The sequence below is a fragment of the Microbacterium nanhaiense genome (genome assembly GCF_014646015.1).
In the GTDB taxonomy this organism is placed as follows: Bacteria; Actinomycetota; Actinomycetes; order Actinomycetales; family Microbacteriaceae; genus Microbacterium; species Microbacterium nanhaiense.
Window position 1 is genome coordinate 1 of the sequence record NZ_BMMQ01000001.1, and the last position, 111,235, is coordinate 111,235.

The 111,235-nt window shown below is 69.0% G+C and carries 107 protein-coding genes and 2 tRNA genes (1 of these 109 cut by a window edge); 74 read left to right on the forward strand and 35 right to left on the reverse strand.

The annotated features are described in order from the left end of the window. Window positions 1-243: 243 nt before the first annotated feature. The 6 genes from IEX05_RS00005 to IEX05_RS00035 form a co-directional block, all read right to left on the reverse strand. Window positions 244-1,482 (reverse strand): D-arabinono-1,4-lactone oxidase, encoded by a 1,239-nt coding sequence (locus tag IEX05_RS00005; RefSeq protein WP_188699288.1) that lies wholly within the window; start codon window positions 1,480-1,482, stop codon window positions 244-246. 79 nt (window positions 1,483-1,561) lie between these two features. Beyond that, window positions 1,562-2,884: a Gfo/Idh/MocA family protein gene (locus tag IEX05_RS00010; RefSeq protein WP_188699289.1), complete on the reverse strand. Its 1,323-nt coding sequence runs from the start codon at window positions 2,882-2,884 to the stop codon at window positions 1,562-1,564. Window positions 2,885-2,967: 83 nt separating this feature from the next. Beyond that, a complete protein-coding gene (locus IEX05_RS00015; protein ID WP_188699290.1) occupies window positions 2,968-4,248 on the reverse strand; it encodes an alpha/beta hydrolase in 1,281 nt (426 codons plus the stop codon). Continuing rightward, the gene (locus IEX05_RS00020) at window positions 4,248-5,087 is read right to left on the reverse strand and encodes an ABC transporter ATP-binding protein (RefSeq protein WP_188699291.1); all 840 of its coding nucleotides are present in this window, start codon (window positions 5,085-5,087) and stop codon (window positions 4,248-4,250) included. Before IEX05_RS00020 ends, IEX05_RS00015 begins: the two co-directional genes overlap by 1 nt. After that, a complete protein-coding gene (locus IEX05_RS15580; protein ID WP_444543260.1) occupies window positions 5,084-7,198 on the reverse strand; it encodes an iron chelate uptake ABC transporter family permease subunit in 2,115 nt (704 codons plus the stop codon). Before IEX05_RS15580 ends, IEX05_RS00020 begins: the two co-directional genes overlap by 4 nt. Window positions 7,199-7,208: 10 nt before the next feature. After that, on the reverse strand, window positions 7,209-8,366 hold the full coding sequence (locus tag IEX05_RS00035) for an ABC transporter substrate-binding protein (protein ID WP_188699293.1): 1,158 nt from the start codon (window positions 8,364-8,366) through the stop codon (window positions 7,209-7,211). Window positions 8,367-8,443: 77 nt separating this feature from the next. On the opposite strand from IEX05_RS00035, the gene IEX05_RS00040 reads away from it, so the two are divergent. From IEX05_RS00040 to IEX05_RS00055, 4 genes are all read left to right on the forward strand, one after another. Continuing rightward, a complete protein-coding gene (locus IEX05_RS00040; RefSeq protein ID WP_188699294.1) occupies window positions 8,444-9,178 on the forward strand; it encodes a helix-turn-helix transcriptional regulator in 735 nt (244 codons plus the stop codon). 110 nt (window positions 9,179-9,288) lie between these two features. Then, window positions 9,289-11,322: a beta-galactosidase gene (locus tag IEX05_RS00045; RefSeq protein ID WP_188699295.1), complete on the forward strand. Its 2,034-nt coding sequence runs from the start codon at window positions 9,289-9,291 to the stop codon at window positions 11,320-11,322. Next, entirely contained in the window at window positions 11,319-12,113 is a 795-nt protein-coding gene (locus IEX05_RS00050) for an alpha/beta hydrolase fold domain-containing protein (RefSeq protein ID WP_188699296.1), read from the forward strand. Before IEX05_RS00045 ends, IEX05_RS00050 begins: the two co-directional genes overlap by 4 nt. Further along, complete coding sequence (locus IEX05_RS00055; protein ID WP_188699297.1) at window positions 12,110-13,186, forward strand: Gfo/Idh/MocA family protein; 1,077 nt, start codon at window positions 12,110-12,112, stop codon at window positions 13,184-13,186. The genes IEX05_RS00050 and IEX05_RS00055 overlap by 4 nt, the downstream gene beginning before the upstream one ends. Here the strand turns inward: IEX05_RS00055 and IEX05_RS00060 are convergent. Continuing rightward, complete coding sequence (locus IEX05_RS00060; RefSeq protein ID WP_188699298.1) at window positions 13,176-14,246, reverse strand: NYN domain-containing protein; 1,071 nt, start codon at window positions 14,244-14,246, stop codon at window positions 13,176-13,178. The two genes, IEX05_RS00055 and IEX05_RS00060, sit on opposite strands and share 11 nt — an antisense overlap. A gap of 441 nt (window positions 14,247-14,687) precedes the next feature. Beyond that, entirely contained in the window at window positions 14,688-15,662 is a 975-nt protein-coding gene (locus IEX05_RS00065; protein WP_188699299.1) for a Gfo/Idh/MocA family protein, read from the reverse strand. A 148-nt stretch (window positions 15,663-15,810) separates the two neighbouring features. On the opposite strand from IEX05_RS00065, the gene IEX05_RS00070 reads away from it, so the two are divergent. From IEX05_RS00070 to IEX05_RS00090, 5 genes are all read left to right on the forward strand, one after another. Next, window positions 15,811-17,109 (forward strand): ABC transporter substrate-binding protein, encoded by a 1,299-nt coding sequence (locus IEX05_RS00070; protein WP_188699300.1) that lies wholly within the window; start codon window positions 15,811-15,813, stop codon window positions 17,107-17,109. A gap of 73 nt (window positions 17,110-17,182) precedes the next feature. After that, a complete protein-coding gene (locus IEX05_RS00075) occupies window positions 17,183-18,097 on the forward strand; it encodes a carbohydrate ABC transporter permease (RefSeq protein ID WP_188699301.1) in 915 nt (304 codons plus the stop codon). After that, a complete protein-coding gene (locus IEX05_RS00080) occupies window positions 18,097-18,999 on the forward strand; it encodes a carbohydrate ABC transporter permease (RefSeq protein WP_188699302.1) in 903 nt (300 codons plus the stop codon). The genes IEX05_RS00075 and IEX05_RS00080 overlap by 1 nt, the downstream gene beginning before the upstream one ends. Window positions 19,000-19,001: 2 nt before the next feature. Next, a complete protein-coding gene (locus IEX05_RS00085; protein WP_188699303.1) occupies window positions 19,002-19,592 on the forward strand; it encodes a hypothetical protein in 591 nt (196 codons plus the stop codon). Next, entirely contained in the window at window positions 19,589-20,476 is an 888-nt protein-coding gene (locus IEX05_RS00090; RefSeq protein ID WP_188699304.1) for a nucleoside hydrolase, read from the forward strand. Before IEX05_RS00085 ends, IEX05_RS00090 begins: the two co-directional genes overlap by 4 nt. A gap of 174 nt (window positions 20,477-20,650) precedes the next feature. On the opposite strand, the gene IEX05_RS00095 is transcribed toward IEX05_RS00090, so the two are convergent. The 3 genes from IEX05_RS00095 to hrpA form a co-directional block, all read right to left on the reverse strand. Continuing rightward, on the reverse strand, window positions 20,651-22,858 hold the full coding sequence (locus IEX05_RS00095; RefSeq protein ID WP_188699305.1) for an NADP-dependent isocitrate dehydrogenase: 2,208 nt from the start codon (window positions 22,856-22,858) through the stop codon (window positions 20,651-20,653). An 80-nt stretch (window positions 22,859-22,938) separates the two neighbouring features. Further along, window positions 22,939-25,014, reverse strand: a complete 2,076-nt coding sequence (locus IEX05_RS00100; protein ID WP_188699306.1) for an acyltransferase family protein — start codon at window positions 25,012-25,014, stop codon at window positions 22,939-22,941. Continuing rightward, window positions 25,011-28,979 carry an ATP-dependent RNA helicase HrpA gene (gene hrpA / locus IEX05_RS00105; protein WP_188699307.1) on the reverse strand — a complete coding sequence of 1,323 codons (3,969 nt, stop codon included), beginning with the start codon at window positions 28,977-28,979 and terminating at the stop codon, window positions 25,011-25,013. Before hrpA ends, IEX05_RS00100 begins: the two co-directional genes overlap by 4 nt. Before the next feature lie 96 nt (window positions 28,980-29,075). Between hrpA and IEX05_RS00110 the strand changes: the two genes are divergently transcribed. After that, entirely contained in the window at window positions 29,076-29,915 is an 840-nt protein-coding gene (locus IEX05_RS00110) for an aldo/keto reductase (RefSeq protein ID WP_188699308.1), read from the forward strand. Window positions 29,916-29,966: 51 nt separating this feature from the next. Here the strand turns inward: IEX05_RS00110 and IEX05_RS00115 are convergent, their stop codons facing one another. Continuing rightward, a complete protein-coding gene (locus IEX05_RS00115) occupies window positions 29,967-31,493 on the reverse strand; it encodes a dolichyl-phosphate-mannose--protein mannosyltransferase (RefSeq protein ID WP_188699309.1) in 1,527 nt (508 codons plus the stop codon). A gap of 23 nt (window positions 31,494-31,516) precedes the next feature. Here IEX05_RS00115 and rsmI point away from each other — a divergent pair, with 23 nt between their 5' ends. Beyond that, window positions 31,517-32,332, forward strand: a complete 816-nt coding sequence (gene rsmI, locus IEX05_RS00120; RefSeq protein WP_188699310.1) for a 16S rRNA (cytidine(1402)-2'-O)-methyltransferase — start codon at window positions 31,517-31,519, stop codon at window positions 32,330-32,332. An 11-nt stretch (window positions 32,333-32,343) separates the two neighbouring features. Here rsmI and IEX05_RS00125 read toward each other — a convergent pair whose 3' ends face one another. Beyond that, on the reverse strand, window positions 32,344-33,033 hold the full coding sequence (locus tag IEX05_RS00125; protein WP_188699311.1) for a FadR/GntR family transcriptional regulator: 690 nt from the start codon (window positions 33,031-33,033) through the stop codon (window positions 32,344-32,346). Between the two features lie 109 nt (window positions 33,034-33,142). Between IEX05_RS00125 and IEX05_RS00130 the strand changes: the two genes are divergently transcribed. Genes IEX05_RS00130 through IEX05_RS00145 form a run of 4 tightly spaced genes read left to right on the forward strand, consistent with a single transcriptional unit; the run spans window position 33,143 to window position 37,913 of the window. Then, entirely contained in the window at window positions 33,143-34,525 is a 1,383-nt protein-coding gene (locus tag IEX05_RS00130; RefSeq protein ID WP_188699312.1) for a GntP family permease, read from the forward strand. An 8-nt stretch (window positions 34,526-34,533) separates the two neighbouring features. Beyond that, complete coding sequence (locus IEX05_RS00135; RefSeq protein ID WP_188699313.1) at window positions 34,534-35,304, forward strand: SDR family oxidoreductase; 771 nt, start codon at window positions 34,534-34,536, stop codon at window positions 35,302-35,304. Continuing rightward, window positions 35,301-36,374 carry an L-idonate 5-dehydrogenase gene (locus tag IEX05_RS00140; RefSeq protein WP_188699314.1) on the forward strand — a complete coding sequence of 358 codons (1,074 nt, stop codon included), beginning with the start codon at window positions 35,301-35,303 and terminating at the stop codon, window positions 36,372-36,374. The genes IEX05_RS00135 and IEX05_RS00140 overlap by 4 nt, the downstream gene beginning before the upstream one ends. Before the next feature lie 12 nt (window positions 36,375-36,386). Further along, on the forward strand, window positions 36,387-37,913 hold the full coding sequence (locus tag IEX05_RS00145) for a gluconokinase (protein ID WP_188699315.1): 1,527 nt from the start codon (window positions 36,387-36,389) through the stop codon (window positions 37,911-37,913). Window positions 37,914-37,988: 75 nt separating this feature from the next. On the opposite strand, the gene IEX05_RS00150 is transcribed toward IEX05_RS00145, so the two are convergent. Genes IEX05_RS00150 through IEX05_RS00170 form a run of 5 tightly spaced genes read right to left on the reverse strand, consistent with a single transcriptional unit; the run spans window position 37,989 to window position 45,811 of the window. Then, window positions 37,989-39,938, reverse strand: coding sequence for a glycosyl hydrolase 53 family protein (locus IEX05_RS00150; protein WP_188699316.1), 1,950 nt, complete (start codon window positions 39,936-39,938; stop codon window positions 37,989-37,991). A gap of 39 nt (window positions 39,939-39,977) precedes the next feature. Continuing rightward, window positions 39,978-40,895 carry a sugar ABC transporter permease gene (locus tag IEX05_RS00155; RefSeq protein WP_188699317.1) on the reverse strand — a complete coding sequence of 306 codons (918 nt, stop codon included), beginning with the start codon at window positions 40,893-40,895 and terminating at the stop codon, window positions 39,978-39,980. Further along, window positions 40,895-42,493, reverse strand: a complete 1,599-nt coding sequence (locus IEX05_RS00160; RefSeq protein WP_188699318.1) for an ABC transporter permease subunit — start codon at window positions 42,491-42,493, stop codon at window positions 40,895-40,897. The genes IEX05_RS00155 and IEX05_RS00160 overlap by 1 nt, the downstream gene beginning before the upstream one ends. Beyond that, on the reverse strand, window positions 42,493-43,731 hold the full coding sequence (locus tag IEX05_RS00165; RefSeq protein WP_114117154.1) for a sugar ABC transporter substrate-binding protein: 1,239 nt from the start codon (window positions 43,729-43,731) through the stop codon (window positions 42,493-42,495). The genes IEX05_RS00160 and IEX05_RS00165 overlap by 1 nt, the downstream gene beginning before the upstream one ends. A 55-nt stretch (window positions 43,732-43,786) precedes the next feature. Next, complete coding sequence (locus tag IEX05_RS00170) at window positions 43,787-45,811, reverse strand: beta-galactosidase (protein WP_188699319.1); 2,025 nt, start codon at window positions 45,809-45,811, stop codon at window positions 43,787-43,789. Between the two features lie 157 nt (window positions 45,812-45,968). On the opposite strand from IEX05_RS00170, the gene IEX05_RS00175 reads away from it, so the two are divergent. After that, window positions 45,969-46,985 (forward strand): LacI family DNA-binding transcriptional regulator, encoded by a 1,017-nt coding sequence (locus IEX05_RS00175; RefSeq protein WP_188699320.1) that lies wholly within the window; start codon window positions 45,969-45,971, stop codon window positions 46,983-46,985. Window positions 46,986-46,990: 5 nt separating this feature from the next. On the opposite strand, the gene IEX05_RS00180 is transcribed toward IEX05_RS00175, so the two are convergent. Next, the gene (locus tag IEX05_RS00180) at window positions 46,991-48,046 is read right to left on the reverse strand and encodes a hypothetical protein (protein ID WP_188699321.1); all 1,056 of its coding nucleotides are present in this window, start codon (window positions 48,044-48,046) and stop codon (window positions 46,991-46,993) included. Then, entirely contained in the window at window positions 48,043-48,390 is a 348-nt protein-coding gene (locus IEX05_RS00185; protein WP_188699322.1) for a PadR family transcriptional regulator, read from the reverse strand. Before IEX05_RS00185 ends, IEX05_RS00180 begins: the two co-directional genes overlap by 4 nt. Window positions 48,391-48,454: 64 nt before the next feature. Here IEX05_RS00185 and IEX05_RS00190 point away from each other — a divergent pair, with 64 nt between their 5' ends. The 10 genes from IEX05_RS00190 (at window position 48,455) to IEX05_RS00235 (ending at window position 60,476) form a co-directional block, all read left to right on the forward strand. Further along, a complete protein-coding gene (locus IEX05_RS00190; protein WP_188699323.1) occupies window positions 48,455-50,332 on the forward strand; it encodes a penicillin-binding transpeptidase domain-containing protein in 1,878 nt (625 codons plus the stop codon). A 32-nt stretch (window positions 50,333-50,364) separates the two neighbouring features. Continuing rightward, complete coding sequence (gene metG, locus IEX05_RS00195) at window positions 50,365-51,930, forward strand: methionine--tRNA ligase (RefSeq protein ID WP_188699324.1); 1,566 nt, start codon at window positions 50,365-50,367, stop codon at window positions 51,928-51,930. Then, window positions 51,927-52,796 (forward strand): TatD family hydrolase, encoded by an 870-nt coding sequence (locus tag IEX05_RS00200; protein WP_188699325.1) that lies wholly within the window; start codon window positions 51,927-51,929, stop codon window positions 52,794-52,796. The genes metG and IEX05_RS00200 overlap by 4 nt, the downstream gene beginning before the upstream one ends. A gap of 213 nt (window positions 52,797-53,009) precedes the next feature. Then, complete coding sequence (gene rsmA / locus IEX05_RS00205) at window positions 53,010-53,864, forward strand: 16S rRNA (adenine(1518)-N(6)/adenine(1519)-N(6))-dimethyltransferase RsmA (protein ID WP_188699326.1); 855 nt, start codon at window positions 53,010-53,012, stop codon at window positions 53,862-53,864. 9 nt (window positions 53,865-53,873) lie between these two features. Next, window positions 53,874-54,938: an aldo/keto reductase gene (locus IEX05_RS00210; RefSeq protein WP_188699327.1), complete on the forward strand. Its 1,065-nt coding sequence runs from the start codon at window positions 53,874-53,876 to the stop codon at window positions 54,936-54,938. After that, window positions 54,935-55,846 (forward strand): 4-(cytidine 5'-diphospho)-2-C-methyl-D-erythritol kinase, encoded by a 912-nt coding sequence (locus tag IEX05_RS00215; protein ID WP_188699328.1) that lies wholly within the window; start codon window positions 54,935-54,937, stop codon window positions 55,844-55,846. Before IEX05_RS00210 ends, IEX05_RS00215 begins: the two co-directional genes overlap by 4 nt. After that, window positions 55,846-56,595 carry a LamB/YcsF family protein gene (locus tag IEX05_RS00220; RefSeq protein WP_188699329.1) on the forward strand — a complete coding sequence of 250 codons (750 nt, stop codon included), beginning with the start codon at window positions 55,846-55,848 and terminating at the stop codon, window positions 56,593-56,595. The genes IEX05_RS00215 and IEX05_RS00220 overlap by 1 nt, the downstream gene beginning before the upstream one ends. 22 nt (window positions 56,596-56,617) lie before the next feature. Next, complete coding sequence (locus IEX05_RS00225) at window positions 56,618-58,210, forward strand: 5-oxoprolinase subunit B/C family protein (protein ID WP_268237850.1); 1,593 nt, start codon at window positions 56,618-56,620, stop codon at window positions 58,208-58,210. A 62-nt stretch (window positions 58,211-58,272) separates the two neighbouring features. After that, complete coding sequence (locus IEX05_RS00230) at window positions 58,273-59,736, forward strand: ABC transporter substrate-binding protein/permease (protein ID WP_188699331.1); 1,464 nt, start codon at window positions 58,273-58,275, stop codon at window positions 59,734-59,736. Beyond that, window positions 59,733-60,476 (forward strand): amino acid ABC transporter ATP-binding protein, encoded by a 744-nt coding sequence (locus IEX05_RS00235; protein WP_308423386.1) that lies wholly within the window; start codon window positions 59,733-59,735, stop codon window positions 60,474-60,476. Before IEX05_RS00230 ends, IEX05_RS00235 begins: the two co-directional genes overlap by 4 nt. Window positions 60,477-60,533: 57 nt before the next feature. On the opposite strand, the gene IEX05_RS00240 is transcribed toward IEX05_RS00235, so the two are convergent. Further along, on the reverse strand, window positions 60,534-60,710 hold the full coding sequence (locus IEX05_RS00240) for a hypothetical protein (protein WP_188699332.1): 177 nt from the start codon (window positions 60,708-60,710) through the stop codon (window positions 60,534-60,536). 52 nt (window positions 60,711-60,762) lie between these two features. On the opposite strand from IEX05_RS00240, the gene IEX05_RS00245 reads away from it, so the two are divergent. After that, window positions 60,763-61,248, forward strand: coding sequence for a CobW family GTP-binding protein (locus IEX05_RS00245; protein ID WP_188699333.1), 486 nt, complete (start codon window positions 60,763-60,765; stop codon window positions 61,246-61,248). Window positions 61,249-61,256: 8 nt separating this feature from the next. Here the strand turns inward: IEX05_RS00245 and IEX05_RS00250 are convergent, their stop codons facing one another. Genes IEX05_RS00250 through ykgO form a run of 3 tightly spaced genes read right to left on the reverse strand, consistent with a single transcriptional unit; the run spans window position 61,257 to window position 63,393 of the window. Continuing rightward, complete coding sequence (locus IEX05_RS00250; RefSeq protein WP_229661040.1) at window positions 61,257-62,174, reverse strand: arsenic resistance protein; 918 nt, start codon at window positions 62,172-62,174, stop codon at window positions 61,257-61,259. Next, window positions 62,168-63,274: an NAD(P)/FAD-dependent oxidoreductase gene (locus IEX05_RS00255; protein ID WP_188699335.1), complete on the reverse strand. Its 1,107-nt coding sequence runs from the start codon at window positions 63,272-63,274 to the stop codon at window positions 62,168-62,170. Before IEX05_RS00255 ends, IEX05_RS00250 begins: the two co-directional genes overlap by 7 nt. Continuing rightward, window positions 63,271-63,393 carry a type B 50S ribosomal protein L36 gene (ykgO, locus tag IEX05_RS00260; protein WP_114117136.1) on the reverse strand — a complete coding sequence of 41 codons (123 nt, stop codon included), beginning with the start codon at window positions 63,391-63,393 and terminating at the stop codon, window positions 63,271-63,273. Before ykgO ends, IEX05_RS00255 begins: the two co-directional genes overlap by 4 nt. A 76-nt stretch (window positions 63,394-63,469) precedes the next feature. Between ykgO and IEX05_RS00265 the strand changes: the two genes are divergently transcribed. After that, on the forward strand, window positions 63,470-64,498 hold the full coding sequence (locus tag IEX05_RS00265) for a GTP-binding protein (protein WP_188699336.1): 1,029 nt from the start codon (window positions 63,470-63,472) through the stop codon (window positions 64,496-64,498). A gap of 6 nt (window positions 64,499-64,504) precedes the next feature. On the opposite strand, the gene IEX05_RS00270 is transcribed toward IEX05_RS00265, so the two are convergent. Then, window positions 64,505-65,059 (reverse strand): helix-turn-helix domain-containing protein, encoded by a 555-nt coding sequence (locus IEX05_RS00270; RefSeq protein WP_188699337.1) that lies wholly within the window; start codon window positions 65,057-65,059, stop codon window positions 64,505-64,507. A 64-nt stretch (window positions 65,060-65,123) separates the two neighbouring features. On the opposite strand from IEX05_RS00270, the gene IEX05_RS00275 reads away from it, so the two are divergent. Then, window positions 65,124-66,059, forward strand: a complete 936-nt coding sequence (locus tag IEX05_RS00275; protein WP_188699338.1) for an NAD(P)/FAD-dependent oxidoreductase — start codon at window positions 65,124-65,126, stop codon at window positions 66,057-66,059. Between the two features lie 51 nt (window positions 66,060-66,110). On the opposite strand, the gene IEX05_RS00280 is transcribed toward IEX05_RS00275, so the two are convergent. Then, window positions 66,111-67,124: an aldo/keto reductase family protein gene (locus tag IEX05_RS00280; protein ID WP_188699339.1), complete on the reverse strand. Its 1,014-nt coding sequence runs from the start codon at window positions 67,122-67,124 to the stop codon at window positions 66,111-66,113. Window positions 67,125-67,233: 109 nt separating this feature from the next. Next, complete coding sequence (locus IEX05_RS00285) at window positions 67,234-67,674, reverse strand: Hsp20/alpha crystallin family protein (RefSeq protein ID WP_188699340.1); 441 nt, start codon at window positions 67,672-67,674, stop codon at window positions 67,234-67,236. 116 nt (window positions 67,675-67,790) lie between these two features. Between IEX05_RS00285 and IEX05_RS00290 the strand changes: the two genes are divergently transcribed. Further along, the gene (locus IEX05_RS00290; RefSeq protein ID WP_188699341.1) at window positions 67,791-68,084 is read left to right on the forward strand and encodes a MerR family transcriptional regulator; all 294 of its coding nucleotides are present in this window, start codon (window positions 67,791-67,793) and stop codon (window positions 68,082-68,084) included. A 12-nt stretch (window positions 68,085-68,096) separates the two neighbouring features. Here the strand turns inward: IEX05_RS00290 and IEX05_RS00295 are convergent, their stop codons facing one another. Then, window positions 68,097-69,875 (reverse strand): ABC-F family ATP-binding cassette domain-containing protein, encoded by a 1,779-nt coding sequence (locus IEX05_RS00295; protein WP_188699342.1) that lies wholly within the window; start codon window positions 69,873-69,875, stop codon window positions 68,097-68,099. Window positions 69,876-69,887: 12 nt separating this feature from the next. Beyond that, entirely contained in the window at window positions 69,888-70,394 is a 507-nt protein-coding gene (locus tag IEX05_RS00300) for a MarR family winged helix-turn-helix transcriptional regulator (protein WP_188699343.1), read from the reverse strand. Between the two features lie 81 nt (window positions 70,395-70,475). Here IEX05_RS00300 and IEX05_RS00305 point away from each other — a divergent pair. The 5 genes from IEX05_RS00305 to IEX05_RS00325 all read left to right on the forward strand — a co-directional run bounded on the left by IEX05_RS00305 (window position 70,476) and on the right by IEX05_RS00325 (window position 75,315). Further along, window positions 70,476-70,547, forward strand: a tRNA-Gln gene (locus IEX05_RS00305). Window position 70,548: 1 nt separating this feature from the next. Continuing rightward, a complete protein-coding gene (gene glmU / locus IEX05_RS00310; protein ID WP_188699344.1) occupies window positions 70,549-71,994 on the forward strand; it encodes a bifunctional UDP-N-acetylglucosamine diphosphorylase/glucosamine-1-phosphate N-acetyltransferase GlmU in 1,446 nt (481 codons plus the stop codon). After that, entirely contained in the window at window positions 71,984-73,018 is a 1,035-nt protein-coding gene (locus IEX05_RS00315; RefSeq protein ID WP_188699345.1) for a ribose-phosphate diphosphokinase, read from the forward strand. Before glmU ends, IEX05_RS00315 begins: the two co-directional genes overlap by 11 nt. A gap of 66 nt (window positions 73,019-73,084) precedes the next feature. Then, on the forward strand, window positions 73,085-73,819 hold the full coding sequence (locus tag IEX05_RS00320; RefSeq protein ID WP_188699346.1) for a response regulator transcription factor: 735 nt from the start codon (window positions 73,085-73,087) through the stop codon (window positions 73,817-73,819). After that, complete coding sequence (locus IEX05_RS00325; protein ID WP_308423387.1) at window positions 73,816-75,315, forward strand: sensor histidine kinase; 1,500 nt, start codon at window positions 73,816-73,818, stop codon at window positions 75,313-75,315. The genes IEX05_RS00320 and IEX05_RS00325 overlap by 4 nt, the downstream gene beginning before the upstream one ends. A gap of 63 nt (window positions 75,316-75,378) precedes the next feature. Here IEX05_RS00325 and gnd read toward each other — a convergent pair whose 3' ends face one another. After that, entirely contained in the window at window positions 75,379-76,830 is a 1,452-nt protein-coding gene (gnd, locus tag IEX05_RS00330) for an NADP-dependent phosphogluconate dehydrogenase (RefSeq protein WP_188699347.1), read from the reverse strand. Window positions 76,831-77,234: 404 nt separating this feature from the next. Here gnd and IEX05_RS00335 point away from each other — a divergent pair, with 404 nt between their 5' ends. Together IEX05_RS00335 and pth are read left to right on the forward strand one after the other, a co-directional pair. Continuing rightward, a complete protein-coding gene (locus IEX05_RS00335; RefSeq protein ID WP_188699348.1) occupies window positions 77,235-77,816 on the forward strand; it encodes a 50S ribosomal protein L25/general stress protein Ctc in 582 nt (193 codons plus the stop codon). Window positions 77,817-77,880: 64 nt separating this feature from the next. Continuing rightward, the gene (pth, locus tag IEX05_RS00340; protein ID WP_188699349.1) at window positions 77,881-78,462 is read left to right on the forward strand and encodes an aminoacyl-tRNA hydrolase; all 582 of its coding nucleotides are present in this window, start codon (window positions 77,881-77,883) and stop codon (window positions 78,460-78,462) included. 7 nt (window positions 78,463-78,469) lie between these two features. Here the strand turns inward: pth and IEX05_RS00345 are convergent, their stop codons facing one another. Further along, window positions 78,470-78,931, reverse strand: coding sequence for a hypothetical protein (locus IEX05_RS00345; protein WP_188699350.1), 462 nt, complete (start codon window positions 78,929-78,931; stop codon window positions 78,470-78,472). Between the two features lie 30 nt (window positions 78,932-78,961). On the opposite strand from IEX05_RS00345, the gene mfd reads away from it, so the two are divergent. The 6 genes from mfd (at window position 78,962) to hisS (ending at window position 87,582) form a co-directional block, all read left to right on the forward strand. Beyond that, the gene (gene mfd / locus IEX05_RS00350; RefSeq protein ID WP_188699351.1) at window positions 78,962-82,531 is read left to right on the forward strand and encodes a transcription-repair coupling factor; all 3,570 of its coding nucleotides are present in this window, start codon (window positions 78,962-78,964) and stop codon (window positions 82,529-82,531) included. A 73-nt stretch (window positions 82,532-82,604) separates the two neighbouring features. Next, complete coding sequence (locus IEX05_RS00355; RefSeq protein ID WP_188699352.1) at window positions 82,605-83,732, forward strand: Na+/H+ antiporter NhaA; 1,128 nt, start codon at window positions 82,605-82,607, stop codon at window positions 83,730-83,732. A gap of 97 nt (window positions 83,733-83,829) precedes the next feature. Beyond that, window positions 83,830-84,492, forward strand: a complete 663-nt coding sequence (locus IEX05_RS00360) for a nucleoside triphosphate pyrophosphohydrolase (RefSeq protein WP_188699353.1) — start codon at window positions 83,830-83,832, stop codon at window positions 84,490-84,492. A 31-nt stretch (window positions 84,493-84,523) separates the two neighbouring features. Continuing rightward, window positions 84,524-85,636: a heparan-alpha-glucosaminide N-acetyltransferase domain-containing protein gene (locus tag IEX05_RS00365; protein WP_188699354.1), complete on the forward strand. Its 1,113-nt coding sequence runs from the start codon at window positions 84,524-84,526 to the stop codon at window positions 85,634-85,636. Between the two features lie 9 nt (window positions 85,637-85,645). Beyond that, window positions 85,646-86,299, forward strand: coding sequence for a pentapeptide repeat-containing protein (locus tag IEX05_RS00370; protein ID WP_188699355.1), 654 nt, complete (start codon window positions 85,646-85,648; stop codon window positions 86,297-86,299). A 17-nt stretch (window positions 86,300-86,316) separates the two neighbouring features. Beyond that, on the forward strand, window positions 86,317-87,582 hold the full coding sequence (hisS, locus tag IEX05_RS00375) for a histidine--tRNA ligase (RefSeq protein ID WP_188699356.1): 1,266 nt from the start codon (window positions 86,317-86,319) through the stop codon (window positions 87,580-87,582). A gap of 75 nt (window positions 87,583-87,657) precedes the next feature. On the opposite strand, the gene IEX05_RS00380 is transcribed toward hisS, so the two are convergent. Continuing rightward, window positions 87,658-88,593, reverse strand: a complete 936-nt coding sequence (locus tag IEX05_RS00380) for a hypothetical protein (protein WP_188699357.1) — start codon at window positions 88,591-88,593, stop codon at window positions 87,658-87,660. 108 nt (window positions 88,594-88,701) lie between these two features. Between IEX05_RS00380 and IEX05_RS00385 the strand changes: the two genes are divergently transcribed. From IEX05_RS00385 to IEX05_RS00440, 12 genes are all read left to right on the forward strand, one after another. Further along, window positions 88,702-89,928: an APC family permease gene (locus IEX05_RS00385; protein ID WP_188699358.1), complete on the forward strand. Its 1,227-nt coding sequence runs from the start codon at window positions 88,702-88,704 to the stop codon at window positions 89,926-89,928. 135 nt (window positions 89,929-90,063) lie between these two features. After that, a complete protein-coding gene (locus tag IEX05_RS00390; protein ID WP_188699359.1) occupies window positions 90,064-90,372 on the forward strand; it encodes a hypothetical protein in 309 nt (102 codons plus the stop codon). Continuing rightward, the gene (locus tag IEX05_RS00395) at window positions 90,335-90,898 is read left to right on the forward strand and encodes a hypothetical protein (protein ID WP_188699360.1); all 564 of its coding nucleotides are present in this window, start codon (window positions 90,335-90,337) and stop codon (window positions 90,896-90,898) included. Before IEX05_RS00390 ends, IEX05_RS00395 begins: the two co-directional genes overlap by 38 nt. A 435-nt stretch (window positions 90,899-91,333) precedes the next feature. Continuing rightward, the gene (locus tag IEX05_RS00400) at window positions 91,334-91,687 is read left to right on the forward strand and encodes a GntR family transcriptional regulator (RefSeq protein ID WP_188699361.1); all 354 of its coding nucleotides are present in this window, start codon (window positions 91,334-91,336) and stop codon (window positions 91,685-91,687) included. Between the two features lie 19 nt (window positions 91,688-91,706). After that, window positions 91,707-92,729, forward strand: coding sequence for a DUF1648 domain-containing protein (locus IEX05_RS00405; protein WP_188699362.1), 1,023 nt, complete (start codon window positions 91,707-91,709; stop codon window positions 92,727-92,729). 70 nt (window positions 92,730-92,799) lie between these two features. Further along, window positions 92,800-93,942: an N-acetylglucosamine-6-phosphate deacetylase gene (gene nagA / locus IEX05_RS00410; RefSeq protein WP_188699363.1), complete on the forward strand. Its 1,143-nt coding sequence runs from the start codon at window positions 92,800-92,802 to the stop codon at window positions 93,940-93,942. Between the two features lie 54 nt (window positions 93,943-93,996). Then, window positions 93,997-95,277 (forward strand): phosphopyruvate hydratase, encoded by a 1,281-nt coding sequence (eno, locus tag IEX05_RS00415; protein ID WP_188699364.1) that lies wholly within the window; start codon window positions 93,997-93,999, stop codon window positions 95,275-95,277. A 32-nt stretch (window positions 95,278-95,309) separates the two neighbouring features. After that, a complete protein-coding gene (locus IEX05_RS00420) occupies window positions 95,310-95,795 on the forward strand; it encodes an FtsB family cell division protein (protein WP_188699365.1) in 486 nt (161 codons plus the stop codon). A gap of 29 nt (window positions 95,796-95,824) precedes the next feature. Next, entirely contained in the window at window positions 95,825-96,358 is a 534-nt protein-coding gene (locus IEX05_RS00425; RefSeq protein WP_188699366.1) for a DUF501 domain-containing protein, read from the forward strand. 23 nt (window positions 96,359-96,381) lie between these two features. Further along, entirely contained in the window at window positions 96,382-97,704 is a 1,323-nt protein-coding gene (locus IEX05_RS00430; RefSeq protein ID WP_229661041.1) for a S8 family peptidase, read from the forward strand. 26 nt (window positions 97,705-97,730) lie between these two features. Then, on the forward strand, window positions 97,731-99,095 hold the full coding sequence (locus IEX05_RS00435; RefSeq protein WP_188699368.1) for an NAD(P)/FAD-dependent oxidoreductase: 1,365 nt from the start codon (window positions 97,731-97,733) through the stop codon (window positions 99,093-99,095). A 48-nt stretch (window positions 99,096-99,143) separates the two neighbouring features. Further along, window positions 99,144-99,217, forward strand: a tRNA-Leu gene (locus IEX05_RS00440). A 67-nt stretch (window positions 99,218-99,284) separates the two neighbouring features. Here the strand turns inward: IEX05_RS00440 and IEX05_RS00445 are convergent. The 3 genes from IEX05_RS00445 to IEX05_RS00455 all read right to left on the reverse strand — a co-directional run bounded on the left by IEX05_RS00445 (window position 99,285) and on the right by IEX05_RS00455 (window position 101,718). Next, window positions 99,285-100,436 (reverse strand): site-specific integrase, encoded by a 1,152-nt coding sequence (locus tag IEX05_RS00445; RefSeq protein ID WP_188699369.1) that lies wholly within the window; start codon window positions 100,434-100,436, stop codon window positions 99,285-99,287. A gap of 328 nt (window positions 100,437-100,764) precedes the next feature. Further along, window positions 100,765-101,214 (reverse strand): ImmA/IrrE family metallo-endopeptidase, encoded by a 450-nt coding sequence (locus tag IEX05_RS00450; protein WP_188699370.1) that lies wholly within the window; start codon window positions 101,212-101,214, stop codon window positions 100,765-100,767. A 9-nt stretch (window positions 101,215-101,223) separates the two neighbouring features. Next, on the reverse strand, window positions 101,224-101,718 hold the full coding sequence (locus IEX05_RS00455) for a helix-turn-helix domain-containing protein (protein WP_188699371.1): 495 nt from the start codon (window positions 101,716-101,718) through the stop codon (window positions 101,224-101,226). 76 nt (window positions 101,719-101,794) lie between these two features. Between IEX05_RS00455 and IEX05_RS00460 the strand changes: the two genes are divergently transcribed. From IEX05_RS00460 to IEX05_RS00550, 19 genes are all read left to right on the forward strand, one after another. Next, complete coding sequence (locus IEX05_RS00460; RefSeq protein WP_188699372.1) at window positions 101,795-102,028, forward strand: helix-turn-helix domain-containing protein; 234 nt, start codon at window positions 101,795-101,797, stop codon at window positions 102,026-102,028. Further along, a complete protein-coding gene (locus IEX05_RS00465; protein WP_188699373.1) occupies window positions 102,025-102,891 on the forward strand; it encodes a Rha family transcriptional regulator in 867 nt (288 codons plus the stop codon). The genes IEX05_RS00460 and IEX05_RS00465 overlap by 4 nt, the downstream gene beginning before the upstream one ends. Continuing rightward, window positions 102,888-103,295 carry a hypothetical protein gene (locus IEX05_RS00470; RefSeq protein ID WP_188699374.1) on the forward strand — a complete coding sequence of 136 codons (408 nt, stop codon included), beginning with the start codon at window positions 102,888-102,890 and terminating at the stop codon, window positions 103,293-103,295. Before IEX05_RS00465 ends, IEX05_RS00470 begins: the two co-directional genes overlap by 4 nt. Beyond that, window positions 103,292-103,519, forward strand: a complete 228-nt coding sequence (locus IEX05_RS00475) for a helix-turn-helix transcriptional regulator (protein ID WP_188699375.1) — start codon at window positions 103,292-103,294, stop codon at window positions 103,517-103,519. Before IEX05_RS00470 ends, IEX05_RS00475 begins: the two co-directional genes overlap by 4 nt. Before the next feature lie 536 nt (window positions 103,520-104,055). Further along, window positions 104,056-104,244 carry a hypothetical protein gene (locus IEX05_RS00480; protein ID WP_188699376.1) on the forward strand — a complete coding sequence of 63 codons (189 nt, stop codon included), beginning with the start codon at window positions 104,056-104,058 and terminating at the stop codon, window positions 104,242-104,244. Window positions 104,245-104,559: 315 nt separating this feature from the next. Then, entirely contained in the window at window positions 104,560-104,763 is a 204-nt protein-coding gene (locus tag IEX05_RS00485; RefSeq protein ID WP_188699377.1) for a hypothetical protein, read from the forward strand. Between the two features lie 274 nt (window positions 104,764-105,037). Then, a complete protein-coding gene (locus IEX05_RS00490; protein ID WP_188699378.1) occupies window positions 105,038-105,214 on the forward strand; it encodes a hypothetical protein in 177 nt (58 codons plus the stop codon). After that, window positions 105,211-106,029, forward strand: coding sequence for a PD-(D/E)XK nuclease-like domain-containing protein (locus IEX05_RS00495; protein ID WP_188699379.1), 819 nt, complete (start codon window positions 105,211-105,213; stop codon window positions 106,027-106,029). Before IEX05_RS00490 ends, IEX05_RS00495 begins: the two co-directional genes overlap by 4 nt. Continuing rightward, entirely contained in the window at window positions 106,029-106,586 is a 558-nt protein-coding gene (locus tag IEX05_RS00500; RefSeq protein WP_188699380.1) for a hypothetical protein, read from the forward strand. Before IEX05_RS00495 ends, IEX05_RS00500 begins: the two co-directional genes overlap by 1 nt. Further along, a complete protein-coding gene (locus IEX05_RS00505) occupies window positions 106,583-106,897 on the forward strand; it encodes a hypothetical protein (protein WP_188699381.1) in 315 nt (104 codons plus the stop codon). The genes IEX05_RS00500 and IEX05_RS00505 overlap by 4 nt, the downstream gene beginning before the upstream one ends. Before the next feature lie 271 nt (window positions 106,898-107,168). Continuing rightward, window positions 107,169-107,513, forward strand: a complete 345-nt coding sequence (locus tag IEX05_RS00510) for a hypothetical protein (RefSeq protein ID WP_188699382.1) — start codon at window positions 107,169-107,171, stop codon at window positions 107,511-107,513. A gap of 10 nt (window positions 107,514-107,523) precedes the next feature. Continuing rightward, on the forward strand, window positions 107,524-107,811 hold the full coding sequence (locus tag IEX05_RS00515; RefSeq protein ID WP_188699383.1) for a hypothetical protein: 288 nt from the start codon (window positions 107,524-107,526) through the stop codon (window positions 107,809-107,811). A 3-nt stretch (window positions 107,812-107,814) separates the two neighbouring features. Next, on the forward strand, window positions 107,815-108,588 hold the full coding sequence (locus tag IEX05_RS00520) for a hypothetical protein (RefSeq protein ID WP_188699384.1): 774 nt from the start codon (window positions 107,815-107,817) through the stop codon (window positions 108,586-108,588). After that, window positions 108,585-108,914 (forward strand): hypothetical protein, encoded by a 330-nt coding sequence (locus IEX05_RS00525; protein ID WP_188699385.1) that lies wholly within the window; start codon window positions 108,585-108,587, stop codon window positions 108,912-108,914. Before IEX05_RS00520 ends, IEX05_RS00525 begins: the two co-directional genes overlap by 4 nt. A 205-nt stretch (window positions 108,915-109,119) precedes the next feature. Beyond that, a complete protein-coding gene (locus IEX05_RS00530) occupies window positions 109,120-109,452 on the forward strand; it encodes a hypothetical protein (RefSeq protein ID WP_229661042.1) in 333 nt (110 codons plus the stop codon). Further along, on the forward strand, window positions 109,453-109,878 hold the full coding sequence (locus IEX05_RS00535; RefSeq protein WP_188699387.1) for a hypothetical protein: 426 nt from the start codon (window positions 109,453-109,455) through the stop codon (window positions 109,876-109,878). Next, the gene (locus IEX05_RS00540) at window positions 109,878-110,189 is read left to right on the forward strand and encodes a DUF4326 domain-containing protein (protein WP_188699388.1); all 312 of its coding nucleotides are present in this window, start codon (window positions 109,878-109,880) and stop codon (window positions 110,187-110,189) included. The genes IEX05_RS00535 and IEX05_RS00540 overlap by 1 nt, the downstream gene beginning before the upstream one ends. 65 nt (window positions 110,190-110,254) lie before the next feature. After that, window positions 110,255-110,926: a hypothetical protein gene (locus tag IEX05_RS00545; protein WP_188699389.1), complete on the forward strand. Its 672-nt coding sequence runs from the start codon at window positions 110,255-110,257 to the stop codon at window positions 110,924-110,926. A gap of 144 nt (window positions 110,927-111,070) precedes the next feature. Then, a protein-coding gene (locus IEX05_RS00550) for a hypothetical protein (protein ID WP_188699390.1) crosses the window boundary here: on the forward strand, window positions 111,071-111,235 show its 5' portion. 189 nt of this gene lie beyond the right edge of the window; only the first 165 of its 354 coding nucleotides appear in the window; its start codon is at window positions 111,071-111,073; its stop codon lies off the right edge, out of view.

The following is a 111,235-nucleotide window of genomic DNA, read 5'->3' on the forward strand; positions in this document are numbered from 1 at the left end:
GACCTCCCGGACGCCGTCGGCATCAACGGCTCCATCACGGCCCACACCTCGTCAGAGATCTCCTGTCGCGTCACCGCTTAAGACTCACCGAGCCGGGAGCGAAACCTCTTGATCAACACGGCCTAGCGCGCCCACCCGCCCCGCGCCTACCCGCCCCGCGAGATCGCATCGTTCTCGCGAGATCGCATCGAATTCGGTGCGCTCTCGCGAAAAGCGTGAGATCTCGCGGGCGGGGGAGACGCGTCAGGTGCCGAGCACGCGCCTCAGGTGCGCGTTGTCGAACTTGCGCGCCGGATCCATTCGCTCGCGCAGCGCGAGGAAGTCCGGCATCCGCGGGTAGAGCGGCCGGATGCGATCGGCGGTCATGGCGTGCACCTTGCCCCAGTGGGTGCGCGCGGCGAAGGGCGCGAGCGCCGCCTCGATGCGCGGGATGAGGGCGTGCACCTCGGCGGGCAGATTGCGCCAGGTGAAGTGGATCCCGAGCGATGCGCGCCCGTGCGCCATGCTCAGCCACAGCTCGTCGGCGGCCGTCGTACGCAGCTCGGTCGTGATGAGGCAGGGCGCGATGTCGGCGGCGAGCTCGCGCACGGCCGCGATCGCGGCGGATCCGTGTGCCCGGTCGACGAAGTACTCACTCTGGATCTCGTCACCGTTCGACGGCACACGGTCGAGGCGGAAGTGCGGCAGCCGCTCCAGCCACGGCCCGGGGGCGCCGCCCTGCGGGGTGCGGTTGTCGAGCGGCTCCGGCGGCGCCGGCCGCGCCGCGCGCACACCGAACAGCTCCTCGGGCGCGCCGTCGTCGATCCGCGACTTCACGAGCACGCGGGCGAGCGCGGGCTCGTCCCAGATCGTGAATACGCTCACGCTGTAGCCGCAGCCGGTGAGCTCGCCGAGATGCTCCAGCACGGCCTCCCACGGCACCGCGTGGAACACGTCCTGCCTCATATCGAACGCCGGAACGACGTCGAGCGTCACGCGCGCCGCGACGCCGAGCGCGCCGAGCGACACGACGGAGCCCTCGAAACCCTCATCGCCGCGCGCGATGCGCCGAATCTCGCCACCCGCGGTGATGAGCTCGATCGCCGCGATCGACGTCGCGAGCACGCCGTTGCGGTCTCCGGATCCGTGGGTCGCGGTCGCGTTCGCGCCGCCGATCGAGATGTGGGGGAGCGAGCCCATGTTCTTCAGGGCCCAGCCGCGCTCGTGCAGCCAGGCGGCGAGGACGCCGTAGCGGGTGCCGGTGCCGACGGTCACCTCGGCACGGCGCTCGTCGAGCTCGAAGCCGGGATCGATCTCGAGCATCGAGATGAGCGTCTCACCGTCGGCGAGATCGTTGAACGAGTGGCGCGTGCCGAAGGCGCGGATCCGCTCGTGCGACGCGACGAGCTCGGCGGCCTCGTCGATCGTTCGGGGGACCACGAGACCCGCCGCCCGGAAGGTGTGGGTCCCGGCCCACGTGGCGCCGACGTCGACCGCGCTCATGCGTCCTCCTGCATACATCGTTGGATAGACACGAGCGTAGCGGCCGGCGCCGCGCGAACCTCCCCGCCCCGCGGAGCGCTCAGCCGAGCAGCTTCACGCCGAGCTCGCCCGTGCGCACCGGAAGCCCGGTGTCGAGGGAGATGTTGCCGGCGATGCCGACCGCGATCGACCGCACGCCGTCGCTCCAGTCGGCCGGGCGTCCCAGCGGGTCGGCGTCGGGGCCGACGAACAGGTCGCGGAGAAGGAGCGCGTCACCGCCGCCGTGACCACCGGGCCCCGAGACGATGTCGATCTCGACGGGTTCCTCCCAGTGCCGCTGCAGGATGAGCCGGTCGGCGACGGGGCGCAGCGAGTCGGCTTCGACGGCCGAATAGCTGGGGTCGAGCACGGGGTGCAGCCCTTCCGTCTCGGCGAGCGAGCCGCGTTCGACGACGTCCAGTTCCACGCGGCCCTCGGTGCCGTTCACAGCGACGCGATAGCCCTCCCACGGCGAGTGCGCGTTGAGCGAGTAGCTGAGCGTCGCGCCCGAGGCGTAGTCGACGATGAGCGCGAGGTTGTCCTCGATCGTGATGCCGTCCGTGAACACATCGCGGTCGCGGATGTAGCCGTCCTCGTTCTCGGCATCGAGGTACAGCGCCTCGAGGCGCGGGTCGTCGCGGAGGTCGAGGTCGAACGGGTCGTGGCTGCCCTCGTGAGTGCCGCGCTCGGGGCGCCGCGCGAGGCCGCGCTCGGCCGCGTTGGCGGATCCGTAGAAGCGCAGACCACCCGACGCGAAGACGCGGCGGGGTTCGGATCCGATCCACCAGTTGACGAGATCGAAGTGGTGGCTCGACTTGTGCACGAGCAGGCCGCCGGCGTTGCGCTTGTCGCGGTGCCAGCGCCGGAAGTAGTCGGCGCCGTGCTTGGTGTCGAGCATCCACGAGAAATCGATCGAGGTGACCTTGCCGATCCGGCCCGAGCGGATCACCTCGCGGAGCGCCGAGTTTCGCGGCGAGTACCGGTAGTTGAAGGTGACCACGACGTTGCGACCCGTGCGCTCGACGGCGTCTTCAATGCGCGCGGCCGACCCGGCGTCGATCGTGAGGGGCTTCTCGACCATCACGTCGACGCCGGCCTCGAGCGAGCGCACGATGAGCTCGGCGTGGGTGTCGTCGCGCGAACAGATGATGACGCGGTCGATGCGCTCGTCACGGATCAACTTCTCGAGGTCGTCGGGGCCCCAGACGCTGGGGGCCGGTGCGCCCGCCGCGGTGATGCGTTCGACGTAGTACGCCGCCCGCGCGGTGTTCGGATCGCAGAGCGCCACGAGCTCGGCGATGTCGCGGTACGTGTCGGTGATCGCGTCGACGTACATTTCGGCGCGGTGTCCGGTACCGACGAGGGCGTAGCGAGTTTTCGTCATTGATCTCTTCCTCAGCACTGATGAGAACGTTCACATTAGCAGATCGCGGCTCGACCCGACGCGCCGCGAGGGATGCCGGGTACTCAGCGATTCGCCGGTGCCCAGGGATGCGCCGCGAGTGCGCGGAACAGCCCCGCACGCCACACGGCCCAGTCGTGGCCTCCGACGGCGGGCTCGAGTTCGACGCGCCTGCCCTCGGCGCGGGCGTCGCCCGCGAGACGCCGCGCCAGGGCGTCGGCCTCGGAGAGCATGTCGCCCTCGAAGGTACCGACCTGCAACCGGATCGAGCGCCACTGCGCGGCGAGCAGCGCACCTGCGACATCGAAGCGCCACAGCGACGGAGACTGCGCGATCGTGTGCCCGACGGTGCCCTCCGAGAGGGCGACCGTCCAGAGCGCGGCGATTCCGCCGAGACTCTGGCCGGACACGATGACGTCGTCGCCTCGATCGCTCACGGGCCAATCGCGGCGTACCCGGGGGATCAACTCGTCGAGCACGACGTCGACCTGACCGCGGGGCGTCCCGAGGCGTTCCCAGCGCCGGGACGTGTCGTGCGCGTCGAGCATGGCCACGTGCATCGGCGGCAGGATCCCCGCGGCGATGGCGGCATCCATCCGCTCGGGAAGCTCCCGGCGCCACACGTCGCCGTCGAAGAGCACCAGGAGGGGCGTGCCCCGATGCTCGCCCGCCGGCGAGTAGACCCACGCCCGTTCGTCTCCGGGCAGATCGAGCACGCTCGTCGTGCCGCGAGCGGGATCCGCGGCGGCGTTCGCGAGCGGATCCGGGGCCGCGCTCGGGCCGGCCGCAACCGAGGAGACCCTGCCGCCGCTTCCGCAGACCGTCGTCGGACAGCGGTCATCGGGCGCGCTCTCCGCCATCGCCGCGAGGATCACGGGGCGCCGACCGGCCGCCGTGCGCCAGGCGGGTTCCGCGTCGTCGACATGCACCGCGATCCGGTACGAGGCTCGAAGCGCCGACGGTAGGAGCAGGCAGATCGTCCAGAGGTCGGAGCCGTCGAGCCGGGTGAACTCCGCCCGGGACACGTCGGCGTGGTCGAAGACGGGGTTGGTCCACAGCAGGACCGCACGTGCATGGGGAGCGGAGACCACCCAGCTGCACCGCGCCTGCGCCGGATCCGCCGGGTCCGGCTCGATGTGCGGGTTGGGCCGGGCGAGGGCCTCCGCGCGCAGCGCCTCGCGGAGATCGCGGTCGCGCCATGCCCGCTCGAGGGCGCCCTCGACGCGTTCCATCCGGGGTTCGTCGGCGCGCGGAGCGGGGCGGCGCTCGCGGTGCACGGTGCCGAGCCGGTCCTCGTACACGGCGAGCTCTCGTCCGTCTCCGGGGAAGCGCGGGGCGGAGGCCATCATCGGGCCCTCAGCGCCGCCGCGCCGTCGAGGTCGCCCTCGGGCGTGCGCGGATCCATCGGCACGACCATCGGCGTGCCCGTCACCGGGTCGGGCATCACGATCGAACGCAGGCCGAAGACCTCCTCCACGAGCGCCGACGTGAGCACGTCCCGCGGGTCGCCGGCCGCCATCACGGTGCCGGACTTCATCACGACCAGGTGCGAGGCGTAGCGGGCCGCCTGATTCAGGTCGTGCAGCACCGTCACGATCGTCTTGCCCTCGTCGTGCAGGCCGCGCAGCAGCTCCATGAGCTCGTACTGGTGAGCGATGTCGAGGAACGTCGTCGGCTCGTCGAGCAGCATGAAGGGAGTCTGCTGCGCGAGGAGCATCGCGATCCACACCCGTTGGCGCTGCCCTCCGGAGAGCTCGTCGACGAGGCGTCCCGAGAGCTCCTCGAGCCGGGTCGCCGCGAGCGCTCCGTGGACGGCCTGCTCGTCGGAGGCACGCCACTGTTGGATCAGCGACTGATACGGCGACCGGCCGCGAGCCACGAGGTCGGCCGCGCGGATCCCGTCGGGGGCGAGCGAGGTCTGGGGCAGCAGTCCGATCCTCCGGGCGAGAACCTTGGTCGGGACCTCGTGGATCGACTTCCCCTCGAGCAGGATGCGTCCCGCCGACGGCTTCAGCACCCGGGCGAACGCGCGCAGCAGCGTCGACTTCCCGCAGCCGTTCGGCCCGATGATCGCGGTGAAGGATCCGTCGGGAACGCCGACGGTGAGGTCCTCCGCGATCGTCGCGCGGTCGTATCCGATCGTGACCGACTCGGCGCGGAGCGGGGCGGGTTCTGACGTGTTCAACGGGCTGCTCCTGAGCGGCTGCGGGATTCGCGGATGAGAAGGACGATGAGATAGATGCCGCCGATGCAGACCGTGATCAGCCCGACCGGCACCGGGCGGAACGCGATCGCGAGGACGTGCGAGAGAAGGTGCGCGGCGCTCAGCAGGGCGGATCCCATCGCGGCGGCGGCGAGGACGCTCACGCCGGGAGATCCCGTCAGGCGCCGAGCGAGCTGCGGCGCGGCGAGGGCGATGAAGCCGATCGGACCGGCCGCGGCTGTCACGAGGGCCGTGGTCGCGACGCCCGCGACGAGCAGCGCCGCGCGCGCGGCGCCGACGCGCGTGCCGTGCGAGACGGCCATGTCGTCGCCGAGTTCCATCGAACGCAGCGACGGTGCGAGGAGGATCGTGGTGGCGATGACCGCGAGGGAGATCGCGATCACGGGCACGAGCGTCGACCAGGTCACACGACTGAGCGAGCCGGCTCCCCAGAACCCCACCTGCATCGCGTCGTCGAGGTCGGCGCGGGTGATGAGGTAGCTGTTGACGGAGCCGAGCGTCGCGGACACCGCGATTCCGACGACGATCAGGCGGAAGCCCTGCATCCCGCGTCGGTACGCGAACAGGTACACCACGAGGGCGGTGATCAGGCCGCCTCCGATCGCGGCCGCGGCGATCGACCACGCATGCTGAGAGCCCACCGCAAGCATCACGACCACCACGGCCGTGTAGGCACCCGCGTCGAAGCCGATCACGTCGGGCGAACCCAGCGGATTCCGCGTGAGCGACTGGAAGATCGCGCCGCCGATGCCGAGCAGCGCGCCGAAGAGCACGGCGGAGACGGCCACGGGCAGACGCCACTGGATCACCACCATGCTGACGAACTCCTCGGCCCGACCCGACATCGCGCTCGTCACGTCCTGAAGGGAGAGGGGATAGTCGCCGAGGAACAGGGCGACGAACGCGAAGCCCACGGCGAGGGCGAAGAGAGCGGCGCTGACGACCGCGGTGCGCAGGGCGATCCGCGAGGACGAGAACCCGGTGCGCGCGCGCAGCACGCGGTAGCCGAAGTCGATGATCCCGGGGGAGACCGTCATAGTCCGCTCGCCTTCCGACGGCGCACGAGCGCGATGAGCACGGGTGCCCCGATGACCGCGGTGACGATGCCGACCTCGATCTCGCCGGGGCGCACCACGATCCGTCCGACGACGTCGGAGACGAGGAGCAGCGAGGGCGCTGCCGATGATGATCCGGCGCTGGTCCGGACCCGTCATCCATCGCACGACGTGCGGCACCATGAGCCCGACGAAGCCGATACCGCCCGTGAGCGCCGTCGCCCCGCCCGCGAGCAGGGTGATCGCGAGCACGCCGAGCACGCGCGTACGCATCACGCTCGTGCCGAGCGACGCGGCCAGATCGTCGCCGAGGGCGACGGCGTTGAGAGACCCGGCCAGGCCGACGGCGAGGGCGAGCCCGAGGAGGAGGAACGGCAGAACCGTCATCACGTCGTCCACGCGCACGCGCGCGATGGATCCGACGCCCCACGCCCTGATCGACTCGAACGTCGTCTCGTCGATCAGGGTGAGGAAGGTCGACAGCCCGCCGAGCACCGCGCTGAGGGCAACTCCCGCGAGAACCATCGTGACGGGGGAGGTGCTGCGGCCGAGGGAACCGATGACGTAGACGAGCACCGTCGCGCCCGCCGCGCCGAGGAAGGCCCACCAGATATAGCCGGTCATGCCGGACAACCCGAACAGCCCCACGCCGATCGTGACGGCGAAGCCCGCGCCGGCGTTGACCCCGAGGATCCCAGGGTCGGCCAGCGGATTTCGGGTGAGCGCCTGGATGAGGGCGCCGGCGACGCCGAGTGCCATGCCGATCGCGATCCCGAGCAGCGTGCGCGGCATGCGCTCGGTCCAGACGATGATGGATGCCTCGCTCGCGTCGGGATTGACGAGGCCCTTCCAGACCTGGCCGACCGACAACGGGTTCGCTCCGACGGCCAGGCTAAGGAGGAACGACAGCAGGAGCGCGGTGAGGAGGAGACCCCAGACCGCGCTGCGGCGCGGTACCGACGCGTCGGACACCCCTTCGGTACGCGGAGTACCGGAGCTCAGTGCCGTGGAATGCATCGCGGAGGGGTCACTCCGCGCCGAGAACGTCGGCGAGCGCGGGAGCCATCTGCTCGGCCGCCCACGTCGACGACAGCGGACCGCTTCGCGCCAGGCCCCAGGAGAGGTTTCCGTCGTACTCAGTACCGTCGATGACGAAGTAACCGTCGACGCTGTGGTTCTCGACGATGACGAGGGCGTCGTTCTTTACCGCGGACAGCGCCTGGAACAGCGCCGAGTCGGTGAGGTCTGCGTGGTGACCGTCGGAGTTGTCCGAGAAGATGACGACATCGGCGTCGATGGCCGAGAGCATCTCGTTGCTGATGACGGCGCGGTATTCGAGCTCGGAGGCGTTGTCGCTCGGCTCGAAGCCCATCCGCGACAGCGTCAGGCCCGCGGGGCTGTCCGGAGTCGAGTGGTACTGCAGCCCCGACTCGGCGCCGTAGTAGACGACATAGGAGGCGGTCTTGCCGTCGAACTCCGGGTGCTCCGCGCGGAAGTCCGCGAAGAACTCCTCCTCCGTCTCGAGGGCGCGATCCGCTGCCTCGCTGAGGTCGAGTGCCTCGCCGAGAGCCGTGATCGAGGTCGCCCAGTCGTTCGCCACGGAGGACTCGCCCTCGGATGTGGTCGCCGTGCTGAGCACGGGAGCGATGGCGGCGAGCTTGTCGTAATCGGCGCTCACATCTGCTCCGAGGACGACGATGAGGTCGGGATCCGCCGCTGCGATCTGTTCGACGTTGAAGCCGCCATCGGTGACGCTGAATCGCCCTTCGATCTCCTGATCGAGCTCGCGCTGCACCCAGACGTCCGTCTGGTCCTCGCTCACGAGAATCGGCGTGACGCCGATCGCGACGAGCGCCTCGACGTCGTCCTGTGAGGGCGTAATCGCGGCGATGCGCTCCGGGCGCTCCTCGAGCGTCGTGCTACCCCAGGGCGATTCGAGTTCGAGCGGGTAGCTCGTGGAACCCTCCGCGGCGGGGAGCAGGCCGGGGGCCGGCTTGGCCGCGTCCGCGGCTGCGGCGCTGTCTTCGGGGGTGTCGGACGAGCATCCCGTGAGAACGAGGGCGCCGGCGAGGACGAAGGCGCCGAATGCGCCGATGCGGACGGGGGCGGTGCGGTACATGTGCTTCTTTCGTACGGCGCGCGGACGGATCCGCTCGCTGTTGCGGCAGGGGACAAGTGACCACATTAGGTGAGGGTAACCTTAGTTAAGGGCGCCGAATGCGACAGGCTTCGCTCCGTAAACGACAGGAGTAGGCGAGAGTGGTGGATAGCGGAGCGGGATCGATTCCCGCCGTATCGATTGACGAGCGCCGGCACGACGACCGGGCGGTGCTCCTCTGGCAGGCGCGGGGATCCTCCACCTGCGTGCTCGCGGGCGAAACCCGCCGCCTGATCGCGGGGCACGCGCTGTGGATCCCGGCGGGGACGCCGCACGCGCTCGACGTCGCCCCCGATTCGGTGCTGATCCCCCTACACCTCCCTGCTCGGCTCGCGCCCCACGGGCCGCTGACGGACGTCACCTGGGTCGCCGTCGACGTCGAGCTGCGCACGGTGATCCTCGCCCTGCTACAGGTGCAGACCTCGATCATCCGGCCCGACGTGGACCTCGAACGCCGACTCGCCCGTATGCTGCCGGAGCGCGCCGTGCCGCCGACGGGGCTCGTCATGCCGGTCAGTACCCCGGCGGTCGAGATCGCCCAGCGGCTGCGAGACGAGCCGAGCGACGGGCGTTCGCTCGCCGAGCTCGCCTCCGCGCACCACGTCTCCGCGCGCACCGTGGAGCGCGCCTTTCTCGCGGAGACCGGTCTGTCGCCTCGGGCGTGGCGCACACAGCGCCGGCTGGAAGTGGCGGCAAGCCTGCTGGCGCGTCGAGCGGCGCCGGCGTTCGCGGCGCACCGAACGGGATACGCGAGCGTGTCGGCGTTCCGGCGCGCATTCAAGCGGCAGTACGGCATCGTCCCGTCGGAGTATGCGAGGCGCCACGCGATGCCGCGGTGATGCGCCCGCCGATGTCGGGTCAGCGGCCGGGTTCTGGTTGAATAAGAGCACCTGCGCTGTCCCTTAGAAACGTTTCTAAGGCGGCGAATCACACAAAGGAGTGACCCTTCATGCACTACGGCGGCGACTACAACCCCGAGCAATGGGACGAATCTGTCTGGCAGGACGACGTGCGGCTCATGCGCGAGGCGGGCGTCACGATGGTGCGCGTCGGGGTGTTCGCCTGGGCGAAGATCCAGCCCGAGGAGGGCGTTTTCGAGTGGGAGTGGCTCGACCGCGTGATCGACCTCCTGCACGCGAACGGGATTCAGGTCTCCATGGCGACCGCGACCGCGTCGCCGCCGCCGTGGGCGACGACGAAGTACCCCGAGATGCTCCCTCAGGACGAGAACGGATCCACCATCTGGCACGGATCCCGACAGGCCTTCGCGCCGAGCTCTCCCGTCTACCGCCGGCTCGCGCGCGAGCTGCTGACGGCGCTCGTCGACCGTTACGCGCAGCACCCCGCCGTCGGAATGTGGGTCGCCAACAACGAGTACGGGTGCCACCTCAACTACGACTACTCCGATAACGCCGCCGTCGCGTTCCGTCGGTGGCTGCAGGACAAGTACGGATCCCTCGAGGCGCTCAACGCCGCGTGGGGGACGATGTTCTGGTCGCAGCGCTACACCGAGTGGAACCAGATCGTGCCGATGCGCAAGGCGCCCTACAGCCTGAACCCCGGGGGTCTTCTCGACTTCAAGCGATTCACGTCCGACACCCTCCTCGAGCTGTTCGTCATGGAGCGCGACATCATCAAGGCCTCGGGGGCGACGCAGCCCGTCACGACGAACTTCATGGGCTTCTTCCCGCCCGCGGACTACTGGAAGTGGGCGCCGGAGCTCGATGTCATCTGCGATGACAACTACGCCGACCCGAACGACCCCACCACCTTCCGCGGCGCCGCCTTCACGCGCGACCTCATGCGTTCGCTCAAGAAGGACGTGCCGTGGATCCTCATGGAGCAGGCGCCTAACGACGTCAACTGGCGCCCCACGAACGCGCCCAAGGCGCCGGGGCAGATGAAGGCGCTGTCGATCCAGGCCGTCGCCCGGGGCGCGGACGCGATCAACTTCTTCCAGTGGCGCCAGTCCCGCCGCGGCAGCGAGCGTTTCCACTCGGGCATGGTGCCGCACGCCGGAACGAACACGCGCACCTGGCGCGAGATCACCGACCTTGGTGAGACGCTCAAGAGCCTTCCCGATCTCGGATCCAGCGACTCCGGCGCGCGGGTGGCGATCGCGTTCGACTGGGAGGCGCGCTGGGCGCTCGACGCCCCCGACCACCCGGGCGAGATCGACTACGGCGCGCTGATTCCGCGCTGGCACGCGGCGCTGCACCGGCAGCAGATCCTCGTCGACCTCGTGCACCCCGCAGAGAACCTCTCGGGTTACGACCTCGTCATCGCACCGCACCTCTACCTCCTGGGCGACGAGGCCGCCGCGAACCTCACCGGCTTCGTCAATGACGGCGGGCACCTGCTGCTCGCGGCCTTCGCCGACGTGGTCGACGAGCACGACGCGTTCCGCGAGGGCGGGTTCCAGGTCGGACTGCGCGAGGTGCTCGGCGTCACCGTCGAGGAGTTCGGCGCGCTCGTGCCGCCGGCCGTCGCCGCCGGCGGCACGTCGGCGGGCGACACCACCGGATCCGTCCTCGCCGCGGGCGGGCCGGGGGAGAATCACGCGGATGTCGACCTCGACGGTCGCACGGTGCGCGGCGAGTTCTTCGCCGAGCAGCTGCAGATCCTGGATCCTGAGGTCGAGACGATCGCGCGCTTCAGCTCGGGCCGACTGACCGGCGAGCCCGCGCTCACGAGCAAGCGTGCCGGGCGGGGGCGCGCGCACTACCTCGCGACGATCCCCGACGACGAGGGGATGCGCACCGTCACCGCGTGGGCGGCCCGCGCCGCCGGTGTGGACCCGGTGCTCGAGGTTCCCACCGAAATGATCGAGGTCTCGCGTCGCGGCGACGTGCTTACGATCATCAACTACGACCGCGTCGCCCACACCGTCGACGTGAGAGGCACGGTGCTGGGCAGCGGCGAGCGGGTCACGAGCGCTACGCTCGAGCCATTCGCATACGTCATGCTGAAGGAGACCCGATGACGGCACCGTACATGGCGGCGGGCAACCTCGTTCGCGTCTATCCCGCCGCGAACCCCACCGGTGCGGGCATCGTGTGGGCGCACGGCGGGGCCTTCGTGCACGGCACGATCGATAGCCCCGAATCGGACTGGGTGGGCCGCGAGCTCGCCGCCCGCGGCACCGCCGTCGTCTCGGTCGACTATCGCCTCACGACGGAGACGTCCCACCACTATCCGGCGGCGTCCGATGACATGCTCTCCGCCTGGGCGTGGACGCGCGAACACGCCGACGAGCTGGGCATCGACGCGCGCAAGCTCGGCATCGGCGGCACGAGCGCGGGAGGTAATCTCGCCGCCGGCGCCGCGCTGCGGCTGCAGGGACACTCCGCGCCGCCCGCGCTCGTCGTCCTGGCCTATCCGACGCTGCTGGCCGAGCAGCCGGCGCCGTCCGAGGAGCTGCGCGAGAAGCTGCTCGCCTCGGGCGACCCGAACCGCTTCGCGAGCGATCGCGTGCGCGCGATGTACGAGTTCTATCTCGGGGGATCCGTCGAAAACGCGCCGGTTTCGGCAGTGCCGGGGCTCGCGAGCGACGAACAGCTCTCCCAGTTCCCGCCGACGCTCATGATCAACGGCGACGTCGACCAGCTGCGAGTCTCGGGCGAGCACTTCGCGGCTCGCCTCGCCGCGCTCGGCCGCGACATCGAGGTCGTCATCGAGCCCGGCACGACGCACGGGCACCTCAATCACCCCGACGAGGGCACCGCGGCGCACGACTCGATCCGCCGCATCGCGGAGCGGATGGCGCGACTGTGACCGCCTCGCTCGCCATCGTCGGGACGGGTTGGCGCTCGCGCTTCATCCTCGATGTGGCCGCCGCGCTGCCCGAGCGCTTCGAGATCGCGGGCGTGGTGTCGAGGACGGCCGCGAAAGGCACCGCGCTCGCCGCCCGCTATGGCGTGCCGAGCTTCGGATCCCTCGACGAGCTTCTCGCGCACCGGCGCCCCGACTTCCTCGTGCTGTCGGTGGCGCGCTCGGCGACGCCCGCGCTGATCGCCGAGGCGCACCGCGCCGGGATCCCCGTGCTCACCGAGACCCCGCCCGCCGACACGATCGACGATCTCGTCGAGCTGTGGGCGAGCGTCGGCGAGGACGCGCGCGTGCAGGTGGCGGAGCAGTATCATCTGCAACCCCTGCACGCCGCGCAGATCGCGATCGCGCGCTCCGGCGTGCTGGGTGAGGTCGGCGAGGCGCGCGTGTCGATCAGCCACGGCTATCACGCGGTCAGCGTGATGAGGCGCCTGCTGGGCGTCGGTTACGAGGACGCCACCATCACGGCGCTCCCCGCCGTCTCGTGGCCGCTCGTCGGCGGTCCGGGCCGCTCGGGGGATCCCGCCGAGGAGAAGACGGTCACGAACGAGCAGGTGCTCGCGCAAGTTGACTTCGGCGGCAAGGTCGGCATCTACGACTGGTCGAGCGCGCAGAACCGCTCCTGGATCCGTGGGCCGAAGACGCTCACCCGCGGTGAACGCGGCGAGATCGACCACCTCGAGGTGCGCTACCTCGAGGACGTCCGCACCCCGATCCAGTACACGCTGACGCGCGTCGAGCGCGGCCAGTTCACGAACATGGAGGACAAGTTCCTCCGGGGGATCCTCGCGGGGCAGGCGTACGTCGACACGAACGAGTTCGCGCCGGCGCGGCTGATCGATGACGAGATCGCCGTCGCCCGGTGCCTCGCGGGCATGGCCGAGTATGCGGCGGGCGGTGAGGGCTTTTATTCGCTCGCCGAGGCCTCGCAGGACCACTACCTGGGCCTCGAGATCATGCGCGCGCACGAGACGGGGCGTCCCGTGCGCACGCGGCGGCAACCCTGGGCTACTGCCTGAGGCGGACGAGGCGCTCGTGACCGGACTCGTGCAGCTCCGCGAGGTTCTCGCGCGAGGCGAGGAAGTCGTTGAACGAGCGGTAGCCGAGCGCCTTCTCGCTGAATGACGGATCCATGCGGCGGATGTGCTGCTTGACGGCGGAGGCGTAGAGGAAGCCCTGCTCATCGCCCTTGTCCTGGCCGACGCGCAGCGCGCGCTCCAGCAGATTCGTGGCGACGGCGTGCAGGTCCTCGGGCGGCGTGTCCTCGAAGGCCGGGATCACGTCGTCCTCGTCGAGCTGCTCCGCGGGCTCCGGGGCGGACGTCGCCCTGCGGCTCCGACGCGAGCGGCTCGAGCGCTTCTCGGTGGGCTCCTTCTCGCCGGAGTCCTTCGCGTCCGGCTCCTTCGCCGCGGCGGGGGAATCCGACGATGGCTCCGCGGATCCGGTGTCCGCTTCCTTTTCCGGTGCCGTTTTCTCCGAGCGCCGGCGGTCCTGCGCGGGCCGCTTCGGAAGTTCGGGAACACCGGGCAGGGTGTCGTAGGGCTCGAACATGTCGCAGGCGGCGGCGAGGGATTTCGCCGTGGATCCCGCGACGCCGATCCCGATCACGTAGCGACCGAGACGCTTGACGCGCTGCGTCAGCGGAACGAAGTCGCTGTCGCCCGCGACGATCGCGACGTGCGTGAGGTCGGGCAGGCGGAACATGTCCTCGATGCCGTCGACGGCGAGACGGATGTCAGCGCCGTTCTTCGCATACGCCGCCGCGGGGAAGAGCTGCACGAGGTCGACGGCGCGGCCGACGAGCTGACGGCGATACATCGCGTTGACGGGGGAGGACCAGTCGGCATACGCCCGCGTCAGCACGAGCGTGCCGAAGCTTGCCGCGAAGTCGAGAATCGCGCCGACATCGACCGTCGCGGCCTCGAGGCGCGCGGCGATCTCGGGTTCGGTGATGTCCTGCTGGATCCGGGCCCGATCGCGGTGATACGCGTTGCGGCCGTGCACGCGGTCGTACCAGCTCATCACGATGTTGTCGAAGTCGAGATACACGGCCACGCGGCCATCGGATGCGTCAGTCACCCTCCGAGCCTACGCGGGTTCGGATCCGCGGACCCGGTGCGCGCACATCCGCCCGCACGGAAATCGGAGAAATCACGAGGTTCGGAGGGATTTGGGTGAGGGATCCGAGTTTGGTGATTTTTCCGAAGTTGGTGCCGGGGAGCGCGGATCCGACGGCGCACGAGAATCGGAGAAACCACGAGACTCGGAGGGATTCGGGTGAGGGATCCGAGTTTCGTGATTTATCCGAGAATGGTGCCCGGGGGACGGATCCGACCGTGCACGAGAATCGGAGAGATCACGAGACTCGGAGCGATCCGAGCCAGGAGTCCGAGTTTCGTGATTCTTCCGAGGTTGGTGGCGGGGGACGGATCCGGCCGCGCACGGAAGCCGGAGAAATCACGAGACTCGGAGAGATCTGCGCCAGGGATCCGAGTTTCGTGATTTTTCCGAGGGTGGTGGTTACTCGCCGGGGTAGGCGAGGCCGATCTGGCGGCGGATCTCGTCCAGGGTGCCCATGATCGCGACGCTCTCGTCAATCGGGAGTTCCCGCGGTGCGGTTCCCGTCTCCACGGCGCGTTCGGCCGCGAGGGCCTGGAACTGCATGCCGCGCCCCTCGGGGCGGTGCTCGAAGCGTTCGATGATCGTGCCGTCCGGCGCCGTCACCGTGAAGCTCGTCGCGGCGTACCACACCCGGTCGATGTCGATGCGGGCGAGCGTTCCCACGATGTGCGCCGAGTTCGGTCCGGCGCCGCGCGAACTCGAGAAGGTCGTCGACAGGGCGCCCGACGCGTGGGTCATCACGGTGGCGACCTCGCTGTCCGCCCCGGTGTCGAGGAAGCGGGCCGAGGCCTGGATCGTCGTCGGCGCGCCCAGGATGTCGTGCACGAAGGAGAGCGGGTAGATGCCGAGGTCGAGCAGCGCGCCGCCGCCGAGGGCGAGATCGTTCATGCGGTGGGCGGGATCCGTGGGTGCGGACTGCGTGTGATCCGCCGAGACGACGCGGATCTCGCCGATCGTGCCGGCGTCGATGATCTCGTGGATCCGGGACATGTGCGGCAGGTAGCGGGTCCACATGGCCTCCATTGCGAGAAGCCCCTTCTCCGCCGCACGGTCGCGGATCGCGGCCGCCTCCGCCGCGTTGACCGTCAAAGGCTTTTCGATCAGGACATGCTTGCCGGCGTCGAGCGCCGCGAGGGCGGGGGTGACGTGCATGGGATGCGGCGTCGCGACGTAGACGATATCGACGTCCGGATCCGCGAAGAGCGCGTCGTAGGATCCGTGCGCGCGCGGGATGTCCAGCTCGGCGGCGAACGCCTCGGCGGAGGCCGCCGAACGCGAGCCGACCGCGCGGACGTCGAGGCCTGCGACGCGCAGGTCTTTTGTGAAGGTGCGGGCGATGCCGCCGGTCGCGAGGATTCCCCATCGAAGTGCCATGGGGCGAGTCTATCGGCGGGATGGGGCGAGCGAGGCCGCTCAAGTTGGCGAACCGGTTGACCAAAGTGGTAATCACTGATAGCTTTCCAGAAACCGATTTCTCGCACGGCGATCCCTGCCGTCTCGGTTGCCTCAATGAGGAGCATCAATGACACACCGCACTTCGCGTTTCGTGCGCGTCGCGAGCGCGGCGACCGCCGCCGCCCTTGCCGTCACGCTGGCATCGTGTTCGAACGACTCGGGCGAGTCGGGCGGCGACGGCGACGTCGAGATCACCTTCCAGTGGTGGGGGAACGACGAGCGAGCCGCGCTGACGGAAGAAGCCATCGACCTGTTCGAGGAGAAGCACCCCGGCATCACGGTGTCGACCTCGTTCTCGACGATCGATTCGTACATTCCGAAGCTCGCGACCCAGGTCGCGTCAAACAGCGCGCCCGACCTCTTCCTGATCCCGATGGAATCGGTCAAGGAGTACTCCGAGAAGGGCGCGACCCTCGATCTCACCGACTACATCGGTGACGAGATCAAGGTCGACGAGATCTCGGAGGCCTCGCAGAAGATCGGCGTCGTGAACGGCACGACCTACGGCTTCACGCTCGGCACGGCGACGAGCGCATGGATCTACAACCCGACCGTGTGGGCCGAGGCCGGTGCGAAGGAACCCTCGGGCGACTTCGCCTGGGAGGACCTCATCGAGGCGGGGGAGAAGATCCGCGCCTCGACCGACGGCGAGGTCGCGGCCCTGAGCGATCCGGGCGGATACATCGCCTGGTTCGCGACCTGGCTGAACCAGCAGGGCAAGATCGGCTGGACCGAAGAGGGCGAGCTCGGCTTCGAGCCGAGCGACCTCGAGGCGTGGTTTACGCTCATGGAGCGCCTGCGCGAATCGGGCGCCACGACGGATCCCGAGACGACCACGACGATCGATCAGAGCATGCAGAACTCCGGCCTGGCGCGCGGCGAGTCCGCGGGCGAGTTCGCCGCCGCATCGCTCACCGGCGCCTATGCCGACACGATCGGTGCCGAGAACGTCGCCCTCGCGCCCCTGCCGAGCGACAGCGAGACGCTCGCGATCAGCATGGCCGGTACCAACGTCGCGGCGATCGCCGCGAACTCGGAGCACCCGGACGAGGCGGCGATGTTCCTCGACTTCATGATCAACGACCCCGATGCCGCGAAGATCCTCGGCCTCACCCGCGGCATCCCGATCAACCAGGCGAACTACGAGGCTCTGATCCCGGAGCTCGACGGCGCGGACAAGGCCGTGGGCGACTTCGTCACGACGTACCAGGAGCGCTTCAGCGAGCCCGACCCGCTGGCCCCTCCGGGAGCGACGACGATCCCCGCCGACTTCACGCTCGCGTACGAGTCGATCATCTTCGGCCAGGCCAGCATCGAAGAGGCGTCGGCATCGCTGTACGAGAAGTTCGAAGCAACCGTCCAGTGACACGATCCGTGGCCGGGGACCGGAAGTGGCCCCGGCCGCGGACGTGCCCGTGTGAGAGAAGAGGCTCCGCGCGATGAGCGCCGCTGCACCACCGATACGCCGCCAGAAACCGCGGTATCAGAACGCCGCCTGGGTGTTCCTGTCTCCCTGGATTATGGGGGCCGCGCTGCTGACGGTCGGCCCGATGATCGCCTCGCTGATCCTGTCGTTCACCGACTACGACCTGTTCAGCAGCCCCAGCTTCGTCGGCCTCGACAACTACAAGCGCATGTTCTTCGAGGACGAACGCTTCTGGGGATCCGTCAAGGTCACGCTGAACTACGTCCTCGTGGCGGTTCCGTTGAAGCTCGCGATCGCCCTCGGCGTCGCGCTGCTGCTCAACCGGCCGCGCAAGGGGCAGGGCTTCTATCGCTCCGCCTTCTACGCGCCCTCGCTCCTCGGCGGATCCGTCGCGGTCGCGCTCGTCTGGCGCACGCTGTTCTCCCGTGACGGCACGGTCGATAACGCCCTCGACACCGTCGGGGTCGAGCTCGGCGGCTGGATCTCGAACCCGTCCATGGCGATCTACGTGCTCGTCACGCTCGCCGTGTGGCAGTTCGGCGCGCCCATGGTGATCTTCCTCGCGGGACTCAAGCAGGTGCCGTCCGAGCTGTACGACGCGGCCTCCGTCGATGGCGCGGGGCGGTGGCGCACCTTCTGGTCGGTGACGTGGCCGATGCTCTCGCCCGTGATCTTCTTCAACCTCGTGCTCGAGATGATCGGCGCCTTCCAGGCCTTCACGGGCGCCTATGTCGTGTCCGGTGGGCGCGGCGGCCCCGTCGACTCGACGCTGTTCTACACGCTGTACCTCTACGATCGCGCGTTCACGGCGTTCGACATGGGGTACGCCTCCGCCATGGCCTGGTTCCTGCTGATCGTGATCGGCATCGTCACGCTCCTGATCTTCCGATCGTCGCAGAGCTGGGTCCACTACGCAGGAGACGAATGATGACGGTATCCACTGAAACAGCCCTCGCGATCGGGGTGTCGCCCGACCGGCCCCGCCGCCGCGCCCCCCGCAAGACCATCGGCTCGATCGTCTGGCACGTTGTCTGCCTGGCGCTTCTCGTGGGGCTGCTGTATCCCGTGATCTGGCTGCTCGGATCCAGCTTCAAGCCCGGGACCGAGATCCTCGCGAACCCGTCGCCGATCCCGTGGGAGCTGACCTTCGACAACTTCGCCGTCGCGCTCGAGGGCGTCGGACCGCTGAGCCTCTGGCAGCTGTTCGGGAACTCGATCTCGATCTCGGTCCTCACCGTGATCGGCAACGTGTTCAGCTGCGCGCTCGCCGCGTTCGCGTTCGCGCGCCTCAAGTTCCGCGGCCGCGGCTTCCTCTTCGGCTTCATGATCATGACGATCATGCTGCCCATGCACGTCGTCCTCATCCCGCAGTTCATCATCTTCAACAACCTCGGCATGATCGGCACGATCCTTCCGCTGGTCCTGCCGAAGTTCCTCGCGACCGAGGCGTTCTTCGTGTTCTTGATGATGCAGTTCGTCAGGGGCATCCCGAAGGAGCTCGACGAGGCGGCGTTGATCGATGGCGCCGGCCCGTTCCGCACCTTCTGGTCGATCATCCTGCCGCTGATGCGCCCGTCGCTCGTGACGACCACCATCTTCTCGTTCATCTGGAGCTGGGATGATTTCTTCCCCCAGCTGATCTACTTACAGGATCCGAACACCTACACGCTGCAGCTGGGGCTGCGCCTGTTCGTCGACCAGACGAGCGCGTCGTCCTTCGGGCCGATGTTCGCGATGAGCGTGCTGGCGATCCTGCCGGTCGTGATCTTCTTCGCGGTCTTCCAGCGCTATCTCGTCGATGGCATGGCGACGTCGGGGCTCAAGGGATGAGCGTGGCTCGCAGACGCAGGCTCCCCGGGGCCCTCGACCCGTACTCGACCTCGTTCCGCTTTCTCTCGGACACGTTGCTCGCCGGGCTTCTCGTGCTCGCTCTGTCGCTTCCCGTGGTGACGTGGTTCGCCGCGCTCACGGGGGCGACGGCTGCGCTCCGCGATGCCCGCGCGGCCGAGGATCCGATCCGCGTGCGGCGGATCCTCGGCCACGGGTGGTCCGCCGTCCGGCGGCAACCGCTTCTCACGCTGCTCGCACCGACCGTGTTCATGGTGTTCATCGTCGCGGATCTGCTGGTCCTGCCGCACCTGCTCGGAGACGCGACTCTCGCGCTCTGGGCCCTCGGCGCGATCGCGTCGGGCGTCGGCGCGTTCGCGCTGCGCATCGCGGGCGCCTGGCGCGCCGATCGCACCGCGCGCGGCGTGCTCGCGCTCGCATGGGGCCGCATGTCGGCGGATCCCGTGGGCACCCTGATGCTCTTCGGTGCGTGCGCCGCCGCGGCGCTCATCGTCTCGTTCTCGCCCCCGCTCCTGCTCGTCATCGGCGGCCCGCTCGCGCTCGCCGCCCTGGCCTTCGATAGGGATGTCTCATGATCAACAACGACCCCCGCACCCGGCGCGTCATCATCGACTCCGACGTGAAGAACGAGGCCGACGATCAGTTCGCCGTCGTCCACGCGCTGATGTCGCCGACGCTCGACATCCGCGGCATCATCCCGGCGCACTTCGGCACGGGACGCACCGAGACGTCGATGCTCGAATCGCGCGACGAGCTCGAGCGGCTCTACGAGCTGTCCGGCCTGTCCGCGCCGATCGCGAACGGTGCGCCGCACGCGCTCCCGAGCGAGACGGAGGCGGTCGACAGCCCCGGCGCGCGGCTCATCATCGAGGAGGCGCGGCGGGCCGACGCCGGGCCGCTGTTCGTGGCCTTCCTCGGCCCGCTGACCGATATGGCATCGGCACTGCTGCTCGCCCCCGACATCGCCGACACCGACACCACCGTGATCTGGATCGGGGGACCGCCCTACGGCGACCGCGAATGGGTGGGCACGTGGCCCGAGTTCAATCTGAGCAACGACATCGCGGCGGCGAATGTCGTATTCGCGTCGGGTATCCGCATCCAGCAGGTTCCCGCGAACGTCTACCGCATGGTGAACGTCGGCTACGCCGAACTGGAGCGCCGCGTCGAGCCGCACGGAGCGCTGGGCCGCTACCTCGCCCAGACGGTCGTCGACTTCAACAGCGCGCACCATCGTTTCCCCACGGAGTCGCGCTCGCTCGGCGATTCGCCCGCGATCGCGCTCATGCTGGATCCGTGGTGCGCCGAGTTCCGCCGCCAGCGCCCGGTGCGCTTCACGCGGACCGGGCACTGCGTGCCCGCCGATACCGGATCCAGCCCGCTCGTCGTCGACCGCGTCGACGTGCGCTGGCTCCTCGAGGACATGTTCTCGAAGCTCGCCACCCACGCGGGCAACTAACCGGTCTCACGCCCGGGTCCCACGAGTCATCACATTCCCGACATCTCATCAAGTCTCCGACGAATCATCCAGCGACGACGGATGATTCGTCGGAGACTTGATGACATGTGGTGAAATGGATGAGACGCGAAACGGGCCGGATCCCGAAGGATCCGGCCCGTTTCGCGCAGGCGATCAGAACTGGTCGATGGCCTCGTTCAGCGTGGCCGAGGGGCGCATGACGGCCGCGGTCTTGGCGGCGTCCGAGCGGTAGTAGCCGTCGATGTCGGCGGGCCGGCCCTGGACGGCGATCAGCTCGTCGACGATCTTCTGCTCATTCGCGGCGAGCTTCTCCGCGAGCGGGGCGAATGCCGCCGCGAGTTCGGCGTCGTCCGACGCAGCGAGCTCCTGGGCCCAGTAGAGCCCGAGGTAGAAGTGCGAGCCGCGGTTGTCGATCGTGCCGAGCTTGCGGCCCGGCGAACGGTCCTGCTCGAGGAACGTCGCGGTGGCCTTGTCGAGCGTGGTCGCGAGGGTCTGCGCCTTCGTGTTGCCCGTCGTCTGGGCGAGGTGCTCGAACGACGCGGCGAGGGCGAAGAACTCGCCGAGCGAGTCCCAACGCAGGTAGTTCTCCTCGACGAGCTGCTGCACGTGCTTCGGCGCGGATCCGCCGGCGCCCGTCTCGAACAGCCCGCCGCCGGCCATCAGCGGCACGATCGAGAGCATCTTCGCCGAGGTGCCGACCTCGAGGATCGGGAACAGGTCGGTGTTGTAGTCACGGAGCACGTTGCCCGTGACCGAGATGGTGTCGAGGCCCTGGCGGATGCGCTCGAACGACAGGCGCGTCGCCTCGGCCGGGGCGAGGATGCGGATGTCGAGGCCCTCGGTGTCGTGCTCGGGCAGGTAGGCGTTCACCTTGGCGATGAGGTTCGCGTCGTGGGCGCGGTTCTCGTCGAGCCAGAACACGGCGGGCGTGTTCGACAGGCGCGCACGCGTGACGGCGAGCTTGACCCAGTCGCGGATCGGCGCGTCCTTGGTCTGGCAGGCGCGCCAGATGTCGCCGGCCTCGACCGCGTGCTCGATGACGGTCTCGCCGCCGCTCGTGACGATGCGCACGGTGCCGTCCACGGGGATCTCGAACGTCTTGTCGTGCGAGCCGTATTCCTCGGCCTTCTGCGCCATGAGCCCGACGTTGGGAACGGTGCCCATCGTGGCGGGGTCGAGCTTGCCGTTGGCCTTGCAGTCTTCGACGGCCGCGTCGTAGACGCGGGCGTAGGACGAGTCGGGGATCACCGCGAGGGTGTCCTGCTCCTTGCCCTCGGCGTTCCACATCTTGCCGCCGCCGCGGATCATCGCGGGCATCGAGGCGTCGATGATGACGTCGCTCGGCACGTGCAGGTTGGTGATGCCCTTGTCGGAGTTCACCATCGCGACGGCCGGGCCCTCCGCGAGGGCCTTGTCGAAGGCGGCGCGGATCTCGGCGCCGTTCGCGAGCTGGTCGAGACCGGCGTAGATCGCGCCGAGGCCGTCGTTGGCGCTGAGGCCCGCGGCCGCGAGGTCGTCGCCGTAGGCGGCGAAGACGTCGGCGAAGAAGGCGCGCACGACGTGACCGAAGATGATCGGGTCGCTGACCTTCATCATCGTCGCCTTGAGGTGCGCCGAGAACAGCACGCCGTCCGCCTTGGCCGCGGCGACCTGCTCGGCGAGGAAGGCGTCGAGGGCCTTCGCGCTCATGAAGGTGCCGTCGATGACCTCACCCTCGAGAACGGGAAGCGAGTCCTTGAGCACCGTGACGTTGCCGGAGGCGTCGACCAGCTCGATCCGCAGCGTATCGGCGGCGGGCGCGACCCACGACTTCTCGTTCGAGAAGAAGTCGCCCTTGCCCATGGTCGCCACGCGGGTCTTGCTGTCGGCGGACCAGTCGCCCATGCGGTGCGGGTGGGCCTTGGCGTAGGCCTTCACGGCGCCGGGGGCGCGGCGGTCGCTGTTGCCCTGGCGGAGGACGGGGTTCACGGCCGAGCCCTTGACCTTGTCGTAGCGGGCGGCGATGTCGCGCTCTTCGTCGGTCTCGGGCGCCTCGGGGAGGTTCGGGACGTCGTAGCCCTTCGCCTGCAGCTCGGCGATCGCGGCCTTGAGCTGCGGGATCGAGGCCGAGATGTTCGGAAGCTTGATGATGTTGGCCGAGGGGTCGTTCGCGAGCTCGCCGAGCTCGGTCAGGGCGTCGCCGACGCGCTGATCTTCGGTGAGGCGCTCGGGGAACTGAGCGAGGATGCGGCCCGCGAGCGAGATGTCGCGGGTCTCGAACTCGACGCCGGCCTTGCCCGCGTAAGCCTCGATGATCGGAAGGAACGAATAGGTCGCGAGAAGCGGTGCCTCATCGGTGTGGGTGTAGATGATCTTGGACATACGTCGAGCCACTCCATGATGAATCGGTAAGCGAGAATTCTCTCGACATCAAGATACCGGAGGAAGCCCGGTATGACAGATCAGGAACCCGCGGGCATGGCGTCGCGGAGGGCCTCGCCGAGGGCCTCGCCGAGGGAACGGCTGAGGGTCGTCGCCCACGTCGCGGTGATGTGACCCGCGGAATCGCGGTACACGCGGGTGTTGCCGATGATGGCCGGGCAGAAGCCGTCCGCGCAGTACAGGTCGGTCAGATCCACCACCGGCATGCCGAGATCATCCGCCGCCGCGGCGAGGGAGTGCTCGCTCTCGAGCGCGACCGACTCGTCCGTGCCGCAGCGGTCCTCCGCGCTTGCGCCGATGCGGCTCGCGCACGCGATCGCCTCGTCGGTGGGCAGCGGGTTGTCCCGCACGACGATCACCTCGGATCCCGCGTCGCGGATCTGCGTCAGGATCGCCTTCTGGTCGGCGTCGTCGAGTGCGAACTTGCGCGTCGAGGTCGTGAGGACCACGTCGTAGTCGCCCGAGGTGAGGGCGGCGTTGATATCGGGCCGGGCCTGATCGCAGTCGGTGGGGCCATCGACGTGGTCGACGAGGGCGCAGCCTCGCCCCAGGTAGGCATCGACCGACCAGCCGAGGGCGTCGAGCTGCGGCCACAGGGCCGGCAGGAGCGCCGCCGCGTGGCTGTCCCCGACGAGCGCCACCTTCGTCGCGGCGTCTTCGGGGCCATAGGTGCACGAGTTCACGGGGGCGTCTTCCGCGTTGTAGCAGGCGTAGGCGCCGCCGGTATCGGCGAGGAGGGCGTCCGCGGCGGGCTGGATCGCGCCGAGGTCGACGGCCGCGCACGCCTCGGGATGCAGCATCGACCCCGCGCCCCAGCATTCGGTGGGCTCGACGTGTTCCGGATCCGCGGGGGGCGCGGTCGGATCCGCGACCACCTGCGCGGTCGGACCGGGAGCGGCTTCGCCGCGAAGCCCGGCCGTGCCGGCGATGCCGGCCACGCCGAGCACGCAGACCGCGCCGAGCGCGATCGCGACCGGGGCCCAGGCGCGCGTGATTCCGCGGATCCGCCCGCCCGACCAGCGGAACCACGTCGCGCGTCGCGCGGGGTTCTCGACGAGATGGAACGTCGCGACGGAGAGCACGAGGGTGAGCGCGATGGCCGCGAGGTAGTAGCGCTTGCTGCCCGCGGGCAGGAGCGTCACGCCGAGGATCGCGATGGGGAAGTGCCAGAGGTACAGGCTGTAGGAGATGTCGCCGAGGTAGGTCGCCACGCGGTTGGTGAGGATCCAGGGCCCGTAGGCGAGGTCGTCATCGGGGGAGTGCGTGCCCGCGACGATGACGAGCGCCGTGCTGAGCACGGGGAGGAGCGCGAGCGGCGCGGGCCACAGCGCGGACGACTCGCTGATCACGAGGAGGGAGACGGCGATGCCCGCGAGCCCCGCCCAGGCGAGGAGCCTCCGCAGCATGAGCGAGAGGGGCAGCGCGGGGAGGAACGCGAGGATCGCGCCGACGCCGAGCTCCCACGCGCGCGAGAACGTCGAGAAGTAGGCGAAGGTCGGGTTCGTGCGGGTTTCGACGAGCGCCCACACGAGCGAGGCGAGGCTGATCGCGACGATCACCGTCCGCGTGAGTCGGCGGGTGCGGGCGCTTCGCCAGCCGGAGCGCGCCGCGAGGGCGACGATCGCGAGCATCACCCACGGCCAGACGAGGTAGAACTGCTCCTCGACGCCGAGCGACCAGAAGTGCTGCAGCGGCGACGGCGGGGTGCCCTGCGCGAAGTAGTCGACGCCCTCGAACGCGAAGCGCCAGTTTCCCGCGAAGAACGCGCTGAACAGCGCATCGAGGGCGACGCCCTTTCCGCCCGCCGAGCCCAGCAAGGCGAAGGAGGCCGCGACCGTGGCGGCGAGCACGATGACGGCGGCCGGCAGGATGCGCTTGGCCCGGCGCTCGTAGAAGCGGCGGAAAGAGATCGTGCCGGTGCGCGCGGTCTCGCGCAGGAGCAAGCCCGTGATGAGGAAACCCGAGATGACGAAGAAGACGTCGACGCCCACGAAACCGCCCTGGGGCACGTGCGTGACGTGCGCCGCGATGACCGCGACGACGGCGACGGCGCGCAGGCCCTGGATGTCCCGGCGCTGCGTCGTGGGCGCGCTCACGACGCGAGCGCCTTCTGGATGCGCTGCACCGACACCGTCTCGGCCGTGCCGAGGCGCTGGGCGAACAGCCCCACGCGCAGCTCCTCCAGCATCCAGCGCACCCGCACGATCGTGTCATCGGCGCGTTCGTCGAGGGGGATCGTCCCTCCCGCGTCGGAGAAGAGCTTCGCGGCCTTCTCGAACTCGGTCATCCACGCGCGGTCGCGGCCCGCCGCATCGGCGAGCTGCGTCGCACGGATCCTGGCTCCCTCGAGGTAGCGGGGCAGGTGGCGCAGCCGAGCGAGCCCCGTCTCGCGGACGAAACCGGCGTGGACGAGGCCGTCCAGCTGCCCGCGCAGGTCGTTCAGGGCGCCGAGCAGGGAGATCGAGTTGGCCTTCTTCATGGCGCGTTCGACCTCGCGCCAGGCGGTCAGGATCTTCGCGACGAGCGACACGGCCTCGAAGACCGCGTCGACGCTCGACGCCGTGACCTCCTGGCGCAGGGCCTCGAATTCGGCCGCGGTTCGCACGGGGCCTCGGGCGGCGATCGCGTCGTCGAAGATCGCGGCGCGGCAGTCTTCGATCACGGCCTTGGGCGACGGGTACGGCGCGGCCGCGAGCGCGAGCTTCTCCTGCGAGGACAGATGCTCCTGCACGTACGACACCGGCGACGGCACGGTCAGCGAGAGCAGGCGCGCGAGCCCCCGGCGCGTCTGGAAGTCGGCCTCGTCGGCGGTCGCCTCCAGTCGGATCGACACCGAGCTCTTCTCGTCCACGATCGCGGGGTAGCCGCGCACGACGCCGCCCGCGACCCGCGTGTCGACCTGCGCGGGCAACTCACCGAAGGTCCATGCCGTGAGGCCCGTTTTCTCGATGCCCTGCGGGACGGATCCGCTCGCCTGCGCGACCTTCTGGGCGGGCGTCGCGCGGCTGATCTGCTGCGCGACGGAGTCGCGGGCGCGTCCGCTGAGCGTCTTCTTCAGCGCCTCGAGGTCGCGCCCGCTGCCGGCGACGCGGCCCCTGTGGTCGACCGCGCGGAAGTTCATCGTGAGATGGCCGGGCACGCGGGTGAGGTCGAAGTCGGCTGCCGTCACCGGCTGGTTGGCCTGGCGCTGCACGAGCCGTGCGAGGGCATCGGCGAGGCCGCGCGCCGGTAGCCCGTCGGTGCTTTCGGGGCCCTCGTTCGCGAGCTCCTCCGCAAACCTCGCCGACCAGTCGGCCGCGGGCACGACGTGCCGACGCATCGCCTTCGGCAGCGCCTTCAGCATCGCCGTGACGAGTTCGTCGCGGAGTCCGGGCACCTGCCAGTCGAAGCCGCGCGGCTCGATCTGTGCGAGGAGCGCCAGCGGGATCACCACGCTCACGCCGTCGTCTGCCGCACCCGGTTCGAAGCGGTAGGCGAGGTTCAGGGTCTGGTCGCCCTGCGTCCACCGCGAGGGGAAGTCGCGCGCGTCCGAGGTCGCCTCGCCGTCGAGGAGGTCGGACTCCGCCATCGTCAGCAGTTCGGGCGTCTGTGCCAGCGCGCCGCGCCACCACGCCTCGAAGCTGCGCACGTCGAACACGTCCGCGGGGATCCGCGCCTCGTAGAAGCCGTACACCGCCTCGTCGCCCGCGAGGATGTCGCGGCGGCGTTCGCGCTCCTCGAGCTTCTCGAGCTTGCGGCGCAGCTCGGCGTTGACGCGCAGGAAGCGGGTGAGGGGTTTCGGGAGCACCTGCGGATCCCATTCGCCCTCGACGAGGGCGTGCCGCACGAACATCTCGCGGGCCGCCGCGCGGTCGACGCGCGCGAACTGGATCCGCCGCTTCGGCACGATCTCCACGCCGAAGAGCGTGACCTTCTCGTAGGCCACGGCGGCGCCGGCGTCCTTCGACCAGTGCGGCTCGGTGACCTGGCGCTTGGCGAGATCGCCCGCGAGAGCCTCGGCCCAGGCGATGTCGATCGCCGCGACGGTGCGGCCGAACAACCGCGAGGTCTCCACGAGCTCTGCGGCCATGACGGCCTTCGGCTTCGCGCGACGCAGCGCGGATCCGGGGAAGATCGAGAACGACACACCGCGCGCGCCGCGGTACACGGCGGGGCCCGGCCGCTTCGCCCCGCGCTGCTTGTTCGCCTCGCGTTCGTCGAGCACGCCGATCTGGCTGAGGAGACCGGCAAGGAGGGCGCGGTGGATCGCGTCGCCGCGCGGGTGACCGCCCTCGGGTGTCGGTTGGGGCGCGGGCGCGCGCCCGCCGCGATCGAGGTCACGCGTCAACGAGCGCAGCTGGCGGTGCACGTCGAACCATTCACGCACGCGCACATAGTTCAGGAAGTCGCTGCGCACCTCGCGACGGAAGGCGCTGGATCCGAGCTCCTTCTGTCGCTCCCGCAGGTGCTCCCAGAGCTTCAGGAGGGTGAGGAAGTCGCTCGACGGATCCGTGAACCGCGCGTGCGCGGCGGCGGCCTGCTCGCGCTGTTCCTCGGGGCGCTCCCGGACGTCCTGGATCGACAGCCCCGCGACGATCGCGAGCACGTCGTCGGTGACGCCGATGCGGGCGGCCTCGACGAGCATCCGCGCGAAGCGGGGGTCGATCGGCAGGCGCGCGATCTGGCGGCCGATCTTCGTGAGCTTCGGCTCGCCGCGGGTGAGGGTGACCGCTCCGAGTTCGGTGAGCAGGTCGAACGCGGCCTTCACGCCACGCGAATCGGGCGGGGTGAGGAAGTCGAAGGCCTGGATGTCGCCGAAGCCGAGCGACAGCATCTGGAGCACGACGGAGGCGAGCGAGGTGCGCAGCACCTCCGGATCCGTGAACTCGGGGCGCTTTTCGAAGTCGTCGTGCGCGTAGAGGCGGATGGCGATGCCCGCGCTCGTGCGGCCGGCGCGGCCCGAGCGCTGCTGGGCGGAGGCCTGCGAGACGGCCTCGATCGGCAGCCGCTGCACCTTCGCTCGGGTGGCGTAGCGCGAGATGCGCGCCGTTCCGGTGTCGATGACGTACTTGATGCCGGGGACGGTGAGCGAGGTCTCCGCGACGTTCGTCGCGAGGATCACGCGGCGCTTGAGGCCGCGCACGGTCGACCGCTCGAACACGCGGTGCTGCTCCGCCGCGCTCAGCCGGCCGTAGAGGGGGAGTACCTCGGTGGGGGCGGCGGGATTGTTGAAGGCGCCGCGCACGGCGTCCATCGCGTCGCGGATCTCCGCCTCGCCGGGGAGGAACACCAGGACGTCGCCCGGCGCCTCCCGCTCCAGCTCCCGCAATGCCTCGACGATCGCCCCGACCTCATCCTCGGCGGCATACGGCCTCTCGTCCCGTACATGACGACGCAGATTTTCGTCGTCATCGTCCGAATCCTCGGCGTGTCGGGCCTCGGCGGCCGAAATCTGCGTCGTTGTGTCCGCGGCGCCGAACGGGCGGTAGCGGATCTCGACGGGGAAGGTGCGGCCGGAGACCTCGATGACGGGGGCGGGGGTGCCGTCGGGCTCGGCGAAGTGCGTTGCGAACGACTCGGGGTCGATCGTGGCCGAGGTGATGATCACCTTGAGGTCCGGCCGTTCGGGCAGGATCCGCTTGAGATAGCCGAGCAGGAAGTCAACGTTGAGCGAGCGCTCGTGCGCCTCGTCGATGATGATCGTGTCGTATCGGCGCAGCAGCCGATCGCGGTGGATCTCGTTCAGCAGGATGCCGTCGGTCATCAGCGCGATCTTCGTGTCGGTGGAGACCTGATCGGTGAAGCGCACCTTGTAGCCGACGGTCGTGCCGAGCTCGACCTGCATCTCCTCGGCGACGCGCTCCGCGATCGTGCGCGCGGCGAGCCGGCGAGGCTGCGTGTGTGCGATCGAGGATCGGCCGAGTTCGAGCGCGATCTTCGGCAGCTGGGTCGTCTTGCCGGATCCGGTGGCACCGGCGACGACGACGACCTGGTGCTCGCGGATCGCGTCGGCGATCTCGCCGCGAGCGCCGCTGACGGGCAGTTCGGGCGGATAGGCGATGACGGGAGCGGCTTCAGGCATGGCGTTCCAGTCTACGATGGGCGTTCTGTGTCGGAACGTTTCATGAATTCGCGCGCCCTCGGCCGACGGCGGCCGGGAGGTGCCTAGGGTGGCTGTATGACTGTTCCCACCGTGAAGCTCAACTCCGGCTACGAGATTCCTCAGCTCGGGTTCGGCGTCTTCCTCGTCCCCGCCGACGAGGCCGAGAAGGCCGTGACGGACGCGCTCGAGGCCGGCTACCGCCACATCGACACCGCCGCGATCTACCGCAACGAGGAGGGCGTCGGCGCCGCCATCGCGAAGAGTGGCATTCCCCGCGACGAGCTCTTCATCACCACGAAGCTCTGGAACGACCGTCAGGCGGGCGACGAGCCGCACGACGCGATCCGCGAGAGCCTCGACAAGCTGCAGCTCGACTACGTCGACCTCTACCTGACGCACTGGCCCGTTCCGGACCGCGGAACCTACTCGAACGCCTGGCAGAAGCTCATCGAGATCCGCGACGCGGGCCTGTCGAAGTCGATCGGTGTATCGAACCACCTGCCCGAGCACCTCGACCGCATCGTGCAGGACACGGGCGTCGTGCCCGCCGTCAACCAGATCGAGCTGCACCCCGCCTACCAGCAGCAGAACGTGCTCGACTGGGCCGCCGCCAACGGCACGAAGATCGAATCGTGGGGACCGCTCGGCCAGGGCAAGTACCCGCTGTTCGAGACGCCCGCGGTCGCCGAGGCCGCGGACGCCCACGGCAAGTCGCCCGCCCAGGTCGTCATCCGCTGGCACCTGCAGCGCGGCTTCATCGTCTTCCCGAAGTCGGTTAAGCGCGAGCGCATCGAGCAGAACTTCGACGTGTTCGACTTCGAGCTGACCGAGGCCGAGGTCGCCGCGATCGACGCCCTCGACCCGCAGGACGGATCGGGTCGCGTCGGCTCGCACCCGCTCGAGTTCAACCGCTGACGCGCGTCTCGACACACCCTCGCCACCGGATCGGGTGGCGAGGGTGTGTCGTTAGAGGAACCAGCTCGGCAACCAGAGGTGCGCCTTATAGAGAGCCTCCGGCTCCATCCAGCCCGTCCCGAACGGCAAGAAGAAGAGGCCGACGGCGGCGATGGCGCCGAGCACCGTCCGGACGACGATGCGTCGCGTTCCCGTCGCCGCCGCGACTCTTTCGCGTTCGCGCCGGATCTCGGTGCGGCTGGCATCCGGCAGCAGCACCGGATCCGCCGGCTCAGAGAGCCGCTTCGCCGCGATCACGACCGCGAGGATCACGAACGGCAGCAGCGTGATCGCGTAAAAGGTGAACATCGTGCGGTCGGGCAGCAGCAGCCAGGGCGCGTAGGTGCCGAGTACGCCGATGAGGGGGATGAGGTCGGATCCGTCGACCCCGCGGCGGCGCGCGAACGCCGCCGCGGCGCGCACGACCAGATAGACCACGGCGAGCACCCCGATCCACCACAACAGCGGATTGGGGAGTGCGGCCATCAGGCCGACGGATCCGTCCTCGCCCGTCTCGCGCGACATGAGGGTCGGATTGAGCATCGGGATCCACTCGATCGCGGGGCTCGCATAGGTGTGGCCGGAGGTGACGCCCTCGTGGAACCTCAGCACGGCCCGGTGGTAGTTCCACAGCGCGACGAGGGGATTGGCCGAGGAGCCGCGGTCGTAGCCGCCCGAGGTGACGAGCCACCCCGTCCAGCTGAGCAGGTAGGTGAGGAGCGCCGGTCCGACGAGCAGCACGAACGACGCCGGTCCCTGCCTGCTGATCGCCGCTTCGACGGGGCGCTGCACGCCGGCGCGGCGCCGGTCCACGATGTCGGCGGCGACGACCGCCAGACCCAGCACCGCGAGCGCGTACAGGCCCGACCACTTCACGCCCGCGGCGAGGCCGAGCGCGAAGCCGGCCGCCACGAGCCAGGGTCGGCGCCAGACGACGGGGCCCGCGAGCAGGTTCCCCTCCGCGCCCGCGCGGATCCGTGCCACGGTGCCGTCGCGGTCGAGGAGCGCGAACCAGGCGCCGAGGAGGATCAGCAGGGCGAGGTGCGTGTCGAGCAGCGCGACGCGGCTCATCGACACGGCGAGGGGATCGATCGCGAGGAGCGCCGCAGCCGTGATGCCGAGCCAGCCGGACGCCGTGACCTTCTTCGCGATCGCGAACAGGATCGGCACGAGCGCCGTGCCGACGAGCGCCGTCATCACGCGCCAGCCGAAGGGGCCGTGTCCGAAGATCGCCATGCCGACGCCGATGAGCCACTTTCCGAGGGGCGGGTGCGCGACGAAGGCGCCCTCTGCGGAGTATCCGTCGACGTCGCCCGATTCGAAGGCCGGGTTGGGGTCTTCGCCCCACGTGCCCTCGTAGCCGAGGTGGATCAGGCTCCAGGCGTCCTTGACGTAGTAGGTCTCGTCGAAGAGCAGCTCGTGTGGACCGCCCACTCCGACGAAGCGCAGCAGGGCCGCCACGATGGTGACGGCGGCGAGCGACAGCCAGACGGCGAGGGGACTCGCGGCGTCGCGGCGGGACGTGGGGCGTGCGATCACCCGACCAGCCTATTCTGGAACGCATGATCATCCTCGCGGGCACCCCGATCGGAAATCTCGGCGACGCGTCGCGGCGGCTGATCGAGGTCCTCTCCTCGGCGACGACGATCGCGGCGGAAGACACCCGCACGACGCAGAAGCTGCTCGCGGCGCTCGGCATCGCGAACCGCCCCCGCCTCGTGCCGATGCACGACCACAACGAGAAGAAGGTGTCGGCGGAGCTCGTGGAGCTCGCCCGCACGGAGGACCTGGTCGTGCTGAGCGATGCGGGCATGCCGACCGTGAGCGATCCCGGCTACGGTCTCGTCGCGGCAGCCGTCGCGGCGGGTGTCGAGGTCACGGCGATCCCGGGGCCGAGCGCGGTGCTCACGGCGCTCGCCATCTCCGGCCTGCCGACCGATCGCTTCGCCTTCGAGGGCTTCGTGCCGCGCAAGTCGGGGGAGCGCGCGAAGGCGTTCGGCGCGCTCGCGCGCGACGCACGCACCCTGGTGTTCTTCGAGGCGCCGACCCGAACGGAACAGACCCTGCGCGACATGGCGGTCGCGTTCGGCGACGACCGGCGTGCGGCCGTGTGCCGGGAGCTGACGAAGATGTACGAGCAGGTGGTGCGCGGCCCTCTCGCGGAGCTCGCGGCGTGGGCCGCCGGTGGGGTGCGCGGGGAGGTCGTCCTCGTCGTCGAGGGTGCGGCGCCGACCGGACTCTCGATTGACGACGCCCTCGCGCGGGTGCAGGCGCTCGTTGCGGACGGCGCGCGGCTCAAGGATGCCGCCCGCGATGTCGCGGCGGTCGCGAGGGTCTCGTCCCGCGAGCTGTACGAGGCCGCGCTCGCGGCCCGCTGATCCGGTCGCGCCTACTCGGCGTGGATCTCGGTCCACACGATCATCATGTGGGCGCGGGAGTGCGTCTCGGCCTCCCGCGCGGCCGAGCGGGCGATCGCCTCGGCGACCTCGACGTGCAGCTCGAGGGTGCCGTCGGCGGGCACCGCGGGCGTCATTCCGAGCCGCGCCCGCCCCTCGAGCACCTCGCGAATGGGTTCGCAGAGCGCGGAGAGCTGCGGGTTCCCCGACGAGCGGAGGAGAAGCGCGTGGAATTCGACGTCGACGGCGTGGAACTCGTCGCTGGCGCCGAGGCCCGCGGTACCGAGTTCGTAGAGCCGCCCGGCGAGGCGCCGAAGCTCAGCGCGCTGGGTCGGCGTCGCGCGGACGGCGGCGAGCCGGGCGGCCGTCGGCTCGACGGCGACGCGAACTTCCATGAGCGACTCGAGCTGTTGCTGCCGGAGGGAGCCCTGCAGGTTCCACCGGATCAGCTGCGGCGCGAACGCGTCCCATTCCTCGCGGGGGCGCACCGTGATGCCGACGCGGCGGCGGCTCTCGACAAGCCCCATCGACTCGAGAACCCGGACGGCCTCTCGCACGACGGTGCGCGACGCGCCATACTCGTCCTCGAGGCGGGCGAGCGTCAGGACCGCTCCCGTGGGGAGCTCGCCCGACGCAATGCGCGCGCCGAGGTGGTCGGTGATGTCGCCGTGCACTGCGGGCATCGTGCTTCCCCTCGAACGGTATTAGTGTTACTTTACCAGTTGCATTAGTAGTACTTTTAGGCTCACGACGCCGCGCCCGCGGCGCATCGACCTCTTCAACGGAGAAGCCATGACAGAAGAATGGACCCAGACGCTCGGCGCTGGCCCGTTGCTCACGATCGCCGTCGTCGCGATCGCACTCATCCTGTTCCTCGTGATCAAGCTGCGCGTTCACGCATTCCTGACCCTGATCATCGTGTCGCTGCTGACGGCGATCGCGACGGGTCTCCCGCTCGGAGCGATCGTCACGCAGCTGACGAGCGACTTCGGCGGGACGCTCGGATCCGTCGCCCTCCTGATCGGCCTCGGGGCCGTGCTCGGCAAGCTCATCGAGTCCTCCGGCGGGGCGCGCGCCATCGCCGACATGATGGTGCGGATCTTTGGCGAGAAGCGCGCCGCCTTCGCCCTCGGTGTGACCTCGCTCATCCTCGGTTTCCCGATCTTCTTCGACGCCGGCCTCGTCGTGATGCTGCCGATCATCTTCGCCGTGGCCCGTCGCCTCGGCGGCAACAACCTCCTGCTGTACGGAATTACGGGCGCCGCGGCGTTCTCCGTCATGCACGTGTTCCTGCCGCCGCACCCCGGCCCCGTCTCGGCGACCGAGCTCTACGGCGCGAACCTCGGCATCGTGCTGCTCGTCGGCATCGTCGTCGTCCTGCCGACCTGGTACCTGTCGGGTCAGCTCTGGGGTCGTTTCATCAGCAACCGCATTCCGCTGCCCGTCCCCGCCCTCTTCGGCACGCCCGACGACGACCAGCCGCAGAATCCGCCGAAGCCCGGCGTTGTGATCGCGATCCTGCTCATCCCAATCGTTCTGATCCTGTTCAACACGGGCCTCAACGCCCTCGGCTCGATCGGCGTCGTCGACCGCGACGCCACCTGGGTGCAGGCGCTGTCGATGATCGGCACGGCGCCCGTCGCGCTCCTGATCTCGGTGATCATCGCGATGCTCGTCCTCGGCAAGTTCCGCGGCGAGACCGGGTCCGCGCTCGAGAAGCTCGTCGACGGCACGCTCGGCACCGTCGCCTCCGTGATCCTCATCACCGGAGCAGGCGGCATGTTCGGCGGCGTCCTGCGCGCCTCCGGAATCGGCGACGCCCTTGCGGACGTGCTCTCCGACCTCGGCCTGCCCGTCATCTTCGCCGCCTACGTCATCGCCGTGCTCCTGCGCCTCGCGCAGGGATCCGCGACCGTCGCGCTCGTCACGACCGCCGGCCTGATGGCCCCCGCCGTCGCGGCGGGGAGCTTCAGCGCGATCGACATCGCGGCGATCACGCTCGCGACCGCGGCCGGCAGCGTGTTCGGAAGCCACGTCAACGACTCCGGCTTCTGGCTCGTCGGCAAGCTCATGAACATGGACGTGAAGACGACGCTCAAGACGTGGACCGTGCAGCAGGCGATCGAGTCGCTCGTCGGCTTCGCGATCGTGCTCGTCGTCTACGCGATCTTCTAGGAGGAACGATGGGATCCGATCTCTTCGACATCTCGGGGCGTCTGGCCCTCGTCACCGGCTCCTCGCGGGGCCTCGGCCGCGAGCTCGCGCTTGCGCTCGCGGGCGCCGGCGCGCGCGTCGTGCTGCACGGCCGCGACGCCCGCGCGCTCGACGACACGGCCGATGACATCGAAGCCGCCACCGGGGTGCGGCCCGGCGCCGTGCGCTTAGACGTGACGAACGCCGAGGAGGTCGCCGCGGGGATCGGATCCCTCATCGCCGAGCAGGGCGTCCCCGACATCCTCGTGAACAACGCCGGCCTGCAGCGCCGCGCACCGATCCACGAGTACGCCGCGGACGACTGGGACGCCGTGATCGCGAGCAACCTGTCGAGCATGTTCTACGTGTCGCGGAGCGTCACCCCGGGCATGGTCGAGCGGGGCTCCGGCAAGGTCATCAACATCGCCTCGGTCCAGTCGAAGCTCGCCCGCCAGACGATCGCGCCGTACTCGGCGTCGAAGGGCGGGGTCGCCATGCTGACGCAGGGCATGGCGGCCGACCTCGCGCGCTACAACGTGCAGGTCAACGCCATTTCGCCCGGCTACTTCGCGACCGAGATGAACCGCGCGCTCGTCGAGGATCCCGAGTTCGACGCCTGGCTCACGGCGCGCACGCCCGCGCAGCGCTGGGGCGACCCGAGCGAGCTTCGCGGCGCGCTCATCTTCCTCGCCTCGGACGCCTCGAGCTTCGTCTCCGGCCACAACCTCGTGGTCGACGGCGGAATGACGGCCGTCGTATGAGGGCCGTCTTCATCGACGGGCGCGAGCAGATCGCCGTCCGCGAGGCACCCGAGCCCCAGCCCGCGGTGGGACAGGTGCGGATCCGCCTCGCGCGCGTCGGGATCTGCGGTTCCGACCTGCACTACTACTTCCACGGCGCGAACGGCGAATACGTTGTTCGCGAGCCGCTCATCCCGGGCCACGAGTTGTCCGGCACCGTCGACGCGGATCCGTCCGGCGAGCTCGCGCCGGGTACGCCCGTGACCGTGCACCCCGCACGGTTCGGGCGGGAGGTGCCGGGCACGGAAGGCCAGCCGCACCTCTGGCCCGGAGGCTCGTATCTCGGCAGTGCCGCGACGTGGCCGCACACGCAGGGCGCGATGGCCGACCTCATCGTCGTCGAGCGCGACATGGTGCGCTCCCTTCCCGCCGGGATAGACATGGACCTCGCCGCGCTCGCCGAGCCGCTCGGCGTGGCGCTGCACGGCGCCACGCGTGCGGGCGACCTGACGGGCGCGCGCGTTCTCGTCTCCGGTGCCGGCCCGATCGGCCTCCTCGCGGTCATCGCCGCGCAGGCCCGTGGGGCCGCCCACGTCACCGTGACCGACGTCCTGGCGCAGCCCCTCGAGAGGGCCCTTGCGCTCGGAGCCGATGCCGCCGTCCGCGCGGGCACGGACGAACTCCCCGCCGAGGCGTTCGATGTCGTCCTCGAATGCTCCGGCGCGCCCGCCGCGATCAGCGCCGCGGCCGTCGCGACGCGCCGTCGCGGCGTGATCGTGCAGGTCGGCATGGTTCCGAATGAACCTCGTGGCATCAACCTCGCGCCGCTCATCTCCAAGGAGATCGACCTGCGCGGCGCGTTCCGCTTCAATGGTGAGATCGACGAGGCGATCGAGATCCTCGCTGCACGGCCCGATGTGACGTCGGTCGTGACGCACGCGATCCCGGTCGCCGACGTGCGCGCGGCCTTCGAGCTCGCGCGCGACGGCGCCGTCTCCGGCAAGGTCGTCGTCGCGTTCGACGCGTCCGACGCATCGCAGCTCCGCGGCGGCTCCGCCGCAGCATCCGCCACGAGCACGCTCGACCAGTAAGGACTGACCCTCATGAGCACACCCGACGTCGTCATCGGCATCGATCTCGGCACCACCTCGACGAAGGTCGTGGCGTATCGCATCGACGGCAGCTCCGTCGCGGAGGCGTCGCACGGGTACCCGCTCGACGAGCCCGCGCCGGGACGCGCGGAACAGGATCCGCATCGGATCCTCGACGCGGTCCTGCGCGGCCTCGGCGAGGTCGTCGCCGAGGTGGGCGCGGATCGCGTGCGCGGCCTGAGCTTCTCGAGCGCGATGCACAGCTTGATGGCGCTCGACGCCGACAACGAGCCGCTGACTCCCGTGATCACCTGGGCCGACACGCGCGCCGCCGCCGAGGCCGAGGCGCTCCGCGCCGACGGTACGGGTCTTGCCCTGCATCGCCGAACCGGCACGCCCGTCCACCCGATGTCGCCGCTTGTGAAGCTGATCTGGTTCCGCACGCATGAGGAGGACCTGCACCGCACCGCCGCGCACTGGGTCGGCATCAAGGACTGGGTGATGTGGCGGCTCACGGGCGAGATGGTCACCGATCACTCGCTCGCCTCCGCCTCCGGCCTCATGGACATCCACCGGCTCGCGTGGGACGACGAGGCGCTGTCGCTCGCGGGGATCGCGCCCGACAGGCTGCCGCAGCTCGTTCCGACGACGCACGTCGTGCCGCGGCTGACGGCGGATACCGCCTCCGCCGTCGGCCTTCCCGAGTCGACGCCGGTGGTCGCCGGCGCGGGCGATGGCCCGCTCGCGAACCTCGGAGTCGGCGCCGTGCGGCACGGCGTCGCCGCCTGCTCCGTCGGCACGAGCGGCGCGCTGCGTGTCGCCGTCGACCGTCCCGTCGTCGACCCGCAGGGGGGCGTGTTCTGCTACGCGCTCACGGAGGACCGCTGGGTCATCGGCGGGGCCATCAACAACGGCGGCATCGTGCTCGACTGGGTGCGCAGTGAACTCGCCTCGGGCGACGCCGAGCTGTCGACCGCTCAGCTTCTCGACGAGGCGATGACGGTGCCCGCCGGATCCGGCGGCCTGCTCATGCTGCCGTACCTCCTAGGCGAGCGGGCGCCGCGCTGGGGCGGCGTCGCCCGCGGCGCCTACGTGGGCCTGACCCGCGCCCACCGCCGCGAGCACCTCGTGCGCGCCGCCGTCGAGGGGGTCGCGCTGCAGCTCGCGCTCGTCAAGCAGTCGCTGGCGCAGGCCGATCTGGAGATCGACGAGATTCGCGCCACGGGCGGAGTCATGAAGCACGAGATCTGGCGGCAGACGCTCGCGAGCGCCTTCGGATCCGAGATCGCTTTCCCGGCGTCGACCGAAGGATCCGGCTTCGGCGCCGCGCTCCTCGGCATGCAGGCGCTCGGCATGATCGAGTCGATCGACGTCGCCGCCGAGATGTCGCCCGTCGAGGGCGTCACCGAGCCCGGGAGCGACGACGCCGCGGTCTACGAGGAGCTGCTCCCGGTGTTCGAGCAGCTCTACACGGCGCTCCTCCCGGCCAACACGAAGCTGCAGGAGATCGGCAGCCGGCTGCCGCTGTCGCGCGTCTGACCGCAGACGCAGAGCGACGCGACTGACGGTAGAGCAAAAGGCGGGGCGCAGTGCGCCCCGCCTTTTGCGTGCGATCTAGCCGACGCGGATCAGTCGCACGTCGTCGATCGTGCCCCACGACTCGGCCGTGAGGTTCCACGAGATCTCGACCGTGACGTCGGCGCCCTTCTTGACCTGCACCGCGGGCGTCTGGGCGGTTGCGTATGCCCGCCACCCATCGAACTCGAGCGGAGCGTCGGCCGCGCGGGTCTGCGCGGCGCGGGCGCGGTCGGATGCCTGCGGTGGCAGGTGCGTCGGTGTGGCCGTCACCGTGAGCGTCACGGCGTCGGCCTCCCCGATCGCGCCCTGGCTCGTCGCAATCGCGGCGTAGCGGCCGGGCTCGAGGCCCGAGACGGTCTGCGACGCGGATCCGGCGAAGTCGGCGTCGTTCCAGACGTGCAGGGCGTTCTCGCCCTCGACGGCGTCGGCCTGCCAGCCGATGGATCCGCCGGTGCCGGCGAGCGACCAGAGGCCCGCGCCGTCGCCCTCGAAACCGCCGCCCGGGAGGTAGGAGCGCTCGCGCACCGTGACGGTGGCCGTGACAGTGTGGCCGGCCTCGGTCGTGCCGTCGACGGTGTGCGCGCCGAGCGGGCACGAGCCCGGAGCGTCCCACGAGACGGCCTCCTCGGCGACCGTGCCGTCGCTGTACGTCACGCGGAGGTGCGAGGGGAGCGAGACCTTGTCGCCCTCGTTGACCGTGAGGGAAACACGCTGGATCTCGGTGACGACGACCGGTCCGGTCGCGCCCGTGCGCACGTACTCGAAGATGCGCAGCGAGGGGAGCGGGGTGCCATCGGCGGAGAAGAGCGCCTCGTTGTCGACGGCGGATCCGCCGTACCAGCGGCCGGCGTCGTCGGGGTCGTACTCGGCCGCGTAGCTCGCCGCCCAGCCAGATCCGTACTGCTCCCACTTCTGCTGGTTGGCCTCGAGCTCGTCGGGGGAGCCGACGGGCAGCCACGCGGGCTCCCAGCTGAAGACGCCGACGCCGGCGTCGCCGACGTTCGCGACGGCCTGCACGACCTCGCGGAACGCGGTCGCCTGGCCCTGGGCGCTGATGGGGAAGGCCGTCGCCCCGGCCGCCTCGGTGATGGTGTTTTCGTGCCCGTCGGCGTCGTCGAGCGTGTGTACCCACGAGGTCTCGACGACGGCGACCTTCTTGTCGTACGTGTCGGCGACGCGCGAGAGCACCGTGGTGAGGTTCTCGAGGCTGCCGTGCCAATACGGGTAGTACGACGAGGCGAAAACGTCGTAGTCGACGCCGCGCGCGTCGAGGGCCGCCGCCGCGGCGTCATAGCGCCCCGCGGTCTCGGGGTTGGTGAAGTGCAACGCGACGAGCGCGTCGGGGGCCGTCTCGCGCACGGCGGCGGATCCGGCCTGGAACACCTCGGCCATGTCGTCCCAGCCCGAGACGCCGGCGACGCCGTTGTTGGTCTCGTTGCCGACCTGCACCATCGTGACGTCGATGCCGGCGCCTGCGAAGCGCGTCAGGGCGTCGGCGGTGAAGTCGTGCACCGCGCTCGCGGTCTCATCGACCGTGTACCCCTCCCACGCCTTCGGGGCGTGCTGCTTGCCGGGGTCGGCCCAGAAGTCGGAATAGTGGAAGTCGACGACGACGCCGAGGCCGGCGGCGTCGGCGCGCTTGCCGATTTCCAGGGCCCGGTCGACGTCGACGTTTCCGCCGCCGTAGCCGTTGCCGGCCGCGTCGAACGGGTCGTTCCAGACACGGATCCGCACGTCGGAGACGCCGTGATCCGCGAGCACCTCGAAAAGGTCGGCGGGGGATCCGTCGTCGTCGCGGAAGACGACGCCCGACTCCTCGAGCGAGAGGGCCGACGAGACGTCGGCGCCGAGCATGAAGCCGTCGTCGAGGCCGTCGACCGCGGGAACGGTGATCGGATCCGGGGCGGTGTCGGCCGCGGCGGGCGCGGCCAGCGCCGCCACAAGGGCGGCACCGGCGGCGATCGCGACGATCGGGCGAGGTGACATGGGCACTCCTTCGTGCGGGTGGGGAGGGGAGGGGAGGGATCAGCCCTTGACGGATCCCGCGGTGAGGCCGCCGACGATGTAGCGCTGCAGCGACAGGAACAGGGCGAGCACGGGGATCGACGCGAGTACGGCGCCCGCGGCGAAGAGGCCCCAGCGGCTCGTGAGCTGGTTCGAGACCCACTGGTACATGCCGACGGCGAGCGTCCAGTTCTCCTCGCTCGTTAGGACGATCTTCGCGAGGATGAAGTCGCCGAACGACGAGATGAACGCCAGCAGGCCGACGACCGCGAGGATCGGCGTGACGAGCGGCATGATGATGCGCCAGAAGATCTGAGCGTGCGTCGCGCCGTCGATCTTCGCCGACTCGTCGAGGTCGCGCGGGATCGAGTTGAAGAACCCGTACATGAGGAACGTGTTCGCGCCGAGGGCACCGCCGAGGTAGATGCAGATCAGCGCGATGCGCGAGTTGATGCCGAGCGCCGGAACGACCTCGCCGATCGCGAGCAGCATGAGGAACACCGCGACGAACGCGATCGCCTGGGGGAACATCTGGATCACGAGCAGGGCCGTGAGACCCACGCGGCGCCCCGTGAAGCGGAAGCGGCTGAACGCGTACGCGCCCGCGGCGCCCATGATGACGGCGCCGACGGCGGCCGCGAGGCCGACGTAGAGGGTGTTGCCCATCCACGTCCAGAAGTGCGTGTCGCCGAGCGCCGCGTAGTTGTCGAGCGAGAAGGCGCTGAACAGGCTCGACGAGCCGGCGAGGCTGCCGCGGGGGTTGAACGACGCCGAGAGCACGTAGACGAGCGGGAACACCGCGTAGAAGAGCACGACGAGCGCGGCGGGGTACTTCCAGCCGACCTCGGCCCACCAGAGGATCCGGCGCGCGGCACCGCGTGGGTTATGCGAACGGGATCCGCGGCCGCCGGTCGTGACGAGTTCTGTTGTGGTGGACATCAGTTCATCTCCTCGAGTTTGCGGGTCTGGCGGAGCGAGATCGCCGAGATGATGCCGATCACGATGAAGACGAGGATCGACAGGGCGCTCGCGAGGCCGTAGTCGGCCGATCCGCCCTGCACGCCGGAGATGCGGTAGATCGCCGAGATGAGGATGTCGGTGTGGCCAAGGGCCGTCGAGCCGCCGAACGACGGCCCGCCCTCGGTCATCATGAAGATCAGCGTGAAGTTGTTGAAGTTCACCGCGAACGACGAGATGGCGAGCGGCGCGGTCGACACGAGAAGTTGCGGCAGGATCACCGAGCGGAAGCGGCGGAAGCGCCCTGCACCGTCGATCGTCGCGGCCTCGAGCGTGTCCTCCGGGATGGCCTGCAGCGCGCCCGTGCACACGAGGAACCAGTAGGGGTAGCTGAGCCAGAGGTTGACCCAGAGGATCGCGACCTTCGCGAGGAATGGATCGCCGAGCCAGTTGATGTTCGCCCCGAAGAAGAACAGGTCGTTGATGATGCCGAACTCGCTGTTGAGCATGCCGCGCCAGAGGAGCGCCGACATGAACGCGGGGAAGGCGTAGGGGAGGATGAACAGCGTGCGGAAGAGCGCGCGGCCGCGGATCCGCGGATCGTTGTAGATCAGCGCGAAGAGCAGGCCGAGCCCGAACGCGCTCGCGACCGAGAGGATCGCGAAGGCGAAGGTCCAGAGCGTGACCTGCCCGAGCGGGCCGCGCAGGTCCGGATCCGTGACCGCCCGGACGAAGTTGTCGAAACCGACGCCGACGTACCAGCCGGCGGCGAGCTCGGATCCGTCGGACGCGCGGAACTTGCCGTCCTCGGCGGCCTCGTAGACGAGGCCCGTCGAAGTGTCGGTGAGGGTCTGCGCGTCGGCGTCCCACTCGAGGCTCGAGGAATAGACGGATCCGGTGGATCCCTCGCGGGTGCGGATGGATCCGTCCTCCGCGTCGTCGGAGACGGGGACGCGGAGCGAGACGACCTGCTGCTGCAGATCGGTGTCGCTCAGGACGTCGGCGCGGGTGACGACGTCGTACCCGGGAACGGTCGCGGGCGCGCCGTTATCGCCGATGGTCGCGCCGGAGACGACGGCGAGGGGCTCCTCCGCCGTTCCGGCGCGAACCTGGTCGCCGTCTACGATCGCGAAGCCGAGCTCGCCCGATCGTTCGACGACGGTCAGGGGGTAGCTCTCCGCTCCCTCGACGCGCTTCTCATCCTGGATGAGGGCAGCGTCGACCGCCTGCTCCATCGATCCCGCGTGGCCGGTTCCGTAGTTCGTGAACGCGATGTAGCCGGTGTAGCCGAACACGAAGATCTGGAACACGAGCAGGAAGGACAGGCCGGGGAAGAGGTACTTCAGCGGCAGGGCCCGCTTGGTGAAGTACACGACGTCCGCCGCGATCGTGAGGACGACCGTCGCGCCGAGGATGACCCACGACTCGGCCGACCACGCCGCGAGGATGGCGGCGATGCCGAGGGCATTCACGAGGGCCATCAGCAGGAGCTTCACGAGGAAGCCCGCGCCGCGGCCGCTCCAGGAACGCGCGTGCGAGGTGCCGCGCGGGCGGGAGGGAGAGGAGAGCTGCGTAGACATCAGTTGATGGTGGCCTCGAGGTCTTCGACCATCGTGTTCCACGTGCTCGCGGGGTCAGCGCCATTCAGGATCTGAACCTCGGCGCCGTTCCAGAGGTCCCAGACGTCGCCCATCTCGGGGATCGAGGGCATGGGAACGCCGTTCTGGCTCGCGGCGAGGAAGCCCGCGACGATCGGGTCGGAGGCGACCTCGTCGGCGAGCGACGTGAGGGCGGGGATGCGCGGATCCGCCTCGTAGAGGGTGCGCTGCGCGTCCTCCGTCGACAGGTAGTTCACGAGGAACTCCTGCGCGAGGAGGGCGTTCTTGCTCTGCGACGACAGGTAGAAGCCCTGCACGCCGACGAGCGGCGAGGCGGTCTCGCCGCCAGCCGACGGGATCGGGCCGACGACGATGTTGTCGACGTCGGTGTACGTCGACAGCGCCCACGGACCCTGGATCGTGAAGGGCGTCTCGCCCGAGTTGAACAGCTCGTTATTGATGTCGTAGTCGATCGTCGTCGACAGGTAGCCGGTGCCGCTCGGGCTGTTGTCGCTGAGCCACTGCGCGAAGGCCTCGCCGTTCTCGCCGCCCATGGCGACCTCGCTCGAGTACGAGCCGGTCTCGTCCTGCGTGAACAGGGGAGCGCCGAACGACGTCTGGAAGCCGTACATCGTGTAGCCGTCGCCGGTCTCGCCCTCGGTGTTGACGGCGATCGGGCGCTCGCTGACCTCGAGGCCGCGCTCGACGAGCTCGTCCCAGGTCGCGGGGATCTCCTCGCCGACGAGGTCGGCGTTCTGCACGAGCGCGACGGTCTCGACCGAGTAGGGGAGCGCGTAGAGCTGTCCGTCGTAGGTCATCGCCTCGACCGCGACGTCCTCGAAGTCGTCGGTCTTGTCGCCGAGGTCGATCGTGTCGACGACGCCCGCGGTCACGAGGGCGCCGAGCCAGTCGTGCGCGCCGACGGTGATGTCGGGGCCCTCGCCCGTCGGCACCTGCGTGATGAAGTCGTTGCGCAGGTCTTCGAAGTTCTTCTGCACGAGCGTGACGGTCGCGCCCGTGTCGGCCTCGAACGCCTCGGCGGCTGCGCTCAGGGCCTCCTCGCGCTCGGCGTCGGTCCAGACGACGATCTCGGCACCGGATCCGCCGGCCTGTTCGGCCGCCGTGGTCTCGGTCGTGGTCGGCTCAGCGTCGGCGCTGCAGCCGGCAAGCGCGAGCGCGCCGACGGCGGCGGTCGCGGTGATGAACATCCGCTTGTTCATGGGGTTCTCCTTCCGCCGCGCTATTGCGGCAGGGTTGTGGGAGCGGGTGGGGTGGTTAGTGTCGGCTCGTGCGAATCGCGCGCACGGTGCCGGCCGAGACGGTGAACGACTCCGCGCGTTCGCCCGTCAGCAGGTCTTCGCCCGCCACGGCGAGCTCGTGGTCGGTCTCGGAGTGGTTGATCGCGATCGTGAAGGCGTCGGTGTCAGACTCGCGGCGCACGACCTCGAGGCCCTCGCCGAGGTCGCGCGGCGTGAGGCCCGCGTCGGCGTAGACGCCGCGGAACACGTCCGCGAGCGCGTCGGTCGACATGCGGGTCGCGACGTACCAGCCGTGTCCGGATCCGTGGGATCCGCGCGTGATCGCGGGCAGGTCCTTGCCGCCGCCCTCGCCGAAGCGCGCGAGGACCTCGGCGCCGGAGACGCGCAGGTGCTCCTGCCAGTGGTCGGCGTCGGACGACGAGCCGTCGGCCCAGATGACCTTCGCGCTCGTGCCGCGGCGCAGCGGCAGGTACTCCTCGACGTCGACGCCGAGCGCGTCGCGCAGCGGCGAGAGGAAGCCGCCCTCGTGCACGCCGTCGTTCTCGTCGACGACGCCCGAGAAGTACGACACCACGAGGGTGCCCCCGTTCTCGACATAGCGGTTGAGGTTCGCCGCGTCCTCGGCGCGCAGCATGTACTGCGCAGGAACGACGACGAGCGGGTACGTCGAGAGATCGTGGCTCGGGAGGGCGAAGTCGACCGTGAAGCCGTCGCGCCAGAGGCGCTCGTAGAAGGCGCGAACGCGCTCGTTGTGGTCGAGATCGTCAACCGGGCGCCACTCGAGGTCCTGGGCCCAGAACGACTCGTAGTCCCACAGCATCGCGACGTCGGCCCGCACGCGGGAGCCCTTGAGAGGCGCGAGGGCGCCCACGTCGGCGCCGAGCTGCGCGACCTCGCGCCAGATGCGCGAGTCGGTGCCGGCATGGGGGAGCATCGCCGAGTGGAACTTCTCGGCGCCCTTGCGGGAGGCGCGCCATTGGAAGAACATGACGGCGTCGGCGCCGCGCGCGACATGAGCGAGCGAATTGCGGGCCATCTCACCGGGGCGCTTCGCGATGCCGGTCGGCTGCCAGTTGATGCCGCTCGTGGAGTGCTCCAGGAGCATCCACGGGGCACCGCCCGCGACGGAACGGGTGAGATCTGCCGCGATCGCGAGACCGACCTCGGGGTGCGGATCGGCGGCGACGAGGTAGTGGTCGTCGCTTACGACGTCGACGAGCTTCGCCCACTCCCAGAGGTCGACGCCGCCGTGCTGATTCGCCATGAAGTTTGTCGTGACGGGCAGGTCAGAATGCCGTTTGATCGCGTCGCGCTCGGTGATGAAGCACTGGCGCAGCTGGTGGTCGCTGAAGCGGTGGAAGTCGAGTTTCTGTGAGGGGTTTGCCACCGTGGGTGTCGCGGCAGGCGTCGAGACGTGGTCCCACTCGGTGTAGTGCTGGCCCCAGAAGGCCGTGCCCCACGCGTCGTTGAGCGCGTCGATCGAGCCATAGCGCTCGCGCAACCACGCGCGGAAGGCGACGTTGGAGGCCGGCGAGTGGTCATGCGACACCGGCGCGCCGTACTCGTTGTGGATGTGCCACATGACGACGGCGGGGTGGCGTGCGTAGCGCTCCGCGAGGGCGCCCGAGATGCGGGCGATCGCCTCGCGGTAGGCGGGCGCCGACGGCGACACCATGCCGCGGGATCCGAAACCGAGCTTCGTGCCCTCTGCGGTCTCGACCCGCGACTCCGGGTAGGCGGCGAAGAACCACGCGGGTGGCGACGCGGTGGGGGTACCGAGGTCGACCGAGATGCCGTTCTCGTGCAGCAGGCCGAGGACCTCGTCGAGCCACGAGAAGTCGAACTCGCCCTCGCGCACCTCGATGAGCGCCCACGAGAAGATACCCACGCTGACGAGGTTGACGCCCGCCTCTCGCATGAGGCGCACATCCTCGCGCCACGTGTCGCGCGACCACTGCTCGGGGTTGTAGTCGCCGCCGTAGGCAAGGCCATCGATCTGGGGGAAGGCGGTTCGAGAAAGCGCGCCAGCGTTCGCTGTCATGGAAAGAACTACTCCGTCGTATTGTGTGCGTCTGCCACATCTCTGTGACCGGTTACAGTCTGCGGGGGATATTCCCCGACGACCATCGTCAGCGAGAGGTTGTTACGGAACTGTAACCGGTCACAGGTTTGCGCACAAGGGCGCTATTGTCTATCTCATGAGTGTCGAGAAGCGGCCACGGAAGCCGACGATCCGCGACGTTGCGGTCGTCGCGGGTGTGTCGTACGGCACGGTGTCGCGTGTGCTCAACGGCGGAAAATGGGTGTCGGAGGATGCCCGCGAGGCCGTCGAGACCGCCATTCGGCAGACCGGGTACACCGCGAATCACCACGCGCGGAGCCTCGCCACTGGGCGGTCGAACTCGGTCGCCTTCCTCCTCACCGAGCAGCACCACCTCCTCTTCGAGGATCCGACCTACTCGCTGCTCCTGCGCTACTCGGCCCAGGCGCTCACCGCGCGCGGGCAGACCCTTGTGCTGCTTGCGGCTGGAACCGCCGACGAGAAGCAGGGCATCCTGCGCTACGTCGAGGGCGGGCACGTCGACGGCGTCATGCTCGTCTCCTCGCACGAGAGCGACCCCTTCGTGTCGAGCCTTCTCGGTGCGGGCGTGCCGACGGTCTGTGTCGGCCTGCCCCTCGGCCCCGACCACGAGTTCCCCTCCGTCTCGGTCGACGAGTACGGGTCCGCCCGCGAGATGACCCGATATCTGCTCTCAGGCGGATCCACTCGCATCGCCCACATCGCGGGCCCGCAGGACACTCCCGGTGGGCGCTTCCGACTCAAGGGCTTCCGCGACGAGATGGGCGAGCTATTCGACGAGTCGCTCGTCGTCGTGGGCGACTTCAGTCGGGCGAGCGGCGCTGCCGCGGTCGCGAGCCTTCAGCCCGGCAGCTTCGACGCGGTGTTCGCGGCCTCCGACAGCATGGCCGTCGGCGTGATCCAGCGACTGCAGCGTGCGGGCGTGCGCGTGCCGGAGGACGTCGTCGTCGCGGGCTTCGACGACTCCGGGCTCGCCGCCGACTTTGAGCCCGCGCTCACGACGATGCGGCAGCCCTGGGAGCGCATCGGCTCCGAGATGGTCGCGATGCTTCTCGACGTGATCGACGGGGGAACGGGAAAGACCCTCACCCTGCCCACCGAGCTTGTCGTACGCGAGAGCGCGCCGCGGGCGTAGGAGGATTAGGCTCGGCCGCGCACCGCGGAGCGCCACGCCGCGAGCGCGACGGCGGCGTTGAGCGCGATGACCGCGAACCACGCGAGCGTCCAATAGCTGAAGCCACCGCCGCCGAAGAGGTCGATGGCGAGGATCCCGAGCACGACGGCCGCGGGCGTCGCGGAGAAGAGCGCGCGCCTGCGCGCGGGCACGACGGCGTTCTTCGCGAAGCGCGCCGCGTAGGCGCGGGGTGTGCCGAACTCGTCTCCTAAGGTCGTGCCGGAGTCGGTCGCGTGTTCGCGCGCCTCGGTGACGATCTCGTTCGCACGATGATCCGTGATGTCGCCCCGCGTGCGGAGGGCAGCGCCGAGTTCGCGTAGCCACGTGTCATCGTCGAGCGGCGCGCGCGGGGTGCGATTCGTGCCTCCGCGGGGCGCGGGAATGAACTGGAGCGCGGCGAACGCGAGGGCGGCGAGCGTCACGGTCGTGGCGAGGTACCACCACCCGTTCGCGAGTCCGAGGGAAAGGTCGTTGGCCAGCCAAGCGACCGTCGCGAGCGTCCCGGCGACGGCAATGAGCAGTGCCGTCGTTCCCGCGACCGCAGCGACCTGTGACCGACGTTCGCGAAGAGCTGTGAACAGGGCGTACGTACCGACTGCGGCTCCTCCCAACAGTGTCGGGAAGATCGCCCCCGCGAGCGAGATGTCTTCCGACCAGCTGGCGGCTATAGCGGTCTGTACGGCGAAGAGCAGTGAGATGCCCGCGGCCGCGAAGAGCACCGTGAATAATGTGCCCTTGAACGACGCGGGTTCGTCAACGTCCGTCCAGTCGTCGCCCTCCTCGATCCACTCCGCGCGGCGGGCCGAGGCCCATGAGGAAGCGTCGCCGAAGAGGTCATGAGCGGGCTCGTCCGCGCGAGCGATCTGGTCAGCGGCCTCGCCCAGCGCCTTCGCAATGAAGCTCTCCCGCACGTCGTTCATCACGAGGTCAAACGAGACGGCCTCGGCCCACTTTGCGTCGGCCTCCTCGCCGCGGGCCGCGCGCACTGCCTCGATTGCGGCGGAAACGGGGGTGTCGCTCATGAATTCTCTTCTTCTTGCTGATGGGAATGGAGCGCCGCTACCAGGCCGACCCAAGAGTCGCGTTCGGCAGCAAGGCGCGAACGCCCGAGCTCTGTGATGGCATACGAACGGCGGCCGGGCCCCCTTTCTCCCTGGATCCATCTCGCCTCTATGGCGCCGGATTCCTCCAGCGTGCCGAGAAGTGGGTACAGGGAACCGCCCTTCGGTCGGCCAAACCCGTGCGCGGCGAGCTTCTCGGCGATTGCGTAGCCGTGTAGCTCCTCCCGCTCAAGACAGACAAGCACCGCAGTGCCCATCGCAGCGCGCACCCAGGGGAGCGGCCACCGTGGTGGGATGTCATCCATGTATCTAAGTACAGTACCTACCTAGAGATGTGTCAAGCCGATGGGCATGAGGCAGACTGGGCGTGTGTCAGCAACGATCCGAACCGCAGCTGTCGTATCCGTGATGGGGCTGAGCGGCCTCATGCTCGTCTCCTGCACCGGCGACGACGGCCTCGCCGAGGCAGTGAGTGAGCTTCGCGAGTCGGCCGAGAATCACGAGTTCGCGGGCGACGCGCTCGCCGAGTTCCCGCTGACCGTCACGGCGGCCGAGCCGGTGGAGAAGGACGGAACCGCCACGGTCGAGCTGTCCTTCGACTGGGACATCGACGGCAATGAGTGGGCGTATCGCGTGCCCGTCACCCTCACCGAGACCGACGAGGGATGGAACGTCGAGGAGACGCCCGAGCTCTCCGGACTCGGCCTAAAGGAGGGCGAGACGATCGAGGTCGCCCGGAGCTATCCCGAGCGCGCCGACATCGTGGGAGCGGGCGGGAAGACGATCGTGACCGAACGCGAGGTCGCAAGCTACGGCCTCGACAAGAGCTGGGTCGAGCCGGATCAGGTGTCCGACTCGGCCGCGCGCATCGCGGAGGCACTCGGCATCGATGCCGACGAATTCGCGGCGCGCGCGGAGCAGATGGGCGAGCAGGCCTTCGTCGAGGCGATCACGCTGCGTCCCGACGATGCCCAGAGCCGCGTGCCGGACGATTTCTTCGACATCCCCGGCGCCAACGCCGTCGAGAAGACGATGATGCTCGCGCCGACCCGCGCCTTCGCACGCGATGTGCTGGGCACCGTCGGCGAGGCCACCGCCGAGATCATCGAGGAATCCGACGGAACCGTGGCCGCGGGCGACATCGTCGGCCTGTCGGGCCTGCAGAAGGCGAAGGACGCCGAGCTTCGCGGAACCCCCTCGATCGCCATCAACGCGGTGTCGGGCGAGCAGTCGCGCGAGCTCGTGTCGTTCGAGGGCGCGAAGGCGGAGCCGCTCGCGACGACCCTCGACGTCGAGCTGCATAATCGCGCCGACCGCGTGCTGTCGGGCGTCGACGGCACGGCCTCGATCGTCGCCATCCGGCCGTCGACGGGCGGGGTCCTCGCGGTGGCGAACTCGGAGTCCTCCGATGTGTTCGCGAACGCCACCTCGGGGCAGTACGCCCCCGGATCCACGTTCAAGGTCGTGACGGCGCTCGCGCTGCTGCGCGCGGGCGCGAGCCCCGACGACGTCGTGACGTGCGCCGACACCCTGACGGTAGACGGCTACGAGTTCCACAACTTCCCCGAGTACCCCGATGCGAAGACCGGCGAGATCTCGCTGCGCGATGCCATCGCGAACTCCTGCAACACCGCGATGGTCGCGCAGGCGGATCGGATCGACGATGCCGCGCTCCAGGATGCCGCCGCGTCGCTCGGGCTCGTTGGGACGAGCGACATCGGCGCGTTCATGGGATCCGTGCCGCACTCGACGAGTGCCACGGAGCACGCCGCCGACCTCATCGGGCAGGGGAGGATCCTCGTGAGCCCGTTCGCGATGGCCACCGTCGCCGCATCGGTCGCGGCGGGCGCGACCGTCGCGCCGCACGTCCTCGAGACTGCGGAGGCATCCGCCGAGGCGAGCGAGGCACCGGAAGACTCGGCCGACGGATCCGCGGATCCCGCAGCGACGAGCGCGCCCGCCGAAGGCGCGGCGCCGCTCACGGCCGAGGAAGCGTCTACGCTCGGCGAGCTGATGCGCGCCGTCGTGACCGACGGATCCGGATCCGAGCTAAAGGGCCTCGAACCGGCCGTGTCGGCGAAGACCGGCACCGCCGAGTTCGACGACGACGGCGAACTCGCCACCCACGGCTGGATGATCGCGACGCAGGGCGACCTCGCGGTCGCGGTGTTCGTCGCGGACGGAACGGGGTCAGACACCGCGGCGCCCATCGTGAAGGAACTTCTCGCGGCCGAGCCCGCGGCGTGAAACATACAGTCACACACCCATAGACTGGGTGGGTGACTTCTGGCGGTTCGTTCTACATCACCACGCCCATCTACTACCCGAGCGATGTGCCCCACATCGGCCACGGGTACACGACGGTGGCCGTCGACACCCTCGCGCGCTGGCACCGGCAGTCCGGTGACGACACGTGGATGCTGACGGGCACGGACGAGCACGGCCAGAAGATGATGCGCGCCGCCGCGGCGAACGGCGTGAGCCCCCAGGAGTGGGTCGACAAGCTCGTCAGCGAGGAGTGGTTCCCGCTCCTCGACACGCTCGGCGTCGCCAATGACGACTTCATCCGCACGACGCAGGAGCGCCACGAGGAGAGCGTCAAGGCGTTCATCCAGGCGATCTACGACCGCGGCTACATCTACGCCGGCGAGTACGAGGCGCTGTACTGCGTGGGCTGCGAGGAGTTCAAGCCCGAAAGCGACATCGTCATGGGCACGGGCGCGTTCGAGGGGCTGAAGGTCTGCGCGATCCATTCGAAGCCGCTCGAGCTGCTGCACGAGAAGAACTACTTCTTCAAGCTCAGCGAGTTCGGTGACCGCCTGCTCGAGCTCTACCGCGAGCAGCCCGACTTCGTGCAGCCCGAATCGGCGCGCAACGAGGTCGTCGCCTTCGTGCAGCAGGGGCTCAACGACCTGTCGATCTCGCGCAGCGCGTTCGACTGGGGCATCCCCGTGCCGTGGGACGAGTCGCACGTGATCTACGTGTGGGTCGACGCCCTGCTGAACTACGCGACCGCGATCGGCTACGGCTCGGACGACGCCAACTTCCAGCGGCGCTGGCCCGGCTACCACGTGGTCGGCAAGGACATTCTGCGCTTCCACGCCGTGATCTGGCCGGCCATGCTCATGGCCGCGGGTCTCGAGGTGCCGAAGGGCGTCTTCGCGCACGGCTGGCTGCTCGTCGGCGGCGAGAAGATGTCGAAGTCGAAGGCCACCGGCATCGCGCCGAAGACCCTCGTCGACACCTTCGGCTCGGACGCGTACCGCTTCTACTTCCTCTCCGCGATCGCCTTCGGCCAGGACGGCTCGTTCTCGTGGGAGGACATGCTCGCGCGCTATCACGCGGAGCTCGCGAACGGCTTCGGCAACCTCGCGTCGCGGTCGATCGCTATGACGGCGAAGTACTTCGGCGGATCCGTGCCGGAGCCGGGGGAGTACACGGACGCCGATCTCGCGATTCAGGCGCTCGTCGCCGAGGCCACGACGAATGCGGACGCGGCGATCGAGCGATTCCGCATCGACCAGGCGATCTCCGAGATCTGGCGGATCGTCGACGCGCTCAACGGCTACATCACCGAGCAGGAGCCGTGGGTTCTCGCGAAGGACGACGCGCAGCGCGAGCGCCTCCAGACCGTGATCTACACCTGCCTCGAGGGTCTCCGCGCGCTCGCGGTACTGCTCTCGCCCGTCATGCCCGACTCGACGGCCACGCTGTGGGACGCCCTCGGCATCGACGGTGCGCTCGCGGAGCAGAACCTGCGCGAGGCGGGCACCTGGGGCATCCTCGCGCCCGGCACCGCCACGACGAAGCTCGCCCCGTTGTTCCCGCGCATCGAAGAAGAATGACCTACGTTCAGGCACGGGATAAGAAGGGCCGCAAGGACCTGACGCACCCGGAGGAGCCCGAGCCGCTCGCGGTGCCGGTGTACGACAACCACTGCCACCTCGACATCGACGACGGTGAGGATCCGCTGGGCCTCGACGAGCAGCTCGCCCGCGCGGAGCGCGCGGGCATCGCCGGGGTCGTCCAGGCGTCGGGCGACATCGAGTCGTCGCGCTGGGCGGTCTCGGCGGCCGAGCGCGACCCGCGCGTGCTCGCCGCCGTGGCGATCCACCCGAACGACGCGCCCGTGTACGCCGCGCAGGGGCGTCTCGACGAGGCTCTCGCCCTGATCGACGAGCTCGCGGCGCACCCACGCACGCGCGCGATCGGCGAGACAGGGCTCGACTACTTCCGCACGGGCGAGGAGGGCCACTCCGTGCAGATGGAGTCGTTCGAGGCGCACATCGCCATGGCGAAGACGCACAGCATCGCCATGCAGATCCACGACCGCGACGCCCACCGCGACGTGCTCGACACGCTCGCGCGCGTCGGTGCCCCGGAGAAGACCGTGTTCCACTGCTTCTCGGGAGACGCGGAGATGGCCCGCGAGGCCGCCGAGGCAGGGTATTGGCTCTCCTTCGCGGGCAACATCACCTTCAAGAACGCGCAGAACCTGCGCGACGCGCTGCGCGTCACGCCGCGGGAGCGGATCCTCGTCGAAACCGACGCGCCCTTCCTCACGCCGGTTCCGCACCGGGGACGCCCCAACGCGCCCTACCTCGTCCCGCTGACGATGCGGTTCATGGCGGCCGAGCTCGACGCGGACCTCGACGAACTCTGCGCCCAGGTGGCCGCGAACACGCAAGAGGTCTACGGCCCTTTCGCCTGATCCCGTTGGCGGGATGGGGCGGGATTCCCGCCACAAGTGGGACACGCCCTATACCGTGTCCCACTTGGTGCGGGTATGGCGCCCTCATTCCCGCCACAAGTGGGACACGCCCCATACCGTGTCCCACTTAGTGCGCATCAGGCGCCTCCATTCCCGCCACAAGTGGGACACGGGCCGCAGGGAACTCGCCGGATCGGGTGAGAGGATGACCAGATGAGCACCGTTCGCCTCCTCGGCGCCGCCGATATCCGTCGCCTTGCCGCCGAACTCGACGTCACCCCGACGAAGAAGCTCGGTCAGAACTTCGTCGTCGACGCGAACACGGTGCGCAAGATCGTGACCGCGGCGCGTGTGACCGGCGACGAACGCGTCGTCGAGATCGGCCCGGGTCTCGGATCCCTGACGCTCGCGATCCTCGAAACGGGTGCGAGCGTCACGGCCGTCGAGATCGACCCGCGGCTGGCGTCCCGGCTCGCGCAGACGGCATCCGAGCAGGGCGTCGAAGACGGCAAGCTGACGGTCGTCGAGCACGACGCCCTGACCGTCACGGAGCTCCCCGGCGACCCCGAGGTGCTCGTCGCGAACCTGCCCTACAACGTCTCGGTGCCCGTGCTGTTGCACTTCATGGAGACCTTCGAGGGGCTCCGCCGCGGCGTGGTGATGGTGCAGGCCGAGGTGGGTGAGCGGCTCGCGGCCGCCCCCGGATCCAAGATCTACGGTGCGCCGAGCGCGAAGGCGGCCTGGTATGGCCAGTGGCGCCTCGCCGGCACCGTCTCTCGCCAGGTGTTCTGGCCCGTGCCGAACGTCGACAGCGTCCTCGTCGGCTTCGAGCGCGCCGGCGAGGCTCTCGGTTCCGAGGCCGATCGCCTCGACACCTTCCGGATCATCGACCTCGCGTTCCAGCAGCGCCGCAAGATGCTGCGCCAGGCGCTCTCGCGCGAGCTCGGTGGATCCGCGGCGGCGAGCGAGATCCTCGAGGCGGCCGGCGTCGAGCCGACGGCCCGCGGCGAGGCACTCGACGTGCACGCCTTCTTCCGGATCGCACAGGCGGTGCGCGAAGCCCGGTAGCCTGAAGAGGTGACCGAAACCCCGCGCTTCCACGCCCGCCCCGTCGCCGACCTGCACCGTCCGTACGCGGCGGCCGACGACCGCTACGAGGTCTTCGACCGGTACCGTCAGGTGGGCTCGTCGGGCCTGTTCCTGCCACCGATCTCGCTCGGCCTGTGGTGGAACTTCGGCGACAACATCCCGATGGACAATCAGCGCGCGCTCCTGCGTCACGCCTTCGACCGCGGCATCACGCACTTCGACCTCGCGAACAACTACGGCCCGCCCTACGGTTCCGCCGAGAAGAACTTCGGCCGCATCTACCGCGAGGACTTCGCGCCGTACCGCAATGAACTCATCATCTCATCGAAGGCCGGATACGACATGTGGCGCGGGCCCTACGGAGACTGGGCATCGCGCAAGTATCTGATCGCCAGCGCCGAGGCCTCGCTGTCGAGCATGAACCTCGACTACGTCGACATCTTCTACTCGCACCGACCCGACAAGGTGACGCCGATCGCCGAGACGATCGGCGCGCTCGACACGCTCGTGAAGCAGGGCAAGGCGCTGTACGTGGGGATCTCCTCCTACTCGGACGAGCAGACCCGCGAGGCGAAGAAGGTCGCCGATCAGCTCGGCACCCCGCTCGTCATCCACCAGCCCTCCTACTCGATCATCAACCCGTGGATCGAGGACGGGCTCACGGATGCCCTCACGGACACGGGCATGGGCGCGATCGCCTTCGTTCCGCTCGCGCAGGGCGTGCTGACGAACAAGTACCTCGGCGACGGCGACGCGGAGCGCGCCCAGCAGCGCGGATCCCTCGGCGGCAAGCGCCTCACCGCCACGGCACGCGAGAACCTGCGCGCCCTCGACGAGGTCGCGTCGGGCCGCGGGCAGACGCTCGCGCAGATGGCCCTGCAGTGGGTGCTGCGCGAGAACGTCGTCGCCTCGGCGCTGATCGGCGCGAGCCGCCCGGCGCAGATCGACGAGAACGTGAAGGCCCTCGAGGGCCCCGCGTTCACGACCGAGGAGCTCGCGGCGATCGACCGGGCGGCGGCCGGCATCGGAACGGACTTCTGGGAGAAGGCATGAGCCTCGTCGCTGACCTTCCCGGTGTGCGCGTCCGCGCGCCCGGGAAGATCAACGTGTTCCTCGCCGTCGGCGGGCGCCACGACGACGGTTATCACGAGCTGGCGACGGCCTTTCAGGCCGTGAGCCTCTACGAGGACGTGTACGCGACGCACGCCGACGACTTCACGATCACCGTGACCGGCACCGTCGACCTCACCGGCGTGCCGCAGGACGACTCGAACCTCGCGCTCAAGGCGGCGCGGCTTCTGGCGGCCGAGACGGGGTACCGCGGAGGCGTGCACCTCGACATCCGCAAGGAGGTGCCGGTGGCGGGCGGCATGGGCGGCGGATCCGCCGACGCCGCCGCCGCGCTCGTCGCGTGCGACGCGCTCTGGGGCACGGGGCTCGGATCCGCGCAGCTGCAGGCCCTCGGCGCGCGGCTCGGCGCCGACGTGCCGTTCTCGGTGATGGGTGGCACGGCGATCGGCACCGGACGCGGGGACGCGCTGAACCCGGCGCTGGCGCGGGGCCGGTTCCACTGGGTGGTCGTGCCGAACGCCGACGGAATGTCGACGCCGCGCACCTATGCCGAGCTGGACGAGGCGCGTGGTGACGCGGAGGTCCCGGATCCGGCCGTGCCCGTGGAGGTGCTGCAGGCGCTCCGATCGGGCGACGCCCGGCAGCTCGCGGAGGCGCTCCACAACGACCTCCAGGCCCCCGCGCTCCGCCTTCGGCCCGATCTCCGCGAGATCCTCGAGCTCGGCGAGGCACAGGGCGCCCTCGCGGGCATCGTGTCCGGATCGGGACCGACGATCGCGTTCCTCGTCGAGAATCGCGCAGACGGCACGGCCCTCGAATCGCGCATGGCGATGGCCGGTTACGACGCCGTCTGCGTCTACGGCCCGGTGCACGGGGCACGGCTCGTCTGATGGACCTCAACAGCGACGTCGGCGAGTCCTTCGGCCCGTGGCCAATGGGCGACGACGCCGCGATGCTCGAACATGTGACGAGCGCGAACATCGCCTGCGGTTTCCACGCCGGGGATCCGTCGGGCATCGCCCGGACGGCGCGAGCCGCGGTCGCGGCGGGAGCGGCGATCGGGGCACACGTCGGGTACCGCGACCTCGCGGGATTCGGGCGCCGCTTCGTCGACTGTTCGGAGACCGAGCTCGCCGATGATGTGGCCTATCAGATCGGCGCCCTGCAGGCCCTCGCACGTCGGGAGGACGGCGAGGTGCGCTACGTGAAACCGCACGGCGCGCTGTACAACGCGATCGTCAGCCACGAGGCGCACGCGCGCGCCGTCGTCGACGCCGTCCGCTCGGTGGATCCGCGGCTCGCGCTCGTGCTTCTTCCCGGATCCGTCGCCGGCCGGTACGCGGAGCGGGCCGGGTTGCGTGTCGTGGGCGAAGCCTTCGCGGACCGCGCGTATACGCCCGAGGGCGAGCTGGTGTCGCGCCGTGCCCCGGGCGCCGTGCTTCAGGATCCGGCCGCGGTCGCCGGCCGCATGGTGCGGTTTGCGGAGACGGGCCTCGTCGACGCGATCGACGGCACGGCGCTCCGGGTCGATGCCGAGACGATCTGCCTGCACGGCGATACCCCGGGCGCGGTGGCGATGGCCGCCGCGGTGCGGGCGGCGCTCGACGACGCAGGGGTGGAGATCCGGAGCTTCGCATGATCGCCGTCGCCGGGGTGCGCGGGTGAGCGCCCGCGTGCGATGGGCGGGGGAGCGCGCCTTCCTCGTCGAGCTCGGGTCGCTCGAGGAGGCGATGGCGTTTCACGCACGCGTGACGGCGGATCCGCTGGGACAGCGCGAGCAGATCGCGGCGGCCCGCACGGTGCTGTTGAGCTTCGCGACGGCGCACGGGGCCCGGCGCGCGGCGAACCGGGTGGCGGGCGTCGATCTCTCACCGCTGCCCGCCTCGGAGCGGCGCACGATCGAGATCGACGTCGTCTATGACGGCGACGATCTCGGCGTCGTGACGGAGCTCACGGGACTCAGCCGGGAGGCGGTGGTGGCGGCGCATCAGGCGCGCGAGTGGACGGCCGCCTTCGGGGGCTTCGCGCCCGGCTTCGCGTATCTCGTCGGCGGCGACCCGCGATTGCGGGTTCCGCGGCGGGCGAGCCCCCGCACCGCGGTCCCGGCCGGATCCGTGGCGCTCGCGGCTGAGTTCTCGGCCGTGTACCCGCGCGCCTCGCCGGGAGGATGGCGGCTCATCGGACACACCGACGCCGCGCTGTGGGACCTGTCGCGCGAGGATCCCGCCCTGGTCGTCCCCGGCGACGGCGTGCGGTTCCGTGCGGTGCGCGCCAGCGCGAGGGCGGCGGTTGCCGCGGAGCCGATCCGCCCGCGCCGCGTCCGCGATGCCGCTATCGAGGTCGCCCAGCCGGGCCTGCTCTCGCTCATCGAGGACCTGGGGCGGCACGGGCAGGGGGATCTCGGGGTGACGGCATCTGGCGCCGCCGATACGGCGTCGGCCCGGGCGGCCAATCGGCTCGTGGGCAACAGCCGACAAGCCGCGCTCATCGAGACGCTCGGCGGGCTCGTCCTGCGCGCCGCGACCGACGTGGTCGCCGCGGTGACGGGCGCCGACGCGGCCGCGCGGATCCGGCGCGCCCCCGCAGCCGCGGACGGGCCGGCGCCGGACGAGCGCCCCGCGCCGCTCGGCGCGCCGTTCCTCCTCCGCGCGGGCGACGAGCTCGCGCTCGGCTATCCGGAGTCGGGGCTGCGATCCTATGTCGCCGTCCGCGGCGGCATTGCGGCGCCGCTCGTTCTCGGCAGTCGCTCGCGCGACGTGCTGGGCGGCGTCGGCCCGGATCCGCTCCGCGCGGGAGACGCGCTCGCGTTGGCCGGCGACGTCGCCGGGCCCGTGGCGGATCCGCTTCCCGCTCCGGTGCCCGCGGCCGAGCCCGCGACCCTGCGGATCCGTTTCGGCCCGCGCGACGACGCCTTCGATCCGGGGGAGCGCGCGCACCTCACTCGGACGACGTGGATCGTCGGGCCGGAGACCGACCGCGTCGGCGCGCGCCTCGCGCCGGTACCGGGGACACGGCCGCTGCGCGCCGCCGAGACGGAACTCGCGAGCGAGGGCGTCGTGACGGGCGCGCTCCAGGTGCCGCCGTCGGGGGAGCCGGTGCTGTTCGGCGCCGACCATCCGGTGACGGGCGGGTATCCCGTGATCGCGGTCGTGGTCGACGCGGATCTGCCACGCGCGGCGCAGCTCCGGCCGGGCGAACGGGTGAGATTCCTTGAGATCGACCCCGAATCTTCGAACAGGCTCACGGTAGCCTAAGGATTTACTGCGGCTTGGCATGTCGCCGTGTAAACGTGCATCCCGACGAAGGAGCTCTTCTCGTGCATCCGACTCAACCCCGCCGCGGGTTCCGAGCGCTTGTCGCCGGATCCCTCGCGGCCTTCCTGCTGCTCGTCGGCGTCGCGCCCGCGTCGGCCGCCGATGAGCAGAGCGGCGTCGAGGGCCAGACGTTCGTCATCGCCACCGACACGACGTTCGCGCCGTTCGAGATGTTCGAGGGCGGTGATATCACCGGTATCGACATGGACCTCCTGAACGCGATCGCCGACAGCCAGGGTTTCGAGGTCGAGATCCAGTCGCTCGGCTTCCAGGCGGCGCTCTCGGCCGTGACGAGCGGTCAGGCCGACGGCGTCATCGCCGGCATGTCGATCACCGACGAGCGCAAGGAGATCTTCGACTTCTCGGATCCCTACTTCGACTCCGGTGTGCAGATGGCGGTCGCCGCGACGGACACCACCACGACCGGCTACGAGGCGCTCGAGGGCAAGACCGTCGTCGCCAAGAGCGGATCCGAGGGCCTCGCGGAGGCCGAGAAGCTCGCCGCCGAGTATGGCTTCACCGTCAAGGCGCTCGACCAGTCGGCGACGATGTACGAGTCGGTGAAGAACGGCTCGGCCGTCGCCGTCTTCGACGACTACCCCGTTCTCGCTTACGGAATCGCGCAGGGCAACGGCCTGAAGGTCGTCACGGACAAGATCCCCGGCGGCCAGTACGGCTTCGCGGTCGCGAAGGGCCAGAACGCCGAACTTCTCGCCGCCTTCGACGAAGGCCTCGCCGAGCTCCGCGCCTCGGGCGAGTACGACGAGATCCTCGACACGTATCTCGCCGACCCGACCGCGAGCTCGAGCGCGGGCCTGAACTTCTTCGAGCTCGTCGTCGATTCGATGCCGGCGCTCGGCAAGGGCCTCTGGAACACCCTCCGGATCACGCTCGTCGCGTTCATCATCGCCCTCGTGCTCGGCATCGGCTTCGGCTTCATGAAGATCTCGACGTCGAAGATCCTGCGCGGCATCGCGAGCGTCTACGTTGCGGTGTTCCGCGGCACGCCCGTGCTGGTCTGGGCCTTCCTGTTCTACTTCGGCCTGCCGCAGCTGACGGGAGTGAAGGGCGACATCTTCTGGGCCGGCGTGGCCACGCTCGCCCTGAACGCCGGCGCATACCTGACGGAGATCATCCGCGGCGGCCTGCGCGCCGTGGATCCCGGCCAGATGGAGGCGGCCCGTTCGCTCGGCCTGGGCTGGGGCAAGTCGATGCAGCGCGTGATCGTGCCGCAGGCGGTCAAGATCTCGACGCCCGCGATGATCAACCAGTTCGTCATCACGCTGAAGGACTCGTCGCTGCTGCTGACGATCGGCTTCGCCGAGCTCCTTTACCAGGCCCAGCAGATCTACTCGGTGAACTTCCGCACGACCGAGATGCTGATCATCGTCGGCATCATGTACTTCATCGTGATCACCATCCTCACGTGGATCGCGAACACGATCGATAAGAAGGTGAACAAGTGAGCGGCTCCCAGGAAACGGTGATCGAGGTCACGGGCCTCCGCAAGGCCTACGGATCCAATGAGGTCATCAAGGGCATCGATCTCTCGGTGCGCTCGGGCGAGGTCGTCTCGCTGATCGGACCCTCCGGATCCGGCAAGTCGACGATCCTTCGTTGCCTGAACCAGCTGGAGACGGCCACGGGCGGCACGATCATCGTCGACGGCTTCGATCTGACCGACAAGAAGGTCGACATCAACGAGGTGCGTCGTCACATCGGCATGGTGTTCCAGCACTTCAATCTGTTCCCGAACATGTCGGTGATCGAGAACATCATGCTCGCGCCCGTCGAGACGGGCAAGAAGAACAAGAGCGAGGCGCGCGCGCAGGCGCAGGCGCTGCTCGAACGCGTGGGCCTCGGGGACAAGGCCGACGCGCGCCCGGCGCAGCTGTCCGGCGGTCAGAAGCAGCGCGTCGCGATCGCCCGCGCGCTCGCGATGGAGCCGAACATCATGCTCTTTGATGAGGCGACCAGCGCGCTCGACCCGGAGATGGTGGGCGAGGTGCTCGAGGTCATTCGCGAGCTCGCCAAGAGCGGTATGACGATGGTGCTCGTCACACACGAGATGGGCTTCGCGCGCGAGGTGTGCGACCGCGTCGTGTTCCTCTCCGACGGCGTCATCTGCGAGGAGGGCGCCCCCGCGGACGTCTTCGGCAACCCGCAGCAGCCGCGCACGAAGGAGTTCCTCTCGAAGGTGCTCTGAGCTGTTCCGAGACGAGACGGGCGCGCGCGGGGTCTTCCCGCACGCGCCCGTTTCCGTTCACTCCGAGGGGGCGTCGTCCGTGGGAATCGGGATCGCGACCGACGCGCCGCCGAGGCCGAGGATGTCGCTCGGCGGCGCCTCGCCGAGGAAGTCGGCGGGATCCTCATCGAGGGGCTCGCCCGGGATGGCCGCCCACTGGTTCTGGTCTTCGTTGCGCTGCTGAAAGAGGCCCATCCGTCTATTGTCCCGCGCTAGGGTAATGAGAAGGCCTATCAATAGGAGGGGTATGCGAATTCCCGTCGTGTCGATCACCGGCCATCTGGGCGCGGGGAAGACCACTCTCCTCAACCACCTCCTGCGCGCTCCGGGCGCGCGCATCGGCGTCGTCGTGAACGATTTCGGGGCGATCAACGTCGACGCCGCGCTCGTCGCGGGGCAGATCGACGAGGCGGCCGCCATCTCCGGCGGATGCGTCTGCTGTCTGCCCGACGCGGGCGGGCTCGACGAGGCGCTCGAGAAGCTCTCGGATCCGCGCCTGAGGCTCGACGCGATCATCATCGAGGCGAGCGGGGCGGCCGACCCGGTCGCCCTGTCGCGGCTCGTGCGGTCCAGCGGCGCGGAGCGGATCCGCTCGGGCGGCGTCATCGAGGTGATCGGCGTGGACCTCGGCGAGGTCGCCGCCCGCGACCGGTTGTCGGCGGTCGCGGTCGGCGCCGAGTCCGACCCCGCGGGCCTGCGCCGGCTGCAGCGGTACCGGCGCCTCAGCGAATAGCCGCGGGGCTACGCCGCGAGGGCGTGCCTCGGCGCGCGTCTCCGCATGAGATGCGTGAGCGCCGTGAGGTGGGGGAATTCGACGAGCATCCCGAGGATGATTGCGGCGTGAACGAGTGGCTGATCGGGCAGCGCGATCGTGGTCAGGGCGAGCATGAGCGGCGCGTTTCGCGCCGACGTTGTCATCGTCACGAGTACGTGCGCCGCGTGGTCGAGCCGGAATACCCGTGCGAGGCCCTCGCAGAGCGCGAAGGTCACAACGAAGAAGAGGAAGACGGCCAGGAGGACCCAGATGAAGGATCCGGGATCGGCGAGGATCGTCTGCACATTGCCCGCGAAGATCGCGACGATCACGGCCGCGATGACGAATGGCACGGCGGCGTCGACCGCGTCGATCTCGAACCGCCGTAGGCGCCTCGGCATCAGCACCTGCGCGATGATGCCAAGGCCCGCGGGTACGAGGAACCACTGCACGAGGGTGGCTCCGGCGGTCTCCGGCATCCACGCGACGCTCTCACCGGCGAAGAGCATCATCCACATGGGATACATCAGCAGTTGGATGAGCATCTGCAACGGGATGAGAGCGGCGCCCGCGACGGTGTCGCCACCCGCGAGTCGGGTGAAGCCGAGAAACCAATCGGTGCATGGCGCGAGGCAGTAGATCAGCACGCCGAGCCGCAGGGCCTCGCTCGGGAGCGCGAGCGTGAGGGGAAGCGCGATGAGCGGGATTAGCAGGAAGTTCGTCGCGAGCGCGACGAGGATCGTGCGCGGTACGCGCCGGAGCGAGCGCAGCGAGCCGAGCCGCAACGTGAAGAAGATCGCGCCGACGAGCACGAGGATGAGCGGATCCGTCGGCAGCTCGATGCCTGTGACGCCGAGCAGGCTTCCCGTGAGAATGGCAACGGCGAAGAGAAGCGTGATCAGCACGCGCACTCCACCCCGCAACACGAGAGGTCGTCGGTGAGCATACCGGCGTCGCGCCACGCCTCGAGGTTCGTTGTGTCTTTGCCCGCGCGCTCGCCAATGACACGCGCGACGTGTGCGAAGCGTTGGCGGAATTTGTAGACAAAGCAGAACTTGAGGCCGCCATGCCGCATCGCGGGCCCCGCGAGGAACAGTCCGGGCGCGATCGTCGACTGATCATCGTCGTCGAGCTGCGGCCACCCATCTGGGCGGGCATCGAAGAGGTGCGCGACGGGGCCGAGCCCCGGGCCGTACCCCGTCGCGGCGATGGGTCGCGAGTCGGCGCGCAGCTTGGTGCCGTTCGACAGGCCAACGGCCCACCCGGATCCGTCGCGCTTGATTGCGGTCGCGTTCGCGCCGATGAGTGCGAGGCGGCCCGTTGCGAGAGCCTCCTTCAATCGGATCCGCGAGCGTGGCGCGAGTCGGAACGACGGATCGGATCCGCGACCCGCGTCCCAGGGCGTGGATCCGTCGACGACCGTCACGCACGCACCTGCGATCACGTGATGGCACGCGATGTCGACGCCGGATTCGTAGCCGCCGATGACGACGACGTGCCCAGTGCGTGGCTCCCAGGCGGCCTTCGAGCCGGCCGGATCCGCGAACGCGGCGCCCGCGATCTTCGGGGGCCGCGGATCCGAGAACTCGCCGCCGGCCCAGACGAGTGAGTGCGCGGTGACGGGGCCGCGCGGGCTCTCGACGCGGAAGCCCTCGTCGACGCGGGTGACGGCCGTGACCTCGGCCCCATCGAGGATCGGGAGCGAGAAATGTCCGACGACACCGCGCAGATACGAGGCGTATTGCGCCCCGGTCGGGTAATCGACTCCCAGGCCGAAAGCGGGGGACGTCTCGAAGTGCACGGCGTTGAGATCGGTCGCGCCGAAGCCGTTGCCCGTGAAGGACGGAGTCAGAAAAGTTTGCTCCTCCGGCCAGTCGAGGAACGTCTGGCCGACGCTCCCGCGCTCCATGATGCCGAAGTGCAGGTCGTCGACGGCGCCGAGCGCAAGGCCCGTGCCGACACCGGCCGGGCCCGCCCCGACGACGAGCGCGTCGAGGACGGTCAACCCTGGCGCCCCTTAAACCGCGGATTGAGCTTGTTGATGACGTAGGTCTTGCCGCGACGGCGCACGACCTGCGCACCGGGCTGCTTCTTGAGTGACTTGAGCGAGGCGCGTACCTTCATGTGGATTCCTCCTTATTGAGATTGGTTATCATCTACACTAGGGGATCCTGCGGGACGAAATGAACGGGAGGTGCGCGTGGAGCGGATTGATGTCATCGCGATCGTTGGTGGCTGCGTGCCCGAGAGGCGCGACTATGCGAGCCGTCTCGCCGGGCTCACGGGGCGCATCCTGATTCCTGCTGCTCGGCTCGAGGCCGTGCCGGATCCCATCGAGGAGGCCATGATGCTCGCGCCGTGGTGCCTGCACCCCGCGGGCGTCGTGATCGAGTTCCCGAGCGCGAGCGCGATGCCGGACCTCGTGGGAGCGCTCGCCGACGAGGCCGGCCCGACCCGGCTCGCCGGGGTCGTCTGCGTCGTGGACGCGGCGCACCTCATGTCCGACCTCGCGCGAGAGAGCTTCTCGGTGCATCCCGCACTGACGCGGCTCGCGGGCCGTCCTGTGCCGCATGCCCTGGTCGCGGTGAACCAGATCGAGTTCGCGTCGATGCTGGTGCTGGTGAACTGGGAGAGCCTCGACACCGACGAGCTGTCGACCGTCATGTCGCTGCTGTGTCATCTCAATCCGTCCGCCCGCTTGCGCGTCGATCACGGCGGCGAGCTCGCATGGCGTTCGGGAGATGCGTACACGACGGAGCAGGTGCGGCCGGGCTGGGTGGCCCTGCTGGGCGGCGCCCACGACCCTCACATGACCGATCCGCGGGTGAGCTCGTTCCGCTACGAGAATGTCCGCCCCCTGCATCCGGCGCGCCTCGAGCGCCTGCTCGACACGCGGATCGAGCCCGGCGAGTTCGGGCTCATCGTCCGTTCGATGGGCTTCTGCCGGCTCGCCACGCGCCCGCACGTCGTGGCCGAGTGGAACCACGTCGGCGGCGTGATCTCCTTCGACCCGCTCGTGCGCGACGACGCGCTTGGGGGCGACGAGGACCTGCTCGCGGTCGGGCAGGACATCGGGTTCACCGGAATCGACCTCGACCGCGCCGCCCTCTCGCGCGCGCTCGACGAGGCGGCGCTCACCGACGCCGAGCTCGCGGCCGGCCCGGGGGAGTGGGCGCGCTTCGCGGATCCGTTTCCCGCCTGGCAGTCCGTGCCGGAGGACGCCGATTGAGCCGGCTCACTCGGTCGTGCGGGTGTGCAGCCGCGCGCCCGATTCGTTGAAGATGCTGATGACCTCGGCCGGGCGGCCGTCCGCGGCCGCCATCGCGTGCGGCGTCCGCGTGTCGAATTCCGCGGCCTCGCCCGCCTCGAGGATCAGGTCCTGTTCGCCGAGCCGGAGGCGGAGGCGGCCGGTCAGTACGTACAGCCACTCGAAGCCGTCGTGCACGCGGGGCTCCGGGAGGGCCTCTTCCGGCGGATAGGTGATCTTGAACGTCAGGTTCGGAGAGTTCTCGGGTGCAAGCGGGGCGATGGTGCGCCCGCCCTCGCGATAGGGACGGCGGCGCACCCGCGGATCCTTCGTCGCCGGGGCGACCAGGTCGTCGAGCCGGATGCCCAGGCGACGGGTGAGCGGGATCAGGAGTTCCAGCGTCGCCTGGCGCTTTCCGGATTCGAGGCGCGAGAGCGTGCTCGGCGACATGCCCGCGTCCGCGGCGAGATCCTCGAGTGTGAGGCGCGCCGATTGTCGAGCCGCGCGCAGGATCGCGCCCACTTGGCAGACGTCGTTCCGCATGATCTCTCCTTGCCAATTCTGCAAAAAAGTTTGCAAAGCCGAGTGTAGCGCGGAGGCTGGGGATATGAATCACAATTACTGGGATGTCATCATCGTGGGCGCGGGCCCGGCGGGCCTGTCGGCGGCGCTCATGCTCGGCCGCTCGCGTCGGAGCGTGCTCGTCGTCGACGCGGGCGCGGGGCGCAATCGTTTCGCCGCCCGCATGCACGGGGTGCTGGGCCACGACGGCAAGCCCCCCGCGCAGCTGCGCGCAGAAGGACGTGCGGAGGCGGAGGCGTACGGCGTTCGATTCGAGGAGGGCTCGGTCGCGGCGGTCTCGCGCGAGGGCGACGGCGTGCGGGTGGAGACGGACGGCGGGGTGCACAGCGCTCGCGCCCTGATCGTCGCAACCGGCGTGCGCGACGAACTGCCCGGCATTCCGGGTCTCGCCGAGCGCTGGGGCGAGACCGTTCTGCACTGCCCCTTCTGTCACGGCTGGGAGGTGCGCGACCGCCGGCTCGCGGTGCTCGCGACGTCGCCCATGAGCGTGCATCAGGCCGAGATGGTGCGCGGCCTGAGCGATCGCGTCACGCTGTTCGCGGCCGGCGCGGGCGCGCTCTCGGACGAGGCGCGCATCCGCCTCACGGCGCGCGGGATCGAGATCGTCGAGCAGCCGGTGCGTGAGGTTCTCGGCGCAGCGCCCGAGATCGAGGGCGTGCGCGTCGAGGGTGGCGCGGTGGTGCCTGTCGATGCAATCTTCACGGGCGGGACGCTCGTGCCGCACGACGGCTTCCTCGCCGGTCTCGGCCTCGCCCGAACGCAGATGCCGTTTGGCGCGTTCCTCGCCGTCGACGCGGCGGGGCGCACGAGCGACGAACGGATCTGGGCGGTGGGGAACGTCGTCTCGCCTATGGCGAACGTGCCGATGTCGATGGGCGCGGGTGCCATGACCGGATCCGCCGTGCAGGGGGCGCTCATCGGCTGGGACACCGACGCGGCCGTCGCGCGGCTCTCCGCCTGAGGCGCGGACCGGATCCGCTCGCGGGTACCGCGAGGGATCCGGCCCGGCGCGTCAGACCAGGCGGCCCTTCGGCGACACCGAGTAGGTGTGCTGCGGGTCGTCATCCACGACGCCCTCGAGGGCCGTATCGATGGCGGCCATCGTGTCGGCATCGAGCACGACGCCAGAGGCCTTCACGGTGTCGGCGAGCTGCTCCGGGCGCGACGCGCCCACGAGCGCCGCCGCGACGTTCGGGTTCTGCAGGACCCACGCGATGGCGAGCTGCGGCATCGTGAGGCCGGCGTCCGCGGCGATGGGCTTGAGGCGCTGCACGGCCTCGAGTAGTTCGTCGCGCAGGAACTTCTTGATGAAGCCCGCGCCGGAGTTCTCGTCGGTTGCGCGCGAACCCGCGGGGACGGGCTGGCCCGGCAGGTACTTGCCCGACAGCACGCCCTGCGCCATCGGCGACCAGACGATCTGCGAGATGCCGAGCTCTTCCGAGGCGGGCACGACCTTGCCCTCGATGACGCGGTGCAGCATCGAGTACTGGGGCTGGTTCGAGATCAGCTGGATCCCGAGCTGCTTCGCGAGCGCGTGACCCTCGCGAAGCTGTTCGGCGGTCCACTCGGAGACGCCGATGTAGAGCGCCTTGCCCTGGCGCACGATGTCGGCGAACGCCTGGAACGTCTCCTCGAGGGGCGTCTCGTAATCGAAGCGGTGCGCCTGGTAGAGGTCGACGTAATCGGTGCCGAGGCGCGTCAGCGAGCCGTTGATCGACTCCATGATGTGCTTGCGGCTGAGACCGGTGTCGTTGGCGCCCTTCGGTCCGGTGGGGAAGTAGACCTTCGTGAAGATCTCGAGGCTCTCGCGGCGCTGCCCGGCCAGGGCCCGGCCGAGGACGACCTCGGCGGCGGTGTTGGCATAGGTGTCGGCCGTGTCGAACGTCGTGATGCCCGCGTCCAATGCGGCGTGCACGGTCCCCACCGCCGCGTCGTCCTCGATCTGAGACGCGTGCGTCACCCAGTTGCCGTAGGTGATCTCCGAGACCTTGAGGCCGCTGTTTCCGAGAAATCGATAGTTGACCATGGTGCAAAGGTACCGGTTTCTCAGTGGGTGGGGATCCCGACGGCCCGGCGCGGGCCCGGAGCCCTCCGGCGGGGCTCCGGGCGCATCGGAGGTCGGAGCATGAGCCCGGTCAGGCGTCGATGCTCTTCCGCTCGTCATTCTGCGCGATCGCGTCGCGACTACTGACGCTGATCTTGCGCGGCTTGGCTCGTTCCGCGATCGGGATCCGCAGGCGAAGCACGCCGGCGGTGTAGTCGGCGTCGACCCGGTCGGTATCCAGCGAGTCGCCGAGGACGAGCTGGCGACTGAAGACGCCCCACGGGCGCTCAGACGCGACGGCGTTGACGGCATCCGGGATGTGGTTCACCCGTTCCGCCCTGATCGTCAGCACATTCCGCTCCACGTCGATGTCCAGCTTGTCCGGATCGATTCCGGGCAGGTCGAGCTCGACGACGAAGTCGTCTCCGTCTCGCCAGGCATCCAGTGGCATGGTCGATGGGCGGCTCATAGTGCCGAAGACCTGCTGGGTGAGCCGGTCAAGGTCACGGAATGGGTCGTGTTGCAACAGCATTTCTGAATCTCCTCCATCTCACATTCGAGTGCGGACCGCTCGACAATCTGTATCGAACGGTATAGATTTTGTACATCAATCGAAACAGGTATGCAAGTGGTTCGGAGAAGAATTTCGTGAGGAACGCAGAGGCGAGGATCAGCTCGGTCGGCGTGTACGGGATCACCGTCGCGGCGGAGCTGGTCGGCGTGGGGGAGCAGACGCTTCGCCTGTACGAACGCAAGGGGCTTCTCACGCCCAGCCGCACGGCGGGCGGCACGCGGCGCTACAGCGATGACGATCTGGTCATCGTGCGACGGGTGCTCGAGCTGCTCGAGGTGGGCGTGAACCTCGTCGGCATCCGCCATGTGCTCGAGCTCGAGGCGGAGAACCGCGACCTCCGGGCCGAGGTCGACAAGCTCAGCTCGTAGCCCGCGCGGGTGTCAGCCGATCTGCTCGCCGAGCTCGAGCCAGCGCTCCTCGAGGGAATCCGCCTCGTCCTGTAGCTCGCGCAGCGCCGCGTTGAGCTTCTGCAGACCGTCGAAGTCGCCCTGGTCGTGCGTCGCCATCTTCGCGTGGATCTTCTCCACCTCGCCGGTGATCTTCTCCAGCCGCCGCTCGATCGACGCGAGCTCCTTCTCCGCGGCGCGGCGCTCGGATCCCGTGAGGCCCGACGGTGCCGGCGCGGCGTCCTGCTTCGTCGACGCAGCGGCAGGGGATCCCTGGGCGCGCAGCCGCAGGTACTCGTCGACGCCGCCCGGCACGTGGCGGAGCTTCTTGTCGAGGATCGCGTACTGCTGATCGGTGATGCGCTCGAGCAGGTATCGGTCGTGGCTGACGACGATGAGCGTGCCCGGCCACGAGTCGAGGAGGTCCTCCATCGCCGCCAGCATGTCGGAGTCGACGTCGTTCGTGGGCTCGTCGAGCACGATGACGTTGGGCTCGGAGAGCAGCAGGAGCAGGAGCTGTAGGCGGCGCTTCTGGCCGCCGGACAGCTCGTCGACGCGCGCGGAAAGGTGCTCGCGCGCAAAGCCGAGGCGCTCGAGGAGCTGGGCGGGAGTGAGATCCTTGCCGTCGACGTTGAACGTCGTCTTTTCGCGTCCGAGGACCTCGCGCACCTTGTCGGAACCGATCTCCGCGAGCTGCGAGAACTGCTGGTCGAGCATGCCGAGCTTCACGGTCTTGCCGCGCTTGACCACGCCCGTCGTGGGCTCCAGCGTCCCCGCGACGAGCGCGAGCAGGGTCGACTTGCCCGTCCCGTTCGCGCCGAGGATCCCGGTGCGCTCACCGGGGCCGATCCGCCACGTGACGTCCTTCAGGATCTCTCGCCCGCCGAAACTGACTCCGGCATCCAGAACGTCGACGACATCCTTGCCGAGGCGGGCGACGGCCATCTGCTTCAGCTCGATCGGGTTGCGGACCGGCGGCACGTCCTCGATCAGGGCGTTCGCCGCTTCGATGCGGAACTTCGGCTTCGAGGTGCGCGCCGGCGCGCCGCGGCGCAGCCACGCGAGTTCCTTGCGCATCATGTTCTGGCGCTTGGTCTCGGTCGCCGCCGCGATGCGGTCGCGCTCGACGCGCTGCAGAACGTACGCCGCATAGCCGCCCTCGAACGGCTCGACGATCTGGTCGTGCACCTCCCAGGTCTTGTTGCACACCTCGTCGAGGAACCAGCGGTCGTGGGTGATCACGATGAGGCCACCCGAGGCCTTCGACCAGCGCCGGTTGAGGTGCTCGGCCAGCCACGAGATGCCCTCGACGTCGAGGTGGTTGGTGGGCTCGTCGAGGGCGATGAGGTCCCAGTCGCCGATCAGCAGGGCGGCGAGGGCGACGCGGCGGCGCTGGCCGCCGGACAGGTCGCCGATGCGCGCCTCCCACGGCACATCGCTCACGAGCCCGGCGATGACGTCTCGGATCCGGGCGTCGCCCGCCCACTCGTGTTCGTCCATGTCGCCGACGATCTCGCGTGCGACCGTGCTCTCCGGGTCGAGGTCGTCGCCCTGCGCGAGCACGCCGAACCGCACGCCGCCGCGCCTGGTCACACGGCCCGATTGGGGTTCGAGGGTGCCCGTGAGCATGCGGAGCAGGCTCGACTTCCCGTCGCCGTTCTTGCCGACGATGCCGATGCGGTCGCCCTCTTCGATGCCGAGCGTGACGGAGTCGAAGACGATGCGGGTCGGGTATTCGAGGTGCAGGGACTCGGCCCCGAGGAGATGTGCCATATCCGTCCCAGTCTACGGCGCGGCGCGCTCGACCCCGATGCTCAGGTGACGCAGGAGCGTGGCCAGGCGCGAACGTTCCGCCGTGGGCAGCGCGGAGAGCATGTCTGCCTCGGCATCGATCAGGCGCGTGACGGCGGCATCGACGTGGACGCGGCCCAGCTCGGTGAGCGTCACGAGCACGCTCCGCCCGTCCGCCGGATCAGCCTCGCGGCGCACCAACCCGCGCTGCATGAGCTTGTCGATGCGGTTCGTCATCGTGCCGCTCGAGACGAGCGTCTGCTGCAGCAGGATCTTGGGGCTCAGCTGGTACGGCTCACCGGCGCGGCGCAACGCCGAGAGGACGTCCCACTCCCAGGGTTCGATATCGGTGCGCGCGAAGGCCGCGCGGCGCGCCCGGTCGAGGTGGTGCGAGAGCCGATCGACGCGCGACAGCACCGCCATCGGTGAGAAATCGAGATCCGGACGCTCGGCGCTCCACGCCTCGACGATCCGGTCGACATCGTCTCGTTCTGCGGCCATCCTCCGATTATCCCGTGGCTCCGGCGCGATCCGGCGCGCGAGCCATGCCAAAATGGGACGAGCGGCCATCGCGGCCGCGGGTCCGCCATGGTGTAACGGCAGCACGACAGCCTTTGGAGCTGTGAGGACCAGGTTCGAATCCTGGTGGCGGAGCGTGAGTGAGCACAACCTTGCAATAGTGATCCTTGCGGCGGGGCAGGGCACACGGATGAAGTCCGCCACGCCCAAGGTCCTGCACCGCCTCGGCGGTCGCACGCTCCTCGGGCACGTGCTGCGCACCGCCGAGTCGCTCGGGGGAGACCTCGTGCGCGTCGTCGTGCGACACGAGCGCGACCGGATCGTCGAGTCGCTCGCCGACTACCCCGGCGCCGTTCCCGTCGACCAGGACGAGGTCCCCGGCACGGGACGCGCCGTGCAGGTCGCGATCGACGCCCTGCCCGCGGACTTCGACGGCGATGTGCTCGTGCTCTCGGGCGACGTGCCGCTGATCGAGGCCGAGACCTTCCGCGCGATGCTCGACGAGCACCGCGCGCGCGGCGCGCACGCGACCCTGCTCGGCGCGCACCTCGCGGATCCCACCGGCTATGGCCGCGTGATTCGCGATGCGTCCGGCATGGTCGAGCGCATCGTCGAGCAGAAGGACGCGACGCCCGAAGAGGCCGCGACGACCGAGATCAACCCTGGCGTGTACGTCTTCCGCGCGTCGTCGCTCCGCGACGCGCTCGCGCGGGTCGGCACCGACAACGCGCAGGGGGAGATGTATCTCACCGATGTCATCGGCATCCTCCGCCGCGACGGGCGGGCGATCGCCGGCGTCACCGCGCCCGACGCGCGGGCCGCGCTCGGCGTGAACGATCGCGTTCAGCTCTCCGAGGCGGCGCGGATCCTCAACGCCCGCGTCGTACGACGGTGGCAGCGCGAGGGCGTGACGGTGCAGGATCCCGCGACGACGTGGATCGACGACACGGCGACGCTTGCGCCGGACGTCACGATCCTGCCGAACACGCATGTGCTCGGGGCCTCGACGATCGCCGAGGGCGCGACGATCGGCCCCGACACCTCGCTCGTCGACACGGAGGTGGGCGCCGGTGCCACGGTGCGCTGCAGCGATGCCACCCTCGCGGTGATCGGTGCAGGCGTGTCTGTCGGACCGTGGGCCTACCTGCGGGCGGGGACCGAGCTCGCGGAGGGCGCGAAGGCCGGGACCTTCGTCGAGATCAAGAACTCCACGGTCGGCGCGGGCAGCAAGGTGCCGCACCTGTCCTACGTGGGCGACGCCGAGATCGGCGAGGGCGTGAACCTCGGCGCCGGCGCGATCACCGCGAACTACGACGACGTCAACAAGCACCGCACCGTGATCGGTGATCACGTGCACACCGGCTCGCACACCGTCATGATCGCGCCCGTCACCCTCGGTGCGGGCGCGAAGACCGGTGCGGGGGCCGTCGTGCGCAAGGACGTTCCGCCCGGGGCGCTCGCCATGAGCGTCGCCCCTCAGAGGAACCTCCAGGGATGGGTCGAGAACAATAGACCGGGTACGGCGGCCGCGGACGCGGCCATCCAGGCCCGAACCGCACAGGAAGCGACCGATGGCGAGTAAGAGCAAGATGGTAGACCTCGATCTCGATCGGGGCATCGCCCCCGGGATCGAACAGAAGACGCGCAAGCGCATGGTGGTCGTGACCGGTCGGTCACACCCCGAGCTTGCGGCCGACGTGGCGCATCATCTCGGCATCGACCTCGCGCCGACGGAGCACCGCACCTTCGCCTCCGGCGAGATCTACACGCGATTCTCCGTGTCGATGCGCGGAACCGACGTGTTCCTCGTCCAGTCCTTTGGCGAGAACATCAACGAGGATCTCATGGAGATGCTCATCATGCTGGACGCGCTGAAGCGTGCGTCCGCGAAGCGAGTCACGGTCGTCGTGCCGTACTACCCCTACTCGCGCCAGGACAAGAAGGGCCGCGGCCGCGAGCCGATCTCGGCCCGCCTCATCACCGACCTCATCGCCACGGCCGGCGCCGATCGCATCATGAGCGTCGACCTGCATGCGTCGCAGATCCAGGGCTTCTTCAACGGCCCCGTCGACCACCTCTTCGCGAAGCCGGTTCTCGAGAAGCACTTCGTCGACACGCTGACGGCGGAGGAGCGCGAGACGCTCACGGTCGTCTCGCCCGATATGGGCCGCGTGCGTGTGGCCGACACGTGGAGCGACTCGCTCGGCGCGCCCCTGGCGATCATCCACAAGCGCCGCGACCCGAAGGTCGCCAACCAGGTGTCGGTGCACGAGATCGTGGGCTCGGTCGACGGCCGCACGTGTCTCCTCGTCGACGACATGATCGACACCGCCGGAACGATCGTCAAGGCGGCGCAGGCCCTCAAGGAGAACGGCGCGAAGAAGGTCATCGTGGGCGCGACCCATGCCATCTTCAGCGACCCCGCCGTCGAGCGGTTGCAGGATCCCGCCGTCGACCGCGTCGTCGTGACGGACACCGTTCCCGTCCCGGAACACCACCGCTTCCCGAACCTCACGGTGCTGTCCGCCGCCCCGCTGCTCGCCCGCGCGATCCAGGAGGTCTTCGACGACGGATCCGTCACGAGCATGTTCGACGGAGCCGCCTAAGCAACTCACAGCGCGCGCATAGCGGGTGCCATAGCAAGCTCATAGAAACGGGCGCACAATGGTCTCATGACCACTGCTGCGCCCGTTTCTGCCCTCACCCGCCCCGACGGTTCTCCCGTGCGCGTGCTCGTCGTCGACGACGAGCAGATGCTCACCGACCTGCTGTCGATGGCGCTGCGCATGGAGGGGTGGGAGGTGCGCGCCGCGGGCAGCGGCTTCGAGGCGCTCGACGCGGTCAAGGACTTCTCGCCCGACGCGCTCGTGCTCGACATCATGATGCCCGACCTCGACGGCATGAGCGTGCTGCAGCGGCTGCGGCAGCAGGGCAACCTCGTCCCCGTGCTGTTCCTGACGGCGAAGGACGCGGTGGCCGATCGGGTCGCAGGCCTCACGGCAGGCGGCGACGACTACGTCACCAAGCCGTTCAGCCTCGAAGAGGTCGTGGCGCGGCTCCGCGCGCTCATGCGCCGCGCGGGCACGGCCCTCGCGAGCGAACCGGAGCCGATCCTGCGCGTCGGAGACCTGAGCCTCAACGAGGATAGCCACGAGGTCACGCGCGGCGGCGTCGAGATCGAGTTGACGGCGACGGAGTTCGAGCTCCTGCGCTTCCTCATGCGCAATCCTCGCCGCGTGGTGTCGAAGACGCAGATCCTCGACCGCGTGTGGAACTACGACTTCGGCGGGAAGTCGAGCGTCGTCGAGCTGTACATCTCGTACCTGCGGAAGAAGATCGACGCGGGGCGCGAGCCGCTGATCCACACCGTCCGCGGCGTCGGATACATGATCAAGGCCGCGCAGTGAGCCGCCGCCCGCCGCACGAGGCGGGGGCGCATCACGGCTCGCGCATGAGCCTGCAGTCGAGGCTCATGGTGACGGTCTTCACCATCGTCGCCGGGATCCTTCTGGTCGTCTCGCTCGTGACGGGTGTGCTGCTCAGCAATGTGCTCGACGACCAGGTCGACAACCGGGTCGATCAGGCGTTCAAGAATCTCGGCGCCGACTTCGGCATCGGGCTGGTGGACGGCTCCGCTGCGATGCAGTTGCGCGGCGTGCAGGCCTCGCCGGGGATGCTCCTCGTGATCGATAGCCCGTACACCGGCACGACGGGCGCGGTCGTCGGCAGCGATTACGCCCGGCACGCGCTCTCCGAGGTGCAGGTCGAGCGGATCCTCGAGGCGACCGAGGCGGTGTCGGAGGGCGGCCTCACGACGGTGACGCTCCCGGGGCTCGGGAGCTTCCGGGTCGTGGCGCTGCGCAACACGGCATCGGACGAGGCGGCCGGCGCCTTCGGCATGTCGACCGCGACCGAGAGTGCCACGCTGAAGCAGATGGTGTGGGCGATCGGGCTCGCGACCATGGGCGGCATGCTCCTCCTCGGCGTGGCGACCTCCGGCGTGATCCGTCAGGGGCTGCGCCCGCTCCGCGATATCGCCGCGACGGCGGCCCGGGTATCGCAGCAGAAGCTCGACGAGGGCGACGTCTCGATCACGGAGCGCGTTCCGATCGAGCAGGCCGATCCGATGACCGAGGTCGGGCAGGTGGGCGCGTCGTTGAACACGCTCCTCGACCACGTGGAGGATTCGCTTGCCGTCCGCCAGCGCAACGAGGAGGCCATGCAGCGCTTCGTGGCCGACGCGAGCCACGAGCTGCGAACCCCGCTCGCATCGATTCGCGGATACAGCGAGCTGTCGCTGCGGGACACGAGCCTCAGCGAGACGAGCAGGCAGTCGCTCCAGCGCATCGAGGCGCAGTCGCAGCGCATGACGGGCCTCGTCGAGGACCTGCTGCTGCTCGCGCGCCTCGACGAGGGGCATGAGCTCGTGTACGACATGGTCGACGTCAACCAGCTCGTGCTCGACGCGGTCGCCGACCAGGCGATGGCGGGCATGGAATACGACTGGGGTGCCGATGTGGATGAGGACCCCGTCTTCGTCGCCGGCGACAGGGCGCGCCTGACCCAGGTCATCACGAACCTCCTCGCGAACGCGCGCACGCACACGCCCGAGGGTACGGAGGTGACGGCTTCCGTGCGACAGGAGGGGGAGGGATCGTCGACCCGCGCCGTGATCACCGTCCACGACACGGGCCCGGGGATCAGCGAGGAGCTCCAGAAGCGGCTGTTCACGCGCTTCGTCCGCGCGGACGCGTCGCGGGCGCGAAAGACGGGCGGCTCGGGGCTCGGGCTGTCGATCGCCCGTGCGATCGTCGAGGCGCACCACGGAGAGATCCGCGTGGAGAGCAGGCCCGGCGACACGACCTTCACGGTGGTCCTGCCGGCCAAGCCCGCGCACCCCTGAGCGTGCGGGCAAACAACACGGGGCCGGGTGGGAGATCCCACCCGGCCCCGTGCCGTGGATGCCTTAGTGCGTGTCCTCGGCCTCGATCTCGGTGCGGTCGCCCGACCACAGGGTGTGGAAGGTGCCTTCCTTGTCGATGCGCTTGTAGGTGTGCGCGCCGAAGAAGTCGCGCTGGCCCTGAACGAGCGCGGCCGGCAGGCGGTCGGCGCGGAGGCCGTCGTAGTACGCGAGCGACGAGCTGAACGCGGGCGACGGGATCCCTGCCTGCGTTGCGGCGATGACGACGCGTCGCCATGCGGCCTGGCCGCGCGTGAGCGCGTCGGCGAAGTACGGGGCGGTCGCGAGCACGGGCAGCTCGGGCTGCTCGGCGTAGGCGTCGGCGATGCGGTTGAGGAACTGGGCGCGGATGATGCAGCCCGCGCGCCAGATCTTCGACACGGCGCCGAGGTCGATCGTCCAGTTGTACTCGGCGGCGCCGGCGCGGATCTCGTCGAAGCCCTGCGAGTACGCGATGATCTTCGAGGCGAACAGGGCCTGGCGCACGTCTTCGACGAAACCGTCGGCGTCGTCCACCTGGAACTCGGTGCCGGGGCCGGGGAGCACGCGAGCGACCTCGCGCTGCTCGGGGTGCGAGGAGAGCGAACGCGCGAACGTGGCCTCGGCGATGCCCGAGACGGGAACGCCCAGCGAGAGGGCGGTCTGCACCGTCCAGGCGCCCGTGCCCTTCGCGCCGGCCTGGTCGAGGATGACGTCGACGAGCGGCTTGCCCGTCTCGGCGTCGACCTGGCGCAGCACCTCGGCGGTGATCTCGATGAGGTAGCTCTCGAGCTCGCCCGTGTTCCACTCGGCGAAGATGTCGGCGATCTCCGCGGGCGTCCTGCCCGTGCCGCGACGGATCAGGTCGTAGGCCTCGGCGATCAGCTGCATGTCGGCGTACTCGATGCCGTTGTGGACCATCTTGACGAAGTGGCCCGCGCCGTCGTGGCCGATGTGCGTCACGCAGGGCTCGCCGTCATCGGCGACCGCGGCGATCGACTTGAGGATCGGGCCGAGGGTGACCCACGACTCGTCCGAGCCGCCGGGCATGATCGACGGGCCGTTGAGCGCGCCCTCCTCGCCACCGGAGATTCCCGCGCCGACGAAGTTGATGCCCGTCTCGCGGACGGCCTTCTCGCGGCGGATCGTGTCGGGGAAGTACGCGTTTCCGCCGTCGACGATGATGTCGCCCGGTTCGAACACCTTGACGAGCTCGTCGATCACCGCATCGGTCGGGCCGCCGGCCTTGACCATGATGATCGCGGTGCGCGGCTTCGAGAGGCTGGCGGCGAACTCCTCGTAGGAGAACGCGGGCACGAAGCCCGCCTCGGGGTGCGCCTGCACGAGTTCGTCGGTCTTCGTCCGGCTGCGGTTGTAGACCGCCACCGTGTTGCCCTCGCGGCTCGCGAGGTTCCGGGCGAGGTTCGACCCCATGACGGCGAGGCCGACGACCCCGATGTTAGCTGCGGCAGCGTTCACTCACGTCTCCTTAAGAGCGGGAATTTTCAGTTCGTTATCAGGCTACCGCTTACTTGTCGTAAGCCTTGCCTCGTCCGAGAGCGAACATCGCGCCGACGCTCGTGACGGCCGACAGCGCGGCGAGGATTCCGACGACGGTGAGGAGGATGTGAGAGCCGTCCATGTGTCTCCAGACGTGAAAAGGCAGAAAGAAAGCGCGGAAGCGGCCGCGCGGGTCGATTCTACCGGAGCGATCCGTTAGGCTGATGGGGACCTCGGCGAGGGAGGCGCGCGTGCGCCGTCCGTAATCGACGCGGTGAAGCGGGCCGTTCAGCGGTCTCCTCACGCATCGCGTTGACGTCGAGACCCCCTGTTCCATACATTGCGCGGCCGGCCCCGTGTCGCGCTCACCATGAGGAGTGAGAATGAGCGACTCGAACAAGCTCGTCGCCGAGACCCGCACCGAGTTCGGCAAGGGCTTCGCCCGCCGCCTGCGCGCTGCCGGCAAGATCCCCGCCGTCGTCTACGGACACGGCTCCGATGTGAAGCACGTCGCGCTTCCCGCGCACGAGACGGGCCTCATCGTCCGTCACGCGAACTCGATCATCGAGCTCGACATCGACGGAGCCACCGAGCTCGTCTTCGTCAAGGACGTCCAGCGCGAGCCCGTCCGCTCGTACATCGAGCACATCGACCTCGTCGTCGTCAAGCGCGGCGAGAAGATCGAGGTCGAGGTTCCGGTCGTGACCGAGGGCGAGCCCTTCTCGGGCACCTACGTCTCGACGATCGTCGCCACCATTCGCGTGAACGTCGACGCGCTGAACATCCCCGAGAGCATCACCGTGTCGGTCGAGGGCCTCGAGGACGGCGCGCAGATCCACGCCAAGGACGTCGCGCTGCCCGAGGGCTCGGAGCTCGTCGACGACGCCGACCTTCTCCTCCTCACGGTGCACGCGAACGCGGCAGCGGACGAGGACGACGAGGCAGCCGCAGAGGCCGCCGAGTAATCTCACTCGTACAGGTCGAGGGGGTGCGCCTGGCGCACCCCCTCGTTTGTGTCTGGAGGATGACATGGCCGATACCTGGTTGATCATGGGGCTCGGGAACCCGGGGCCGCGATACGAGCGCACCCGCCACAACGTCGGGCAGATGGTCGTGGACGAGCTCGCCTCGAACCGCGGGGAGAGCTGGAAACAGCACAAGGCCGGCGCACGGGTCGTCGAGACGTGGCTGCGCCCCGGCGGCCCGAAGCTGGTGCTCGCGAAGTCGAACGGCTACATGAACACCTCGGGCGGCCCCGCGGCCGCGCTCGCGAAGTTCTACTCCGTGGCGCCCGATCGCGTGATCGTCGTCCACGACGAGCTCGACATCCCTTTCGACGCACTCAAGCTGAAGGTCGGCGGGGGGCACGGCGGGCACAACGGCATCCGTGACATCGCGAAGGCGCTCGACACCCCTCAGTTCGCCCGCGTGCGGGTGGGCATCGGTCGCCCACCGGGCCGGCAGGATCCCGCCGACTGGGTTCTCGGAGAGTTCTCGGCGACCGAGCGCAAGACCTTGCCGATCCTCGTCTCGGATGCGGCCGAGGCCGTGGAACTCATCGTCTCGGACGGCCTGACGGCGGCCCAGCAGAAGGTTCACGCGCCGCGCTGAGCGCGGATCACCCCATGAACGGCACGTTGCCCACGAGGCCCGCGAGCAGCGCGTCCTGGGTGAACCACGCGAGAGCGAGCCACCCGAACAGCGCGAGCACGATCGCGGCGATTCCCCAGGCGCGTCCGCGTCCCATCGCCGTCGCGACGATGCCCTGGACGAGGCCCCACGCGGCGAGTGCCATGTGCACGATCCAGGCGACGACGAGGACGACGAAGGCGCCGACCGCGCGTTCGATGACCTCCCAGAACTGCCCTTCGAGGAGCACCCATCCCTCTTCCTGGAGCCCGAGCGCGAGCTCCGGGATCTCCGTGAGGCGCACGAGCCGGCCGAGCATGAAACCCGCGACCCAGATGCCCACCCCGCCGAGCACGACGGCGGCAGCCGATGCGATGAACGCGACGATGCCGATGCCCGGTCGCGGGGCGACGACGGGCCGGATGGGTTGCGGTGGGGCCGGGTAGCTCACACTCACCACCGTATCCGTAGACTCGTTCTCGTGAGTCTTTCCGGGATCCTACGCGCCCTCGATACGTCCGAGTCGTTCCGGGAGGCGAGCGCGCCGACGTCCAGCGACGTCGATCTCTCCCTCGTCGACGGCCTCGACGCGCCCGCGATCGCGGCCGTCCTGGAGCGCCGCAGGGCGGCCGGGGATCCCGCGGTCGCGCTCGCGATCGCCCCGACGAGCCGCCGCGCGGAGTCGCTCGGTGCGGCGCTGCGCGCGCTCGTGCCCGGCGCCGAGGTGCGCGATCTTCCCGCCTGGGAGACGCTGCCGCACGAGCGGCTCAGCCCGAGCCCGGAGACGGTGGGTCGCCGCCTCGAGACGCTCCGAGCCATCGCGACGTGGGACGGATCCCGTCCGCTCATCGTGACGACGTCGATCCGGGCCGCCATCCAGCCGATGGTGCGCGGTCTCGGCGATGCGGAGCCCGTCTCGTTGCGTGTCGGCGGCAGGGACCTCTGGCTCGAGGAGGTCGTCGAGCGCCTCGTCGAACTCGCCTATCACCGCGTCGACATGGTCTCGCGGCGCGGCGATTTCGCGGTGCGCGGCGGGATTCTTGACGTCTTCCCGCCGACGGCCGCGCACCCGCTCCGCGTGGAGTTCTTCGGCGACGAGGTCGATCAGATCCGCGAGTTCTCGGTCGCCGACCAGCGCTCCGTCCCCGGGGAGATCCGGGAGGTGGAGCTTACCGCGAGCCGCGAGCTCCTGCTGAGCCCGGAGGTGCGCCAGCGCGCCCGCGAGCTCCAGCACGAGTATCCGGGCATCGCGCAGATGCTCGAGAAGATGGCCGAGGGCATCCCCGCCGAGGGTATGGAATCGCTCTCCAACCTCGTGGCGGGCCCGCTCGAGTCGATCGTGGCGTGCCTGCCGGAGGGCGCGGCGGCATTCCTCGTGGATCCGGAGCGCGCCGTGACACGCGCGGCGAGCCTCAAAGAGACGAACGCCGAGTTCCTCGAGGCGGCGTGGAGCGCGGCGACCGCGGGAGGCCAGGCGCCCGTCGACCTCGCCTCCGGTGGCTTCCTCACGCTCGAGGACCTGCACGAGCAGGTGCGCGACGCCGGCGGCGTGTGGCTGAGCCTCAGCCCCTTCAACTCGGGCCTGGCCGAGATCGCGGCGGAGACCGACGACTTCGAGGTCCTCCTGCAGCACGGGCTGACGAAGCGCATCACCGCCGACGCCATCGCCTCCTTCCAGGGCAATGTCGAGGGCGCGATGGATCACGTGGGCGCGCTCGTCGCCGATCGGTGGGCAGTTGTCCTCGCCGCCCCCGGCGCGGGCCTCGTCGACCGCGCCCGTGATGTGCTCTCCGATCGCGGTATCGCAGCGCGCATCGTCGAGGACCTGGCGGAGCCGCCCGAGCCGGGCGTCGTGAGCCTCGTCCGCGCCGAGGTCGAGAGCGGCTTCGCCTCCTCGGAGGCGAAGCTCGCCGTGCTCACGGAGGCAGAGTTCTACGGGCGCACGGTGACGAGCGGCGCGCAGGGCCCGAAGCGGCTCGCCTCCCGCCGCCGCAACGTCGTGGATCCGCTGCAGCTGAAGCCCGGCGATCCCGTGGTGCATGCCACGCACGGCATCGGGCGCTTCGTCGAGATGCAGAAGCGCGAGATCGCGACGGGTGGCGTCAAGTCGACCCGCGACTACGTCGTGCTCGAGTACGCGCCGAGCAAGCGCGGGCGCCCCGGCGACAAGCTCCTCGTGCCCACGGATCAGCTCGACCTACTCTCGAAGTACGTCGGCGGCGAGAACCCCCAGCTGTCGAAGATGGGCGGGTCTGACTGGGCGCAGGCCAAGAGCAAGGCGCGCAAGGCGGTGCGCGACATCGCCGTCGAGCTCGTGAAGCTGTACTCCGCGCGGATGGCGTCCAGGGGCCACGCCTTCGGTCCGGACACGCCGTGGCAGCGCGAGCTGGAGGAGGCGTTCCCCTTCGCCGAGACTGCCGACCAGCTGCAAACCATCGACGAGATCAAGCGCGACATGGAGCGAGACATCCCCATGGACCGCCTCCTCTCGGGCGACGTGGGCTTCGGCAAGACCGAGGTCGCGGTGCGGGCGGCGTTCAAGGCAATTCAGGACGGCAAGCAGGTCGCCATGCTCGTGCCGACGACCCTGCTCGTCAAGCAGCACCTCGAGACCTTCACCGATCGCTTCGCGGGCTTCCCCGTGAACGTGCGGGCGCTCAGTCGCTTCCAGTCCGACAAGCACGCGCGCGACACGATCCAGGGTCTCGCCGACGGCACGGTCGACATGGTGATCGGAACCCACCGGATCCTCACCCAGGGCGTCGTGTTCAAGGACCTGGGGCTCATGATCATCGACGAGGAGCAGCGCTTCGGTGTCGAGCACAAGGACGCGCTGAAGAAGTTGAAGACGAACGTCGACATCCTCGCGATGAGCGCGACGCCCATCCCGCGCACGCTCGAGATGGCGGTCACGGGGATCCGCGAGATGTCGACGCTCGCGACCCCGCCAGAGGAACGCCACCCGATCCTGTCGTACGTGGGGCCGTCGAACGACAAGCAAATCTCGGCCGCGATCCGCCGCGAGCTGCTGCGCGAGGGCCAGGTGTTCTTCGTACACAACCGCGTCACCACCATCCAGAAGGTCGCCTCGCACCTCGCGGAGCTCGTCCCCGAGGCGCGCATCGCCGTCGCGCACGGAAAGATGAGCGAGAACCAACTCGAGCAGGTTGTCGACGACTTCTGGGAGCGCAAGTACGACGTTCTCGTCTGTACGACGATCATCGAGACCGGCATCGACATCGCCAACGCGAACACGATCATCATCGACCGGGCCGACAAGTACGGCCTCGCCCAACTGCACCAGCTCCGCGGCCGCGTCGGTCGCGGGCGCGAGCGCGCCTACGCCTACTTCGTCTACGACGAGGGCAAGCCGCTGTCGGAGACGGCGGCCGATCGTCTCGAGACGATCGCCGTGCACAACGATCTCGGATCCGGCATCCAGGTCGCGATGAAGGACCTCGAGATCCGCGGCGCCGGCAACCTGCTGGGCGCGGAACAGGCCGGGCACATCGAGGGCGTCGGCTTCGACCTGTACCTGCGCATGATCGGTGAGGCCGTGAGCGAGTTCCGCGGCGAGGCGACCGACGGGCCCGTCGAACTTCGGCTTGAGCTCCCGGTCGAGGCGCGGATCCCCGACGACTACATCGACAGCGAGAGACTGCGGCTCGAGGCCTACCAGAAGCTGTCGGCCGCGGCGACGGCCTCGGCCGCCGACGACGCCATCGACCTCGTCATCGACGAGCTCACCGACCGCTATGGCGAGCCGCCCGCCGAGGTCGCGGGGCTCGTGGAGGTCGCGCGCCTGCGCCGCCGCGCCGCGCAATCGCAGCTCGCCGACGTCGTCGCGATGGGCAAGAACCTCCGCGTGGCCCCCGCGCATCTCGCCGATTCGATGCAGGTACGGCTCAAGCGGCTGTACCCGGGGGCGAAGATTCTCGCGAACGGTGACGCCCTCGTCGTGCCGATGCCAACCGCCGACGGCATCGACATCGTCGCGTGGGTGCGCCAGCTGCTCGATGCGCTGTTCCCCCTGCCCAAGGTAGAGTCGTAGGTGGTGTGCCGGGAAGTCTGGTCGGCGACGCGGATCCGCTGATTCGCGTCAGAGTGCAACCTGGAACGGACACATGAAGCTGCTTCGCTCAGAACGATTTCCCGCCTTTCTCCTCCTCGGTGCCGCCGCGCTGGGCCTCATCCTCGCGAATATGCCGTTCGGCGAATCGGTGATCCACTGGAGCCACACCGAGATCGGGGTGCCCGGTCTCGAGCTGTCGCTCTCGCACTGGGTCGCCGACTTCCTGCTCGCGATCTTCTTCTTCGGCGTCGCCGTCGAACTGCAGTTCGAGATGACGCGCGGTCAGCTCAACAGCCTGAGCAAGGCCGTGCGCCCCGCGATCGCGGCGGCCGGCGGCGTGATCGTGCCGATCATCGTGTTCCTGCTCATCGCGGGGCGCGGCGACACCGCCTCCGGCTGGCCGATCCCGACCGCGACCGACATCGCGTTCGCCCTCGGCGTGCTCGCGATGTTCGGGAAGGGGCTGCCGAAGGGCGTGCGCGTGTTCCTGCTCGCGCTCGCGATCATCGACGACATCGTCGGCATCGTCTTCATCGCGGTGCTTTTCGCGACCGACCTCGATTTCGGCATGATGCTCGCGGGCCTCGCCTGCGTCGTCGCCTTCGCGATCCTCAGCCGCTTCCGCGCCCGCGCGAACACGGCGCTCGTCGTGTCGCTCATGATCGTGGCCGCGCTCGCGGCGTGGGTCTTCATCTTCCAGTCCGGCATTCACGCGACGATCGCGGGCGTGATGCTAGGTCTCGTCATCCGCCAGGACGAGGGCATGCGGGCCCGCCACGCGCTCGAGCCGTGGATCAACGGCCTGATCCTGCCGATCTTCGCCTTCTTCTCGGCGCTCGTCATGATCCCGCAGGTCGCGCTCGACGAGATCTCGCCCGCCCTGTGGGGCATCCTCGTCGCCCTACCCGCGGGCAAGCTGATCGGCATCAGCCTGTTCGGCTGGCTCGCGCAGTTCGTCGGCAAGGGCGATCGCCTGCCCTTCGCCGACATCATCCCGGCCGCCGCGCTCGGCGGCATCGGCTTCACCGTGTCGCTCCTGCTGTCGCGCCTGGCGTACGCCGACCACGTCGTCGCCGACGAGGCGGTGCTCGGCGTGCTGCTCGGCTCGCTGATCTCGCTGATCCTCTCGGCGATCCTCGTCCCGCTCCGCGCACGGCATCACCGCAGGCTCGCGGCGTAATTCCTCACTTCCCCCTGTGCGTCAATTCTCCGCGCGGTCATCTGCTGTTCGCAGATGACCGCGCAGAGAATTGCAGAGTTGCTGGCAGAGTGGAGTCATGAGCGAGACTTACGACGGGCTGCGCCGCGCGGCCGAGGTGGCCGAGCAGGTGCACGCCGAGTGCGTGTGGTCGAAGGCCCTCACCCACCGGCAGCTCGCGCCATACCTCACGGAGGAATCCGCCGAGGTGATCGAGGCGATCGAATCCGGATCCTCCGCGGAACTGCGTGAGGAGCTCGGCGACGTGCTCTGGCAGGTGCTGCTCAACGCCGCCGTCGCAGACGACTTCACGATCGATGACGTGGCGGGCGACCTCGCCGCCAAGATGATCCACCGGCACCCGCACGTGTTCGCGGGCGAGACGGCCGACACGCCGGAACGCGTGATCGAGCTGTGGAACGCCGCGAAGGCGCAGGAGAAGCGCTCGCGCACCTCCGTGCTCGACGGCGTGCCGGCGGGCATGCCCGCCCTGGCGATGGCGCAGAAGGTGCTCGGCAAGGGCGAGCAGGTGGGCGTCGGACTGAGCTATGTGGAGGAGATCCGCGCCGTCGAGGTCATCGAGGCCGAAGACGACGAGGAGCTCCTGCCCGCCTCGGAAGAGGAGCTGGGGGAGACCCTCCTCGGCCTCGTCGCGCTGGCGCGCGCCCGCGGCTGGGACGCCGAGCGGGCCCTCCGCGGCCGGATCCGCGCCCTCGCGGACGAGATTCGCGACGCCGAGTAGCCCGCTCGCCCTCCCCACGAGAAAGACGACGATGGCGACGCCCGCTTCGACGCACGAGAACACACCCGGATCCGCCACGACCTCGGCGCGCGAACGGCTGCGTTCCTTCGGGCGCGCGCCGCGCATCGTCGGGCTGGACATCGCACGCGGCCTCGCCGTGCTCGGCATGGCCGCGGCCCACACCGTTTCGCTCCCCGGGGAGATCCGTTGGTCGGATCCGGCGACGTGGGTGGAAATCGTCGCCGGCCGCTCGTCGATCCTGTTCGCGGTCCTCGCCGGCGTCTCGATCGCGCTGATGACCGGTCGGAGCCGGATCCCGTCCGGGCACGAGCTCGCGACGCACCGGCTCCGGCTCGTCGCGCGCGGGCTGGTGATCTTTGCGATCGGGCTCGTGCTGGAGCTGCTCGGGACGAACATCGCGGTGATCCTCACCTTCTACGGCGCCCTCTACGCGATCGGGATCCTGTTCATCGGGATGCGCGCATACGCCCTCGTCGTCTGGTCCGCGGTGCTGGCCGTCGTCGGGCCCGCGCTCGCCGCGGCCCTCTTCGCGCTTTCGCCATCGTCCTCCGGCGCGGGGATCTCGTTTGTCCTGGGCGGCGCGTACTCGATCGTCGCGTGGACGGCGCTGATGCTCGCGGGCCTCGCCCTCGGCCGCCTCGACGTCACGCGGACAAAGGTCGCGGCCCTCGCCCTCGTCGCCGGCATCGTGCTGAGCGGCGTCGGCTACACCGCGGGGAGCGTATGGGAGGCGGGCAACGCATCGGCGGCGTCCTCGGCAACCGTCCTCACCGCGTTTTTCTCGAGCGGCCCGCACACGGGCAGCACCATGGAGATCCTGGGATCCGGGGGACTCGCGATCGCGCTGATCGCGCTCCTCGTCCTGACCGGGGAGCGCCTCCGCTACGCGCTCCTGCCGCTCGCCGCGGTGGGATCCATGCCGCTATCCGCATACACGGCGCATGTCGTCGCGATCTGGATCATCGGGCCCGGCGGCTGGTGGCTGTATCCGTCGCTCGCGCTGGGACTTCTCGTGCTCTGCTCGGCGTGGGCGATCCTCGCCGGTCGCGGGCCCCTGGAGCGCCTCACCGCCCGGGTCGCGGTGCGCCTCGCGACGCCGGAGCAGCGCGCCCCGACGGCGTAGGCTCGGCGCATGGCCCGAGCACCCCAGCGTCCCGTCCCGCCGCGCATCGGCGCACCCGAGCTCCCTCCGCGTCTCGACGACGCAGAGCCGTCGCGCGGCGCCGACCTACTGCAGGCGCGGTTGCCGCAGCTCGCGGGAGACGTCGAACTGTCCTACGCGAGCCTGGAGGAGGTGCGGATCCCGAGCGCGGATGCCGCCTCCTTCTCGCTCCGCGGCGCGACCCTCGTCGATGTCGATATCGACGACCTCCGCGCCGTCGAGCTCGTCGCCCGCGACGCCTCGCTCCGCCGAGTGCGCATCTCCGGCGGCAGGATCGGCACCCTCGACCTCGCCGACGCCCGACTCGCCGAGGTGGAGCTGCGGGGACTGCGCATCGACTACCTGCGCCTCGCCGCGGCCGAGCTCGAGGACGTCCTGATCGCCGATTGCACGATCGGCACGATCGACCTCCCGCGCGCCCGCGCGGCGCGGGTCGCGTTCGAATCGTCGCGGGCCGAGGAAGTGGATCCGCGCGGGCTGCGCTCGACCGACGTCGACCTCCGGGGGCTCGACGTCCTCTCGTACCTGGATCCGCTCGCGCTGCGGGGTGCGACCCTCACCGAGGAGCAGGTACGCGAACTGGCGCCCGCGTTCGCGCTCGCCGCGGGCATCGATGTGCGTTAGGGGATAATGGATCCCCTATGGCAACCGTGAACCCGCCGCGCGGCATGCGCGACTTCCTCCCCGCTGACAAGGCCCGTCGCGAGCGCGTGCTCGCCGTCATCCGCGAGCGCTACCGCGCCCACGGCTTCGACGAGATTGAGACGCCCGTCATGGAGGAGTACGACCGGCTCCATGCCGGCATCGGCGGGGACAACGAGAAGCTCGCTTTCAACATCATGAAGCGCGGCATCACCGCGGAGACCCTCGCCTCCACGGAGGACCCCTCGGAGCTTGCCGACCTCGGCCTGCGCTACGACCTGACGGTTCCGCTCTCGCGCTTCTACGCCTCGCACCGGTCGGAGCTGCCGACGGTGTTCCGGGCCGTGCAGATCGCGCCCGTGTGGCGGGCCGAGCGCCCGCAGAAGGGCCGGTACCGCCAGTTCGTGCAGTGCGACATCGACATCATGGGCGATGCGACGAGCCGCGCCGAGGCGGAACTCATCTCCGCCACGCTCGACGCGCTCGACGCCCTGGGGCTCGTGGGAGCCCAGGTGCGCATCAACGACCGCCGCGCGCTCGACGCGACGCTCGACGCCTTCGGCTTCCCGGTTGCCGAGCGCCCCGGCGTGCTCATCACGATCGACAAGCTCGACAAGATCGGCCCCTCGGGCGTCGCCGCCGAGCTCCGCGAGCGCGGGGCCGCCGCATCGTCCGTCGACGCGTTCGAGGCGTTCCTGGCGGGGCTGTCGGAGCCCGCCGGATCCTTCGGGGCGGAGCAGATCCGCGGCCTGCTGCCGGTGGGGATCCCCGAAGAGATCGTCGAGCACCTCGTCGGCATCGGCGAGGCGGTGTCGGCCGCCCGCGGTAACGCGCCGCTCGTGTTCGACCCCTTCCTCGTGCGCGGCATGGGCTACTACACCGGCACGATCTTCGAGATCGCGCACCCCGACGTGTCGTACTCGCTCGGCGGCGGCGGACGCTACGACGGAATGGTCGGCCGCTTCCTCGGCCAGGACGTCCCGGCCGTCGGCTTCTCGATCGGCTTCGAACGCATCGTCGACCTCGTCGCGCTCGCCGATGCCGAGGGATCCCGCTCGATCGTGCTCGTGCACGACAAAGACGTGCCCATGGCCGAGCTGCTTGCCCACAAGGCGCGGCTCGTCGCCGAGGGCGCGCGCGTGCGTCTCGAGCGCCGCCCGCGCAACCTCAAGAGCGTGCTCGAGCGCGCCGAGGCGGACGGGTACACGTCGTTCGCGTCGGTTGCGGCGGGACAGCGCGAGATCGAGCCGAAGCCGCTCGGCTGAGTGTGGCCCCGGATCCACGCCTCGCCGATTCGTCGTCGGCCCCGGCGGAGGAGCCGCCGGGGCGTGGGCAACGGCCTACTGCCGGAGCGCGCGTTCGGCGGCGAGCTGAGCGCCGAGCATCCGCTCGGCGGCCGGTGCGTCGTCCGTCGCGAGCAGGAAATCGACGCCACTGGTGCGGCGGATCCGCAACCCCTCGCCCGCGCGGACCGCGACGCCCTCCTGCGGTGGGCCGATGCGCGCGTTCCAGCCGAGACGGCCGATATCGGTCAGGGGCTCGATTCTCGTAAGCTCGACCGACTCGATCTCGCGCAGCGGAATGGTCAGGCGCGGTACCCCGAGCGGCGCCCGCACGCTGACGCCGCGCGCGTCGATCCGCGCGATCGTGATGAGCTGAGCCGACGAGAACGCCGTGACGAGGAGCGGCCCGCTGATCACCCACCACGCCATGCCGAGGGCCGCGAGCACCACGGCGGACGCCCCGAGGAGCGCGCACATCGCGACGACGATCGTCGCCTGCGGGGCGAGACGATCGGCCGCCGTCGCGCCTGACCACTGCCGCGGATCCCGCCGCCGGCGTCCCTCCGGAAACGGCGGGAGGTGCGTGGCCGCGGCGACCGCGACCGCCATGGCCGAGAACAGCGATGCAAGGAAGGCCTGTCCCAGATTCAGGCGCGTCGTCCAGACCTGGGCGACGACGATGACCGTGAACATCGGTGGACCGAGCATCAGGATCATCCAGCTCAGCCCCGCGAAGATCCGGTGATGCCGATGCGCCGCCGCGGCGACGCCCGCCGAATACAGCGACGCGGTCATGACGGTGCCGATGACGACCGTCGACACGAGCGCCTCCCAGGCGGGACGCCAGCTCACCGGCTCGCCCGCGAGCGACCATTGGCTCACGATCGGATCCGGAAGCAGGGGCAGCGCGGCGGCCTGCAGCAGCCCACAGAGCGCGATGAAGGCGAGGGGCAGCCACAGCGCGACCGATCGGAATATCTTCTGCGGCGTCATCCCCGCGAACGCTAGCCGACGGAGCGGGCGCCGTGCAAGGCGAACGGTAGATGAACGCGGGCGCGGCGCGCCGGACGCGAATGCCGCCTCCGGCTACGCTCGCGAAGCATGACGACTGGACTGGCCCGCCGGCTCGGGCTCGCCGACGCGATCGCCATCGGGCTCGGATCCATGATCGGCGCGGGAGCCTTCGCCGTCTGGCGCCCGGCGATCGACGCCGCGGGCCCGTGGATCCTCGTCGCGCTCGCGCTCGCCGCGGTCGTCGCGTTCTGCAACGCGACCTCGTCCGCGCAGCTCGCGGCGGTGCACCCGGTCGCCGGCGGATCCTATGCCTACGGAAACGCCGAACTCGGCGCGTGGTGGGGGTACCTCGCGGGCTGGTGTTTCCTCATCGGAAAGCTCGCGAGCTGCGCGGCCATGGCGATGACCTTCGCGACCTACGCCGCGCCCGGATACGAGCGGCCGGTCGCCGTCGCCGCGATCGTGGCGCTGACCATCGTGAACCTGCTCGGCGTCACCCGCACGGCGCTCGCGACAAAGATTCTCGTCGTCGTCGTGCTCGTCTCTCTCGTCGTCGTCGCGGCGGCGGGAATCGCGGCGCCCGTCGCGGATGAGCCCGTCGAGGGTGAAGGCTGGTACGGCGTGCTGCAGGCCGCCGGGCTGCTGTTCTTCGCCTTCGCCGGCTACGCGCGGATCGCGACGATGGGGGAGGAGGTCCGCGATCCCGCCCGGACGATACCCCGCGCGATCCTCGGCGCCTTCGCCGGCGCTCTCCTCGTCTACATCGTGCTCGCGGTCGTGAGCTACCGCGCGATCGGCGGTGACGGATCCGCCGCGCCGCTCGCCGACATCGTCTCCGCGGCGGGGTGGAGCTGGGGCGGGCCGATCGTCCGGGTCGGGGCGGCCTGCGCCGCCCTCGGCGCGCTGCTTGCGCTCGTGGCGGGCATCGGCCGCACGAGCCTCGCGATGGCGCGCGGGGGAGACCTGCCCGAGGTCTTCTCACGGATCCATCCGAAGACGCAGGTGCCGTACCTCGCCGAGATCGCGGTCGCTCTCGTCGTGATCGGCGTCGTGATGGTAGCCGACCTGCGCGGGGCGATCGGCTTCAGCTCCTTCGGCGTGCTGCTCTACTACCTCGTCGCGAACCTCTCGGCATACCGGCAGGGGCCGGCGGTGCGCCGATACCCGCGCTGGCTTCAGGTGCTCGGATCCGTCGGTTGCGTCGCGCTCGCCGCGATGCTCCCATGGCAGTCGGTCGCCGCGGGCCTCGCGCTCGTGGCGCTGGGCGTCGCGATCCGCGCCGCGCGCCTGATCCTAGAGCGCCGCACCGTCTGACCCCTCATCCGATTCGCTGCACCTCATCCGATTCGCCGCCCCTCATCCGATTCGCCGCCCCTCATCCGATTCCCCACACCTCATCAAGTCTCCGACGAATCATCCGTCGACGCGGGATGATTCGTCGGAGACTGGATGAGCGGTCGGGAAGTGGATGAGTCATCATCGGCCGAGGAGCGCGGCGAGCGTGCGCAGAGGCGGGTTGTTTCGCTGACGCACGCGTGGCACGCCCGCCTCGAGCAGGATCCGTTCGAGCCTGCTCGGGTCGCGACAGTCCGCCCAGCCCCAACGGGCGAAGCCATCCGCGACCCGGCGGAGCGCGTCCTCCCGGCGCTTCTCCGCGATGAGGGCGGTTCCCGCACCTCCCGGATGCAGCTGATACTTGGAGTCGCCGTCGGCCTCGCCGATGACGTTCGCGCCGGGCCAGTACGCGTCGACCCGTGAGACGCCGAGGCCCCCCGAGGTCGAACTCTTGCTGCAGTACGGGCGGCGCGAAGCCGAGCCACTCGATCTCGGCGACGCTCAGGGATTCGAGGACCGATTCGGGGATCCCCGTCGCGCGTTCGATCGCCCACGCCGCGTTGGCTGCGCCTCGATCGCTCGAGCGGGTCTCGTTGAGCGCGGCGAGCTCGCCGGACGTCACGCCACAGCCGCGGATCGCCTGGTCGGACACGGCGAGGCCGACGGCCGCATGACGTGCGCGGGCGATGCTCACGGCGGTGTCCGCGACCGTGGTCACGGACAGGCCGTCGATCATCACGGTGGAGATCTCATCGACAACGAAATGGCCCTGGACGATGCCTCGCTTCCGTGCGGCTCCGCGGTGCCCGACAAGCACGTGCACGAACCCCGGCGTGCCGACGAACGGCATGCCGAGAAGCGCTGCCGCCGATTCGAGCGCGAAGATCGCGCCCGGGTGTTGCCGGTCGACCGCATGGACCTTGGCGAGGTATCGATCCCATGCGCGTAGCGAACGCCAGTCCTGAGCCTCGACGTAAACACCGGGAACGAGACGGACGGTGTCGTGCGACCTCACGTATCGATCGAACGAGGGCCCGAATTCTTGGCGCACGAGCAGCTCGATCGGACAGGGCCTGATCGGCGGGCGGCGAGGCGCGAGCGTGTTCATGCATCGAGGGTGCCTCAGGCCGTGGGCGCGTGTCCTCGGTAGCGACGCAATGGGGGAAAACACGCGCCAATCTCACGCTGTGGACACGTTGCCACCCGCGACACCGGGTCCGCGGGCCGGCGCCGGTCTCATCCGATTCGCCACACCTCATCAAGTCTCCGGCGAATCATCCGTCGACGCCGGATGATTCGCCGGAGACTGGATGAGCGGTCGGGTAAGGGATGAAAAGACCGCCGCGGACTGGATATCTTGTTCTAGTTGGAATAGAATAACTACATGCTCATTCGGATCGACCCCACTCGCGAGGAGCCCGTCTTCGCGCAGATCGCCGCGTCGATCCGCGGCGACGTCGCGGCGGGGCGTGTTGGTGTGGGGGAGCGCCTGCCGCCCGCGAAGCAGGTCGCCGCGTCGCTCGGTGTGAACCACCACACGGTGCTCCACGCCTATCAGGAGCTGCGAGACGAGGGGCTCGTCGACATGCGCCCCGGGCGCGGGGCGATCGTCACCCAGACCGCCGCCTCGGCGGCCGAGCTGCACGATGACATCCGCGCTCTCGTGGAGCGCGCGGCCGAGCGCGGCATCTCGCCCGACATGCTCGCGAGCCTCATTCGCGGGATCCCGCACGATTAGTTCTCAGGAGGAGAAGGCGATGACCGAATACCTGATCAGGGTCCGAAAGAAGGCTCGGCGCGCGTTCGCCGTTCTCTGCCTCTGGATCCCGCTCGCCGTCTTCGCGGTGATCGCGATCGTGCAGCTGGCCCTGATGCCGGTACTGCCCGAGACCGTGGCGACGCACTGGGGCGGATCCGGCGTCGCGGACGGTTTCGGGCCGGCCTGGACCTACCCGGCGATGACCATCGGAATCGGCGGCGGGCTCACTGCGCTGATCGCCGGACTCGCCCTCTTCGAGGTGAAAAGCGAGACCCAGCGCACGCAGTACCGATTCCTCGGTGCGGTGATCGGTGCCGAAACGGGTCTGCTCGGCACCATGATGCTCGGCCTCGTCATCGTGCAGGTCGGCCTCACCGACGCCGCCGATGCCCCGAACTCCTACTGGGTCATGGCACTGGGGCTTGTCGTCGCCGCCGCGATGGGTGTCGTCTACTTCCTCGTTCTCGAGGAGCCGCCGGCGGCGGACGCGGACGAACGCGACGTCGCACCTCTCGCGCTCGGTGATCTCGAACAGGCGGTGTGGATCCGTTCAGCGCGCATGTCGCGAACAGCGGCCTGGGTGCTGGGCTCGCTGCTCGGCCTCACGACGCTCGGCATGCTCGTGATCTGCTTCGTCGAGATGCGCGATCCGTCGGGTGCATCGTGGGCGGTCTGGGGAACGCTCGCGCTCATACTCGTCGTGACGGTCCTCTCGCTGACGATGGTGCGTTTCGACGTGCGCGTCGATGCCGACGGCCTCACGGCGCGCGCACCGATCGGTTGGCCCCGGGTTCATACCCCGGCGTCGCAGATCACCTCGGCGAGGGTCGTCGAGGTGAGCCCGATGGCCGAGTTCGGCGGCTGGGGATGGCGCATCGGCGCGAGCGGCACGGGCATCGTGCTCCGCGCCGGGGAAGGGATCCGCATCGGACGCAAGGGCAAGAGCGACCTCACCATCACGGTCGACGATGCGGAGACCGCCGTCGCACTCCTCCGCCGCACGATCGAGCGCGCCGGCTGACGCCGTTGGCCGCCGTCCTCGCCCGCGGAGGCCTCAACGCGGGCGCGAGGCTCGTGGCACAATCGAGCCCATGACGCTCATCCACTCCGCACGCCTCGTCACCTCGGGAACCGTGACCGAGGAGGCGTGGGTGAGGTTCGAGGGCGACGCGGTCGCCGAGATCGGATCCGGGCCCGGGTGGCCCGCAGACGCCGACGTCATCGATGCCGCAGGGGGGATCCTCACCCCGGGCTTCGTCGATATCCACTCGCACGGCGGCGGAACGGCATCGTACGACGGCGACGCGGGGCAGATCGCCCGCGCCATGGCGGCGCACCACGCGCACGGCACGACGCGCACGGTGCTCTCGCTCGTGACCGCGACACAGGAGACGCTGCGCGCGCAGCTCGGGCTCATCGCCGAGCTGACGGGGGAGAACCCCCTGATTCTCGGCTCTCATCTCGAGGGTCCCTATCTCGATCACGGGCACAAGGGCGCGCACGCGCCCGAGCTGCTCGCGGATACGCGACCCGAGGACATCGACGCTCTCGTTGAGGCCGCGCGGGGGACGCTCGTGCAGATCACGATGGCTCCCGAGAGGCCCGGGGCGATGGCGGCGATACCGCGCCTGGTCGGCGCGGGGGTGCGCGTCGCGGTCGGACACACCGCGGCCGGCTACGCCGAGGCGCTCGCGGCCTTCGACGCAGGCGCGTCGATCCTCACGCACACCTTCAACGCGATGGCGGGGATCCATCACCGCGCCCCCGGGCCGATCGGCGCGGCGCTCGCGCGCGATCACGTCACGCTCGAGCTCATCAACGACGGCGTGCACGTGCATCCCGCCGTTGCCGAGATGCTGTGGCGCGCCGCCGACGGCCGTGTCGCCCTGATCACCGATGCGATGGCGGCGGCCGGCGCCGCCGACGGCGATTACATGCTGGGGTCCTTGGCCGTGCGCGTCGAGAACGGAACGGCGCGCCTCCGCGATGGCGACAGCATCGCCGGCTCCACGCTCACCCTCGACGAGGCCCTGCGTCAGAGCGTCGACGTGTGTGGCATCCCCCTCGCCGAGGCCGTCGACGCCCTCACGCGCGTGCCCGCCGACGCGATCGGCCGAGCCGACCTCGGCCGGCTCGACGTCGGATCCGCGGCGGACGCGGTGCTGCTCTCGCCCGAGCTCGAGGTGGAGCGCGTCTGGGGTGCGGGGAACGTGTTGTTCACCCGATCCGCATAGACTGGGTGGAGGGTCTCACGGCCCGCCCATGGCAACCTCTGAAGGAGCACATTCGTGGCACAGATCGAAGCAGTTGGCGCACGCGAGATTCTCGACTCGCGCGGTAACCCCACCGTCGAGGTCGAGGTTCTCCTCGACGACGACACCGTGCAGCGTGCAGCCGTTCCCTCGGGCGCCTCGACCGGCGCGTTCGAGGCCTACGAGCTCCGCGACGGCGACAAGGCCCGCTACGGCGGCAAGGGCGTCACGAAGGCCGTTGAGGCCGTCATCGACGAGCTCGGTCCGGCGATCGCCGGCATCGATGCCGCCGACCAGCGCCTCGTCGACCAGACACTGATCGAGGTCGACGGCACGCCGAACAAGAAGCGCGTCGGCGCGAACGCCATCCTCGGCGTCAGCCTCGCCGTTGCGAAGGCCGCCGCGGACAGCGCCGGCCTGCCGCTCTACCGCTACGTCGGCGGCGCGAACGCGCACGTCCTGCCCGTCCCCGCGCTGAACGTCATCAACGGTGGCGAGCACGCCGACAACGGCATCGACATGCAGGAGTTCTTCCTCGTTCCCCACGGCGCCGACTCGTTCGCCGAGTCGCTGCGCTGGGGTGCCGAGACCTACCACGTGCTCAAGAAGGAGCTGCTCCAGGGCGGTTTCGCGACGGGCCTCGGCGACGAGGGTGGCTTCGCTCCCGACCTGCCCAGCAACCGTGCCGCGCTCGACTTCCTGATGGCCGCCATCGAGAAGGCCGGCTTCACGCCCGGCAAGGACATCGCCGTCGGCCTCGACGTCGCGTCGACCGAGTTCTTCTCGGACGGCACCTACAAGTTCGAGGGCAAGGAGTGGACCGCCGAGCAGCTCACGGGCTACTACGAGGAGCTCCTCGCGAACTTCCCGCTCGTCACGATCGAGGACGCCCTCGCCGAGGACGACTGGGAGGGCTGGGCGGCCCTGACCGAGCGCATCGGAAACAAGGTCCAGCTCGTCGGCGACGACCTGTTCGTCACGAACCCCGAGCGCCTCAAGCGCGGCATCGAGGCAGGCGTCGCCAACTCGCTGCTCGTCAAGGTCAACCAGATCGGCACACTCACGGAGACGCTCGACGCGGTGTCGATGGCGCAGAACGCGAACTACACGGCCATGATGTCGCACCGTTCGGGCGAGACCGAAGACGTCACGATCGCCGACCTCGCGGTGGCCGTGAACTGCGGTCAGATCAAGTCCGGCGCGCCCGCGCGCAGCGACCGCGTGGCGAAGTACAATCAGCTTCTGCGCATCGAGGAGGAGCTGGGCGACGCGGCGACGTTCGCGGGCCGCGGCGCCTACCCCCGTTTCCAGGGCTAAGTAGCGCATCAGCATTACGGGAGGGAGTCGCAATGGCACGAAAGGCTGCGGCTCCCTCTTCGTCTGCCCGGCGCCGGCAGCGCCGGTACCCGACGCCGCGCGAGTGGCTCGGCGGGATCCAGCTGTCGGGCTTCGCCGCGATCCTGCTGGCGCTCGTCGTGTTCGGCGCGCTCGTGCTGGTGCCGACCGTGGGCGACTACGTCGACATGCGCCAGCAGGTCGCGCAGGCGCAGCAGGGCGTCGAGGTCACGGCCGAGGAGATCGCGCAGCTTCAGCTCGAGCGCGATCAATGGCACGACCCCGCCTTCATCCAGAGCGAGGCGCGCGAACGCCTGTTCTACATGAATCCCGGAGAGATCGTCTATCTCATTCAGGACGACCTTCCCGAGAGCGATGCGGAGGAGCCGGACGTCGTCGCCGCGGAGGCCGAGGAGTCGGAGAGCGACTGGATGGGATCCATGCTGCGCACGGTCGTCGGTGCCGGCCTCGCGGAGCAGGCCACCGCGCCCGCGAACTGAATCCCAGCTAACCCCGGTAGCCTCGCAGGGTGACTACTCCTCCCTTCGCCCCCGTACTCGACTCGGAGATCCGCGTCGTCAGCAGTCAGCTCGGCCGCGAGGCGCGGGGCATCGTCGGCATCGCCGCACGGTGCGTGTGCGGCAACCCCACGGTCGTGGCCACGGCGCCGCGGCTGCCCCAGGGTACCCCGTTCCCCACGTTCTACTACCTCACGCACCCCGCCGCGACGGCGGAGATGTCGCGTCTGGAGGCGGGACAGGTCATGGTCGAGTTCACGGAGCTCCTCGAGAACGACGAGGCCGTGCGGCAGCAGTACGAGCGGGCGCACGAGGCCTTCCTCGCTGATCGCGCCCAGTTCGGCGACGTGCCGGAGGTCGCCGGCATCTCCTCGGGCGGCATGCCGACCCGGGTGAAGTGCCTGCATGCCCTCGCCGGGCACGCGCTTGCGGCAGGCCCCGGCGTGAACCCGATCGGAGACCTCGCTCTGGAACGCTCCGCGTGGTCGCCGCAGCGGTGCGAGTGCCAGGACCCGGGCGCCGCCCTCAAGGACGACGCGGCCTGAGCATGCGCGGGGGTGCACGTCTGATGCGCGCGACGCTCGTCGCGCTGCTCGCGATGGGCGCTCTCGCGGCGACACCGGGTGCCGCCATGGCCGTCGACGAGACGCCGTCGCCGGAGCCGACGTCGACCCCCACTCCGGATCCGGTGCGCACCTCCGAGTACTGGCTCGAAGAGCTCGGCGTCGTCGACGCGTGGGAGACCACGCGCGGTGAGGGCGTCACGATCGCCGTGATCGACAGCGGCATCGCCGCGGACATCGAGGAACTCGAGGGCGCCGTCGCGGGCGGCGCCGACTTCTCCGGCGTCGGCAGCGACGACGGACGCACGCCGCTCGGCGCGGACGCGCACACCCGCAGCCACGGCACCTGGGTCGCGTCCCTCGCCGCCGCTCGCGGCACCGGAGAGGACACCGGCATGATCGGCGTGGCCCCGGAGGCGAAGCTGCTGTCGCTCTCGATCGGCTTCGGATCCGTCAGCGAGGTGCCCTTCTCGGAGCAAGTCGCCGACGCGATCATCTGGTCGGTCGATCACGGCGCCGACGTCATCAACCTCTCCTTCACGACGAACCAGACCGCGTGGGACGAATCCTGGGATCGCGCCTTCCAGTACGCGTTCGATCACGACGCGGTGGTCGTCGTCGCAGCCGGCAACCGCGATGGCGGCACGACGATGATCGGCGCCCCCGCGACGATTCCCGAGGTGCTGGTGGTCGGCGGCGTTGACCAGGACGGAAAGGCCAGCCGCGGCGCCTCGACGCAGGGTGGCACGATCGCCGTCTCGGCCCCGAGCGAGGCACTCCTCGGCATCGGCCCCGCGGGAGACGTGGACTCGTGGCGCGGCACGAGCGGATCCGCCCCGATCGTCGCCGGGATCGCCGCGCTTGTGCGCGCGGCCCATCCCGACCTCGATGCCGACAACGTCATCAACCGGATCGTCTCGACGGCCCGCCACGCGCCGGAGCAGCAGGGAGAGCGCGATCCCATCTACGGTTTCGGCATCATCGACGCCGAGGCCGCCGTGACCGAGCGGGTGCCCCTCGTGGCGGAGAGCCCCGTGACCGACGTGACCCTCGAGGAGTGGGTGCGCATCAACCGCGGCGGCGACGACCCGGGAGAGGTCGAGACCGGCCCCACGCCGACTCCCGAGCCGGTGAACCTTCCCGCCCTCCCGCCGCTGGATCCGCCCGCGGAGGCCGCGAACCCTTACCTTCCCTCGCCCGAGAGCCTCCGCGAGGTCACCCTGCCGCTCATGGCAGTGACGGCCGCTGGTATCCTTGTCTTGCTCGGCGTCGTCGCTGTGTCCCGGCGCTTCCGCTCGAACCATGATTCTCACGGCTCGAGTTCCTGACACAACCCCAAGGAGAATTTTTTCCCGTGCCTAAGATCCTCATCGTCGGCGGCGGTTACGCAGGTTTCTACACTGCGTGGAAGCTCGAGAAGCACCTTCGCACGAACGAAGCCGAGGTCGTCCTCGTCGACCCGCTGTCGTACATGGCCTACCTGCCGTTCCTTCCCGAGGTCGCCGCCGGTGCGATCGAGCCGCGTCACGCCGTGGTCTCGCACCGTCGTCACCTGAAGAAGACCAAGATCGTGAACGCGAAGGTCACGAAGATCGACCACGCGAACAAGACCGCGACGATCAGCCCCGAGGGTGGCGAGAGCTGGGAGTACGCGTACGACGAGATCGTCGTCACGGCGGGTTCGATCTCGCGCACCTTCCCGATCCCGGGCATCGCGGAGAACGCGATCGGCATGAAGTCGATCGAAGAGGCCGTCGCCGTGCGCGACACCCTCATCCGCAACTTCGAGCGCGCCGCGAGCCTTCCGAAGGACAGCGAGCTGCGCAAGCGCCTGCTGACCGTCGTGGTCGTGGGCGGCGGTTTCGCCGGCATCGAGACCTTCGCGGAGCTCCGCTCGTCGGCGAACGCGCTCCTGAGCAAGTTCCCCGAGATCTCCTTCGACGAGACGGAGTTCCACCTCATCGAGGCCATGGGGCGCATCATGCCCGAGGTCTCGCTCGAGACGAGCCACAAGGTTCTCGCCGACCTGGCACAGCGCGGCGCTCACGTGCACCTCGACACCCAGGTCGCCGACGCGACCGACGGCATCGTGCGCACCAAGGTCAAGAACGAGGCCGGCGACATGGTCGACGGCCCCGTGTACCCGACCGACATCATCGTCTGGACCGCGGGCGTCATGGCGAACCCGAAGGTCGTCAACGGTTCCGACCTGCCGCGCGAGCCGCGCGGACGCATCTCCACGCAGGCCGACCTGCGGGTCGTCGACGCCGACGGCAACGTCGTGCCCGGAGCCTGGGCCGCCGGCGACATCGCCGCCGTTCCGGACAAGACCGGTGGTCTGCCCGACGGCACCTGCGTGCCGAACGCCCAGCACGCCGTTCGCCAGGCCAAGCGCCTCGCGAAGAACCTCGTCGCCGTCCTCCGCGGCGAGAGCACCGTGGACTACTACCACAAGAACCTCGGCGCGGTCGCGGGCCTCGGCCTCGGCCACGGCGCGTTCCAGTCGGGCAAGTTCGCCCTGACGGGCTTCTTCGCCTGGGTCGCCCACCGCGGATACCACGGGCTTGCGATGCCGACGTGGGAGCGCAAGTGGCGCGTGCTGTGGGGCTGGTACCACAACTTCTTCCTCGGCCGTGACCAGGTGCAGCTCTCCAAGGTTCAGGAGCCGCGGGCGTTCTTCGAGGAGTACGCCTCGCGCCCGAAGCCGCCGCAGGATTGAGCCTGTCGAAGGGCGCTCCTCGCGACGAGGGGCGCCCTTCGTGCATTTCCCCCTATAGCCCAATTGGCAGAGGCAGCGGACTTAAAATCCGCGAAGTGTGGGTTCGAGTCCCACTGGGGGGACGATTTAGGCCCGGAATCATGCGGAAGTTGCTTCGCTGATTCCGGGCCTTTTTGCGTTACTCGCTATTTACTCGCTACTTTCAACCCAACCCATCAGCGCCCCAGACACGTCCGGAGCCTGCGCGAGCGGCTGAATGTAGTGCTTCGTCGTGACCACGCTCGAAGCGTGGCCCAGCTGCTCCTGCGCGGCTTGCACGCCCATCACGTCACGAATGCGCGTCGCCACGGCCTTACGGATCGACCTCGGCGTGACCGCCAGATACGGCGTCCCCTCAAGCGCCTCCCGCCACTGGCGGCGCAGGTTGTGCGACCACCGGAGCGTGCCCGTCGAAGAGGGGAAGACCCACTCGCAGAAAGCCTCCACGCGTCGCCTGGTGAGCATGTCGACCGCGTAGCGGGGGAGCGTCAGCACGCGCCGCCCTGCGTCGCTCTTAGGGTGTTCCTGCACGGTGAGCTTCCCATCCTCACCGATCACCGTCGTCTTCGCGATCGCCACCGTCCCATCGGTGAAGTCGATGTCATCCCACGACAACGCCATGATCTCGCCAGGGCGCGCGCCGGTCGCGATGAGCATGTCGAAGAGGTCGCCGAGCTCCGCTGTGCGCTTCGCCCCACGCTTGTCCGGGGTGATGTCGTACATGTGCATGATCCACCGCATCGCCGCGATGTCCGACACGCTCGGCGCTTCGACGGGCTTCTTCCCGGACGCGACCTTCCCGAGCGACACGACAGGGTTGGCGGGCATCGCCCCGTGCCGCACTGCGAGGGCGAAAATGTGGCTGAGGATGGTGCGCGCCGTCTTCGCCGTACTCGGCCCGTGATCGGTCGCCACGCGTTTCATGAACCGGTCAACGCGCGGCACGGACGCTTCCTTCATGCGCACGTCGCCAAACCCGCCGACGAGGAGATTGTCGAACACGCGCCGGTAGGTGCGCCGAGTCTGCACGGAGTAGTCGTCCAGCTCCGGTTCCCGGAACCATGCTTCGCCCGCCTGCTGCACGGTCGAGTCCGCGTTCAAGTCACCGTCCGCATCCGCGAGGGCTTTCTTCATCGCCCGGATGAGGACGCGTTCCGCCTCGGCGAGCGTCTTCGCCTGCCGCTGCATCTTCCGCCGCTTGCCCGTCGAGTCGCGGTAGTAAGCCACAGCGGTGGGCTTGCCGGCGACACGTACGCGGCGGATCTTCCCCCAAGACTCGAGGTCAAGATGTGGGCGAGGCACGGCATTCTCCTTTCTAGAGGGTCGCCAAATAGCGCCACCAAGGGCGTCGACTAGTGCGGGCCTATACCGTCGCTTAGGCGCCTTGACGATCGGGGCCGTAGTGGCTGTTCCACCACTTGTTGTGCCCGCAGTACTGGCACTTCTTGAAGAAGGGCAGAATCAGGAGCCCGATCCCCGCGGTACAGAGAGCAATCGCCCAGAGGGTGACGTTTCGGCCAATGTTGGCTCCGCCTCCCTCGCAGGGCTTGCAGGATACGCAACCTTTTTGTGAGTAGACGTTGTGATGCTGAGACATGTGGGTTTTCCCTTTCTTGCGTAGCCCCCTTGGCTATGCAACTTTTTCTCTGTGGTCCCATTGGCCGACGCCCATGCGGGGGCGGAGGTATACGGTGTCGCCGATGCGGGCGAGGATCCTCTGGTAGGCCTCGACGAGATCAGTGATGACGTCAAGGTCGTTCGCCATTGAGGCGACGTGGCCGTTATGGGCGGCTTCGGCGGCTTTGAAGTCCTCGAGGCGGATGAGGGTGCGCGCCGCCCATTCGTCTGCTCGGCGTTCCTGCTTTGCGTTCACTGGCCCGAACATCGTCGGCTCGTCCCCGAAGATCGCGTGCGCGAGCTCGTGCGCGAGTACGGACCGTTTCAGCCTGTACGACATGCCGTGCTGAAGCCAGATGATGCGGCGCTCATGGTCGTACTCGCCGTCCCTGTCCCGGCGGGACAGATCCGCATACTTGATCAGCACGCCAAGTATCTGCGCAACGTCGAGCAGGTACTTCACGCCGCCTCCCTAGTCTTCGTGGTCGTGGTAGTCGATGTCGTAGCCGCGGTCCTTCGAGCGCTTGCGTGCTGCCCGGCCGTAGTCCGCCTGGTACTCCGACATCTCCTCAACATCGTCGTCCCGACCACTGACATCGGATGGTACGAGGCGAGCCCGCGCGGCTCGACCCCATCCGTCAAGCATCGAATCGCTGAACGGGGCCGCGTCAACTTCGCGTTCGTCATCGATCACGTACTGGATCGGCGACGAGTACTCAGCCCGGTTCGCCAGGAAAGATTCGATCTCTGTGACGAACTTCCCGATGTCCTGCCCAAGGGCTTCCAGGGTCACTGCCAACTGGTCGACAGACATCGGACGAAGGCCACGGACCATCTTCGAGAACTGAGACTGAGACACATCGCACAATACAGCCAAGTCAGCTTGATTGATGTCAAACCGCGCGATGAGACCACGGAGCCTACTCATCGCTTCTCGCGAGAACGCGGTCGCCGTGTAGTTGTTCATGGGCCCATAGTGTCAGATCTGACACCAAACGGCAATTTAGCTTGCTTCGTAGTTCCTGTGGACTAAAGTAGTTCACATGGAATACGGCACATACAGCGGGAAAGCTTCCCGAGCGATCCGCATCCTTCTCGCGGATCGCAAGCTCTCGATCGAAGCCCTCTCCGCAGGGAGCGGCATCTCCCTTTCTACCTTAAAGCGGCGGCTCCTCGGTTCGACACCCTTCACGCTCGACGAGATCGGCCTCATTGCTGAGTTCTTCGATGTCCCCATCATGGCGGTCATCGAGGCTCGCCAAGCGGTGACGACATGACCGCCCACAACGAAGAAACGCCCCGCGGCAACGGGGCGAATCCAGAACATCTGATTGGAGATCCAATGTCTAACGACATCGTACACGCAGTGGACGGCGAGTTGCGAGTCTCTTCCGAGACGATTGCCGAGCGGACTGAGATCCAGCACGCTTCGGTCCTGCGAATCGTCCGCGATAACCAAGCCGAGTTCGAGGTGTTCGGTCATCTCGGATTTGAAATCCGGGATGCCTACCAGGGGCACAAGGCGACGGTCGCTCACCTGAATGAGCAACAGGCCACCCTCCTCATGACGTTCATGCGGAACAGTCCGGTCGTGAAGGCCTTCAAGATCGAGCTGGTGCGCCAGTTCTTCGAGATGCGGCAGGCACTGAATGCAACGCCGGCTCTTCCGGACTTCACTACCCCCGAGGGCGCACTGCGCATGTTCCAGCTCGCGGCGAAGCAGGCCGAGGAGCTCGTGGCAGCGAAGGCGGAAGTTGCTGAGCTCGCTCCGCTCGCGACGCTCGCGAAAACGCACGTCAAAGGCAAGGGTGACATCGCGCGCCAGGCATTCGCTCGCGATGTCGTGAAGTGGGCGATCGGCGAGGGTGTGACCGTCAAAGTTCCCGAGGTGTTTGAGTTTCTTGGGCGCCAGCTCGACCTGTTCGTTGTTGGCAATCGGTCGGACAACGGAAACGCCACTGTCTCGGGCGAGCGCCGCGGCCTGTCGACCACAGAGAAGGGTGTGTCGAAGCTCAACGGTTATGCGTTCGAGACCGGGAAGCTCACCGCGAAGGGCGTCGAGTACGCCTGGGCGCGGATCCAGAAGTACATCGAAGAACACGGCACTCTCGTGCTGCCGAAGAAGGAGAAGGTCGCGTGAACACCCGCCTCTACACCGTCGTGACTGATTACACGGACGACGACTACACCGAAGTCACGTCGGTTGACATCGTAACGGGCGAAAAGTTCACCGAGTACGAGCTGGACATCTTGAACCCCCACCCGCACGAGTGGGACATGTACTGCATGGAGACGTGGGGTGAGAAGAAGCCTTTCTTCCTCCCGAGCGCCGGCCGGATCTACAAGTCTCGTTCCGCCGCGATCGAGCGGGCTGACCTCATCAACTATTGGGGTGGCAAGGCGAAGGTGCTCGAGTGCACGCCCGTCTGGGAAGACCTCGAGGCGGCTAAGAAGCGCCGTGAGCGTGACCGCCTGGTGAAGCGCCGCGAGAAGCATGTTCGTGAGGCCGGAGCGTTGTCGGCTCGGATCCGGGAGTTGTCGTGACTTCTCGCGGCCCGGCGTTGCGTCTGCGTGAGGCGGCCCGTCATGTGGGGTTGAAGCCGAAGACGGTCAGCAACCTGCTCTACCTGGGGCGTTTCCCGGAGCCCCACAAGCAGGGGCGTAACAACACGTGGTTCGTGGATGAACTCGACGCGTACAACCGGGCGAACATGTCCGACTATGACGAGTTCCACGGGCCGGCTGCTGGAAGGGAGCAGGGGCCATGATCTCTGCTCTCCTCCCGTCACTCATCGGTTTCGCGTTCGGCGTCGTCGTCGGGTTCCTGATTCATCGCGAAGAATGCGATCTTTGCCGGTCGCGTCGTAGCTCTTCCTAGGCCGTACGGGGCTTAATCCGTATCCCGCTCTATGGGCTCACCGCCCATAGGTCGGTCGAGTGCACCCAAAAACAGGGTGTGCCCAACAACTCAAATACGCACACCTACACGAAGACGCGCCGGAGATTCACCGGTGTGGACGTAAGGACCGCGAGAGCGGGCAGGTAGTGGATAACCCCGATGACGGGTGTGCGGAACCGACGGGACGTTTTGGTCTCGAGTCGTCACGGTATGTCCCGTGGCGTCCCCGGCTGTAGTGGTGCGGGGTGTGGAGAGAAGTAACCAGGCAGCACTAGTGACCCCGTTCGCGGGATAGGGGTGCTGGACCGGGCCGCGGGGTATATGCGGTGGCGCGCTGATGGTCTACGCCGGGGTCCGACTCCCCGGGGCGCACGCAGAAGTACTGCACGAAACGGAGGAGGCGCTATGGACGAAACGGATGCGCTGTACGTCAAGAACGAACTGCTCGAGACGCTGAGCGCCGCGATGGATGCGGGGTTGTTCGACTACGTCGGATTCGCCGTGGTTGACGGCGCGTTGACTGCGGAAACCTATAGCGACGATGGCGAAGTCATCAGCAAGTGGACGGTCGAAGTGATTGTTCGCCCCGCATAGCACGGCGGTTCGCCCCCGCGTCGAGAGGTTCGGGAGTGTGCGCGTTCGATTCGCGCCGGGGGTACTAAGCGGGACCGGGGAAGCTCCACGTTCCCCCGGCCCCGCGGCGACGTTACGCCGTCGCATATGGGAGTTGACTGACCGGCCCGGGACTCGTGGAGCGTCCCGGGCCTTCCATTTGCTGGGCCGGCGGGGTCAGGAGAACACCGGGACGCAGGCCGTGGCTCACGTTACGGAAGCGCCGTGCGGAGGCATCGAGGAATCACTGCACTCGCCCTCATCCCCGGCCCAGCAACCACTCATCGAGGAGGAATCATGCAAACGATTGGGCTGCACATTGGTGCAGGTATTGACGCGATGGTGTCGGAGCCGACGCCGATCGGTGACGAAGCGGAGAAGCAGGTTCGGATGGCGCGCGCCAAGGCGGACATTATGCGCGAGATTGCATTGCGCACGCCTCCCGCGGAGCCGTCGAGATTCCGTCGCGTGCTCTCGTTCTTCGGTCTGGCTGATGACTGATGCGTCGTCCGAGTCTGCCCGCACCTGCAAGTGGTGCAAGGCCCCTGGGGCGATCGTCTCGCGGTGGGGCCTCCTCTGTGATGTCTGTCTCGAAATGCTCGAGGACGAGGTCCGTCACAAGAACCGTAAGTAGGTGGGCTGTCCGTAAATGGCCTTTACTGTTCGCCCTCGTGGCGGCCGGTCCGGTGGGTGTCGCAGCGGCGGCACCCGGTTTCAATTCTGGCGATCTCCTCGTGTGGGGGATCGCCGCTCTATTTGTGTGGGGAGTGTCGCGATGATTCGCGAGTTGGAAGAAACGGGGCGAGATCTCGCCGCCGAGTACGTGAGACAGCCGGTGAACTTCGGGGAGACGTCGGAGCTCGAGCGGATCGCCGCGCACGACGGGTTCGTGGCGGGGTTCGAGGCTGGCGTGAAGGCCGGCCTCGCTCTCGCGGAAGGCGGCGCGTCGTGATCGATTACGCCATGGAAGAAGCGGACTATCATTCCCGCCCGGAGCTGTCGAGCACGGGTGCGCGTCGTCTGCTCGATTCGCCGGCTCGGTTCAAGTACTGGTCGGAGCATCCGGAGCCACCGAAGGCCGCTTTCGATATTGGCACCGCGACACATTCGAAGGTGCTCGGTGTCGGGGCTCCGGCGATCGTCTACCCGGACGAGCATTTGACGCCGAGCGGGAACGTGTCTGAGAAGGCCGCGACGGTCGCGTGGGCGGCTGAGCAGCGTGCTAACGGGCTCGTGCCGATCAGTCGCGAGCAAGCGAGGCGAGTCGATGCGATGGCTGAGGCTGTTCTGGCTGAGCCGGATGCGCGGAAGATCATCGAAGCCATCGCCGGCCGTGAGGTGACGATCATCAGCGACGTTGAGGGCGTCCCGTCGCGTGCCCGGTTCGACATGTACAACGGCGTGCGGGCGGCCGACTTGAAGACGGGGCGTGATGCTTCTCCGGGAGGTTTTAACCGGGGCGGCATGGCTGGCCACGGCTACTACATCCAGGAGCAGTGGTACCGCGACACGCATTACGCCGAGACCGGTCACGAACTCGAGTCGTTCGATTTCATCGTGGTCGAGTCTGACGCGCCGTATCTGGTGGGCGTGTACGACGTCGACTGGACGTACCGGGAGGCGGCACGGAAGAAGACGCGTGAGGCCCGCGAACGGTGGCTGGAATGCATGGGCACGGGCATCTGGCCTGGCTATGGGAAGAAGACACTCCTCGCCCCGACGTGGGTCGTGATCGAGGACGAAGACGAAATGGAAGCAATCATCTGATGGACGTTTCAGAGACGATCCTGGCGAAGTCAGACCAGGTGAACGCGATCGATCTGGCTGAGCCGGTCATCGTGACGGTCGTGGATGTGAAGCGCGGGCCGGCCGATCAGCCGGTGCACATCATCACCGACAAATACGGCAAGGAGCGCCCGTTCAAGCCGTCGAAGACGGTGAGACGCGACCTCGTGAAGGCGTGGGGTAAGGAAGCTCAGGCGTGGATCGGCCGCAGCATGGAGATCTACAACGAGCCCTCCGTGATGTGGGCAGGTAAGCCCGTCGGCGGTATCCGGCTCAGCGCTCTCTCGCACATCGAGAAGCCGATCCAGACGGCGCACACGATCACCCGCGGCAAGTATGTGGAGGTGACGATCCGGCCCCTCGCGACGGTAGACCCGGAGCAGGTGCAGGCTGCACTCGCGGACATCGCGGGCGCCGAATCGCTTCCGGCGCTCAAGGCCGCTTGGGATCTCGCGGGTACGCGCGGTGTCGCGAAGGTTCCTGAAGTGATCGCCGCGAAGGACGCACGCAAAGCCGAGCTCACAGTGGAGGAATCATGACGGTGCAGGAGAAGCCCATGTTCGTGTTGACGGCGCAGAAGCGTGCGGTTCGTCGTCCTGAGGGCGTGCGGGGTACGTCGATGCTCGGGTGGGTGTCTGACGAGGAGGGATTCGCCCGCAGGTGGGGGAACCGACGGCCTGACATCGGCGTGCAACGCTCGCAGATCGCGCAGCCGTTGATCGAGCGGGCAACGGCGATGAATGAGGCTCAGCTGCAGTCGGGTTTCCTCGACTTCCTGTACGTCGTTGATGTCGAGACTCCCGTGCACGTGTGCACCCCGGAATGTCCGACTGAGGGGGGCGAGTCGTGACCCGGTTCGTTCCTCTGGGGGCGTCCCCGGAGACGCAGGCGCGTGAGGCACCGCGAAGGTGTTGCGCGAGGTGTCGTCGGGGTACGGCGGCTCTGGGCGAGTTCCCTTGTGGGCTCGCCCTTTCTTGTGCCTGCCATGACGACATGAAGGTGGGCGCGGTCGAGCGGGAGATGATCGTGCCCGCTTGCCGGAAGTTCGCGTGCACGTCTCAGGCACACCGCGGCGGGCTGTGCCGGGTTCACTACGCACGAGTGGTGTCGGAGCAGTATTCGTGACCACACCGAAGGGTGTCCTGCGCGCTGTGACGGCTCGTGACGGCCACGAATGCGCGTGGCATGGGGAATCGTGCGGAACGGACACGCTCGTCCCCCAGCACCGCCAGGGCGGCATGGGCGGGTCGAAGCTCAAGCACCGCCTCTCGAATGTGGTGTGGCTGTGCTCGCTGCAGAACGGGCTGATCGAATCCGATGCCGACGAGGCCGCGGAAGCACGACGGCGGGGAATCAAGATCAGTCAGCACGACGACCCCCGCATGATCCCCGTCGAATACCCCGACGGGAAGTACTGGATTACCGATGACGGGCGACGGATCTGGATCGATCCGACGCCGTTCTAGAAGGACACACATGGATAACAAAGCGATCGACTGGCTGGTCGACCTCGACGACGAAGAGTTCCGAGAAGCGGTTTCCCAGGCTGCGAAGGCTCGTGATCGTGAGCCCGAGAAGTGGCGGGCGCTCCTTGACCCGCGGGCGATCGAGTCGACGTTGGACGCGCTTGATTGGTTCGTGGAGCAGGGCGAGGTGCAGTCGCAAGATCCGGCTCGTTTCCCACGGGCGCACCATTTCCTGAAGCGTATGCGGGGGTATCGCACTGACGTGATGTTCACGCTGAAACTCAGAGGGGAGGGCTGATGAGTGACGTGGTTCAGAATCGATGATGGTTTCCACGGTCATCCGAAGGTCGTGGAGTTGTCGCTCGAAGCTGTGGGACTGTGGGCGCTTTCGGGTTCGTGGTGCGCTCAGTACCTCACTGACGGGTTCATCTCGGCGCGAACGGTACGCAGGTTCGGTGGGTCGAGTGAGGCAACGTCGGAGCTCGTTTCGTCTGGTCTGTGGATTGAGACGGACGACGGCTGGCAGTTCAAGGACTGGTCGGACTATCAGCCGATGAAGGAGGAAGTGGAGGCTGAACGTTCGGCGGCACGCGAGCGAATGAAGCGTGTACGTGCGGCGAAGAAGGGCGTCACTTCTCCTGATGTTCGCCCGAACGATCAGGGAACTATCGGTGGCGGTTCTCTGGAAGTTCGCGTTGCCCCTCCCGACCAGCTCCCCCCGACCAGTTCTCCTTCTTCTCCGAAGAAGGGTGGGGCCGCTAAACGCGGCACTCGCATCCCTGAACCGTTCATCGTGACGGCCGAGATGAGGGCATGGGCTGCGGAACACACGGCGCTCGTCGACGTCGACCGATCGACGATGAAGTTCGTCAACTACTGGCGAGCAAAGACGGGGCAGGCCGCGACGAAGCTCGACTGGCCGCGCACCTGGCAGAACTGGCTCCTGTCCGATCAGGAGAAAGCAGAAGCACGCCCGAAGCGGATGACGCCCACTGAGCGCGCGCAACAGACAGCCGCCGCCGGTCGACGTGTCGGCGGCATGCAGATCACGACACTCGCATTGGAGGAGACATGAACGTTGACCAGCTGACGATGCTTCTGGCAAGGATCCAGGTTCTCGACAACCGACAGGTCGACGAGCTCACAATCCAGGCTTGGACGCCGCTCATGGAGAACGTGGACTACGGCGAAGCGGTCGCCGCGGTGAACGCACACTCGACCGAGTCGACGGAGTACCTGAAGCCGGCGCACATCGTGCAAAGGGTGCGCGCGAAGCGGAAGGACGCCCTACCGGCGACGATGAGCCCTGAGGGGAAGGACTGCACGAAGCTCGGCAAGCCCCGCCATGAATGGATGGACGACGGCTACTGCCTGTTCTGCGAGCAGAGGAGAGACACATGACACACGGCAGGAAGTCGACGTACGACAAGCACAAATGCAGGTGCGGGGAGTGCAGGGCGGCGAACACGCAGTATCAGCGGGAACGGCGCGCGGTCATCACGCACCGGGACGCGGTAAGGGCTAGGAGATCCACTCCTGGCCCTTACTCGTTGGGGAAGGTCGCATGAGCCGGTCGCGAGCGTCTGCGAAGTCGGCAGGGACGCGCATGGAAACGCTCGTTGCCTGGCACCTGTCCGACGCGCTCGATGACGATCGGATCGAACGGCGGGCGAAGAACGGCGCGAAGGACCGTGGAGACATCGCGAACGTCAGGACCGCGCTCGGTGAACGGGTCGTCATCGAGTGCAAGGACTACGGGGGCCGGCTCATGCCGGGCCCGTGGGTCCAGGAGGCACACACGGAAGCAGGGAACGACGACGCCGCGGTTGGTGTCGTCGTCGCGAAGCGTCGGGGCACGACCCGCCCCGGCGATCAGTGGGTCTTGATGACCCTGGACGATCTTGCCGTCCTACTGGGCGGGAAGCGAGAGGAGCAGTAAATGGCACAAGTGCAGATCGAGACGGCATTCGTCGACAAGGTGATCAGCGGCCAGCAGGGGCCGTTCGCGCTCAAAACTTCGGAGCCGCACCGTCGCAAGAACGACCGGGGCGAGTACGAGACGGTCGGGCGTACGTTCCGTGACGTGAAGGGCCGGGACGTGGACTTCTCGCAATTCGCGGAGGGCGACCGGGTTCGGATCTTCGGCCGTGAGGTGACGGAGAAACGGGAACACGAGGGCAAGGACTATTACTCGCTGGTCGTATGGGCTGACGCGGTGGTGAAGATCCAGACCCGGGACGGCGGCCAGCAGGCCCAGGGAGCGCCTAACACGGGCGGGACGGGCAACTACGCCGGGCCGGGCACGAACGGCGCTCAGGCGGGCGGCTGGGGCGCACCCGGCGCGGACGACGAGACGCCTTTCTGATGCCCGAGCGGATCCAGCTCAGCCGGAAGAAAGGCTGGCGCAAGCCCGAGAACACCGTCGTTGTCTCGCGGCCTTCCAAGTGGGGCAACCCGATCAGGTGGCCTGAGCTCAGAGAGGATTATCGAGAACCGGCCGACTGCCGGAAGGTGACAACCGAGCTATTCCGCGATGGGTTTCTGATGGGCGACTGGCCGTCTTACCCAACTGAGGACGAGGTTGTCGCCGGTCTCCGAGGCAAGAACCTCGCCTGTTGGTGCCCTCTCGATCAGCCGTGCCACGCCGACGTGCTCCTAGAGCTCGCGAACGCCTGACCCATTCCACAGGGGTCGCATCCACTACCGGGTGCGGCCCCTCTGCATACCTGAAAGGCAACATCATGAAGAAGACACTCACGGCCGCGATCGCTACGGCCCTCATCCTCGCCCCGACGATGGCGCACGCGGGCACTGACCCGTACACCGTGGACGCGGCGGGAATCACGATCAACACCGGCCCGATTCCCGATAACTTCCACATCAACGTGCGCACGACGGCGAACGTGTCGTACAACATTCACGGCGAATCGAAGTGCATCACCCGCACCGACGCGGAATGCGCAGGGCAGCGTCACGAGGTCGCCCAGCTCATCGGGCAGACGTTCGTGCCGTGGAGCATCTTCGGGATCCCCGAGGGTCAGGCGTGCGCGATCTGGATTCAGTACTCCGGCACGAACTACCACTTCGGTGAGGCCGAGACCGCTGGACAAGTTGCAGGCCCGGACTGCGCGGCCCCGTCCGACCCCGACGACCCGAAGACGACGCCCACGGATCCCCCCGTGACGCCCGAGCCCACGGAAGAACCGACCCCGGAGCCGACTCCCGAACCGACCGAGGAGCCGACGGAAGAGCCCACCCCGGAGCCGACCGAGACCCCGGAGCCTACGACCCCTCCCGGCCCGGTCGAGCCCGCGGGTAGCGACATGCGGCCCCTGATCGCTCTCGGCGGCGGCGGTCTCATCGCCGCAGGACTCGCGGCACTCCTGATCCGACGGAAGAAGGCACAGCGATGACTGAACACGAGACAACGATCACCACGTACGACAACGGAGTCCGCTGGACGTGCACGTGCGGGGCGCTCGGCAGGTGGCCCATTGCGGACGGGTCAGCCCAGCAAGAAGCAAACGCACACATACAGCGAACCCGAAGGAAGATCAATGACTGACAAGCAGCACGCCTACGACCCCGACCTGCCCTACGTGGTGGAGCACGCCAGCCACGTGTTCGCGCGGTTCCCCTCGGAGGAGTGGGCCGAGGCGTTCATCGAGCCTCGCCGATACGGCAGTGACTACAAGATCATCGACACAACCCCCGCGCCGCGC

What these genes read in the sequence shown, in the direction of transcription:
- IEX05_RS00400 (WP_188699361.1), top strand. Translation starts at nt 91,334, where the DNA reads ATGCTCATTCGGATCGACCCCACTCGCGAGGAGCCCGTCTTCGCGCAG.
- IEX05_RS00335 (WP_188699348.1), top strand. Translation starts at nt 77,235, where the DNA reads ATGAGCGACTCGAACAAGCTCGTCGCCGAGACCCGCACCGAGTTCGGC.
- IEX05_RS00200 (WP_188699325.1), top strand. Translation starts at nt 51,927, where the DNA reads ATGACCTACGTTCAGGCACGGGATAAGAAGGGCCGCAAGGACCTGACG.
- IEX05_RS00165 (WP_114117154.1), bottom strand. Translation starts at nt 43,731, where the DNA reads ATGAACAAGCGGATGTTCATCACCGCGACCGCCGCCGTCGGCGCGCTC.
- IEX05_RS00015 (WP_188699290.1), bottom strand. Translation starts at nt 4,248, where the DNA reads ATGGCCTCCGCCCCGCGCTTCCCCGGAGACGGACGAGAGCTCGCCGTG.
- IEX05_RS00535 (WP_188699387.1), top strand. Translation starts at nt 109,453, where the DNA reads ATGGCACAAGTGCAGATCGAGACGGCATTCGTCGACAAGGTGATCAGC.
- IEX05_RS00150 (WP_188699316.1), bottom strand. Translation starts at nt 39,938, where the DNA reads ATGTCACCTCGCCCGATCGTCGCGATCGCCGCCGGTGCCGCCCTTGTG.
- nagA (WP_188699363.1), top strand. Translation starts at nt 92,800, where the DNA reads ATGACGCTCATCCACTCCGCACGCCTCGTCACCTCGGGAACCGTGACC.
- IEX05_RS00125 (WP_188699311.1), bottom strand. Translation starts at nt 33,033, where the DNA reads ATGCCCGCAGTGCACGGCGACATCACCGACCACCTCGGCGCGCGCATT.
- IEX05_RS00500 (WP_188699380.1), top strand. Translation starts at nt 106,029, where the DNA reads ATGGACGTTTCAGAGACGATCCTGGCGAAGTCAGACCAGGTGAACGCG.
- IEX05_RS00455 (WP_188699371.1), bottom strand. Translation starts at nt 101,718, where the DNA reads ATGAACAACTACACGGCGACCGCGTTCTCGCGAGAAGCGATGAGTAGG.
- IEX05_RS00090 (WP_188699304.1), top strand. Translation starts at nt 19,589, where the DNA reads ATGATCAACAACGACCCCCGCACCCGGCGCGTCATCATCGACTCCGAC.
- IEX05_RS00385 (WP_188699358.1), top strand. Translation starts at nt 88,702, where the DNA reads ATGACGACTGGACTGGCCCGCCGGCTCGGGCTCGCCGACGCGATCGCC.
- IEX05_RS00180 (WP_188699321.1), bottom strand. Translation starts at nt 48,046, where the DNA reads ATGAGCGACACCCCCGTTTCCGCCGCAATCGAGGCAGTGCGCGCGGCC.
- IEX05_RS00080 (WP_188699302.1), top strand. Translation starts at nt 18,097, where the DNA reads ATGACGGTATCCACTGAAACAGCCCTCGCGATCGGGGTGTCGCCCGAC.
- IEX05_RS00430 (WP_229661041.1), top strand. Translation starts at nt 96,382, where the DNA reads ATGCGCGCGACGCTCGTCGCGCTGCTCGCGATGGGCGCTCTCGCGGCG.
- IEX05_RS00525 (WP_188699385.1), top strand. Translation starts at nt 108,585, where the DNA reads ATGAACGTTGACCAGCTGACGATGCTTCTGGCAAGGATCCAGGTTCTC.
- IEX05_RS00505 (WP_188699381.1), top strand. Translation starts at nt 106,583, where the DNA reads ATGACGGTGCAGGAGAAGCCCATGTTCGTGTTGACGGCGCAGAAGCGT.
- pth (WP_188699349.1), top strand. Translation starts at nt 77,881, where the DNA reads ATGGCCGATACCTGGTTGATCATGGGGCTCGGGAACCCGGGGCCGCGA.
- IEX05_RS00515 (WP_188699383.1), top strand. Translation starts at nt 107,524, where the DNA reads ATGGATAACAAAGCGATCGACTGGCTGGTCGACCTCGACGACGAAGAG.
- IEX05_RS00045 (WP_188699295.1), top strand. Translation starts at nt 9,289, where the DNA reads ATGCACTACGGCGGCGACTACAACCCCGAGCAATGGGACGAATCTGTC.
- IEX05_RS00285 (WP_188699340.1), bottom strand. Translation starts at nt 67,674, where the DNA reads ATGCTGTTGCAACACGACCCATTCCGTGACCTTGACCGGCTCACCCAG.
- IEX05_RS00075 (WP_188699301.1), top strand. Translation starts at nt 17,183, where the DNA reads ATGAGCGCCGCTGCACCACCGATACGCCGCCAGAAACCGCGGTATCAG.
- IEX05_RS00380 (WP_188699357.1), bottom strand. Translation starts at nt 88,593, where the DNA reads ATGACGCCGCAGAAGATATTCCGATCGGTCGCGCTGTGGCTGCCCCTC.
- IEX05_RS00245 (WP_188699333.1), top strand. Translation starts at nt 60,763, where the DNA reads ATGCGAATTCCCGTCGTGTCGATCACCGGCCATCTGGGCGCGGGGAAG.
- IEX05_RS00275 (WP_188699338.1), top strand. Translation starts at nt 65,124, where the DNA reads ATGAATCACAATTACTGGGATGTCATCATCGTGGGCGCGGGCCCGGCG.
- rsmI (WP_188699310.1), top strand. Translation starts at nt 31,517, where the DNA reads ATGATCATCCTCGCGGGCACCCCGATCGGAAATCTCGGCGACGCGTCG.
- IEX05_RS00545 (WP_188699389.1), top strand. Translation starts at nt 110,255, where the DNA reads ATGAAGAAGACACTCACGGCCGCGATCGCTACGGCCCTCATCCTCGCC.
- IEX05_RS00135 (WP_188699313.1), top strand. Translation starts at nt 34,534, where the DNA reads ATGGGATCCGATCTCTTCGACATCTCGGGGCGTCTGGCCCTCGTCACC.
- IEX05_RS00160 (WP_188699318.1), bottom strand. Translation starts at nt 42,493, where the DNA reads ATGTCTACGCAGCTCTCCTCTCCCTCCCGCCCGCGCGGCACCTCGCAC.
- hrpA (WP_188699307.1), bottom strand. Translation starts at nt 28,979, where the DNA reads ATGCCTGAAGCCGCTCCCGTCATCGCCTATCCGCCCGAACTGCCCGTC.
- IEX05_RS00035 (WP_188699293.1), bottom strand. Translation starts at nt 8,366, where the DNA reads ATGTGGTCACTTGTCCCCTGCCGCAACAGCGAGCGGATCCGTCCGCGC.
- IEX05_RS00240 (WP_188699332.1), bottom strand. Translation starts at nt 60,710, where the DNA reads ATGGGCCTCTTTCAGCAGCGCAACGAAGACCAGAACCAGTGGGCGGCC.
- IEX05_RS00540 (WP_188699388.1), top strand. Translation starts at nt 109,878, where the DNA reads ATGCCCGAGCGGATCCAGCTCAGCCGGAAGAAAGGCTGGCGCAAGCCC.
- IEX05_RS00140 (WP_188699314.1), top strand. Translation starts at nt 35,301, where the DNA reads ATGAGGGCCGTCTTCATCGACGGGCGCGAGCAGATCGCCGTCCGCGAG.
- IEX05_RS00315 (WP_188699345.1), top strand. Translation starts at nt 71,984, where the DNA reads ATGGCGAGTAAGAGCAAGATGGTAGACCTCGATCTCGATCGGGGCATC.
- hisS (WP_188699356.1), top strand. Translation starts at nt 86,317, where the DNA reads ATGGCAACCGTGAACCCGCCGCGCGGCATGCGCGACTTCCTCCCCGCT.
- IEX05_RS00460 (WP_188699372.1), top strand. Translation starts at nt 101,795, where the DNA reads ATGGAATACGGCACATACAGCGGGAAAGCTTCCCGAGCGATCCGCATC.
- IEX05_RS00185 (WP_188699322.1), bottom strand. Translation starts at nt 48,390, where the DNA reads ATGGATGACATCCCACCACGGTGGCCGCTCCCCTGGGTGCGCGCTGCG.
- IEX05_RS00155 (WP_188699317.1), bottom strand. Translation starts at nt 40,895, where the DNA reads ATGTCCACCACAACAGAACTCGTCACGACCGGCGGCCGCGGATCCCGT.
- IEX05_RS00215 (WP_188699328.1), top strand. Translation starts at nt 54,935, where the DNA reads ATGAGCCTCGTCGCTGACCTTCCCGGTGTGCGCGTCCGCGCGCCCGGG.
- IEX05_RS00065 (WP_188699299.1), bottom strand. Translation starts at nt 15,662, where the DNA reads ATGGCACTTCGATGGGGAATCCTCGCGACCGGCGGCATCGCCCGCACC.
- IEX05_RS00110 (WP_188699308.1), top strand. Translation starts at nt 29,076, where the DNA reads ATGACTGTTCCCACCGTGAAGCTCAACTCCGGCTACGAGATTCCTCAG.
- IEX05_RS00175 (WP_188699320.1), top strand. Translation starts at nt 45,969, where the DNA reads ATGAGTGTCGAGAAGCGGCCACGGAAGCCGACGATCCGCGACGTTGCG.
- IEX05_RS00070 (WP_188699300.1), top strand. Translation starts at nt 15,811, where the DNA reads ATGACACACCGCACTTCGCGTTTCGTGCGCGTCGCGAGCGCGGCGACC.
- IEX05_RS00530 (WP_229661042.1), top strand. Translation starts at nt 109,120, where the DNA reads ATGGAAACGCTCGTTGCCTGGCACCTGTCCGACGCGCTCGATGACGAT.
- IEX05_RS00365 (WP_188699354.1), top strand. Translation starts at nt 84,524, where the DNA reads ATGGCGACGCCCGCTTCGACGCACGAGAACACACCCGGATCCGCCACG.
- IEX05_RS00390 (WP_188699359.1), top strand. Translation starts at nt 90,064, where the DNA reads ATGAGCGGTCGGGAAGTGGATGAGTCATCATCGGCCGAGGAGCGCGGC.
- IEX05_RS00355 (WP_188699352.1), top strand. Translation starts at nt 82,605, where the DNA reads ATGAAGCTGCTTCGCTCAGAACGATTTCCCGCCTTTCTCCTCCTCGGT.
- IEX05_RS00480 (WP_188699376.1), top strand. Translation starts at nt 104,056, where the DNA reads ATGGACGAAACGGATGCGCTGTACGTCAAGAACGAACTGCTCGAGACG.
- IEX05_RS00295 (WP_188699342.1), bottom strand. Translation starts at nt 69,875, where the DNA reads ATGGCACATCTCCTCGGGGCCGAGTCCCTGCACCTCGAATACCCGACC.
- IEX05_RS00300 (WP_188699343.1), bottom strand. Translation starts at nt 70,394, where the DNA reads ATGGCCGCAGAACGAGACGATGTCGACCGGATCGTCGAGGCGTGGAGC.
- IEX05_RS00005 (WP_188699288.1), bottom strand. Translation starts at nt 1,482, where the DNA reads ATGAGCGCGGTCGACGTCGGCGCCACGTGGGCCGGGACCCACACCTTC.
- IEX05_RS00490 (WP_188699378.1), top strand. Translation starts at nt 105,038, where the DNA reads ATGATTCGCGAGTTGGAAGAAACGGGGCGAGATCTCGCCGCCGAGTAC.
- rsmA (WP_188699326.1), top strand. Translation starts at nt 53,010, where the DNA reads ATGAGCACCGTTCGCCTCCTCGGCGCCGCCGATATCCGTCGCCTTGCC.
- IEX05_RS15580 (WP_444543260.1), bottom strand. Translation starts at nt 7,198, where the DNA reads ATGCATTCCACGGCACTGAGCTCCGGTACTCCGCGTACCGAAGGGGTG.
- IEX05_RS00360 (WP_188699353.1), top strand. Translation starts at nt 83,830, where the DNA reads ATGAGCGAGACTTACGACGGGCTGCGCCGCGCGGCCGAGGTGGCCGAG.
- IEX05_RS00010 (WP_188699289.1), bottom strand. Translation starts at nt 2,884, where the DNA reads ATGACGAAAACTCGCTACGCCCTCGTCGGTACCGGACACCGCGCCGAA.
- IEX05_RS00050 (WP_188699296.1), top strand. Translation starts at nt 11,319, where the DNA reads ATGACGGCACCGTACATGGCGGCGGGCAACCTCGTTCGCGTCTATCCC.
- IEX05_RS00270 (WP_188699337.1), bottom strand. Translation starts at nt 65,059, where the DNA reads ATGCGGAACGACGTCTGCCAAGTGGGCGCGATCCTGCGCGCGGCTCGA.
- IEX05_RS00130 (WP_188699312.1), top strand. Translation starts at nt 33,143, where the DNA reads ATGACAGAAGAATGGACCCAGACGCTCGGCGCTGGCCCGTTGCTCACG.
- IEX05_RS00170 (WP_188699319.1), bottom strand. Translation starts at nt 45,811, where the DNA reads ATGACAGCGAACGCTGGCGCGCTTTCTCGAACCGCCTTCCCCCAGATC.
- IEX05_RS00420 (WP_188699365.1), top strand. Translation starts at nt 95,310, where the DNA reads ATGGCACGAAAGGCTGCGGCTCCCTCTTCGTCTGCCCGGCGCCGGCAG.
- IEX05_RS00465 (WP_188699373.1), top strand. Translation starts at nt 102,025, where the DNA reads ATGACCGCCCACAACGAAGAAACGCCCCGCGGCAACGGGGCGAATCCA.
- IEX05_RS00370 (WP_188699355.1), top strand. Translation starts at nt 85,646, where the DNA reads ATGGCCCGAGCACCCCAGCGTCCCGTCCCGCCGCGCATCGGCGCACCC.
- IEX05_RS00320 (WP_188699346.1), top strand. Translation starts at nt 73,085, where the DNA reads ATGACCACTGCTGCGCCCGTTTCTGCCCTCACCCGCCCCGACGGTTCT.
- IEX05_RS00280 (WP_188699339.1), bottom strand. Translation starts at nt 67,124, where the DNA reads ATGGTCAACTATCGATTTCTCGGAAACAGCGGCCTCAAGGTCTCGGAG.
- IEX05_RS00095 (WP_188699305.1), bottom strand. Translation starts at nt 22,858, where the DNA reads ATGTCCAAGATCATCTACACCCACACCGATGAGGCACCGCTTCTCGCG.
- IEX05_RS00405 (WP_188699362.1), top strand. Translation starts at nt 91,707, where the DNA reads ATGACCGAATACCTGATCAGGGTCCGAAAGAAGGCTCGGCGCGCGTTC.
- IEX05_RS00395 (WP_188699360.1), top strand. Translation starts at nt 90,335, where the DNA reads ATGACGTTCGCGCCGGGCCAGTACGCGTCGACCCGTGAGACGCCGAGG.
- IEX05_RS00220 (WP_188699329.1), top strand. Translation starts at nt 55,846, where the DNA reads ATGGACCTCAACAGCGACGTCGGCGAGTCCTTCGGCCCGTGGCCAATG.
- IEX05_RS00145 (WP_188699315.1), top strand. Translation starts at nt 36,387, where the DNA reads ATGAGCACACCCGACGTCGTCATCGGCATCGATCTCGGCACCACCTCG.
- ykgO (WP_114117136.1), bottom strand. Translation starts at nt 63,393, where the DNA reads ATGAAGGTACGCGCCTCGCTCAAGTCACTCAAGAAGCAGCCCGGTGCG.
- IEX05_RS00485 (WP_188699377.1), top strand. Translation starts at nt 104,560, where the DNA reads ATGCAAACGATTGGGCTGCACATTGGTGCAGGTATTGACGCGATGGTG.